Genomic DNA, 112493 nt, shown 5'->3' with positions numbered 1-112493 from the left:
GCTGCTGGTGCGCCCGCACCTCGTCGACCTCGCAGGTCCCGGCGCGGTGCTGGTTCTCCTCGAGCTGATCGACGATGCGGTCGATCACCTCGCCACGGTCCTCGGCGTCCGGGTCGTCTCCGGGCTGGCCGGGCTCGACCAGCACCGGGACGGTGGGGCGGCCGGTTTCGACCGCGGCGAGGGTGCGGCGCTTGCCCTTACGCACCACCAGCGCGCCGTGGTCGTCGCGGCGGGCGATGATCGGTTCTCGGACGCCGCGGTCGGCGATCGAGCGCAGGAACGGCTTGTCCAGTGCGACGTCGCGGCGCACGTTCGCGCCGATGACCAGCGTCCGCGGATCGATACGCAGCAGCTCGCCCACCGGCTCGTCGTGGCTGGTGGACGTGTCGGCGTCGGCCGGCTCTCGCGCGTCACCGGTCACGGCGCCAGCAGTGGTGGCGGCATCGGCGGTCGAGTCTGAAGCGGGCCGGTCGTCGATGGCCGGCGGTTCGTCGACTCGCGCGATGGCGGTGATTGTCTGGTCGGGGTTGGCGGTGAGTGTCACGGCTGGCTCCTGGGAGGGTGGGCCGGAGCGTGGCTCCGGCGGTTCGGGCGCCCCGGTGCGGGGCGCACTCGTCCGGGCAGCGCCGTCCGCGGCGGGCGGGGGTTCCGGCTGCGCCACTCGAGGTGGACCGGCGACGGTCAGAGGTGACCGGCTCGGGTCGGCGGTGCGACGGTTCACCCCGATGGCGACGGCCGGGTCCATCGGCCGTGGCCGCGGGGCGGCGATGCCAGAGTGCGGCGCCGCGCACACCTGGGCGTCCGCGCCGACGGCAGATGACCCAGACGGCATCGTGATCAAACGACAGCTCGGCGTCACCACCCGCCCTGCTCACCGAACCGGTCGACCGGCTACTCACCCAGCTGCACCTGGGCGGCACCGGCTACGCGGGTTCCTCCGCGACACCGGCGCGGGCACCTGGTCCGGGGACACGGGCGACGGCAGCTGGCTACCGTCGACTCCGACCCCGGCAGGTCGCGGCGGGCTTCGCCAAGGCGGACCGCAACCCTCGGGGGCACCGTCGCAACCGTCGTCGCGACCACGCCGCTGACGCGCTCGGCCGCGTGTTCAGGCACGCCGACCGAGCGCAATCCACGGCTCAGTCCGAACGCTCTCCAGCATCGGTGACAGGCGAGCGCTCCGCCGGGTGGTCGCTCACTGCCGCTCGGCCATCCAGGCGCCGGCGCCGGTCTGGGTGACGATCAGGTCAGCGATCTGTTCCTCGGTCTACGCGGACCTGCACGTCGGCGTCCCGGTCGGCGGTATCGGGGCCGACCCGCAGGTCACGGGTCGAGGCCAGCGACGGCCGTCCCAGTCGAACCGGCCCGGCCCGGCATGCACCGCCCTCGGGAACGCTCACACCGGGTCCTCGGTCGGCGCACCGGCCAGCAACACCGCGACCCCACCACCCGGGGTGTCGATCACACACTCGACACCCGCAGCGCGGACCTGCTCGGCGACCCGGTCCAGATCGACCACGGCACACCCGACGGCGAGAACGGGCGCATCATCGCCCGCCTCCCGCCTCCCGCCCCACGTCGCCGGCCAGGTGGTGCGCTCCCCCGCGGCGGGCCGTCGTGATCACGCGGCCGTCGAGCTGGCCGACCGCGAGGTCCGGATCGATCCCCAACCGGGCGAACCACTCGGAGACGATCGCGACGACGTTGCCGCCGTTCCACGACCCGTCGTTCTGCTCAACGCTCTTGAGCTGCACGAACAGGGCGAGCACGGCTCGGACGCCGGGTTGGTCGACATCGAGCACCAGGCGCTCGTCGGGCTGCTGCCCTGCCAGCAGGTCGGCCACCCCGGCGGCGGGCACCACGCGCGGCGGGAGCGGGTCACGGCCGCGCAATCGGTCGATCTCGGCGTCGACACCGACGGTCGGGGGGTGACCGACGCTGCGGGCCCGGATCTGCTCCATCAACGCGATCGCCGCCCCTCGCCGGTGCGCGCGACGCCAGCTCGCGTCGGTCCACACCCGCAGCCCGTCGTCGGGCTCGATCAGGTCCCGGCACGCAAGCAGCACCCGGTCCTGCGGCCGGAAGCTCGCCGGGGTGCCGTCGGGATGTTCGGCGTCATACACCATCAGGTGCACGACGTCGTCGACCACAGCGACCCGGGCCACGAGGACGTACGTGGCGGCGCCGTGGTTGGGCTGGTGGATGAGGTCCCCGAGGCGCAACTGCCCGGCGGGGATGGTCGGGAACGAGCTCACGTGCTGGATGGCGGTCACTGCGGTGGTCCCTTCTCGGAGATGAGCTGAATGGGCGGGGCCGGACCCGGCAGACTCGCCCGGGCCCGGCCCCGCCGCGTGATCGATGCGTGGTTATGCGGCGTGGGCGGCGGCCAGGGCCATCGCGCGCAGCCCGTGGCGCTCCAGGTCGTGCGCGGCGTCGGCGTCATCGAGGGTCTGCGCGGCCGACGTCACGGCGTGCAGGACGCCGCCGCTGGTGATGTCGGAGCCGGAGATGAAGTGGGCCAGGATCGTGGCCTGCGCCTCGGTGGTGAACCGCAGCGCCTTCCCGACGTGCTCCAACGTCGCGGCCGGGTCGGTGATCGCGACCCCGGCGGCGCGAGTGATCTCGGCGAGCTTCGCCCGGACGTAGCCGCGGTCCAGGAACGTGGCCACGGCATCGCGGGCCTGCTTCACGACCAGATCGAGCACGGCGTCCTGGGTATCGGCCGACCAGCGCACCACCCCGTCCGCGAGACGGCCGCCGAGGTGGACCTCACGGACAGCATCCTTGGTGATGGTCATGCCGTTATCGCAGACCTGAACGGTGAGCTGCGGGGTCAGCGAGAACGAGCCGTGCCCGGTCTCGGAGTTCGACACCACGAACCCGGCGAACACCACCGGGTTCTCCGCCCCCCGCGCCCCGGTGAACGGAGAGCGGTACCCGGCCAGCAGCTCGGGGGCGTACTCGGCGACCTGCGGAGCGCGGACCCTCACGTACATACGGCGCTCGGTCAGGTCACAGCCGGCGATGTCTACCGGCACCCCGGCGGTGTGGATGCCCTGCAGCGCGGCCATCAGGACGTCGAGGTTGTCCACCATGCGGTAGGAGTCCGACAGGAACGCCCGCGCCACCCCGGTCCCGCCGTCCGGGTCGTGCAGGCCGCGGACCAGGAACCGGCGGTCCGGTTCGTCGGCCAGCCAGGTGTTGACGTTCGCGTCGTAGAGGCCCAGTTGCTCGGTGCGTAGCCGTCGCAGGTAGGGCAGCGGGATGCCGAGCTTGTCGGCGATCCCGGCGTCGGCCGTCGCGGTCGGACGCAGCACGGTCTCGCCGACCGTCACACCGTCCGGGGACAGTCGGGGTTCGCCGACCCCGATCAACCGCAGCTGGCCGTTCTCGGCGAGGAGGTGTCGAGCGGGGGCGACGACGTCCAGCTTCGCGGCGTGCTGGCGCTGCAGCAGTGTCACCAGATCGTCAACGGTCGCGTTGCCGGCGGTCAGGAACGTGTCGGCGCTGGTCATGATGGCCTCCGGAGATCGAGGTACGCCCGGCGGGGCGCAGGGCGGCCCCACCCGGCTGCGGTGGGGCGCGACTCGCCCGCCCGACGTCCGCGCCGAGCCGGAGCGATCGGGCGCTCGCCCGATCGATGTGAGACCGCCACGTTTCCCGTCCCGCGATCGGCATTCCCGGATCGCGGTCTCACTCGGATCGGGCTGGGCGCCTGGAGCGTTCGCGGCGAGGGCCGGACGTCGGGCAGGGTCGCAGGTCCACCGCTGTCGGTGAGACGCTCAACACCGGGGCGAGTCGGACGGGGTCTCGACGGCACGTGAAGACTGACTTGCTCGGCAGTTGGAGCCTCAGCGGACAGGTCAACACGCCACGCCGCTCGGCGACCACCGGCACGGTCCTGCTGCGCACCGATGCGTTCACCGAGGTCACCATCGACGCCGAGCTGCGCACCGCGCGCGTGGGGGCAGGCACCCGTTAGGCCGACGTGGTCCCGCGCGTCTCGGAGCCGGGGCTGGCCGCGCTGCACGGCTCGACCCGGATGTGAGCGTCGCTTGCTACACCGCCGGCGGCGGGGTGGGCTGGTACGGCCGGGCAGTCGGCCTGGCCGCCGGCAGCGTGACCGCCATCGAGCTGGTGACTGCGGACCGCCGGCTGCGCCCCCGGCGCGGTGTGCGCCTCACCGGCCGCCTCATCGCGGTCGACGGCGACATCGTGTCCCTCACCTGCGGCGACCGGCAGCAGGTGGACGCGGTGGTGTGGGCCACCGGGTACCGGCCCGACTACTCCTGGTTGCCCGCCGTCGCGGTCGGCGCGGACGGCTGGCCACTGCACCGCCGCGGCGTGAGCCCGGTGCCGGGCCTCGGGGGTGCTGGGCCTGCCCTGGTTGCACACCCGGGGTTCGGCGCTCGTCGGGTGGGTGGGCCGGCACGCGAGTTGGCTCGCCGAGCAGCTCGGCTGAGCCCACGTGCCACGGGATGGACCGGCGCCGGCTGGAGCGCCGAAAACCGGAGGCCGGCGCCGCCTCAGGCATTCGTGGCGCCGAGCAGCTTCGACAGCAGCGCTCGGAGCTCCCGGTGCCCGCGCTCGCCCAGGATCTCGGTCACCTGCTCCTCGATGCCGTCGATCGTCTGACGCCCGGCCGCCACGGCGTCCCGGCCACGCTGGGTGAGAACGATCAGTTTCGCCCGGCCGTCGCCGGGGTCGCGACGACGCACGACGTACCCCATGTCCACGAGCTCGTCAACGAGTTCGCCCATGGACTGAGGGGTCATGTCCGCCTTGCGCGCGAGCTCGGTGAGCCGCGAGCCGTCGGGAGAGATCTGGGCGAACACGGCGGAGTGCTTGGGCTTCTGCGGAAAGCCGGCACCGACCACGCCCTCGACGATCTGGAAGCCCAGCAGGCTGTAGGCCTGGCCCAGCATCGACACCGTGTTCAACCGCTCCTCCATTGACAACGACCCGTCCACAAAGTATTAAGGCTACCTGAGTATCTCGGACACCGCGCCAGCGGGGCGGGAAGGAGTGATGACCATGACGCGCGTCGGGACGGGCACGTTGCCTGCCACCTCGGTTCCTCTATGGGTGAGCCGTGCCGGTGCGGTCTGCATGTCGGCGGGCATCCTCGGAGCTGCCAGCGGCATCCTGTTGGCCGTGTACCCGGGCCAGGTGCCCGAGGAGATGTTCAGCTATCCACTCACGGCGGACGGGTTCACCGTCATCCAGGTCTGGTTCTTCGTCCAGCACCTGGGATTGCTCGCCGGCATCGCGGCACTCGCACGGGCGCAGAACATGGCGCCGGGTCGGAGCGCCCGCTGGGGCACCGGCCTCGCAGCAGCGGGCATGGCAATGCTCGCCGTCACCGAACTGATCGCCATCACTGCACGCGACTCGACCTATCCCGGCGACGGCACCGGCCTTCTCGACGCGCTCTACGGTGTCTCCACCATCGCGGTCGGTGTGGGACTGGTCCTGGCCGGCATCGCGGTGCGCCGCGGGGGACGCTGGACCGGGTGGCGCGGACTCGTGGTGCTGGTCGCCGGCATCTTCGTGTTCGTGCCGATGTTGCCTGCGTTGATGGGCCCGTTCGTCCTCGCACGCCTGGCCATCACGGCCTGGATGCTGCTCTTCGCGGCCCTCGGCTACGCGCTGTGGAGGGCCGACACGTGATGGGCCGCCGCGCGATGGGCGACCGCGCGATCACCGGTGCAGCGGCACCGGTCGCGGACATGGCCACCGGTCATCCGCGCGGCGACTCGTCGCCGTGGACCTGGGTCGCCGGGGGCGCGGTCTGCGGACTCGCCTGGTCGGCCGCACTCCGTGGCTACATGGTCGAACTCGTCGGGGCCGGGTCGACCTTCACCTGGACCGGGACGTTCGGCGCACTCCTCCTGCCCGGCGCGGTCACCGGCGGGCTGCTGGGATGGGCCGAGTACCTGCGGCGGTCCGGGCCGCCGCGCGGGTGGCGGTGGCTGGCTCTCGCGCCGCTGACCCTCGCCGCCGCACCCATGCTGATGCCCGGCGCAGTCACCACACTCGCGACGACCGGTATAGGAGGCGGGGCGATCGCGGTCGGGCTGATGGGCATCGTGGGCGGGTACGCATTGTCTGGACGCGGTCGTCGGTGGCCGAGGGTCGTGTGCGGTGTCGCCGGCGTCGGTTTCGCGGCCGCCCTCGCCGCAACGGTTCCAGGGATGACCAATCCTTCACAGTCCCTCACCGACCCCCGAGGAGCCTGGGCGGCGGTACTGGCGGGGTCCATATACGCCGTGCTCGCCCTCGGCTGTTCGATCCCCCACCGGCGCGCCGTGTCGCCGAGCGTCGAACCACTGAGGAGCGGCCGCGTCACCTGAGCGTCGACAGGAACGAGGAAGGAGCACCACCGTGGTCGTCATCGCGAATCAGACCGTGGTCGCATGCACGCCCGAGGAACTCTTCGATTACTGCGTCGACATCCGCAACGAGGTCGAGTGGAACCCCACCGCGACGTCGGTGGAGAAGCTGACCGACGGCTCGGTGGGCGTCGGCACGAAGTTCCTCGCCCGCTGGAAGGGCGCGCCGTCGGCGATCGAGGTCGAGTGCCTCGAGTTCGATCGGCCGCGGCGATGGGTGCACGACAACGGTGGGCCGGTCGCCGTGACCTTCACCGGCAGCGTCAATCCGGTCGACGGCGGGTCGCTCCTGCGCGTCCGGTTCGACACGCGCCCGCGCGGGTGGTTCCGGCTGGTGTTCCCGCTGTTCGTCGTGATGACGCGCCGGCACGAGAAGGCGAACATGACGCACCTGCGAGAAGCGGTGGAGCGGCGCGCGGGTGTCGTCCCCGGACCGGCCGCCCGCGAGATGCCGATCATCCACCGGATCTTCCGGCGCCAGTTCGCCGAGGTGCGCGCGCTGCTGCCGGAGGTACCGCCTGGCGATGCGGCCCGAGTCGGCGCGGTCGCCGGCCACCTCGGGTTCCTGCTCGACAGCCTGCACATGCACCACACCACCGAGGACGACCTGATCTGGCCGAAGCTGCTCGACCGCGTCGGCCGCGACGCCCCACTGGTGGAGCGGATGGAGGCGCAGCACCAGCGCATCGACGGGTTGGTGTCCGAGGTGCGCACGGCGCGGTCGGCGTGGCGCGCGGATCCGGCACCGTCCACGTCCGCGGCGCTCGCCGACCGCATCGGCGAATTCCTCGTCGTTCTCGACGAACATCTCGACGAGGAGGAACAGCTCGTGGTGCCCCTGATCGACCGGCACTTCACCGCGGCCGAGTGGCAGGACGTCGGCGAGCGCGGTTTCGAGAAGTTCACACCGGCCCAGCGGTGGATCGCGCTCGGGCAGATGCTGGAGGTCGCGACCCCGGCCGACGCGGCGATGTTCCTGGACGACCTGCCGCTGCCGGTGAAGGTGCTCTGGCGGATGATCGGCAGGCGCCGCTACCGCACCTACATCACGGCCGTCCGCGGTGAGCGGCCGAGCTGAACCGGGGCGCGCGATGACCGCGGCGGCCGCTGCCTGCTCGATCTTGCTCGGTCTAGGCTTCGGCCTTCCGGGCGCGTACGGCGCGTGGTTCTACGCGCGCACCGGCGAGGTGTGGACGCTCCTCGGCTTCCCGACCTACGGCGGCGGGCTGTTCGAGCGCTGGGGATGGCCGACGAGTGTCGCCCTGCTGCTCGGGTTCGTCGCCGTGTGCGTCGCCGAGGTCGTGGCCGGCGTGCTGCTCTTGCGCGACGCCCCGGCAGCCTTGTGGCTGGCACTGGCCCTCCTGCCGTTCGAGCTCGTGTTCTGGATCGGGTTCGCGCTGCCGTTCGGCCCACCGCTGGGACTGGCGCGCACCGCGCTGGTGGTCGCCGCCCTCGTAACCGGCGACGCCTGACGCGGCCACGCCAGACAAAGCCTGGCGGTCTACCTGATCGGGTTCAGCTCGCCGACGACGTCGGCGACCCACCGGCAATTACACCGACCGATACACCGACCCGAGTGAACGAGGAGCAGAGGGATGGACCCGAGACGGACCGCCCGATGGGCCACCGCGGCCAGGCTCTCCGGCCTTCGAGGAGGCACGATGGCTGGCGCGACTGCGGTCTTGCGCGGTGGCGGCCGGGTGGACGTGGCCGCCGCCGTCTGCGTCGCGTGTGGCGTCCTGGGGGCCGCACTCGCCGGCTACCTAGCGGGAGCGAGCGGCGCCGCCAGCGTCTACCCGCACCCCGTGCGGGGTTCCGCAGCCCAGCAGATCGTGCTGGCCCTCTGCCATGTTGGGCCGGTCCTCGGACTGGTATCCCTCTGGTCGAGCGGCGTCGTGCCCAGGACACGCCGCGCCCGGCTGGCCCACCACGCCGCTGTGGCCGTGCTAGCCGCGCTCACCGTCGCTGAGGGCGTGGCGATCTCGGTGCCGGTGTCGGCGTCCGGCGCGGCGCCCCGGGCCTTCGCCGTCGTCTACGCGGTGTACACCGCGCTCCTGGGGACCGCGTTGCTGGTGCTCGGCGCGGAGGTAGCGCGCAGCGGCTCCTGGGAGGGCCCGCGGCGGTGGCTGACCGCGGTCCTCGGCTTGTGGCTGCTGATCGTGGTTCTCCCGGCTCTCGCGTTCGCGCCCGCGCTGGCCGGCTGGGCGGTCGCGGCCTGGCTGCTGCTATCCGCTGTGCTGGGGCTGACGCTGGTGCGGCGATCCCGGCGGCCCGAGGCCGAGCGCGCGGCGCTCCCCGCCCGCGCCTTCGCGGTGGTGACGTGGGTTTACGTCGCCGGGTTCGGGAGCTCGAGCGTCCCCGTCGTGGCGTCGCTTCTCGAGTCCGGGCAGCTGCCGTCCTTCTTCGGGGTCTTCCGCATGTTCGGCGGTCCGTGGTCCGTCGGGGCATCGCCCCGCAGCCTCCTCATGCTCACCACCATCTTCTTCGTCCTGACCCTCACCGCAGCGTGGGCGGCGTGGCTGGTGCGGCACGGGTCGCGCGCCGGCGCCGTCCTCGCCTTCGTCCTGCTGCCCGTCGAGGCGCTGTTCTGGTACGGGCTGTCCCTGCCGGTCCCGTGGCTGCTCGGCGTGGCCCGCTTCCTCCTGCTGGTTGCGGCGTGGCGCACGGTGTGTGCCAGGCCGGCAGCGCTCAGAAGCTGATCGTCGGGACCGGCCGCGATCCTCCCCGAGCCCGTCACCGCGTCGAACTCGCCGCATGGGCGTACGACTCGCGCCGAGGAGACTGAACGAAGTAGCGCCGTCAGCTGTATCACACCGTCGTCACAGGTGGGCGACCAGGCCGGCGTCGCCGGCCTGGTCGCGACACAGTGCTGGTGGCCTTCTGCGCGCTGGATGTAGGACGTGCCCCGGTGCTGCCGGTGTCGTTGAGCTCGCTCAAGGAGCTCCTCAGCTCCGTGACCACAGCAACGATGGTGCCGGCGCGCTTGCGTTTCGGGCCGTGCCGGGAACGGGCGACTCGGGCTCACCGCGATGGGAATGCTCACCGCGTCGGGCCGCTGCTCGTGATCGGGGTGCACCGTTCGCAGTACGTCAGCAGCTGACGGAGGCGAGCGAGCCACCCGGGCTGCTGTTGAACGAGATGTGCACGTGCTCCATGTGGTTGGCCACCGGCGACCCCCGGTCCTCCATCTGGCGCCATCCCGACCCGCTGTTGATCCGCTGCCGGAAGATCACGTACTTGACGGCGAGCGGGCCCCGGTAGCGCAGCGCGCAGTCGGCCAGCGCGTCACCGGTGGCGCGGTTGACGAACAGGTCCAGCGCCAGCCCGGCCGGGTGATCGGAGGCGTTGGGCCGCGAACCGACCCCGCCGACGCTGCCGATGCCGAACCGGCAGCGCAGCAGCTGCCCGGCCTCGGACACCCACGGCTTCACCGGACCCCAACGCGGCACGCTGGCCCGGCAGGTGTACTGCGGGCCCAGCGCGCTCACCGCCGGACCGGCCGCCGGGGACGGGGGGTCGGCCGCGGCGGCCTGCGCAGCCCGGCGCCGTTCCTCCTCGGCCTGCTCCGCCGCGCGGCGCTGGTAGCCGTCGTAGGCCGCACGCTGGTCACGCAGGCTGCCATCGGACGCGCGAACCGCGGCGAGCTCCGCCTCCACGCCGGAGCGCTGCCCGTCGAGCTCGCGCAGCCGCGCCTCCTGCGCGGCGACGGCGACGGCGGTGGAGGCCACAGCCGCGTCCGCCGCCGTCCGGGCCACCTCTGCGGCCTCGCGACGCGCCTGGGCATCCTCCTCGGCGGCCCGCGCTGTCGACTCGGCGTTCACCCGCGCGATCCGGGCCCGCTGCAGGGAGTCCAGCGCCCGGAGCTGCTCCTGCGCCACCAGGTCGGTGAGCTCGGCCCTGGTCACCAGATCCTCCGGGCTGGATGCGGAGGTGAGCAGTCCGAGTGGGCCCAGGTCGAGGATCTGCTGATAGGTCGAGGTGGCGAACTCGTCGAGCCGCTCCTGGGCCCCGTCGACGGCGGACCGGGCCGCCGCGGACTCGACGCCGGCCGCCTGGACGCGGGATGCGGCCTCGGCCGCCGCCTCCTGCGCGGCGCCGAGCTCCTGCAGCGCTGGAACGCCGCCTCCCGCTGGTCCGCCAGCGCCGTCCGGACCTCGGCCGCCTGCCCATCGAGCTCCGCGGCGGCCGCGCTGAGTCGGCCCAGCTCGGCCGCTCGGGCCACGACGGCGTCGCGGCTCTCGCCGAGCTCCTGGTCGGACGGGTTGGGCGGCGGGGCCGGCTGCGCCGATGCCGGCGACGCCACGGCCAGCGTCACGGCGAGCACTGCGACGATCACGACCGACACCGAGCGCACCGCACCTCCACCGCCGGGATCCCGTGGATCCGATCCGACAGCACTCTCCCCCACCGGGCCGGCGTCGTTCCCCCGCCACGCCGGTGCGCACGCTGCGTCACCCATAGGTGCCAGCCGGACCCTCGGTGACCTCCCGGTGCTCGCCCTTGCGCTGCTCGCGCTGGCCGTGCCCCCGTCCTGCGGCTCGCACGGTAAGCGGGCTGCCGGAGGAGAGCACCCGGTGGTCGCGGATCCGCGGGCCGCTGGTGCTGCTGCTGACCGCGGGCTCGTTCGGGACGGTCGCAGCGAGCACACGCTGACCGACGACCCGTGCACCACCCCCCTGCCCGACGCCGGCTGCGCACCGGCCACCTGACGGACTCACAACACGCGAGACCCTCCCCAGCGCGTCGGGCAGCGACGCGCCTTGTCCATCCTGCTTCATAAGGCTCGTCCAATAATGAGACATGCCTAACTACTGATGGTTGCAGTGTCTATGCTTCTGATTCATGCGCGCTGTCGCGGCACGTCAGCAGGGTCATCAGTGCTGTACACGACCCCACACCGAGGCCGTCGAGGACTTCCTCAAGGCGGTCTTCGACCTCACCACCAGCCGGGGTTCGGCGACCACCGGCTCCCTCGCCGAACTGCTCGGCGTAGCGCCGCCGACGGTGTCGGCCATGCTCAACCGGCTGGCCGTCGATGATCTCGTCGCGCGGCCCGCGGCCCACCGGGTCGAGCTGACCGACCACGGGAGGCGGCACGCGGTGACAGTGGTCCGCCGTCAACGCCTGGTCGAGGAGTTCCTCGTCAGGGTGCTCGGCGTCCCGTGGGAGGACGTGCATGCGGAGGCCGACATCCTGGAGCACGCCGTGAGCGAGCGGCTCCTCGAACGCATCGACGCCTTCCTCGGACACCCGACGCACGACCCGCACGGCGATCCGATCCCATCGCGCCACGGCCACCACGACGATGGCAGACCGCCCGCGCTGAGCCAGGCCCGCCCGGGGTCGCACGTCGTGGTCAGCCGGGTGTCCGCCCGCGACAGCACCGCCCTGCGCCATCTGGGGGACCTCGGCATCCGGCCGGGTGTCGCGCTCGAGGTACTGGAGCAGGCCCCTTTCGGAGGACCTCTGTGGGTCCTACTCGACGGGCAACGCATCCCACTGGGCTCCCAGCTGGCCGATCTCGTCTTCGGAGGAACCACATGACGTCTCGACGGCGATTCCTGGCCGGCGCAGGCGGGGTCGCGCTCGCCGCACTTCCCGTCCGCGCATTCGCCGACAATCCCCCGGACCATCACAGCCCGCCTGACCCGGGCCCCGGAGCAGGGTCCGGCGGTGGCCACTCGGCGATGGGCGGCGCGAACGGCGCGACGTTCCGCGGCGGTGCCGGCGTCGACCACGCGGCCAACGGCTTCGACCCCCGCACCCTGCTGCGCGAGTTCGACTACGGCACCGTCTCCACCGAGAACGGCCGCACCGTGCGCGACTGGACGATCCGCGCGGAGGACCGCGACATCGAGGTCGCGCCGGGCGTGGTGTTCCCCGCGTGGACGTTCAACGGCTCCATCCCCGGGCCGACCCTGCGCGCCACTGCAGGCGACCTGATGCGCGTGCGCTTCGTCAACGACTCCGAGCACCCCCACACGATGCACTTCCACGGCATCCACCCCGCCGACATGGACGGCGTCCCGATGGTCGGGCGCGGCATCATCTCCCCGGGCGAGGAGTTCACCTACGTCTTCGACGCCGAGCCGTTCGGACTGCACCTCTACCACTGCCACGTCGGGCCACTGGCCGAGCACATCGCCCGCGGCATGTACGGCACGTTCATCGTCGACCCACCCGGCGGCCGCCCCCCCGCCGACGAGATGATCATGGTGCAGCACGGCTACAACACGACATTCGACGGCGAGGGCAATCAGCTCTACGCCGTCAACGGCATCCCGTTCGTCTACATGAACGATCCGATCCAGGTCCGCCGCGGCGAGCTGGTCCGGATCTACCTGGTGAACATCCTCGAGTACGACCCGATCAACAGCTTCCACCTGCACGGCAACTTCTTCGACTACTACCCCACCGGCACCCGCCTGGAACCGAGCGAGTTCACCGACACCGTCATCCAGGCCCAGGGCCAGCGCGGGATCTGCGAGATCCGCTTCCCCTACCCGGGGAAGTTCATGTTCCACGCCCACAAGTCCGAGTTCGCCGACCTCGGCTGGATGGGCTTCTTCGACGTCGTGGACGGAGCCGAGTCATGAGCACCACCGAGGAGAGCCGCGACGCCGAGGTCCCGAGGAACCCGGACGCCCGGGTCGACGCCGAGGGGCCGAAGTCGAGGGCCGGGACCCGCACCGGCGGGTCCGGGCGGGTCCCGCTGTGGGTCCTGGTCGTCGGCTTGGTCGCCGTCCTGGTCGCGGCCCTCGGCGGTCTGGCCGCCTACGGCGGGCAGACCCTGCCCGAACGGTTGGGCCCCCCGGTCGAGGAGCTGGCCGTCGAGCGCACGGTCATCGCACCGGGCTCGATCGAACTGGTGCTGCGCAACACCGGCCCGGACCCCGTCGCCGTCGCGCAGGTCTTCGTCAACGACTCCTACGTGGACTTCACCGGCGCGGATGAACCGATCGGCCGGCTGGCGGCCGACACCCTCGTGCTGAACTACCCGTGGCAGGACGGGCAGCCCTACACCGTATCCATGCTGACCTCCACCGGGCTCGTGATCGAGCACGTCGTCGACGCCGCCGTCGCCACCCCGGAACCCGGGTTCGAGTTCCTCGGCCTGATGGCCCTCGTCGGCACGTACGTCGGTGTACTGCCCGTGCTGCTGGGCATGCTGGTGCTGCCTATCCTGCGCCGCACCAGCGGTCGCGTGGTCCGGGTCCTGCTGGCACTGACCGTCGGGCTGCTCGCCTATCTGGCCCTCGACGCCCTGCTCGAGGGTCTCGAGCTGGCCGCACTGTCCGGTGGCGCGTTCGGCGGTCCGGTCCTCGTGTTCCTCGGTGCCGGGCTGGCCTTCCTCGCCCTGACCACCATCGACAAGGTGCTCGCGGGCCGCCGGCCCGACGAGCGCGACGCCGGTTCGGCCGGGATGCGACTGGCGGTGATGATCGCCATCGGGATCGGCCTGCACAACCTCGGCGAGGGCCTCGTGATCGGGTCGGCGTACGCGGTCGGCGAGCTCGCGCTGGGCGCCGCCCTGATCGTCGGCTTCGCCGCGCACAACACCACCGAAGGCCTGGCCATCGTCGCCCCGCTGACGACACGCCGCCCGTCGCTGTGGTCCCTGGTCGGGTTGGGCCTGATCGCCGGCGCGCCCGCCATCCTCGGCGCCGTCATCGGCGCCTCGGTGGACAACGCGGGCCTCTCGGCACTGCTGTTCGGCGTCGGCGTCGGGGCGATCGTGCAGGTGATCATCCAGATCGTGCCCGGGCTGCGCGACCGCACCAGCGGACGCCTGCTCGATCCGGCCACTCTCGGTGGACTCGGCGCCGGCGTGGTGATCATGTATCTGACCGGGCTCCTGGTCGCCGCCTGACACGCCACGAGCCACTGCGCCCGCTGGAAGAGGAGGGCCCTGGAGCGACCCACGCCCGGGTACTTCTACAGTTTGTAGATGCTGCTGGCGTGGCACAGTCGACCGGGCCGGCCGACGGCCGTTCGAGGAAGGCGACGCCTGAGATGACCTCCCCGGTGACCACCGAGCAGAACCGCCTGGTCGAGCTGTCCGTGTCCGGGATGACGTGCGCGGCCTGCGCCTCCCGGGTCGAGCGCAAGCTCAACCGGCTCTCCGGTGTATCCGCCAGAGTCAACTACGCCACGGGGCGGGCCACGGTGTCCACGCATCCCGATGTCGCCGACGAGATGCTGGTCGAGACTGTGGTGCGCAGCGGCTTCGGGGCGGAGCTGCTCCCACGTGACGGCTCTCGTGAACCCGACTCCGACGACGCCGGCCGCGCCCGGATGTTGTGGCGACGGCTGCTGGTCTCGGTGGTGCTGTTCGTCCCGATCGCCGACCTGTCGATCACCCTCACCGTGCTGCCGGACTGGCGCTTCCCCGGCTGGCAGTGGGTGCTGCTCGCGCTCGCGCTGCCGGTGATCGGCTGGGCGGCGTGGCCGTTCCACCGGGCCGCGGTGGCGAACGCCCGGCACGGCATCGCGACGATGGACACCCTGGTGTCGCTCGGGGTGCTGGCCGCGACCGCCTGGTCGCTCTACGCGATGTTCGGCCCGCCCGGACCGCCGTCGGACGCCACCGGGCTGGCCCTGCTGCTGCGCGGCGAGGACGCGATATACCTGGAGGTCGCCGCCGGTCTGGTGACGTTCGTGCTGGCCGGGCGCTACTTCGAGGCCAAGGCCCAACGCTCGGCCGGAACCGCGCTGCGCGAGCTCGCTGCATTGCGTGCCGCCGACGTCGTCCTGGTGGAACCGGACGGGTCGCAGCGCCCGGTGCCGATCGGCGAGCTGCGGGTCGGGCAGCGGTTCCTGGTCCGGCCGGGCGCGTCGGTGGCCACCGACGGGCGGGTGGTGTCCGGGCAGGCCGCCCTCGACACCGCCGCGATGACCGGTGAGTCGGTACCGGTCGATGTGGGGCCGACCGACGCGGTAGTCGGCGGCACGACCGTGCGACACGGCTCGCTCGTCGTCGAGGCCACCGGGGTAGGCCGCGACACCCAGCTCGGGGCGATGATCCGGCTGGTCGAGCAGGCGCAGTCCGGTGAGGCGTCGGTGCAGCGGCTCGCCGACCGGATCTGCGGGTGGTTCGTACCGGCCGTCGTCGCGCTGTCAATGCTGACCTTCGCTGGATGGACGCTGCTCGACGGCTCGGTCGAGCGCGCGTTCGCCGCCGCGCTCGCCGTGCTGGTGATCGCCTGCCCGTGCGCGCTCGGCCTGGCCACCCCGACCGCGCTGATGGTGGCGTCGGGTCGCGGGGCCCGGCTGGGCATCTTCGTCAAGGGTTACCAGGCGCTGGAGGCCACCCGCTCGATCGACACCGTCGTACTCGACAAGACCGGCACGGTGACCAGCGGACGGATGTCGCTGGCCGAGCTGACCTGCGCCGACGGCTTCACCCGTGACGAGGTACTGCGGGCGGCCGGGTCGCTGGAGCAGGACTCGGAGCACCCGGTGGCCGCAGCGATCGTGGCGGCGGCGCTGGCCGACCTCGGCTCGCTGCCCCGCTCGACCGGGTTCACCAGTGAGCCGGGGTTCGGTGCCGCGGGCGTGGTGGACGGCCACCGGGTGCGGGCCGGGCGGGCTCGGCTGTTCACGGACCTGGGTATCGCGGTGCCCGCGCGGCTCGACGCGCTGCGCGGCGAGTGGGAGGGGCGGGGCCGGACCACCGTCGTGGTCGCCGTCGACGACGTGGTGGTCGGCCTGCTGGGCCTGGCCGATCTCGTGAAGCCCTCCGCGCGTGCGGCCGTCGGGCAGTTGCACCGCCTCGGCCTGGCGACTGTGCTGCTGACCGGCGACAACACCGCGACGGCGACGGCCGTGGGCCGCGAGATAGGCGTGGGTTCGGTCGTCGCCGAGGTGCTGCCCGCCGACAAGGCCGAGCAGGTCCGGCGGCTGCAGGCGGGCGGTGCCTGCGTGGCGGTCGTCGGGGACGGGGTCAACGACGCGGCCGCGCTCGCCGTCGCCGACCTGGGCATGGCCGTCGGCGCCGGCACCGACGTCGCGATCGACGCGGCCGACCTCATCCTGGTGCGCGACGACCTACGGGTGGTGCCCGACGCGATCCGCTTGTCCCGGGCCACGCTGCGCACCATCCGCGGCAACCTGTTCTGGGCGTTCGGCTACAACGTGGCGGCGATCCCGCTGGCCGCGCTGGGCCTGCTCAACCCGCTCGTGGCCGGCGCCGCGATGGCAGTGTCGTCGCTGTTCGTGGTGTCCAACAGCCTGCGCCTGCGCCGGTTCTCCCCCGACCTCGAGGATCGTTGATGCTGCCCCCGCCGATCACGGTGCTGGCCTGGATGCCGGATGCGGACCAGCCGCCGCTCACCGTCAGCCGGATGCTGACCGCCTGGACGTTCGATCCCGTGATGGTGATCCCGGTGCTGGTCGCGGCCGGGCTCTACCTGTGGGGTGTGCGGATACTGCGTCGCCGCGGCGACGCCTGGCCCCCCTCGCGGACCGCGTACTGGTTCTTCGGGCTCGTGCTGGTGTTCGTCGCCACCTCGTCGGCGCTGGGCGTCTACGACCGGACCCTGTTCGTCGTCCCGGCCATCCAGCACATGCTGCTGCAGATGATCGCGCCGGTGGGTCTGGCGATGGGCGCCCCGATCACGCTGGCGATGCGCACGTTCCCCCTCGAATGGCGCCGCGTCGTGCTGGCCGTGGTGCACAGCGGACCCGTCCGCTTCATCGGGCGGCCCGGCGTCGCGTTCGCCCTGTTCGCGATCACCCAGTTCGCCTTCTACTACACCCCTCTTTACGAGGCGTCGCTGCGCAACGTGTGGCTACACGACTTCTCGCACGTGCACTTCGTGCTCGTCGGGTTCCTGTTCTACTGGGCGCTGCTGGGCGTCGACCCGGTGCCGCACCGGCCGCCGTTCTTCTTCAAGTTCATGCTGGTGCTGGCGTTAGCCCCGATGCACATCCTGCTCGGCATCCCGATCATGCTGATGAACGAGGTGCTGGCTGAGGGCTACTACCTCGAGGTGGCGCGGACCTGGGGCCCGTCCCTGATCGACGACCAGGAGGTCGGCGGCGGGGTGCTGTGGGGGTTCGGTGACGTGGCCGCGGCGGCATTGATCAGTGCGTTCGTGGTGCAGTGGTACCGCTCCGACGAGCGCGACGCCCGGCGCACCGACCGCGCCCTGGACCGGCAGTACGGCGGCGGCCCGACCATGCCGCCGTGGTGGCTGGAGCCCGAAGGGGCCGAACGCCCGCCCCCGCCCCCGCACCGGGAGGTGTAGTCAGCCGCCACGGCTGCGGCGCAGCGTCGAGAGCATGTCCCGGTAGGCCGACGCATCGTCGTCGCCGGGGTCGGAGCGGAAACCCGCCAGCTGGTCGTAGCGGTACCACTGGACCAGCAGCACGACCTGGGTCGTGATCAGCATCAGCTCGCCGAGCACCAGCGACAGCACCCCGGCGAGTTGCTGGTCGGCGACCAGGTCGACCGACCACGGCAGACCGAGCATGCGGTAGTACTCCCCCGCGACCGCCTCGGTCCGAGTGATCAGCAACACCGCGAAGATCACGTGGAACGGCATGACGGCGAACACGACGCCGAGCCGCCCCAGGTGCGGGAGCCGCCGGGGCGCAGCGTCGGCACCGGCCACCACCCAGCAGAACTGGTACCCGATCGCCAGGATGACCACGTTGAGCACCGTTCGCGACCAGTGCTCGCCGATCACCGTCTCGAAGAGGCCGGTGAGGTAGAGCAGGTAGTAGGAGCCGCCGAACGCCACGGCTGCGAGGCCGGGGTGGGCGAGCAGCCGGGCGACCGGGGAGTCGATGAGGGCCAGCAGCCACTCGTGCGGCCCGGCCGGTTTTCCGTCCCGGGCCGGGACGAGCGCGCGCAGCGCCAACGTGACCGGTGCGCCGAGCACAAGGGCCAGCGGCGCGACCATGTTCATGGCCATGTGCGCCAGCATGTGCATGCTGAACACCGCCGGTGCGTAGGCACCCACACCCGACGAGGTGGTTAGGAACACCACAGCGCACCCGGCCATCCAGGACGCGCTTCGGGCCGGCGACCAGGTTCGCCCGGCGCGGCGCAACCGGCGCACCCCGGCGAGGTACAGCGCCGCCGCCACCACCGCCGCGGTGCCCAGCAGCAGGTCCGGTCGCCACGTGACCAGGACGTTCAGCAGCTCCGGCGCGCCCGGGAGCCGGTAGCCGAGGAACGCCTCGACCGGGTCGGACGCGGTGCGGGCCGGGGGGCTTCCGACCAGGCCGGTCACCGCGGCGACGGCCACGACCAGCACACCGGTCTCGACGCCCGCGACGAGCGCACCGGGCCGGAACCGCGACCGGCGCAGCGCGACGACTCCCAACGCGGCCACCGCGGCGAGGTCCACCAGCACCAGCCATCCGAGGGCCGTGCCGAACGGCCGCGTGAGCGGGACGAGGACCAGTGCCGTCACTGCCCCGGAAAACATGAGCACCGCCCAGCACGCCACGGTGAACCGGCGGTACCGCTGCGTCACCGTCCCATGCGTCGTGAGCCGGACCCCGAGCCACATCGACGCGGCGACAACGTGCAGCAGCAGCGCATTCGTGGCGGTGTCGAGGTCCGGACCGCCTGCTACCCGACCCGCGACCACGGGCGGCGCGAGCCCGGCCAGGGCCAGGAGCAGCAACCCGACGACCGGTCGCCACCGCGTCGTCCACGAGCAGCCCAGCGCCACGACCACCGCCAGTACGGCGACCACGATCCCCGGCGTAGCGGACGCGGGCTCGCCCACGACGTCGAGCAGAAGGAGCGACACCGCGGCGACGGCCCACACCCACGCGAACCACCGGCCGCCCGCGACCGTTTCCGGCGCGGCCGACCGACCGGCCGCCGATGTGCGGAAGAAGGCAACGACGACCAGCGCACCGACCGCACCGGCCGCCGCGACGGCCGCGACGAACCGCAGCAGCGCCGACGGGACTCCCACACCGGTGGCCACCGCTCCGAGCACGGTGACGCCGAACGCGAGTGTCGCCAGTGCGGCGGCCGCGAACCGCCCACCACGCCGATGGGGGACTGGGGCGGGGGCCGCTAGATCGGGGGCCATTGCAACCGTGCATAGACCGAGAGCATCCGGCTCATGATCAGCGTCCAGCCACCCGTCATCATCAGCACCCCAGTGACCGCCAGGCCGATCCCGCCGGCGATCTCGATCCACCGGGCGTGGCGGCGCAGCCAGCCGAAACGGTCCCGCCCCCGGGCCACACCCGCGGCCAGGACCAGGAACGGCACGCCGAGCCCGAGGGCGTAGGCCAGCAGCAGCACCGCGCCACGCCCCGGATCGGCCGATCCCGCCGCCGCGGTGAGGATGGACGCGAGCACCGGCCCCACGCACGGAGTCCAGGCGAACGCGAACGCCGCGCCCAGCGGGAACGCGCCCCCCGGTCCGGTGCTGATCGCCGTCAGCTCGAACCGGGCCTGACGCTGTAGCAGCGAGATCCGTAGCAGACCGGTCATGGCCAGGCCCAGCATGACCACGACGGCACCACCGACGAGGTTGACGACGTCGAGGTTCTGGCGCAGCAGCAGCCCTAGCACCGACGCCGTGGCGCCCAGCACCGTGAACACCGTCGCGAACCCGACGACGAACAGCCCGGCGCCGAGCCGGACACGTCGCCGCTGCGCGAGGCCGAGCCTGCTCGGCCTCGCGCAGCCACCGGATGGCGTGCCGCACAGCCCGGACACGTAGGACACATAGCCGGGCAGCAGCGGCAGCACGCACGGGGAGCTGAATGACACCGCCCCGGCCACCAGCGCCAGCGAGACCAGCGCGAACAGTTCCACGGCCGCTCCCTCCGATGCCCGACCCGGTTGCAGACACGGAACTTCTACACCGCATAGTAGGAGCACTCATAGTAGAAGCCGCATGCGATGAGCCGAACCCGGGGACGACATGCCACACACTGGACCCTCCACCGCACGGGCCGCGCTCCCGGCCCGTGGAGCAGCCGTCCGGCCGGCAGGCTGGGCGGTGTGCCTGGACGGCGTGGCGGTGAACGTCCGTCGTGCACCGGTGCTGCGCGACCTCGACCTGCGGCTGCCCACCGGTGCGGTGCTCGGCGTGCTCGGGGCCAACGGATCGGGCAAGACCACGCTGCTGCGGCTGCTCGCGACCCTGGCCGTCCCCTCGGCCGGCCGGGCCGAGGTCCTCGGCCATGAGCTCGGCGGACCCGGCGTGCCGGACATCCGCACCCGGATCGCCATGGTCGGCCATCTCCCGGCGCTCTACCCCCAGCTCACCCTGGCCGAGAACCTGCACTTCGTCGCCCGCCTGACCGGCCGCAGTGACGAGGCCGCGGACCGGGCGCTGGCCGCGGTCGGGCTCGCCGGCGCCGCGGCACGCCGCGCGGAGGGCTGCTCGCAGGGCATGGCGCGGCGCGCCGACCTGGCCAGGGTGCTGCTGACCGAGCCGTCGCTGTTGCTGCTCGACGAGGTGCACGCGGGCCTGGACCACGGTGCCGCCGACCTGGTCGACCAGCTCGTCGGGCAGGTACGGGCGCGCGGTGGGACGTGCGTGCTGGTCTCCCACGAACCGGAGCGGCTCGCCGGGTTGGCCGACCGGCTGGTCCGGATCGTCGACGGGCGCGCACTCCCCGAGGTGGCGCCGTGACCACCCTCCTCGTGGCCCCGCTCACCCAGTGCCTGACACTGGCCGCCAAGGACCTGCGCCTGGAACGCCGGGCCGGGGAGGCGATGCTGGTCACCGCGCCGTTCGGGGCAGTGGCGCTGCTGCTCGCCCCGCTGGCCGTCGGCACCGACACCCCGCTGCTGCGCCAGCTGGGCCCGGCCCTGTACTGGCTGGTGGTGCTGCTGTTCGGGGTACTGGTGACGATGCGCGCCAGCGCCGTCGACGGCCCCGCGCAGCTGGCCATGCTGCGACTGGCCGGGGTGAGCCCGCGGGTGCGCCTGGCCGGGCGGGCGCTTGCCAACGGGGTGCTGCTGCTGGGGTTCCAGCTGGTGCTGGCGCCGGTGGCGGTGCTGCTCTACGACCCCGACCCCGACCTCACCGGCTGGCCGTGGGTGCTGCCGGTTTTCGTGCTCGTCGCCGCCGGGCTGGCGGTGCTCGGTGCCCTCGCCGACGCACTCGCCGTCGGCCTGGCCGGCCGGACCACGCTCGGCCCGCTGCTGGTCGTACCGATCGCGGTGCCGCTGCTGCTCGGGGCCACCGGGGTCGCGCAGGCCACCGGCTACGGGCGGTCGCCCTGGCCGTGGCTGCTGCTCGTGACCACCGTCGATCTCGTCGCCGCGCTGCTGGCCGCGTGGTGCGCACGTTACCTGGAGGACCTGGCATGACACCACTGATCACTCCACCCGGCCCGGTGTTCGGTCGCCGGCTACCACTGGTCGTCGGCATAGCTGCCGCCGCCGGCGTCACCGCGGCCGTGCTGTCACCCCCCGACGTCGTCCAGGGTGATCTGGTGCGGTTGCTGTACGTGCACGTGCCCGCCGCATGGACGGCCTTCCTCAGCTACGGGATCACGTTCGCTGCCAGCCTGGGTTGGCTGTGGCGGCGCCGCCCGGGTCTGGACCGGCTGGCCGCATCCAGTGCCGAGGTCGGGGTGTTCTTCACCGCGCTGGCGATCGCGCTGGGCTCGATCTGGGGCCGCCCGACCTGGGGGGTGTGGTGGACCTGGGACGCCCGGCTGGTCACGACGGCGCTGCTGCTGTTCGTCTACCTCGGCTACCTGGCGCTGCGCCGAGCCACCCCCGACCCGCTCGACCGCGCCAAGCGGTCCGCGGTGTTCGGGGTGGTGGCGTTCGCGCAGGTGCCGCTCGTGCACTTCTCGGTGGTGTGGTGGCGAACCCTGCACCAGCCGCCCTCGGTCATCCGGCCCGGCGGCCCGACCATGGACTCCTCGATGCTGCTCGTGCTGCTCGGCAACGCCGTGGTGTTCACCCTGCTCTACGTCTTGATGGTGCGGGCGCGCGCCCGGATGGCCGCCACGGAGGACGCGCTCGACGCGGCCCAGGACACCCACCCACTGGCCGGGGACGCCGTGTCCGCACCGCTGCTCGCCACCGCACGATCGGAGAATACGGATGTCTGAGTGGGCCTGGGTGATCCTCGGCTACGGCACGACCGGGGTGGCCGTGACCGGTTACCTCCTGATTCTGGCGCGGCGGTCCGCCGCCCTGCGGCGTCGTGCCGGGGGCCGGACGTGACCGCCGCCCGCACCGCCGCGCGCGGAGTCGTCGGCCGGTACAAGCTGCTCGCGCTCGTCGCGCTGGGCGCAGCAGCGGTGCTGGTCGGGATGCTCGTGTTCGGCAACCTCAACCGCAACCTCGTCTACTACCTCACCCCGGACGAGGCGCTCGCCCAGCAGGCGGGCTACCCGGACGGACGCCGGTTCCAGCTCGGTGGGCTCGTCGTCGACGGCAGCGTGGCGACCACCCCGCAGGGCGTCTCGTTCACCGTCAGCTCCGATGTCGGGCCAGGCGGCGTCACGGTCCCGGTGGCGTTCCAGGGTGCGCCCGCCCAGCTGTTCGGCTCCGGCATTGGGGTCGTCCTGGAGGGTTCCTGGCGAGCGGGGACGTTCACCTCGGACACCATGAAGGTCAAGCACGACGAGAACTACCGGCCCGCCGAGGACGCCGCGTCGTGACGACCCTGGTCCCGGCCGCCGGGTGGGCGGGCGCGATGCTCGGCCTGGCCGGCTCCATCGTGCTCGGCGTGCTCGGCCTGCGCGCCCAACGGCGCCCCGACGCCGTGCGGCACCGGCAGCTGCGGGTCGCCGTGTGGTGCATGCTCGGCGGCGCGGTGCTCGCCATGGCCGCGCTCGAGGTGGCGCTGCTGACCGACAACTTCGCGGTGTCCTACGTGGCCGAGACCCACTCGCGGGCCACCCCGCTGCTGTTCACCATCACCAGCGCCTGGGCCGCGCTCGACGGCAGCCTGGTGCTGTGGGCGCTGGTGCTCGCCGGCTACACCGCGGTGGTCGCGCGCGGGGTCCCCGACACCTCCGACCGCCTCGGTACCGGCGCGCTGGGGCTGCTGGGCCTGGTCGCGGCGTTCTTCTTCGCGATGATCCTGCTGGCCGCGAACCCGTTCGAGATCCTCGCGAACCCGCCCGCGGACGGGCCCGGGCCCAACCCGATCCTGGCCGACAACTTCCTCATCGCCCTGCACCCGCCGATGCTCTACCTCGGTTACGTCGGGTTCACGGTGCCGTTCGCCTACGCGATGTCGGCACTGCTGCTGCGCGAGGGCGGCGTCGACTGGCTGCGCCGCACCCGGCGGGCCAACCTGGTGGCCTGGAGCTTCCTCACCGGCGGGCTGGTGCTTGGTGGCTGGTGGTCCTACGAGGTACTCGGGTGGGGCGGGTACTGGGCATGGGACCCGGTGGAGAACGCCGCGCTGATCCCGTGGCTGGTGGCCACCGCGTTCATCCACTCCTCGGTGGTCCAGGTCCGGCGCGGCATGTTGCAGGCCTGGAACTTCGTACTGGTCCTCGCCACGTTCGCACTGACCATCCTGGGCACCTTCCTCACCCGCTCCTCGGTCGTGGTGTCGGTACACAGCTTCAGCCAGTCCCCGATCGGACCCGCGCTGCTGGCGTTCTTCGTCGTCGTCGTCGTCTTCGGGCTCACGCTGATCGTGCTGCGGGCCGAACGGGTGGCGTCGCTGTCCCGGCCGGAGAGCCTGGCCAGCCGCGAGGGCATGTTCCTGGTCAACAACCTGCTGCTGAGCCTGTTCGCGTTCGTCGTGCTCCTCGGCACCACCTACCCGATCCTCGTCGAGGCCCTGACCGGGCAGCAGGTGTCGGTCGGGCGCCCGTTCTTCGACCGGATGGCGGTGCCGCTGGGTTTCGCGCTGCTGCTCGCGATGGGCGTCGGCCCGGTCACCCCCTACCGGCACGCGACCGCAGCGGTGCTGTGGGAGCGGCTGCGGATCCCGCTGCTGGCCGCGGCCGTGGCGTCGGTGGCCGTCGTCGGCGCCGGTGTGCGCTCGCCCGGGGTGGTCGCGGTGGTCGGCATCGCCGCCGGGATCGCCACGTCCACGGTGCGCCAGCTGCTGGTCTCCGCGCCCGCGCGCACCCCGGCGGGGCTGCTGCGGCTGGTCCGCGGGCAGCGCGGCTACTGGGGAGGTCAGCTCGCCCACCTCGGGGTGGCGCTGACCGCCGCGGTGATCGCGGTGTCCGGCGGGCTCGCCGAACGGTCCACCATCACCCTCGACCGCGGCCAGTCCGCCGAGTTCGCCGGCTACACCGTGACCTTCGAGGTCAGCGAACGCCACCAGCTGCCCGACCGGCTCGTCACCGACGCGCACATCGTGCTGCGCTCCGGCGGCGAGATCGTCCGGGTCGCCGAGCCGCGGCTCAACTCCTTCCCCGGCCAGACCCAGGCCGTCGGCAACCCGTCGGTCTGGACCACCCCGGCGCAGGACGTCTACGTCGCACTCGGCGCGCTGACCCCCGAGCGGGTCACGCTCAACCTGTTCCGCTACCCGTTCATGGTGTGGCTGTGGCTGGCCGGTGCGCTTGTGGCCGCGGGCGGGTTCTGGGCGCTGGGCGGGCGGCGGTGGCGGCCCGGCCCGGTGGCGGAGTCGCGCAAGGAGCCCCGGTCGGAGGTGGGCAGCGGTGTCTGAGCCCGGGATCCGCACGCGCAGGTCCGAGGCCGTCACGGTGCTGACGCTCGTGCTGCTCGCGATCACGGTGGTCGCGCTGCTCACCGCGGGCCAGCCGGCCCCCGACCGGGTCCAGGAGCTGGCGCAGACCCTGCGCTGCCCGGTCTGCCAGAGCGTCTCGATCGCCGACTCCCCCTCGGATACGGCGGTCGCGATGCGCCAGGTCGTCGCCGAGCAGGTGGCGCAGGGCCGCAGCGACACCGAGATCGTCGCCTACTTCCGGGCCCGCTACGGCGACTGGGTGCTGCTCGACCCGCCGACGGGGGGCGTCACGCTGGCCCTGTGGCTGGTGCCGCCGGCCGTCTCGGTGGTCGGTGTCGCGCTGGTGTGGGCGCGCGCACGCTCCCGCCCGCGCACCGGCCCCGAACCCGAGCTGGACGACCCGGACCGGGCCCGCGTCGACGCGGCTGTGGCCCGGGCCCGGGCCCGGGCCCGTACGGATCGGGAGGACCAGCCGTGAGCACCCGCGAACTGCAGCTGCGCCAGCTCGCCGACCAGGCTGTGCGCGACATCGTCGAGCTCGACGAGCAGGTCGCCGCGGGCGAGATCACCGACGCCGACGCGCAGCCGTTGCGCCGCCGCTACGAGAGCGCCGCGGCCCGCGCGCTGCACGCCCTGGACGCGGCCGCGCCGGACCCCGACGCCGGCGGACCGGCTCCCCCCCGGCCCCCGCGCCTGCGGGCGTGGACGCTCGGCTACGCCATCGCCGGGGTCGTCGCCGTGCTGGTCGCCGTGGTGCTGCTGCCCGCATCCGTGATCGACCGCCCGGCCGGCGGGTTCGTCACCGGCAACGAGATCGGGCAGGACGCGGCCACCGGCGCGGCGCCGCCGCTGGACCCGAACGCCCCCGTCACCGACGAGCAGATGGAGCAGGTCGTGGCCGCCAACCCCGACGTGGTCGGGATGCGGCTGGCCCTGGCCGACCGCTACGTCGCGCAGGGCGACTACGCCAAGGCGATGGGCCACTACCTCGACGGGCTGCGCCGCGAGCCCGGTAACGCCTCCGGGCTGGCCCGGCTGGGCTGGCTGCTGTTCCAGATCGACCAGCCGCAGGACGCGCTGGAGTCGGTCGACCAGGCCCTGGCCATCGACCCGAACCTCGACGAGGCGCTCTGGTATCGGGCCAACATCCAGCTCGACGGCCTCAACGACCCCGTCGGTGCGCTGACCACCCTGCTCGTGCTCGACAACCGCCCACTCGACGCGGCGCTCGCGGCACAGGTCGACGAGCTCACCGCGCAGGCCGAGCAGCGGGCGGCAGGCACCGGATGAGCGTCACCGACGACCCGCTGACCCCCGCCCTGTCCCGGCGGCGGCGCCTGTTCCGGGCGGCCGCCGTGCTGGTGGCGCTGGTCGCGATCGGCATCGGCGCGGTGTTCGGGTCGCAGCTGGGCAGCGATCCCACGCTGGTCGACAGCCCGCTCATCGGCCGCCCCGCACCGGAGCTGACCCTGCCCCTGCTGGAGGGCCCGGGCGAGGTGTCGCTGGCCGAGCTGCGCGGGCAGGTCGTCGTGGTCAACTTCTGGGCGTCGTGGTGCGTGGCCTGCCGCGAGGAGCACGCCGCCCTGGTCGGGGCGGCCGAGCAGTACCGCAACGCCGGCGTCACGTTCGTCGGCATCGACTACCAGGACACGACCTCGGGCGCGGTGGGCTTCCTCGACGAGCTGGGCCGCGGCGGCGACAACTACCGCTACGTCACCGACACCGGCTCCCGCGCGGCGCTGGAGTTCGGCCTGTTCGGCGTGCCCGAGACGTTCCTCATCGACCGCGATGGCACGATCGTCTCCAAGATCACCGGAGCCAGCACCCTCCCGCTGCTGGCCGGGGCGGTGGACGCGGTGCTCGCCGGTTGGCGGCCCGGTACGCAGTCCGGTGGTCCGGTCCAACCCGCCCCGGGTGCACCGCTGGTAGGGGACGGCTGATGCGCACGCTGCTGCGGTCCCCGGAGCTGCGCACGACGCTCGTCGTCGTGGTGCTGGCCGTGGCCGGGGGTCTTCGCGCTGTGGCCCCGGCCCGATGTGCAGCCGCCGGCTCAGTCTCTCCGAGACCGGTGGACGGCGCGGGGACGATGGCGCTCCCGCCGGGCCCGAGATCGACGCGCTGCGGGCGCCGCAGACCTGCGACCCTGCCCCACCGCGCAGCCCGGCGCGCCGCCGCCCGCCGGGCCACTGGCCGGCATCGTCGTGCCTGCCTGAGCGGTCCGAGCGAAGGCGACCTCGCCGCCGCGCTCGCCAGCCGGACCGCGCTGCTCACCGTGTGGGCGTCGTGGTGCGGGCCGTGCCGCGCGGAGATTCCGGCCCTGGACGCCTACGCGCACCATCCCGACGCAATACCCGTCGTCAGCATCGACGTCCGCGACGACGCCGGAGCGGCGTTGAGCCTGCTCGACGAACTCGGTGCCCGCTACCCTTCGGTCGTCGACACCGACGGCGAGTTGTGGGCCGCCTGGAGGTCCCACGCGCCATCCCGACCAGTTGCGTCCTGCGCGCCGCCGGGTCGCTGGGGCGGATGGACCCGGTCGTGCTGCGCACCCCCCGACGAGGTAACGCAGGCCGTGCGGACCAACTTCGCCGCCCGCGAGACCGAACCTGAGCCGCTGACCCGATCTGGAGCACGATGCCGACCATGCCCCCCTCGCGCCGCGGCGGCACCGCAGTCGTGGCCGTCACCTGGACCGTCGCCGGTGCGGTGCACCTGTGGATCGCGCTGGACGCCGCAGGCGCGGCGGTCGTCCTGGGTTTCGCCCTCGCCGCGGTGGCGTTCGTCGGCGCGGCCGCGCTGATCGTGGAGCCCCGCCCCGAGCTGTTGGTCGCCGCCGCCGTCACCGGAGTGATCGGGGTGGGCGCGTTCGCGATCCCGCTGATCCTGCCGCTCCTCGGCGTCGGTGACCCCGTAGCCGATCCCGTCAGCCCCAGGGGCATCGGCGGATTCCTCGTCGATGCGCTGACCGTCCGGCTGGCCGCATTCACGCTGCGCCGGGCTAGAGCCAGCCGACCCTCCCGGCCAGCAGGGCGTAACCCAGGAACGCCACCACGTTGATCAGCGTGTGCGCGCCGACGAGCATCCACAGCCGGTTGGTTCGCTGCCAGACCCGCGCGAAGACCAGACCCATCACCAGGTTGCCGGTGAACCCACTCGCGCCCTGGTAGAGGTGGTAGCAACCGCGCAGGAACGCCGAAGCCAACGCGGCACGGTTGGCCGACCACCCGAGCTGGCGCAGCCGGGTCAGCAGGTAGCCGACCTCGACGACCTCCTCGGCCCACGCGTTCGCCGCCGACGAAGCGACCAGCAGCGGCAGCTCCCACCAGGTACCGCCCAGCGTCGTCGGCGCGATCGTCGCACTCAGGCCGGACGCCCGGGCGATCAGGTAGAGCCCGAGACCCGGGACCCCGATCAGAGCGGCGAGCCCCATCGCTCCGCCCAGGTCGCGCCCGGGACGGGTGGCGTCGAGACCCACCGATCGCAGCGCGAAACCGGCCCGCAGCAGCAGGTAGGCGCCGAGCGCACCCCAGCCGACCAGCTGCAGCACCCGGACCAGCTGCAGCGCCAGATCGACCAGCTCGACGTCCGCGGCGGGAGCGTTGAGCACCACCTGCTGCTGTGCCAGCGGGGTCGGCGCCAGCAGCGCGTCCACGAGGCTGAGTGCGCTGCGCACGGCGGACAGGCCGGTGGTGACGGTGAGCACCACGAGCAACTCGGTGAGGATCAGCCGCCGGCGCCGCGGGTCCACGACGACGGGGGTGGTCGACGGAGGGGGGAGGAACCAGTCCCGCACGGTACCCGCCACGGAGCCGACGCTATCGCCGACGCCACCAGGCGGTGACGACGCCCATGGTCGGCCGACGACGCGCTCCGCCCGGCCGGAGTGACACGCCGGACGCGGCCGGGGGCCGCGGTGAGATTCGCCATATCCCAGTTGGCCTTCCGACCATCACCTTGACCCCGTTCGGAGGGTTATCAGGTTGACACCAGGAGTGAGGAGTTCCATGCGCACGCTCAGCCGGGTTCGCCGTCGGGCTGCCATGATCGGGTTGGTCGTGGCGATGCTGCTGTCGGCGGGTTCGATAGCACTCGCCGGGCCGATACCCGGGCCTCCCGTGCCCGCCCCGCTCGTGCCGGGCACCCCGTGCACGGTGACGGCCAGGGCCTGCGCCGACCTGATCGGGCTGCAGGCCTGGCTGTTCCAGGACGGCCGCATCCTCCGCGGCCCGGTCCCGATCAGCATCGGCGACGAGCTCGACCCCACACCACCCGGCCGATATGCCGTGGAATGGAAGGCCAAGGACTGGGTGAGCCGCGAGTACGGCACGCCCATGCCCTACTCGGTGTTCTTCGCCCCCGGCGGCATCGCGTTCCACGAGGGCAGCCTGCAGACCAGCTCATACGGCTGTATCCGCATGCAACGGGACAACGCGGCGGCGTTCTTCGACTACCTCCAGGTCGGCGACGAGGTTCAGGTGCACAGCGACGCCCCTGCGGTCGGATAGCTGCCCTCGCATCCGAGATTGAGGTTCGCCGGTACTCGTAGGCGATCGCATCCACCGACTCGACCCAGACGACCGGCGACACCGCTCCCACGACCGCCGCCATCCGGCTCCGCGGTCCGTGGCGGAGCCGGTCGGCCCTGGCGTCGGCCGGGACGATCTACCGCCAGCTCCCGCGCAGCAGGCCGAGCGATCGCTGTGGTGAGATCAGCCCGCCGGGTACCCGGCACCGCTCACAGCGGTCGCGGACGGCGCCGGCGGTCGTCGCGGGCGCCGGTCACGGCGGAGCGGGGGCCGCGGGCGCCAGCGGCCAAGTGCAGCGGGTCGGGCCGCAGCAGCGAGACCGCCGCCAGGCCGGCGAGCAGCGCGCACACCGCCAGGTAGGGCCAGTTGTAGAGCGCGGTCTCGCCGTCCGGGTAGTAGACGATGAGCAGCCACACCGAGCCGAACACCACGTACGCGAGGCCGCGCGGCGTCCAGGCCGTCATCGCCAACAGCACCATGCCCCAGCTCAAATACCACGGCAGCATCGTCGGCGACAGCACGGCGACAGCGAGCAGCACGACGCCCGCCTGGCGGACGGCGTCGGGCCCGCCGTCGCGGGCCGCCCACCACTGCCAAACAGCGATCACCAGCAGCACCGACGCGCCGAGGATCCGCGCCACGTTGACGAACGGCTGCTTGTCGACCTCGGCGACAAGGTTGACGGCGGTGAACGCCAGCTCGCCGACACCGGTCGGCATCGACAGCCAGTTCACGATCATCGACGGCGCGGACAGGGCGGGCAGCCAGCCCACCCCGAACCCCGCGACGAAGGTCCAGAAGGCGAACACGACGCCGAATACGCCGAGCCCTGCCGCAGTCGCCTTCGCGAGCCGGACGCGAAACGAGCCCGGGAGCCGGGCTGCCCACACGAGCACGAGGAACGGCAGTGCCACCCCGGCGGTGGCCTTGACCGCCATCGCGCTTGTCACGATCGCGATCGCGGTGACGTGCCGCCCGCGCAGCGCGAACAGGCTGCCCGCGGCCAGCAGTCCGACGACCAGCAGGTCGTTGTGGATCCCGCCGACCATGTGGATCACCGTGACGGGGTTCGCCACCGCGATCCACAGCGCTACCGGTACCCGCCCGCCGAGGCGCCGGGTGAGCTCGGGCAGCGCCCAGACCACCAGCAGCAGGCCCGGCAGCAGGAGCAGCCGCCACCCGACGACGCCGACGATCATGTTCTGCCCGGTGGCGGAGAACAGCCAGGCCATGCCCTGGGCGAGCAGGATGAACAGCGGCCCGTAGGGAGCCGGGGTCTCCTGCCAGAAGTAGTGCACGTTCTCGCTGAGCACGTCCCCCAGGACATCGGGGCCGACCTGGTAGGGGTCGTGACCGCGCAGCGGCAGCGTGCCCTGGGCGAGGTAGCTGAAGACGTCGCGGGTGAACAGCGGCGGCGCCACCAGCATCGGTGCGAGCCACACCGCGGCGGTGCTCAGCACCGCGCGCCCGCTCACCCGGCTCGCAAGGACGTCGCGTCCCAGCTGCACCCACGCCCACACCAGGAGCCCGACGCCGAGGTACACCAGCGCCGTCGCCACCTCGCGGCCGTGACCGTAGCGCCAGAAGCCCAGCGCTGAGTTCGTCAGCACCGGATCCCGAACCAGTATCCCGCCCGCACCGAATCCGCCCAGAACCAGGAGCACCGAACCCGTGAGGCCCAGCAGCACGGTGCGACGCGGAGGGCCGCCGAAGCGTGCGTGCCACCGCGGCGCAACGGGCGCAGGCGCCTCCGGGAGGGACACCGGTCCGTCGATCGGTGGGGAGGGCTGTGCGCTCACTGGTCACCCTGCTTCTGTAGGTGATGCCGGTAGGCCGTCATCGATGTCTCTGAGGTGCCACCGGTGATCGCCTGTCTACGACATCGGTGGCCGCGTCTGCCGGTGTCGTCGAGTCGCGAGGAGACGACGTTGCCGATCATTGATGCCGCCCCTGATGATCGGTTGGCACCGAACGCGCCACCGGACAGTGCGGGCGGTCCGAGACCCTCGGGCAGGGCGTCGAGGACCATCAGGCTGGTAGTGGGGCTGCGCCCCGCTCGGCGAGCATCTGACGGATGGACTGACTTTCCGCGGTCTGGGCGGTGAGCATCTGGGCGGCCAGGTTTCGCACCTGCTGCCGCCCGGCCCGCTCGGCGGCGTAGCTCAACATGCCGGCGCCGCCTTCGTGATGGCGCAGCATCAACTGCAAAAACAGCACATCGGCGGCTGGTCCCGTGCTGGCCCTGAGCCGGGCGAGGTCCTCTGTCGAAGCCATTCCCGGCATCCGTGCCCTGCCGTCTGCGGTGTGGCCCATGCCGAGCTCCGTGCTCATGTCCGACATCCATCGCATGTACCCGTTGACCGGGAAGGCCGGCGCGTCCCATAGGGCGAGCCAGCCTTGCATCTGACCGATCTGGGCGGTCTGTCCGGATTCGATGTCGAAAGCAAGGGGGCGGACGGTCGGATCGCCGCTGTTGTCGCGCGCCCAGCTAGCCATCTGCACGGCGTTGCGATGATGCACGCTCATGTCCTGGGCGAACCCGACGTCGACCGAGTCCGCGGCCGGCACGGCCGACCCCGCAGCGCCGAAGCGCCCGAGGAGCAGGCCTCCGGTTGCCGCCAGCAGCAACAGCGCCAGCACCGCACCCGCTGCGATCACCCTCCGGGGCCAATGCGCCGGTCCGGCCGACTCGATCGGCGACACGTCTGCTGAGGTGTCGGCGCGGGTGTCAGCGCTGTCGGCAGGTGTCCGGCCGGTCATGATCCGTCTCCGGTGGGCTGCTCTGCGGCGGTCTCGGTCTCGGCCCGGACGCCGGGTTGCCCGGCCGCTGAGGCCGGTGGGGCAGGCTGGTAGGGCGGTGGAGCGTCCTGGTCGAACTGGCCGGGCCCCAACGCGTCGCAGCTGGCCCCGTTCTCAGGATGGGTGTTCGGGTTGGCGCGAAGCGCGGCCACGAACTGGTCGATACGGGGGTCGGCGGCGTCGGCAAGCTTGAGCTGATGCCCCCAGGACTGCAACGCGATCGGCTGGTCAAGACCCGGGTACGGGGTCAGCGCCATGTACGGCCGGTCCTGAACACGGTCGACGAGTTGCTCGAGGGCGGCACCGCCGAGCTGGTCGGGGTTGTAGGCGATCCATACCGCACCGTGTTCCATCGAGTGCACCAGGTTCTCACTACGCACCGGCTGGTCATAGACCACGCCGGAGCAAGCGGCCCACGCCTGGTCATGCGTGCCACCGGTCGGTGGGGACTGGGTGTAGGCCACCTGCTCGGTCGGGCCGACGTGCTGGCCGCCCTCGTAGGTCTGCTCGGAGACTCCCGGGATCTGTGTCGAGGGATCCTGGTTGGCCGCCGACGGAGTGAAGGCGGAAAGCGCCTCGGCACGCGCGTTGCCGGCCTGGGACTCCAGCAGGGCGTAGCCGAAGACACCGCCCGCGAACAGCACCACCACCAATACCGCAGCGATCGTCCCCCACGGGGTGGACCGGTCGGTCACCGGCGAGGGCCTGCTCCGTTCCCGGCGGGTTCGCTTGCTCTTCTTTCCGCTGACCATCATCTAATCCTCATCACATTCGGCTGCGGTGACAGCAAGATCAGGAGGGACGCCTGAGCAACACCTGAGAACTGCGATTCCCTCTCGCCCGGCGTCAGTCTCATGGCGTCGAATTCGGAAGTCCCTCTTACACCTTCCGTAAGAAGATTCATGACCCAGACTCCAAAGAGGCGATCGTCGCGCGGGCGATCGGTGCCTGCAGCGGGTTGAAGTAGGGATTGATGGACATCGCCTCGTTCAAAGCCGCCAGCGACTCATCGCGGCGACCCAGCGAGGCCAGGATCATTCCGCGGTGATAGAAGTAGCTTGCATTTCGCCAACCGAGCTCAGCGGCGCGGTCCGCAAACGTGATCGCTTCGGCATAGCGGCCATTCGCGTACAGGGCCCAGGCCATCGAATCGGCACTGAAGATGCTCTGCCTCCGGCCCCATTCGGCCTCAGCCAGCCTCAACGCATCCGCCGGCTCGCCGTGGTCGGCCGCGATCAGCGCGGCAACCTGGTCGTCGGTGGACCCGCCTGCGGCGTAGAGCCGCTGCTGGACGGCGAGGACGTCGTACTGCGCCTGTGCCTCATCGGTGCGACCTACGGCCTGCAGCAACTCGCCGTACTCCAATAGGTATCCCGGTAGCGGTACCCGGTTGGTGATCTCCTGGTAGGCGGCGAGCGCATCGTCGGTGCGCCCCTGTGCGTAGGCGACCTTGGCCATGCCCTGCAGCAAGGCGACATCGTTGGCCCGTGCGTCCAGACCGGCCGTGTACTGGGTAGCCGCTTCCTCGACGTCCCCGCTGTTCCAGGCCAGCTCGCCCAGGTAGTAGCGGCAGAACGCGACGTCCTCGGGTGACAATGCGGATGACAACGCCCGCTCCAAGGCCGCCCTGGCGTCGTCCACGCGGCCGCGGAGCTCCAGGTCGTAGGACGCGCGGGTGAAGGCGGCGAGACCGGGCTCGACATCCAGCATGCTCTCGAGGGCGGCAGTTGCGGCATCAGGTTGGCCGAGCTGAGCGTAGGCGTCGACCAGAACGCCGTATACCTCACCGGTGTAGGGCCGGAGTGGACGTGCTTGTTCTCCGTAGTCGCGCGCGGCCGCGAAGTCGTGACGGGCGTTGGCCAGCTGGCCCAACCCGATCAGCGCCTCGCCGTTGTCGACGGGGTCGATCTGCATCGAGCGGTCCAACGCGCCCTGCGCCTGGCCGTAGTACGACGGGTCACCGGTGATTCGCGCCTGCTCGGTGTAGGCGGCGCCGAGCCGCGCCCACAGCGGGGCGTCTTCGGGTTTGCGCCGCAGAGTCCGCTGTGCGTTGTCGATCAGTTCGTCGAGAGCGCTGGGCCCGGCGACGGGCACCGCGGCCTGCGGTGTCGGTGCGGGGTCGGGCGAGAGCAGATTCGCCCCGGCGATAGCGACCAGTAGTAGACCTAGCACTATCAGCAGAACGGGCACTCGGGAACGGGAACCGGAGTCACCAGTCATCGATGATTACACCTCGCAGCGGCGGAGCGGGGGCGCCACGCAGCTCAGTCGGGGATTAGCAGAATTGTGGGCCCACGACGGGATCACTCCCTCATGGACGGGTCGGCTACATAAGCTGTGAACGGTACGACAAGCACGCAGAAAGGGCGGCGAATCAAGCGCATTTCGGGCATCGCATCCTGGCTCCGGCGAGCCGCCAGCCGTGCGCGGCTGTGACCGATATTCCGTGGACAGGACCGGTGAAATGCACAGCGTCCGGGCCTTCGGAGTATTTGATGCCGCACTCGGCGCACCGCACCGTCCAGCACGCGCGTGACGCGGCCTGCGAGGACTCATCCGAGGAATTGTGAATCTCCCGGCCGTCGTCAGTGTTCCGCACGTTGCAGGGCGCCTGTTCGGCGATGATGCCGACCGGCGGCTCGAATTGCTGCGACGCGCGACGCGGTGCAGCGGCGAAGACGGCCGCGGCGATGACTCCGACGATGGCCAGCGGTATCCCGCCGAACACCAACACCGCCTCCAGGGTGCTCATCGTCGAACCCCGCGGACGGATAGAACCGCGTGGGGGTTCGTCAAACGGTGAAGGTGCACAGCAACTCCGAGTGCGGCTACCTGAGCATGGCTGGCTGACGACGAGGCGAACTGCGTCGAGCGGGACCCGTGGAGACCTGCGCCGGCCTGCGGTTCGACCCCCCAGGCGGCACGTGCAGTCGCATCAGGCGACGGTCAGCCTCGACGGAGGTCCGCGGCGACGGAATTGGCCAGCCCCGGGTCCGGGTACGGCTGCTGCGAGAACGTCAACGAGCGGTGGCGTCGGTCGCCCGGGGACCGGGAGAGGGCGCCGCGGTAGCCGAAGCGCCCGCCACAACGCACCGGCCAGCAGATATAGGGTTTCCGCCCCGGCGACAGCGGCAATGACGAGCACGGCCAACACCATCTGCAGCGGGAGGATCGCGCGGTCGCCGGAATGCTCGGTCCCATATGGGAGAACGGCCATCGCGGCATGCACGACGGGCTCACTGACCAGCATGCCGCTGGCTGCGGCGAAGTAGCCTCGATGTCGGCCTGGCTGCGCCAGGCGCATTAGCCCCAGTGCGATTGCGGCTGCACCCAGAGTTGCTGTGTGCAGCGGGTGACTCCCGGCCACAGCACCAGCGGTCACCGCAACCAGCACAGTTGTTACCGCTGCGAACGCCGCGGTACGCGTGCCGGGAGTCGCGATGTCACGGCTCTGGCTCATCGCGCCGCCCTCCTCGCACCCGGTATCCAAACCCAGACCCGGCCGTCAGCTTGATGCCCAGAAAGCGGCGGTGGCGCACCGGGCGAGTCAGCGAACTACCCCCGAGAGTCCCGGGTGGGCCGCCTCGCTTCTACGCAGCATAGTAGGTGCCCGATCCGCCGATACCACGGGACCACGACGATCCACTGGCGGCCTGGTCGCTGTAAGCGCTGCTGTTCGGCACCGCGGGCGTGCCGGGCATGACCCGCCCGTTCCAGCTTGCCTCGTTCGACTTCTCAGGCGCGCCGACCGACGGCTCCAACATCTACCTCGAGGTCGCGGCGGGCGTCACGACGTTCATCCTGGCCGGCCGAAACTTCGAGGCCCGCTCCAAGCGCCGCGCCGGCGCCGCCCTCCGCGCGCTGCTCGAACTGGGCGCGAAGGACGTCGCGGTCCTGCGTGACGGGGTCGAGGTGCGGATCCCGACCGCACAGCTCGCCGTCGGCGACCGCTTCGTCGTCCGGCCCGGCGAGAAGATCGCCACCGACAGCGTCGACGACGAGGGCAGCTCGGCCGTCGACGCCTCCACGCTCCTCACCGCAGGTGCCCGCGAACGGGTCGGCACCCTGCCCCAGGTGGATAGCCAGCCGCTGACCCCGGATCGCGTCCGGGACAACATGGCCGCGCCGCCGTTGGCCGTCGGCCGGGCCCGGCGACCGTGAAGCCCATCAGGTCACCGTCATCGCCGAAGCCGCGCTGCGCTCGCCCCACTACGACCAACTCCCCGGCACACTTACCGCCCCGGCCATGGTCGCGACCGCGATCTCCCGTGGCCGCGGTCCTCGCCGACGCTCTGGGCGGCTACCCACCCGTGTTCGGCCTACTGGCCGCCATCACCGCTGTGGCCGCGGTCCTCGCCGCAGGCAACGTGCCACGGTCACGCGAGTCGGCGACCCGACCGACGCTCATCCGTCTTGGAGCGACGCCGATCTCAACGCATCGGTGACCCGCTCACGAGTCGGCACGTCGAGCCGGCACGCCTCGATGGGCGTGCCATCGCCCGGAGCGCACATCACGTCGCGGCCGTCGACCAGCACCGTCGGCGACGGGTACCGCGCCACACGCTCCGTGACGACGCCGTCGATACCCAGCTCGTGCACGCACTCCGGACGAGGTCCACAGCCGCCGCAGCGAGCGGGCAACCCTCATGACGCACGACCTCCACGCGCACGGCCCTGCTCATGGCAGGAAGCGGTCCAGCCGGCGCAGGAACGCGCCCAACGGCCCGCGCTCGTGCCACCCGTTGCTGATCACCCGGTCCCGCACCCGCTGCACACCACCGCGCACCGCACCGAAGGGTGTCCGACGATGCTCGTCGCGCCTGGCCACCGCCCGCCGCTTCACGAACCGCGCGCAGTCCAGACAGATCGCCGCCTCCGGGCGAGCGCCGAGCCGAACCAGGTCGACCTCAGCGAACTCACCGGCGCAGCACCAACACGGCGCCACCACCGGTTCCAACGTCGGCACCTGAGCCTCCCACCCCGCTGTGCGCTGCGGCTGAGGGTCATCGCGGAACCGGCCGACTGCAGGATCGACACCACTCGGAGCCATCCACCAACCCTATGCCCGGCCGTCGCCGGTCCACCACCGTCGACGCCGCCGAGCGGTCCGGGTCCACGGTCTCGGCGGCCAGGCTGAACGTGCGCGGACGCAGACGAACAGCCCCGACGGGGTCACGTCAGGACAATCTCGGCCAGCAGGGCCCGGACCCGAGCGTGGATGTCGTCGCGGATCGGCCGGATCTCCGCGGGCGTCTTGCCGGCGGGGTCGGTGAGGTGCCAGTCCAGGTAGCGCTTGCCGGGGAACACCGGGCAGGCGTCGCCACAGGCCCTCTGCGCGGAGCGCTGGTCGCCGCCGCCGCGACCCTGATGAACCTGGCGTTGCTCGTGCAGGCCATCCACTCGGTCGGCCCCTCGACCGTCGGCGTCCTCGCCGTGACCGCCAGCCTCGTCCGTCTCGGCTTCAGCCTGCTCGTCGGCACCCGATGTATGCGCAGCCACGCGAGCCTCTAGCGCAGTCCCGCGGGGTGAGCCACCGAGCCACGACCACCTGTCGTGATGAGCCTGACCTCAGCCCGAGGCGCCTCTACGGGAACGCACCGGGCCGACCGTCTACTTCTACAGGTCTTAGTAGACGATGGGGGGGCACGCATCACCCGGGAGGACCTCATCCGTATCATTGGAACGCAGCAGTCGGTCGAACCCGGGAGCCTGGGTGTCACCGTTCCGTGGAGCGTGTACGTCCCCTCGGCCGACCCGGTCTACCCAGCGGCGGTCGTGCACGCGCGCTGGAGCACGGCACGGTACGGATCACCTACGACCCGGCGCGGCTGTCTGCCGACACCGTGCGACAGCTCGGCTTCCGGGTCACCGACGGCGACGACCTGCTGGTATCGCCCTTCCCGGGCCCAGCTGTCCCGTTGACGGTGCAGTCCTGGGGGCCACCGCCTGGTCCTCGACACCCCCGCCGGCCCCCGCTTCGAGCAGTTCGTCGTGCGCTGGCCGGCAACCTGTCCCTCACCCCCGAACCGACGCCGGCTGCGCACCGGCCTACCGAACCGGAGACCCATGCCCCACCGCTCCCGGGCCATGACGGCCCTCGTACTCGCCGCCCTCGCCGTGACCGCATGCTCCTCCCCCGGCACGACGGCACCGGACGCCGACGGGCCGGTCTTCGAGCACGTGCACGGCGTGGGGACCGACCCGGCCGACGGGACCGTCTACGTGGCCTCGCACGACGGGCTGTTCCGCAGCGGACCCGACGGGCTGGTTCCGGCAGGCGCGGCCGGTCGTGACCTGATGGGCTTCACCGTCGCCGGGCCCGGCCGGTTCCTCTCCAGCGGCCACCCCGGGCCGGGTGACACCCTGCCCGAGCCGATCGGGCTCGCGGAGAGCACCGACGGGGGCACGACCTGGACGCCGCTGTCGCTGACCGGCGAGGTCGACTTCCATGCCCTTGAGGTCGCCGGGGACACGGTGTACGGCTACGACGCCACCAACGGGCTCCTTCGCGCCAGCACCGACGGCGGGCGCACCTGGGACGACGGGGCCGCCGTCCAGGCGCTCGACATCGCGGTCGAACCCGGCGCCGGGCAGCGGGTGCTGGCGACGGTGCAGGGCGGTACCGCGCTCAGCACCGACGGCGGGCGCACGTTCGCACCCCCGACCGGGCCGCAGCTCGCGTACGTGTCGTGGGCGCCCGACGGCACGGTGTACGGCCTCGACCTGGACAGTGGGGTGCACACCAGCACCGACGCCGGCGCCACCTGGACCGCCGCCGGCACGGTGCCGGGCGGCCGACCCCAGGCCGTCACCGCCACGGCGGACGAACTGCTGGCCGCCACCGCCGGCGGCGTGCATCGCTCCACCGACGGCGGCACCACCTTCAGCACCGTCGGCTGACGGCCCGGCCGCTCACCGGGCTCGGACCGTCTCCGGGGCCGGGACCGCCGTGGCCTGCGGCCCGGCGGGCGCGAGGGGGCGGGCCCGCCCGGCCCGGACGCCGTTGGCGATCACGACGATCTCGGCAAGCTCGTGCACCGCGACCACGGCGGCCAGCCCGAGCACCCCGAGCAGCGCCAGCGGCACCAGCACCACGACGATGGCCAGCGACAGGCCCACGTTCTGCAGCATGATCGCGCGGGCGCGCCGCGCGTGGCCCAGGGCCTGGGGCAGGTGCCGCAGGTCCTCGCCCATCAGCGCCACGTCGGCGGTCTCGATGGCCACGTCGGTGCCCATCGCGCCCATGGCGATCCCCACGTCCGCGGTGGCCAGGGCCGGGGCGTCGTTGACACCGTCACCGACCATCGCGGTGGGTCGCTCGGCCCGCAGGGCCGCCACCAGCGCGGCCTTGTCCTCCGGGCGCAGCTCGGCGTGGACCTCGGTGATGCCGGCCTGCGCGGCGAGCGCCGCCGCGGTGGCCTCGTTGTCGCCGGTGAGCATGGCCACCCGGTACCCGTCGCCGCGCAGCCGGGCGACGACCTCCGCAGCCTCGGGGCGCAGCTCGTCGCGGACCGCGACCGCCCCGAGCAGCCGCCCGTCGGCCTCGACCAGCACCGCAGTGGCCCCCGACCCCTGCATCCGGGCGACCGGGCCGGCCAGCTCGCCCGCGTCGATCCAGCCGGGACGACCCAGGCGCAACGCCCGCCCGTCGAGCCGGCCGGTGAGCCCGGCTCCGGGCACAGCCTCCACGTCCGCCGCGGGGGTGGGCGAATCGACGGCGGCCAGGATCGCCCGGGCAAGCGGATGCTCGCTACGCGCCTCCAGTGCGGCGGCCAGGTCCAGCACCTCGTCGCTTGTGGCACCACCGGTGGCGACGACCTCGATGACGGCCGGCCGGTTGCGCGTCAGCGTGCCGGTCTTGTCCAGCGCGATGCCGCGGATCCGGCCCAGACCCTCCAGCGCGGCCCCGCCCTTGACCAGGACGCCGATCCGGCTCGCGGCGCCGACGGCGGCGACCACGGTGACGGGGACCGAGATGGCGAGCGCGCACGGCGAGGCGGCGACGAGCACGACCAGGGCCCGCTCGATCCACACCAGCGGTTCCCCGAACAGGCTGCCGACCCCGGCGATCAGCGCGGCGACGACCAGCACGCCGGGGACCATCGGCCGGGCGATGCGGTCGGCGAGTCGCTGGGCCTCGCCCTTGCGGGCCTGCTCGGCCTCCACGATCGCGACGATCCGCGCCAGCGAGTTGTCCTCGGAGGTGCTGGTGACCCGCACCTCAAGCGCCCCCGAGCCGTTGATCGACCCGGCGAACACCTCGTCGTCGGGCCCGGCCTCGACCGGCACCGACTCCCCGGTGATCGCGGACAGGTCCAGTGCGGTGCGGCCGGTGGTGATCCGCCCGTCGGTGGCGAGGCGCTCCCCCGGGCGTACCAGCATCGTGTCCCCGACCCGCAGCTCCGCCGGGGCGACGACGACCTCCGCCCCGCCGCGCAGCACGGTGGCCCGCTCGGGCACCAGCGAGAGCAGCGCGCGCAATCCGCGCCGGGTGCGCGCGATCGAGTACTCCTCCAGTCCCTCGCTGATCGAGAACAGGAACGCCAACATGGCGGCCTCACCGATCTCGCCCAGCAGCACCGCCCCGACCGCGGCGACCGTCATCAGCGTGCCGACCCCGATCCGGCCCCGGACCAGGCGGCGCAGCGTGGCGGGCACGAACGTCCACCCGCCGAGCGCCAGCGCGCCGACCTGCAGCGCGAGCTCGACGGATGCCGGACCCGAGGCCCAGCCGACGGCCAGCGACCCCACGAGCAGCACCCCCGACGCCGCGGCGAAGCGCAGCTCGGAGACCTCCCACAGCCGCTCCGGCTCGCGGTCCTCCGCGGCCTCGGGACGCGGCTCGTCGGTGCCGCAGCACGCGTCACTCATCGTCGGCACCCGCGCCGCCGGCGCCGTAGACCGGGCACAGCGCCACGGCTGAGCCGGTGGCGTCGAGCAGGGTCTCCGCCGCCACCAGCAAATCCCACAGCTCGGGACGCGCCAGTGCGTAGAACACCTGCCGCCCCTCGGGGCGGCCGACGACCAGCCGGCAGTCGCGCAGGCAGGCGAGGTGCGCGGACACCGTCGACTGGGCCAGCCCGAGCTGCTCGGTCAGATCCACCACGCGCGCCTCGCCGTGGGCGAGTCGCTGCACGATCGCCAGCCGGGTCGTGTCGGACAGGCTGTGGAACAGCGCCGCCGCCGGTTCCAGACCGCGCCTGCCGGACACAGCAGTTCCCGATGTCATCGCCATTCGACGATGATAGGACGCCGAACGGCGCCTGTCACCCCGCCGCCCGCTCCGCTTCTTCTACAGCGCATAGTAGTAGCGACGACGCTCTCGGAGGTGACATGCATCCCGCCCCACTCCGCCGCCCGCGCGGCCGGGTCGCGGCCGCCGTCGTGGTGGCGCTGCTCGTGGCGCTGAGCGGTTGCAGCTTCAGCCGGCCCGACGGGACCGCACCCAGCCAGGCCGCCGGGTTCACCTTCGTCGCCCCGGGGGGCCAGACCCGCATCCTGTACGACCCGCCCGAGTCCCGCGGAACCGTGACCGGGCTGTCCGGGGAGAACCTGCTCGAACCCGGTACGACGATCGGCCTGGACGACTTCCCCGGCCAGGTCGTCGTGCTCAACGTCTGGGGGGCCTGGTGCGGCCCGTGCCGCGAGGAGATGCCCGGGCTGCAGCAGATCCACGAGCAGATGCAGCCCGAGGGCGTCACTCTGCTCGGCATCGACGTGCGGGACAGCGCCGACGCCGCCCGTGACTTCATGGTCGACCGGGGCATCACCTACCCCTCGATCTACGACAACCCCGGCCGCTCGCTGCTGGCGCTGAGCGGGTTCCCCCGCAGCACGGTGCCCTCGACGATCGTGCTCGACCGGCAGCACCGGGTCGCCGCGGTGTTCCTCACCGCGGTACGGGTCTCCGAGCTGCTGCCCGTGGTGCAGCGCGTCGCCGCCGAGGAGCCGGCACCGAACGGCGGGGGCGGGACATGAACACGCTCACCGAGCTCGCGGTCTCCGGTCCGCTGCTGGTCGCCGTAGCGCTGGCCCTGGCCGCAGGGGCGATCTCCTTCGCCTCCCCCTGCTGCTTGCCGCTGGTGCCCGGCTACGTCGGTTACCTGGCCGGGCTGGTCGGTGACGAGGGCGTCTCCGGCGACGGGGTCACGACCCGGACCGGCCGGTGGCGGGTCGCCGGAGCCGCGCTGCTGTTCGTCGGCGGGTTCACCGTCGTGTTCACCGCCGGGGTGCTGCTCGTACTCGGCCTGTCGGACTGGCTGGTCGGCAACGAGCTGCTGCTGCAACGTATCGGCGGGGTCGTCACGATCGCGATGGGACTGGTGTTCCTTGGTTTCGTCCCGGCCCTGCAACGTGACGTCCGGATCCACCACGTCCCGCGGGTCGGGCTAGCCGGCGCCCCGGTCCTCGGCGCGGTGTACGGGCTGGGCTGGACCCCGTGTCTCGGCCCGACCCTCACCGGGGTGATCGCCCTGGCGACCGGCACCCAGGTCGGCCCCTCGACCGCGCGCGGGATCGTGCTGGTGCTGGCCTACTGCGCCGGGCTGGGCGTGCCGTTCGTCCTCATCGCCTTGGGCACCGGCTGGGCTGTGCGCACCGCCGGGTGGTTGCGGCGGCACATCCGGGGGATGCAGATCGTCGGCGGCGTCATGCTCATCCTGCTCGGCACCCTGCTGGTGACGGGGGCCTGGGGCGAGTTCGTCGCGTGGATGCGCGGGCCCATCGCCGGCTACACCCTCCCGCTGTGAACCGGACGATGAGCTCGGAGCTGCGGTGGACGGTGCTGGTCGTCGTGCTCACCGTCGCCGGCGTGGTCGCTCTCTGGCCCCGACCCGACGCCTACCCCGACGCGGCGGCCGACACGCTGCCGGTCGCGGCGGAACGGCTCGCGGAACGGCCCGACGACGCCGCGCTCGGCCCGGCGCGAGCCGCAGCCGCGCTACCGCCCTGTCCCGTCCCCTCGGGTGCGCCCGTCCCGCCGGGGCCGCTGGCCGACGTCGTCGTGCCCTGCCTCAGCGAGGTCGGCGCCGTGCCGCTCGGCGCCGCGCTCGCCGGACGGCCGGTGCTGCTCAACCTCTGGGCGTCCTGGTGCGCACCGTGTCGCGAAGAGATCCCCGTCCTGAACGCCTACACGGCGCGACCGGACGCGATCGACGTGGTCGGAGTTGTCGTGCGTGACCGCCCCGCGGACGCCCTGGCGATGGCCGACGAGCTCGATCCGCTCTACCCCTCGGTGCTCGATCCCGACAACGCCGTGCAGGCCGCCCTGGGCGCACCCCCGGTCCTCCCCACCAACTGGGTCGTCCGCCCGGACGGCTCGGCCGTGCGCGTCACCGACCCGCTGGTATTCCGCGACCCCGCACAGGTCGCCGCCGCCGTCGAGGCCGCCCTCGCGACGACGGGCTAGTCTGCGACGTCGAGATGTGACGGGGGGATATGTGCGCGGGTTCGGTGAGCTCGAGGCCGCCGTCATGGAGCAGATCTGGACGTCGTCCGAGGGCGCGACGGTGCCGGAGGTGCACGAACGCCTTGCGTCCCGAGGCGACGTCGCTTACACGACGGTAATGAGCGTCGTCCACAACCTGTATCGCAAGGGACGTCTGACACGTCGGCGCGAGGGGCGCACGCACCGGTACCAGGCGACCGCGAGCAGGGCGGAACACACCGCCGACCTCATGAGCCTCGCCCTGCGGAGCGGCGGGGACCCGCACACGATCCTCACCCACTTCGTCCAGCAGATGGACCAGGCCGACACCCGTCGCCTCGCCGAGCTGCTGACCCGGATGGACGAGGACGGCACGACATAGCCGAACGGCACCTGATCGCGTACGGAACCGGAACACATCGACGGTTAGCGGGTACCGAGCCGGAGGAGGTCGTGATGCGCGGGTTCAACGGGCTCGATGCGGCGGTCTGCCTGATCGGCTACGGGATCGTCGTGGCGGTCCTGGCGCCACGCGTCCTGGCGCACCGCAAACACCTCGATCGGGCACCGACGCTCGGCGTGACGATCTGGTTGGCGGCCTTCATGGGCGCCCTGGTCGCGTGGGTGGTCGCGGTACTCCTGATCGCGGCCGAGGTACTCCTGTCCCCTGACGTCCGGCACGTCGTGGACCGGTGCCTCGCCTCGTTCTGCGCGGCGGCGCTCGGCGCCCACGGCACCGTCGGCCAGTGGCTGGCGGTCGGGTCGGCGGTCGTTCTGACCGCTGGGACCGTCGGTACGGCGTTCGGACTGAGTCGCGCGCTGCTGCGGTTCCGCGCTCGCATGCACCGCCATGCCGACGCCGCCCGGTTGCTCGGACGACACGACGACGCTCTGGGCGCGGTGATCCTGGATGTGCCGGAGAGGGTCGTCTACGCGATCGCCGGACGTCCGTCCACGATCGTCCTGAGCCGCCCTGCGCTTCACGCCCTCGACGAGAACCAGCTCGCCGTCGTCCTGGCGCACGAAAGGGCCCACCTGACGGGCCGCCATCATCTGCTTCGTGGCCTCAGCAGCGCGCTGGCCCGGGTCATGCCACGGATACCGCTGTTCACTGCGGGCCACCGCGAGCTCGCCCGGCTGGTGGAGATGTGTGCCGACGACGCGGCCGTCCGCGATCGCGACCGCGACGCACGACACCTCGTCAGCGCCCTGCTGGCGCTCACCGCACCGGTCAGCATCCCGGGGGCGGCCTTGGCCGCCGCCGCCACCGGCGTGATCCGACGCGCGGAGCGGCTCATGTCGCGCCCGAGCCGCGGCACGCTCCAGTGGACGCGAGTACTGCTCACCACCGGATCCATCGGGCTGCTCGCCGGGCCGGTCGTGGTGGGCTCCGTGCTGTGTGGCGTCCTACCGTTCTGATCGTGGGTGCCTCACCGCCGCACCCGGAGGTGCGACGCCGTGGCGACCAGTCGCCACCGGCCCGGGCTGCCGCCGACGACGGTGGCGGTCAGCGGCGCGACGTCGATGCGCCAGAACGCCGTGAGCGGCGCGCCGAGCACGGCGAGCACGGCCGCGCGGATGACGGCGGTGTGGGTGACGGCCACGGTGTGACCCTCACCGGAGGCGGATTCCAGCCAACGGGTCACGCGTGACGACAGCTCGGCAAGCGACTCACCACCGTGCGGGGCCACCGTGGCATCGGTCAGCCAGGCCCGGACGGCGTCCGGCTCCTCAGCGGCCACCTCGTCGAGGGTACGGCCCCGCCACCGGCCGAGGTCCCAGTCCGTCAACGCGGGTTCGACGACGGCCGCCGCCAGGCCCAGCGCCTGCGCCGTCTGGCGGCACGACGCCGCCGGTGACGACAGCACCCGAGCCGCGCGCGGCACGCTTCCCGCGGCGTCGGCCGCCCACTGCGCACCACGGTCGTCGAGGGGTTCGTCGGACGCGAAGGCCGCCGTGTTCGTCGCGGAGGTGGACGAATGGGACACCAGGGTCAGCTTGTCACCCATGTGCCTCCCTCGATACCAGACGACCCTTGACGACGACGTCGGCGCAGGTCAGCATAATTACCTGAATGACTGTTCAGACAATCAGGCAATAGGCATCTCCGGGTGCCGCCGCCCCGACGAGGAGACCGACCATGACTCAGGCAGCAGCACTTCCCCGCTCCGCACCCGCGGCCATCCCCCTCACCGAGGTCGCCCCGTGGGCCGTCTTCGCCGGGGCGGTTCTGCTGTCCCTGCTGTACCTGGTCGGCATGGACCAGGGCGCCACGTCACTGATCTCGGGCAGCGTGCTGCACGAGTTCCTGCACGACGGCCGCCACCTCCTCGGCTTCCCCTGCCACTGACGGCAGGCAGCGGTCATGGTCAAGACACTCCTGCTCCGAGGCATGGCCGCCGGTCTCGCCGCGGGGCTAACCTACTTCGTGTTCGCCTACCTGTTCGGCGAGGGCGCGGTCGACGGGGCCATCGCCTACGAAGAACACGTCGGGGGAGCGCACGACGCCGCCGAGGCCCCGCTGGTCAGCCGCGGGATCCAGAGCACCGTCGGGCTCGGTGTCGCCGCCGTGCTCTACGGTGTCGTGATCGGCGGACTCGTCGCGCTCGCCTACTCCGCGGTCGTGGGCCGGGTCGGACGCCTCGGCCCCCGAGCCACCGCGGCCGTGATCGCGGCTGTCGGCTTCGTCGCCGTCGCGGCGGTGCCGTTCCTCAAGTACCCCGCGAACCCGCCGGCGTCGACCCTCGGCGCCTCGGTCGGCCAACGCACCGGGCCCTACGTCGCGCTGATCATCATCTCGGTCGCCCTGGCGATCGGGGCCGTGATGCTGCAGCGCAGCCTCACCGCGCGGTTGGGGACGTGGAACGCCACGCTGACGGCCATCGGGGCCTACTTGGCCACAGCCGGGATCGTGGGCTTGCTGCTGCCGACCGTCGACGAGACCCCGGCGGACTTCCCGGCCACGGTGCTCTACGACTTCCGGCTGGCGTCGATCGGCGGCCAGGTCGTGCTGTGGGCCGTGCTCGGCCTCGTGTTCGGTGCACTGGTCGACGACCGGGCGGAGCGGTCGGCGCGTCAGACCGGTGTGTCGCGATCCTCGTGACGGGCCGGCTCGCACTGCACGGTGACGTGGGTGATGCCGTAGTCGTCGGCCAGCAGGGCCAGGACCCGGTCGAGAACATCGTGGTAGTCGGCGCCATCGGCCACCACCACGTGCCCAGAGGCGTTCTCCATCCCCGAGGTCAGCGTCCACACGTGCAGGTCGTGGACGTTGAGCACATCGGGCAGCTCGATGATGCGCCGCCGGATCGCCTCGACATCCATCCCCGGCGGGGCGACCTGCATGAGGATGCGCAGCGCCTGCGCGGTGAGCGTCCAGGTCCGCGGCAGGATGAACAGGCCGATCGCGGCACCGACGATCGGGTCGGCATAGGGCCAGCCGGTGGTGTAGATCACAATAGCGGCCACGATCACGCCGACCGATCCGAGCATGTCGGCCAGCACCTCCAGGTAGGCGCCGCGCAGGTTGATGCTCTCCTTCGACCCCGCGGTGAGCAACCGGAAGCTGATCAGGTTCACGACCAGACCGACGACGGCGACGGCCAGCAGCGGGAGACCGGGCACGTCCGGCGGATCGGAAAGCCGCTGCACGGCCTCGTAGAGCACGTATCCGGCCACGCCGAACAGCAGCAGGCCGTTGGCCAGTGCGGCGAGCACCTCGAGCCGGTAGGTGCCGTAGGTGCGCTGCGAGGTGGCCGGCCGTTGCGCCAGCGTGATCGCGGCCAGTGCCATGCCCAGCCCGAGGACGTCGGTGCCCATGTGGGCGGCGTCCGACAGCAGCGCCAATGATCCGAATGCCAGCCCGGCGACCAGCTCGACGACCATGTACCCGGCGGTCAGCGCGAACGCGATGACCAGCGGCCGGCGATGCCGGCCGCCCGATGTCGCGGCACCGTGCCCATGACCCTGACCCACGTCCCTCACCTCCCGGCTCGTCTCATGCACGGATGCGCATGAGACGAACTCTAGCAGGCGCTACGCGGCATCGTCTTGCACCTGGACCTCGTCACCGACCTGCAGGTAGTCGAAGAACGCAGCGGCCTCGTCGTGAGCCAGGCGGACGCAGCCCGCGGACTTGGTCTGCAGGTTGCCCTCGTGGAACGCGATGCCGCCGGGGGCGAAGAACACCGCGTAGGGCATCGGCGCGCCCGACTCCCCGCTGATGTGGTCCTTGTTCTTCCACTCGACCTGGAACCGTCCGGGCGGCGTGCGGTCCGCACCGCCGGCGCCGATGCTGATCGGCACCGGCCCCCGGAGGACCTGACCGTCCTGGAAGAGCCATGCTCGGAGGCCGACGAGGTCGACGCACGCGACGGCGGTCGCGGTGCAGGGAGTGCCCGGCACGACCGGCGGGCCGACCTCCTGGGCCACGGCGACGGTTCCGGCGGAGACCAGCGTGGCGGCGACGAGAGCAAGCACGACCGCACCCCGGCGCCCTCTCCACGACACGCGCCGACCCACGACCCCGTAGCTGCCCATGCTGGTCCTTTCCGTACTCGACACCCCGTGCAACGGCCGGGTCCGAGTGAGGGCACGGGATTGAACCCGATCGTGTCCGCGGCCGTGCCATGGTCACGGAACAGCAACGGGGAGACGGGCGCCGCCCCTCTGACGGCGTTGCGACGGCCCTGCTAACGTCCGGGTACTTCGATCACAACCCGATCACGACGGACGGTCCGAGCTCCCCCACAGGCCCGCCGCCGGATCGATGTCGAGAAGGACTCCGTCGTGGCGCGCCACCGCTCCCCCAGCGGCGCGCGGGCGTCCGAGCCCGACCGGACGATGCCATCAGGCATCGTCGCGGCCGGCAGGACGCACCGCCTGCCACCGCCTCCCGGCGGTACCTATTGCGCGCGCACACTCGTCGCCGCGGTGGCGGCGGGAGCTGCGGTGGCCGCGGCCGAGACGATGATCGTCGCCGTCGGCGACGATCTCGAGCCCATCGTGCTCAGCGCAATGCTCCCCGTCCCGGACGCGCACACGACGGCGGCAACCGCCGCGGCCTCCTGGGACGGCGTCGGCGGTGACCAGCCCCTACCTGACGCCGTGGCCGCCGCACACGCGGACGACTCCCCCGTCGACGTCCGCAACCTCACCAAGGCCGTCGAGATCGGGCAGGAACTCGCCCGGCAGGCGGCGATCCTCGACTCGGCCCTCGCCGCTGGCGCTCCGGGTGCGGCGCTGTTCGGGGACAGCGCGTTCGCCCAACCGGTGACGGGCCGGGTCACGTCGTTGTCCGGTCCCCGGTGGGGCCGCACCCACAACGGCCTCGACGTGGCCAACGCCATCGGCACGCCGATCTTCGCCGTGACCGAGGGTGTTGTGGAGAAGTCGGGTCCGGCCAGCGGTTTCGGCCTGTGGGTGGTCCTGCGGCATCCCGACGGCAGCCGGTCGGTCTACGGCCACATCAACCGCACCTACGTCGAGGTCGGGCAGCAGGTGTCCGCCGGTGCCCAGATCGCCGAGGTGGGCAACCGCGGCTTCTCGACGGGGCCGCACCTGCACCTGGAGATCTGGGACGTCGACGGCAGCAAACTCGACCCGACCGCGTGGCTGCAGGAACGCGGCATCGACGTCTGACCGGCCGAGCCGGCCCAGCGGCTCGGGGGCCCGTAGCAACGGTCCGGGCACCGCTCACAGCACCGAGCGACGCGGTCGCCGCGTCACCGGGGCCCCGACTCGCCGGGGTCGGTGTCCGTTTCGTACGGTCGCAGGACCACGGCCCGGTAACGGAACGGAAACGGACGCTCCCCGCTCCGCCTGCTCCCCGCTCGCTTCCGACCGGCCGTCCGGCACGAGAGGTCCGTTCGTGGCACGGCACAGCGCCCCATCGCGCCGATCGACGGCGCGCGCACGTCCCGCCCCCGCACCATCCGCCCGTGCGCGGCACACCCGCACGAGCAGTCTGGCCGCTCGCTACGGATCCACCGGGGTCCTCGCCGTCACCGCCGTCAGCTGCGGCGCACTCGCGACCGGTGAGCACCTGCCCATCGCGGAGGCGGAGGTCGCACCGGCCGCGGTCCAGCTCGACACGCTCACGTCGCCGGCATTCCCCGACGGCCCCACCCTTCTGTCCAGCGTCGCACCGGTCGCGCCTGAGCCCACCACCTTCGACGCCGGGGCTCTGGTCAAGGCCGTGACCCTGGGCGAGGAACAGCGCGCCCGGCAGGAGGCCGAGGCGGCAGCGGACGCCGCGGCCGCCGCCCGCGAGGAGGAGGAACGTCGAGCGAGCAGCTGCGCCGCAGGCGACTCCGGCTTCGAGACCGTCCAACCCGCGGTGGCCGATGCCGGCACGGAGCTGCGCTGCCGGTTCGGCGTCGACACCGTTTACGGCGTCGCCGGTCGTGCCGGCACCTCCGACCACCCCGCCGGGCTAGCGCTCGATCTCATGGTCGACCGCGACCCCGGTGAGCAGCTCGCCGAGTACGCCGTCGAGAACATGGACCGGCTCGGGATCAAGTACGTGATCTACCGGCAGCGGATCAACACCGGGTCGGGCTGGGAGGCCATGGAGGACCGCGGCGGGGTGACGGCCAACCACATGGACCATGTCCACGTGTCGTTCGAGGACTGACGCCAGCCCGCGCCATCTGCCGCACCCGTCCGTTGTTATCGTCGCTGACGTCATGAGCATCGTCCGCGTGCCCCGTTCCCGCCGCCCGGCGGCCGGATGGGGCACGCGTGCCGTGCTGGCGATCGCGATCCTGGCCCAGCTGTTCGCCTGCCAGGCGCTGCTGGCCCCGACCGGTCCCGCACCGGCCGCCATGATCCAGGACGTCGGGCACGGGCTCGGGCATGACGCCGTGTGCGAGGCGGGCGCCGCGCCGGTCACCGCGGTTCCCGCCCGTGCCGTACTCCACGACTGCCTGCCGCCTGCCGACCCGGCCCTCGCACTCGTCGCCCTGATCGCGGCCGGCATCGTCGCCGCGTGGGCATCCGCGGGCGGCACCCCCGCCTGGGCTCCGCGCCGCCTGCTGCCGGGTCGCCACCGGCTGCTCGCCGTCGGCATCACGCGGGTCTGACGCCGCCGAGCTCCGTCACGTCCCGCCCCACGGCGCATTCCGCCATCGCACGCGTTAGCCCGCACCCAGAGAGGGATCATGACCAAGAACCTCCGGGCCACCCTGACCGTCGTCCTCGTGGTCCTCGCCGTCCTCGTCGGCGCCCTGCTCCTCACTCGGAACGACACCGCGGTCCCCGGCTTCGCCGGCGGCCCACCGGCCGCCCAGCTGATACCCGACGAGGTACTCGTCCGCGCCGACAGCCACCTCCTGTCCACCCCGTCCGAGAGCCGGGCCACCTTTGTCGAGTTCCTCGACTTCGAGTGCGAGTCCTGCCGGGCCGCGTTCCCCGCCGTCGAGCAGCTGCGCGCCGAGTACGGCGACCGCGTCACCTTCGTCGCCCGCTACTTCCCCATCCCCAGCCATGCGAACGCCGAGAACTCCGCCGTCGCGGTCGAGGCGGCCGCCCGGCAGGGCCGCTTCGAGGACATGTACCGCACGATGTTCGAGACCCAGGCGCGGTGGGGCGAGCAGCAGGAGTCGCAGGCCGCCCTGTTCCGGCAGTTCGCCGTCGACCTGGGTCTCGACCTCGTCGCCTACGACCAGGCCGTGTCCGATCCCGCCACCCTGGAGCGCGTGCTCCGGGACCGGGCGGACGGCGAGCTGGCCGGCGTGCAGGGCACTCCCACGTTCTTCCTCGACGGCGCGCGGCTCGAGCCGGAGTCGGTCGACGACCTCCGGGCCCAGCTCGACCTCGCCCTCGCCCGATAGGAGAAGGTCCATGTCCCCACTCGACGTACGGACCCGGGGCACCGCGCCCCCGGCCGCGGTCGGCACGTTCCTGGGCCGGGCGACCGGCTGGATCCTCCTCGCCGGAGGCAGCGTCGGCGCCCTGGCCGCCTTCGCGCTGACCCTCGACCGCATCGCCCTGCTCGAGGACCCCGAGTTCGTCCCGGCGTGCAGCATCGACCCGGTCCTGTCCTGCGGATCGATCATGTCCTCACCGCAGTCCGAGGTGTTCGGCTTCCCCAACCCCCTCATCGGCCTGCTCGCCTTCCCCGTCGTCGCCACCTTCGGTGCGGCGGTGGTCGGCGGCGCCGCCCTCCCCCGGTGGATGTGGCTGGGGCTGCAGGTCGGTGCGACGGCCGGTGTCCTGTTCGTCCACTGGTTGATCGCGCAGAGCCTCTACGTGATCGGCGCGCTGTGCCCGTACTGCATGGCTGTGTGGGTCGTGACCATCACCGTGTTCTGGTACACGACGCTGCACAACCTGGGCCGCGGACCGGCCGGTTCCCGGCTCGCCGAGTACCACGGGGCCGTGCTCGCCGCCTGGCTGGTCGCGGTCGCCACGCTGGTGGCGGTGCGCTTCTGGCCCTACTGGGCAGGACTCCTGCCATGACCTCCTTCGTGCTGGCCAGCTACGCGATCACCGGACGCCGCGAGATCTGGCCCCTGCTCGTGGTCGCCGGGCTGGTGGCGCTGCTCGTCACCGGCCTGCTGGTCGCGCAGCTGACCGATCCCGACCGCAGGCGACGGGCCGTCGAGCGCCGGGCACTGATCGCCGGTGTCCCCTCCATCGGCCCGGACGCCGACGCCCACGCGCCCGAGAAGGCGCATGACGAATCCGGCAACGTCGACGTTCCGCACCAGGACCGAAGATCCGAGTGACCGGCTCGGTGTGTTGGTCCACGGCGCTGACCCCCGATCGGCGGTCCCTCGCCCGATCCCTCACCTCGACGGACGGCCGCCCGCTCCCGGGCGGGTGCCCGTCACGGAAGGACCCTTCATGACCACACTCCAGGCGATCGGCGTGTTCGCCGGGATCCCCGTGCTCGTCCTGCTGGTGATCGCGCTCCCCCTCTACGGCGGCAGCTGGTTCCGGTGCCTGACCCGCCGCGGCACCGGTCCCGATCGATCACACCCGGGCTGAGGAACCTCCACCCGGAACGATGGCGAGCGTGGCGGGCAGCTTGGCCGACCCGATCCGTGGAGGGTCGCCGCGACCGGGCGACACGGTGGCCAGTCGCAGCCCGGCGGCAACCGGCAGACACACCGGCAGCACGACGAGGAGGACGAGCCCGACGGGCCAGCGGCACACCCAGGAGGGCGAGAACCTCCCGCGGGCGCGGACGGGACGAGCCGGTGAGGTCGGCCACGACGACAGAGCGCGGCATGCGTCTGCTCACGTGCCGGTCAGGACGGGGCCGTGGCCCGGTCTCCGGTCGGGGTGACGACGAACCACTGGTCGTTCTCGCCGTGCCGGCCGCTGTCGGTCAAGCCACCTGGGTCGGCCGGATCCCGGTACAGGGGCCATCCCGCCAGCGTCACCTGCGTCGTGCCGTCGGACCGGATGAGGGTGCCCACCAAGGCCGGATCGACGCCGAGCAGCACGGGCTGCTGGCCGGACGCGACGGTGAACGGCTGCCAGAGCCTGCTGCACGCGTCGGTGCAGCGCGAACTGGGTGGAGCCGTGTCGTCGGCCTCCGACCGGTAGAGGAGCCGTCCGTCCCCGCCGGTCACGACGACACCGAGCGGGCCACTCTGCACGGCGTACAGCACGGGTTCGTCCGCCGCGGTGTGACCGTCCGTCTGCTCTCCGGAGGAAGGGTCCGGGGCGGTCTGCGCCGGGATGGCCGACGGCGGGGCGGCCGCCTCCGCCGCGCACCCGGACGCCGCAGCGGCCACCACGACGACCAGGCTCAGCCGGGCGGTCCAGATCGGGCGGAGGTGTTGTCGGTTCATGGCGGTTCTCCGTGATCCGCTCGGTGAGGGTGGGTCCATTCGGGAGACGGGCCCGCAGGCCGTGGCCGATCGCGGCGACACCGGCCGCGCCGATCAGGACCGCTCCCACCGCGACGGCCGGGTGGAGCAGCCCGGCTGCGGCGAGCGGCACCGCGAGGGTCACGGGCCACCGCCACCCACCTGCGGCGGCGCGAGCGGTGTCCGGGCACCGGCCCAGCCGCACGAGTTCGACGACCGCAGCCGGGTCGGTGTTCGCGACGACGTTTGCCACGTCGACGGCCGACGACATGGGGAGATTCCGAGGTCGGCCAGCGCGGAAGCTCGTCGGGATCACCGCTGATGACCGCGACGACGTCCACGCCGCCGCCAGCGCCAGCCAGGAGCACCTGACCCGGGCCGAGAGCGGCAACTCGGCATCGTCCATGCCCGCACACTAGGAACAGGTCGGTGCGATCGGTTGCTTTCCTGAGAACGCACGCCGCCCTCCGGCGACTCGGGCGCGCCCAGTGGGCCCGCACACCACCGTCCGGACCACCGCGCTGCGCCGGACGACCCGGGTGGGTCTCAGCGCGTCATCCGGCGGGACGAGGGCACGACGAACGGCACGTGACCCGTGGGGACGGCCGAGAGCACGTCCGAGGAGCCCCGGGGACCCCGCCGCGCCCGCGTCGACCCTCGCCCCGACGCTGCCGACCGCGCAGTCGCCCCTCGGGCTCGGCGGAGAAATGGCGATCCGGCCGACATGGCGTCGCGGGCTGCTCAGCGAGCAGGGACACCTGGACGACGCCGGAGGCGGTGGCGATGAGCTGCTCGGTGAAGATGACCGCGGCCACGAGGCCCTGGGCAACCGTCACTGCCTGCCCCCGACGAACACGTCAGCTGCCCGACCCCGGGACCGATACGGTGGTCGACCGGACTCAGGGGGTCCCCACGCCACAGCGGCCGCCGCCGCCAGGGACAGCGCTGTTCTGCCCGACCGCTCGCCCCGGGCTCACCCCGTATAGCCCAACGACCGGCCGTCTCGCCCTGGTGCCGACTCCCGGTCGACCGTGGGTCACCGCGCCGCGCCGCCCGACGTGATCAGAACTGGCTGTCCCCGCCAGGACAGCACGAACGCCACGGCCACACCGATCGTCAATGCCGCATCGGCGAGGTTGAACGCGGCGAACCAGGCGACGTCCACGAAGTCGACGACCGCACCCCGGCCCGGTCCCGGCGGGCGGGCCAGCCGATCGACGAGGTTGCCGGCTGCTCCTCCACCGACCAGGCCCAGCACCAGCGCCCATCCGACGGAGGCGGCCCGACCGGCGAACCAGGCGATCGCGACGACGACGACACCGGCGAAGGCGGTGATGAACGGGGTCAGCGAGGTCCCCATGCTGAACGCCGCGCCGGTGTTGAACGACAGGGCCAGCTCGACACCGGGCCAGAGGGGCCACGGTTCGACGAGCAGGCGCAACGCGGCCTCCTTCGTGACCTGGTCGACGATCACCACCACGACCAGTACGACGACGACCAGCAGCCACCGTCGCCGACGTCGGCCGGCCCGAGCGGATTCGGCGGATCGCTCTGCACCGCCGACCGCGTCAAGAGCCACGACCCCCACGATACGGACATTGCACGCAGCACCCGCGGCGGCATCGACCGGCCTGACCTTTACCGCCGCCGCTTCGACCGGACTCGCCGCCTCAAACTGCCGTTAGGGTCGTCTATCATCTTCGGTAATGACCACTACCGACGCGTCGCCTGGCACTCACAGTCTCGGTACGGACGCATCGACGGTCGCCGAGATCCGTGCTCGCGGTCCGCTGCGCGGGCGGCTGATGTTCTTCGGGCCCGCCATCGTTGCGGCCATCGCCTACGTGGATCCGGGGAACTTCGCCACGAACTTCTCTGCGGGCGCGCAGTTCGGCTACCTGCTGCTCTGGGTGATCGTCGGGGCGAACCTGCTGGCGATGCTGATCCAGTCGCTGTCGGCGAAACTCGGATTGGCCACGGGCCGCAACCTCCCCGAGCTGTGCCGCGACCGGTTCCCCCGCCCGGTCTCCCGCGGGATGTGGGTGCAGGCCGAGATCGTGGCAATCGCCACCGACCTCGCCGAGGTCATCGGCGGCGCGATCGCCCTCAACCTGCTGTTCGGCATCCCGTTGTTCACGGGCGGGGTGATCACGGGGATCGTCGCCTTCGCCCTGCTGGCACTGCAGTCCCGCGGCTTCCGGCCGTTCGAGCGGGCCATCGTAGGCCTGTTCGCCGTGATCCTGCTCGGCTTCCTCAGCACGGTGGTGCGCATCGACATCGTCGGGGCCGACGCCGTGGCGGGGCTCGTCCCGCGGTTCGACGGCACCGACAGCGTGCTGCTGGCCACCGGCATCATCGGGGCCACCGTGATGCCGCACGTGGTCTACCTGCACTCCGCCCTCACCCAGACCCGGATCCGGGCCGACACAGCGGCAGATCGCCGCTTCCTACTGCGTCGCCAACAGACCGACGTCGCGGTCGGGATGGGGCTGGCCGGACTGGTCAACGCCGCGATGTTGATCATCGCCGCCACACTGTTCTTCGGTACCGACGTACCCGACACCGACACCCTCGACGGGGTGCACGACGGGCTCGCGCAGGTCCTCGACCAGCCGGCCGCGTTCGCATTCGCGATCGCGCTGCTCGCGTCCGGCTTCGCGTCATCCGGGGTGGGCACCTACGCCGGGCAGATCGTCATGCAGGGCTTCATCCGACGGCAGATCCCGCTGCTGCTGCGCCGCGCACTGACCCTGGCCCCCGCGCTCGTCGTGCTCGGCATCGGCGTCGACCCGACGCGGGCACTGGTGCTCTCGCAGGTGGTGCTGTCCTTCGGCATCCCGTTCGCACTCGTTCCGCTGATCCTGCTCACGCGACGCCGCGACATCATGGCCGAACTGGTCAACCACCGCCTCACCACCGCGGTCGCCGGCCTGGCCGCGGTCGTCATCATCGGCCTCAACGGCTTCCTGGTCTGGCAGACCGTCACCGGGGCCTGACCGCGACGGACGCACCCCAGGTGGTCGACCCGAACTTCTACACGAGATAGTAGATGTGCCGAACAACCGGCCGAGCCGGACTGAAGGGACACGCCATCCATACGGATCTGCCGCCGGCACCGGGAGCCGCGCCCGTTCGCGTCGACCGGCCGGGCGCCGCCGGTCCGGCGACCCGCCTGCGGTTCGCGATCCTGCTGGCCGCCGGCGCGGGTGCGACCTGGGCGCTCGGGGCACAACCCCGAGGATGGTGGCCGCTGCTCCCGCTCGGGGTGGCCGCACTGACCGTCGCCCTGCACGGGCGCGGGCTCCGCGCCCGGCTCTGGCTCGGCGGTCTGGCGGGCGCCGTGTTGTACGGCACCACGCTGGGCTGGCTCACCGGCTTCGCCGCAGCCGGGTACGTCGCGATCGCAGCGTTGGAGGCCGTCATGCTCGCCGTTGCGGTCGGTCTCGTGCCCACCGCCCGCAGCGGTCGTTGGGCGGGAGGCTGGTGGGCGCTGCCGGCCGGGCTGGTGCTGCTCGACGCGACGCAGACCCGGTTCCCGTTCAGCGGCTTCCCGCTCCCCGCACTCGTGCACGCGCAGCTCGACGGCCCGTTCGTGTTCGCTGCGCCGCTGGGCGGTTCGCTGCTGGTCACGGCCGTGGCCGCCACCACGGGCGTCGGCCTGGCCGCGCTGGTTCTCACGAGCGGCCGGGCTCGGCTGATCGCAGTGGGTGTAGCGGTGGCCGTGGCGGGTGTCCCCGTCGCCGTGGGCGCGGCCGTGGCCACCGCCGACGCCGGCAGCCTGGACGTCGCGGTCGTGCAGGGCGGCGGGCCGCGCGGTCTCCGCGCGGTGTTCACCGACCCGCAGGACACCACCGACCGGCAGTTCGCCGTGGCCGAGCAGATCACCGGCTCCCCCGACCTGGTCCTGTTCCCGGAGACCGTGATCAGCGTCGACGGGTCGATCGCCGGCTCGGCGGCCGACGCGCGCACCGCCGAGCTCGCCCGGCGCCTCGACGCGCCGGTCGTCGTCGGGGTCGTGGAGAACCAGGGCACCGGGTTCCGCAACGCGGCGGTGCTCTGGGGCCCCGACGGCACGATCCTCGGCCGCTACGAGAAGGAACACCGCGTCCCTTTCGGCGAGTACATCCCCGGGCGCGAACTGCTCAGCCGCGTCACCGACCTCACCGCGCTCGTGCCCCGCGACGCCATCGCCGGCGAGGGCACCGCCGTGCTGGAGTCGCCGGCCGGGCCGCTCGGCGTCGTCATCTCTTACGAGGTGCTCTTCGCCGATCGCGTGCGCGAGGCCGTCACGGCAGGCGGCAGGATCGTCCTCGTGCCTACCAACGCGGCGTCCTACGTCACCGAGGACGTGCCGGCGATCGAGGTGGCCGGCGCCCGGATGCGGGCCCTGGAGTACGGCCGCACGGTTCTGCAGTCGGCGCCCACCGGCTACTCCGTGGTGGTCGCTCCCGACGGGCGGGTTCTTGCTCAGAGTGAGCTCGGCGGCCCGGCCCTGCTGCGCGAGACGGTGCCGCTGCGCACCGGTCTGACGCCCTACGCCCGCACCGGGGACGGCCCCATGCTGGTGCTCGCCGCACTCGCCCTGCTGCTCCCGATACTGGTGCGCAGGCGGGCCGCCCGATGAGCGAGCAGCCGGAGGACCGGCCGGTCGGCCGGTGGTCGCGGATCGGCGGACCGCTGGTCCTGCTGTTGGCCGCCGCATCGTTCGGGGTGGTCGCGGTGAGCGTCCTGATCCCGTCCGATGCCGAGCGGGAGCTCGCCTCCTTCGCCCCCTCGGCGGAGCAGCCCGATCCCTCGACGAGGATCCCTGGGATCGTCGTCACACCGATCGCGGACCACGACCATGAAGCTGCCGCGACCGGCTCCCCCGCCGACCGCAGGGCCGTCCCCCCCGTCGGCGGCCCGCACAACCCGGGGTACACGGCGTGCGACGGCGTCGCCTACCCCGATCCGATCCCCGACACCGACGCCGTGCACGCCCTGGAACGGGGCGCGGTCTGGATCACCTACGACCCCGCCCGCACCGCTCCGAACACGGTGCAGGCCCTCACCGTCACGCGGGTCACCGACGCCGACTTCCTGTTCATGTCGCCCTATCCCGGTCTCGACAGCCCGATCTCCCTGCAGGCGTGGGGACACCGGCTCGCCCTCGACACCCCCGACGACCCGCGATTCGAACTGTTCATCCGGGCGCTGAGCGACAACCCGAACACGACTCCCCTGCCGGACGCCGGCTGCGCCCCGGGCACCTGACTTCCCTCGGCCGCGCACCCCGGAATCACCGTGCTCGCGCCCGTGCCACCCCTACCGCGATGATCGGGACGAGCGCTACCTGTCCCACCAACCACACGACGCCGGCGACGCGTTGCTGGTCCAGCAGGTCGGGTACCCACGGCAGGCCCAACCCCCGGTAGAACGTCGCGGCGATCGGCTCGGTACGCAGTAACAGGCCGATGCCGACCCCGGCTTGGACGAGGACCAGGAGGGCCACCGCCCGACCGCGGGCGACGGCCCCGCTCGTCAACGCCCCGACCAGCACGACACCGACCACCAGGAGCAACACGTCCAGGGCCAGGCGACCCGGCTGTGACGAGAGCAGGGGGTCGATGAGCCCGAACCCGTACAGCATCGCCATGGTCGCCGCGAAGACGAGCACCGCGGGGAACGGACGGCACAGCACGGCGACCGTCGGGTGCGCGAGCACCCGGTTCACCTCCGGCACCGCCAGCCGGGCGAGCGCCAGCGGCGCCCCAAGCACCAGGAGCAGGGGTGCCACCAGCGTCAGCAGCAGCTGCGCCGCGACACCGACGCTCAGCATCGCCGCGCCGTAGCGACCGAGACCGGACGAGGTCGCGAGGAGCACCACAGCACAGCCGGCCAGCCACGCCGACGACCGGCGAATCGGCCACACCCGTCCCTCCGCGCCCAGCCGCCGCACGCCGGCCAGATAGGCCACCAGCATCACCACGACGACAACGACGAAAACAAGGTCCGGTCGCCCGTCGACGACAAGACCGCCGACACCGGAAGGTGGCCCGGCCAGCTCGTACCCCAGCTCCTCACCGGTGCGCGAGGGTTCGTCGGTCTCCCCCGGGGCCGGGGGCGGCGTCCGCCCCAGACCGACGGCCAGGCCGATCGTGGCCAGCATCAGCAGCACCTCGCCCGCCCCCAGCCGCAGGAGCGCGCGGCGGTCACCCCGGACGGCCGGGGCCAGAGCGCTCCGCCGGTGCAGGTAGCCGAGAACCCCGAGCAGCACCAGCGAAGCCGTCTTGGCCACCGCGATGACCCCGTAGCCGGACAACAGGTTCGGCAGCGCCAACGGGATGCGGACGGCCAGGTTGGCCAGCCCGGACAACGCCATCAGCCCCCAGCACCACGCGGCGGTCACCGAGAAGCGCGGCAGCACCGTGCCCAACTGGTCGGGAGAGGGACGCGCAGCGAGCGACAGCACCGCGATGAGCCCGCCGACCCATACCGCCGCGACGACGACGTGGATCATCAGGCTGTCGGTGGCGAGGTCATGCGACCCCCCGACCGCGGAATGTCCGGTGGCCGCCACCGGCAGCAGCCCGACGACCGCAGCCGCCAGGAGCACGCCGGCCCACCCCCACGTCAGGGTGGCCCGGCAGCCGACCGCGATCAGCGTGGCCAGTACCGCGGTGAGCAACCACGCCGCCGACGTCGGAAGCAGCGGCAGGGCTGCGGCCAACGGACCGAGGGCCAGCACGTCACCGACCGGGCGGCCCAGCACCTCGGCCACGGTCAGCGGGACCATCACCAACGCTGCCCCCGCCCACAGCCACGCGCATCCGGCAGCCACACGGACGGATCGGTACCCCGCGACGTCGAGGTACCCGCTGGCCTGTGGGGCCGCCAGTACCGCTGCGAGCAGCAGGAACCCGACCGTCGCCGCCGCACCGACGTCGGCCACCACCCGTACGGCAGGCAGCCCGTATCGCACGACGAGCCCAGGATCCGGCAATCCGAGGACGTCGGCGATCGCCGACCCGGCGGAGGCCGTCAGCCACAGCGCCGCGAGCAGACCGAGCGACGTCCCGGCCACGACAAGGGGTCCGATGGCCGACCGATATCGCCCCACCCGGACCGGTCCGGAGGGCGTGACCTGCTGATGTGGCATCTACACACCGTAGAACCCGCTCGGTCGGATGAACGCCGCGGGCCGGTCGTGCGTAGGAAGGGTCGGCGTACCACCGCGCCCGCGTTCCACACCGAAGGGCCCACTCATGCGCACGTCCCTGAAGGCCGGCCTCGTCACCATCGCCACCGGCGCGCTGCTCGCCGTGCCGCTGTCCGCCGCTTCGGCCACCGAGCAGCACGCCCTCGACGTCGTCGGCCTCGTCGACGGCATCACGCTGGTCGACTTCGAGACCGACGACACCGACCAGCACGGCGCCACCGACGTCACCGGCCTCGACGGCGACGTCTCGCTCGTCGGGATCGACTACCGAGTACAGGACGGGGCCCTCTACGGCGTCGGCGACGCAGGCGGCATCTACACGATCGACAAGCACGGCACGGCCACCACGGTCGCCCAGCTGAGCATCGGCCTCGACGGCGAGCTCTTCGGCGTCGACTTCAATCCCGCCGCCAACGCACTGCGGGTCGTCAGCGACACCGGCCAGAACCTGCGCCAGCCCTTCGCCATGCCCGGTGCCCCGACGGTGGCCGACACCGCCCTGACCAACCCGGCGGTTGCGCCCGCCACCGGCACCACACCCGCCGCGGGGGTGACCGCGGTCGGGTACACCAACAACGACGATGCGGCCGGTACCGCCACCACGCTGTTCGCCGTCGACACCACCGCCGACCGGGTCGCAATCCAGTCCCCCGCCAATGCCGGGACGCTCGCCCCGACCGGCGGTCTGGGGGTCGACGCCGGCCCGGACGCCGGAGCCGACATCTACACGGCCGCCGGCGGCAACCGGGCCTTCGCGACGCTGGAGGTCAGCGGCACGCGCGGTCTGTTCGAGGTGGACCTGCTCACCGGAGCGGTCGAGCACCTCGGGGCGCTCGACGGCGTCACCGACATCGCCCTGCCGATCGACCAGGGCTAATACGTCGAAGCTCGGCGCCGCCCGCTGAGCCATCGCACCGCCACCACCGAGCACCCGATCACCGCCGCACCACCCACCAGCCACGCCCATACGTGGAGGGATGGATGTTGGGTGGCTTCCCCGTGGTGACCGGAGCCGGCGGCGGCGGTGGGCGGCGTCGCGCGCTGTCCATGAACAGGGCCGCTGGTCTGGCGGACGACAGAGCCCGTCACCGTGAAGCTGATGCTGCCGCGAACGGGATGGCCGTCGGTGGCGACGGCTCCGTACCGGAGGACGTACTCGTCGTTGATCAGGGTCGGCAACGGCTGCACGACCACGGTCCGCGTCAACGTCGGTGGAGCGAGTTGGGCTTGGAATCCAGTCGAGCCGATCAGCCTGATGGTGACGGAGCCCGCATCGAGCTCGTCGCCGAACTCCAGCGTGACCGGACGGGTGACCCCGCCCACTGCCTCACCGTCGACGGGATCACTGCGCACGAGGTCGGAGTGGGCCAGCGCCTGGCTGCCTGTGAGCAGCACCAGCGTCGCTGCGATCAGCGGCGCGCCGATGGTTCGCAGCACGAGCCCGACCCGACCCGACCCGACCCGACCCGACCCGACCCGACCCCGAGCATGCGTCGCTGCCGCCACCGTCGCCATCCCTCCACGAGACCCCGTGCAGAGACCGCCGAGATCGCCAGCCCGCTTGGGCTCCCGGGGTCGCAACTGTATCCGTGACCTGCGCCGGATCTCCTCCACCATGCGGACGGCGGTGACGAAAGTCGGCCTGTCCGCGAATTCATCCTCATCAGCTGCTCCACGGGAGGATCGATGCGCCGACTCGCATGCGGAACCCGGAACCGCGTCATCACCCTGCGTGCGGTCGTCGTTCTGTCACTCCTGCTGGTCGCGGCAGCCGGATGCGGCAGCGCCGCACCGACCGACGCACCGCTGGCCTCCGGCACCGCCACGAGTTCCGAAGCGAGACCGGACACGACGTTCGTGGGCCGATCGGCCGACGGCATCATCGCTGTGGCCATCGCCGTTCACAACGGTCGGGCCACCGGGTTCATCAGCGACGGCCTCGAGATCGGTGTCTGGTTCGACGGCGCGGCCACCGGCGGACTGCTCGATCTCCGCGCACTCGACGGGTCGACGCTGGTCGGGGGGATCCACGGCCGCGTCGTCCACGGTGGGGTCACCCGCGGCGACGGCGCCGAGTGGTCGTTCGTGGCCCTGCTGGGAGAGGAACCGACCGGCCTCTACACCGCCACCTCCAGCACGGACACCGACGACCGAATCGGCTGGATCCGGTTCCCTGACGACACCGTGGTCGGTACAGCCGACGTCGGGGGCGCCACCGGGCCGGCTCCATCGATTGCACCGACGATCACCATCGAGGACACACGATTCGAGCCATCCCACCCCGTGGTCGGCGGAACCGGGATCGGACCAGGATGACGGCAGGAATCCATCACGGGAGGGGCCGGGACGTACCCCGGCGAGACACCTGGACGCGCCGCGAGCTCCTGACGATGGCCGGCGCCGGCGCGGGAGTTCTCGCGCTGGGCGCCTGCTCCGGCATCACCCTCGCCGGGACGTCCCAGCTCGGGCCGGTCACGACGCTCGGGTTGGACGCCGGGCAGGTCCAGCTCGACCTCGAAGGCAGATCCGTCCAGACCTGGGGCTACAACGGCACCGTCCCGGGACCGGAGATCCGGCTCCGAGAGGGAGAGACCCTCCGTGTCCCGCTGCGCAACGGGCTCCCCGACCCGACGACGGTCCACTGGCACGGCATATCGCTGGTCAACGCGATGGACGGGGCCCCGTTCCTCACGCAGGCGCCGGTCGAGCCGGGCGCCGGTTTCGACTACGAGTTCGTGGTACCCGAGGCCGGCACACACTGGTACCACGCCCATGTCGGGCACCAGCTCGATCGGGGCCTCTACGGTGCCCTGATCGTGGAGCCGCGCCACGAGGAGCTGTCCTACGACCGGGAGTACACGCTGCTGTTGGACGACTGGCGCGACGGGCTCGACAACCGACCCGAGAACCCCACCGGCCACGGCGACCACGACCCGACGAACAGCCCCGCTCTCCCCGCCGATCCCCGCGAGCGCGTCTCCTTCGGCGGCCGCTACTACCCGCTGACCCTCGTCAACACCCGACCCCCGGCCGACCCGTGCACGCTGGACGTGCGCCTCGGCGAGCGAATCCGCCTACGCGTGATCAACACTGCTGCCGACACAGGCTTCCGCTTCGCCATCGGCGGCCACCGGTTGACCGTGACCCACGCCGACGGCATGCCGGTACAGCATGTGACCGTCGACGCCATCCGTATCGGCATGGGCGAGCGCTACGACGTGCTCATCGACGCCGACGCCCCGGGGGCGTGGCAGGTGGGAGTCATGCCGGAGGGACGAACCGGATACGGCCGAGCGATCCTGCGCTACCTCGACGCCGCCGGATCCACCGCACCGCCACCCGACCTGCACCCCACCGAGCTCGACGGGCGACTGCTCACCTACGAGGACCTTGTCAACACGGGCAAGCAGGAGACCCCTGCAGCCGGTTCCCCGGACCGGACGTTCGCCTTGACCCTGTCCGGAACCGACATCCTCGCCGACGGCCTCGACCCCACCGAACCGTTCCTCGTCGACTCCGGCGAGTGGGTGCGCTTCACCCTGCGCAACGAGAGCATGAAGTGGCACCCCATGCACCTGCATGGTCACCATTTCCGGGTGTCCACCGCCGGCGGGAACGGGCCGATCAAGGACACCGCCGCGGTTCCGGCGCGAGGCGGCGAGCTGACGTTCGACTGGCGCGCGGACAATCCGGGCGCCTGGATGTTCCACTGTCACAACCATTATCATATGGAGGACGGAATGATGCGCACCGTCACATACCGGGCCTGAGCGACGATCACTTGGTACCGCAGGCCACCCGCGCCACGTGGGTACTCAGCTCCCATCTCGTGAACTGATGCGTCGAGCCGGCCCGCATTGATACTTGCCGTTCAGGAGGGACGCAAGGCCTGGCGGGGCGATTCGTGCTGCGCGCCACTTCGACCCGATGACGATGCCCCCATGGATGCGGATGGGTGATCTCACCGTCGACGTCGGCGGCCGAAGAGCCAGCGTCGCGGGACACGACATCGCGTTGCGGCCCCGGGAGTTCGATCTGCTGGCCCGCCTGGCCGCCGAGCCGGGCACGGCCGTCGCCGGGAGACGCTGATGGCCGAGGTGTGGGACGAGCACTGGTTCGGCTCGACCAAGACGTTGGACGTGCACGTGGCCGCGCTTCGGAGCAAGCTCGCGGGACACCGAGGCGAGCTGGCCGTGCCGCAGATCGTGACTGTGCGTGGACACGGCTACCGGATCGAGGTGGACCGGGCGTAGCACTCATCGTGCGCGTTCGGCCGGCAGCAGCAGGGTGAACACCGGTGGCGCAGGGCTCGCCAGACGCAGGTGACCGCCCTCCGCCTCGGCAAGCCGCCGGGCCAGGGCGAGGCCGACCCCGTGACCGTTGGCCGCGGCGGAGCGCCGGAAGAACAGCTGGTTCGCCGCGTCGGCAGTGATCCCCGGCCCGCCGTCGGCGACCTCGATCCCCACCGCGTCGCCGGCATCCCTCGCCGACACCTCCACCGGCCCGGCGCCGTGGGTCAACGCGTTGTCCAGCAGCACCGCCAGCACCTGCCGTACTGCCGCGGCCGACGCCACGGCAGGCGGCGTCTGCGGGTCGACGCTGACGCGCAGCGCCCGCCCCTCGTCTCCCAGCCGCGTCACCCACGGCTCGGTGGCCTCGCGCAGGAAGAGCGAGATGTCCAGCACATCGACCGGCCCGTGGGTATCGCGAGCGAGCGTCAAGAGTTCGTCGACGGTGCGCTCGATCCGTCCGGCCGAGTCCAGCCCCTTGTGGATGGCAGAGCGGAGATCGTGCCCGGGCCGAACCAGCGCCGCTTCGAGCCCGAGCCGCAGCGTCGTCAACGGCGTTCGCAGCTGGTGGGACGCATCGGCGGAGAAGGCCCGTTCGCGCGCCAGCAGGTCGTCGAGCCGGACGGCAGTCCGGTTCAGCGCGCTGCCCACCGCGTCGATCTCGACGTACTCGACCGTGGGCACCCGCACGCTGAAGTCCCCGTTGCCCAGGCGCCGGGCTGCGGTCGACAGATCGTCGAGGGGGCGGGCCAGCCGCGCGGCCTGCCTGCGCGCCAGCAGCCACACGACGCCGATCGCCACGAGTGCGAGGCCGAGCATCCCGAACCACGCGAGCCCGACCGGCCACAGCAAGGCGTCCCGGGAGCCCGACACCCGCACGACACCGACCACATCACCATCGTGGGTGACCGGTACCGCAACGATCAGCTCGCCGCCTGCGGACCCGGTGCTCGGGGTGCCCTGCGCCGCTGCGCGCACGTACGCGTCGGGGCGGTCCGGACCACGGCCGCGGATGTAGATCCCGTCGTGGTCATAGACGGACAGGAACGTCAGCGTCGCGTCGTCCTCCAGTTCGTCGGCCGCAGGGACCCCGTCGTCCGAAAGTGTGGCGGCGACCCGCATCGCGGCGCGGTCGGCCTGGCGTTCGAGATCGAGGGACTTGTACGCCTCGGCGTACTGGGCGACCGCCACCGCGAGCGGCAGGCCGAACAGAACGAGGGCCACGGTGGCAGCGATCACCGCGATCGTGACGATCCGGCTCCGCACCCAACACCTCCCGCGCCCCCGGTCGGCACCGGGCCAGGCCTTGGATCGTAGTCGGGTGCCGGACCGTCATACTCAGTTGACGTCGGCATTTGCTTTTCGCTAACCCGGAGCGCACCGGTCACTTGCCCTCCGCTCGCTAGCGTCGCCCGGGTGAGCACTCAGGTCGCGCCTCGGTTGCGCATCGTCTATCGGTCCTCGGAATCGGAGAACGACAAACCCCGCCCGAGCTACTACAGCAAGACGCTCGCGCTCGCGTCGGTCCTGCGGGCGGCGGAGTCCCTCCCGGTGCGGCCGGAGTTCGTGTTCCTCAACGACGGCGGCATACCCCCGGAGCGGCTGGCCCTCATGCAGGCCCACGGAACGGTGCGTGCGCTCGACGGCGGCAGCAACCGGAAGACCTTTCGCGCGGCGATCGCGCGGGAGGCGGCTTTGGCGACCTCCTCCGACGACATCGTCTGGTTCGCCGAGGACGACTACCTCTACGCTCCCGGCGCCTTCACGACCCTGATGTCCGCGGCCGCGACCTTCCCGCACGTCGACTACTTCTCCCTCTACGGATCCGACGCCCTGGACCCGACGACCGGAGGGAGACGACCGACCCTCCGCGACAGACCCGGCGCGGAGGCCGATTCACAGGCGCAGGCGGTCGGTGCCACCACCTGGTTCCGCGCCTATGCGACCACGAGCACGTTCGGGGTGCGCAGCAGCATCCTGCGGGCCGATGCGGCCCTGCTCCGGCTCCTGCCCTACACCGGGGGCGCCTGGGACACCGCGACCTGCCTCGCCTACCAGGGCTACCGGCCGTTTCGCGTCGCCGATCTGCTGCCCGACGGAGACACACACCTGCCGCGAGCGATCGCACGCGGGCTCGTTCGCGCCGCGATCAACCTGCGCTCCATGCGCCGACCGTCCCGCCGCCGGGTACAGCTCGGCGCAGATCCCGAGCAGATATGGCACATGGAGGTCCTTCGCCCGACGACGCGCACGCCGCCCAGCGCGAAGACGATCACGACCGATTGGGGGCGCCTCGCGGTGGACACGATGTTCTGGGCGGCCGATCGTGGCATCCCCGTCCCGACCGGGGCGGGTCAGCGCATGATCAAGCCGGGCTGCCGGCGCGGGTCCTGACCGACGTCGACCGGTCCCGACAGGGCGAATCGGGCGGTCAATACAGTCAGATCGGTTCGTCGGCCGACCCCGCGGCGCCGGTCCGTCGACGCGGCGCCACCTCTCTCCCGCACGATCCGCTTCTGTGTCTCGTTCGAACACCCTCGGCAGGGATCCGTCGATCCGACCGAGAGGTGACAGGGCCTGTGTCGACACCAGCCCGGCGAATTGGACCGAGCGGCGTGCCCGGCCCCGGCCCGCCGCACGTCCACGTCACGGACATCTCCCGGTCCCTCGGCTTCTACCTGGACCTGAGCTGTGACGTGCGCGAAGCCGCCGACGGGTGGGCGCTGCTCCGTTGCGGACAGGTCGAGCTGGTGCTTGTGCACATCCGGGTGCTGACGCACGAGCGCCTACCGACTACGCCTGTGGCCCGGCTGCCCACGTGCGACGTCCGGGCCGTACGCCGACGGCTGGCAGCCGACGGCGTGCCGGTCGGTCCGCTGATCCGGCCAGCCGGCTCAACGGGCGAGTTCGAGGCCACCGACCCCGACCTGAATCGCCTCGTCATCGAACACGTCGGGACGTCTCCGAGGAACCTCGACGATCCCGGTCAACGAGTTGTCCTCGGCGGTACTGGTGACCCGCACCTCCTGCGCCCCGAGCCGTTGACCGCACCGGCGAACGGGCCCGGCCTCGACCGGTACGGACTCCCCGGTGATCGCCGAGAGGTCCAGCGCGGGGCGGCCTGTGATCCGGCCGTCGGTGGCGAGGCGCTCCCCCGGCAGGACCAGCATGAGGTCCCCGACCCGGATCGCGGCCGGAGCGGCGACGACCTCCGCGCCGTCGCGCAGCACGGTGGCCTGATCGGGCACCGACAGCAGCGCCCCGCAGCCCGCAGCGGGTGCGGGCCAGCGAGTAAGCCTCCAACCCCTCGCTGACGGAGAACAGGAAGGCCAGATGGCGGCCTCGCCGACCTCACCCGGGAGCAGGGCCCCAACGGACACGTCCCACAGCCGCTCCGGACGAGTCGGGGTGGGGCCAGATCAGACCATCACAGTCGGCCAGATGGGCTTCTCACTCTCACTGCCTACGACGCCAGAGGCACCCACGGTCGATGCGGCGATGGCGCGAGCGTTCAGCGCGAACGCGATCCACTGCGGCACGGCGTTCAGCACGTCGGAATGTGGATGGTGGCGGCGAGCAGCGCCGCAGAGCCGGTGAACAGGATGACGCCCGAGCACCGAGCCCCGGCCTGTGGATCCGTCATGACCATGTTGTCAGTTCACGCAACGGCTCCGTCGACCGCCGTGGGAGGGAATGGCGCTGGGCCGGACCAGGGCCTTCTCGGACCGGCAACCCGGTACGTGCGGTGCAGCGCTGCCACCGCGACGAGCCCGGCCACCACCGCACCGCCCAGCAACCATCCCGCCAGGACGTCGGTGGCCCAGTGCACACCGAGGTAGAGCCGGCTCAGCCCGATCATCAACACCGCTGACACCGCCGCGACGACCGTCGTGGCCCGTACGCCTGCGCTGCGGGTTCCCTTCAGCAGCACGCCGGCCACGGTAAGGATGACCACCGCCGATCCGAGGGTGTGTCCGGATGGGAAGGACGCGGTCGTCTCCGCGACGAGTTGGACCGACTGGGGTGGCCGGACGCGGCCGACCAGCGCCTTGATCGCCATGACGAGCGCACCCGCCGTACCGGTCGCAGCGAGGAGAAACGCTAGCCGGCCCCAATGCCGGCGGGACACCGCCCACAGCGCCACCACCGCGGCCAGCACAGTCATGGCGAGGGTGCCGCCCAGGTTGGTGATCACCGTGGCCGCCACCGATTCGACGGGACCCCGATGCATGACGAACCAGTCCAGCACCGGCTGGTCGATGCCGGTGATCCCGTTCCTTTCCACGACATCGTCGGTCACCGAGGCTGCAGCGAGGACGAGCACGGTGGCCGATCCGGCCGGGGCCAGGATGTCGGGACGTGGCGTCATCGGCCGGCCTCCGGTGTCCCGCGCCGACGCTTCACGATCTCGACGGCGAGCGGCAGCAGGGACACCGTGACGATCAGCGCGACCACGGGGAGCAGGTACCGGTCGACGCCCGGGACGGTGTTGCCCAGGGCGTATCCGGCGAGAACCAGCCCGACGGTCCACAGCAGCCCGCCGATCACCTGCCAGCGCACGAACACCCGGGCCGGTGTGCCGAGCGCTCCGGCCATCGGGTTGAGGACGGTGCGGACAACGGGGATGAAGCGGGCGAGCACGATGGCGCGGCGGTGGCCGTAGCGGTCGAGGAGCCGCCGGGAGCGGTCCATGGCGGCGAGCAGGCCCGGGCGGGGGGAGCCTTCGCGCAGCGCCGTGCCCGCCCTGCGACCGATGAGGTAGCCGGTCTGGGCCCCGACCAGGGCGCCACCGGCGGCGGCAAGCAGTACCCACGGTAGGGACAAGGCCGCGCCTGCGGCGGCCGAGGAGCTGAGCAGGCCCGCGGTGAACAGCAGGGAGTCGCCGGGGAGGAAGAAGCCGACCAGCAGGCCGGTCTCGGCGAACAGGATCACGAAGATCCCGATGGCGCCGAACGTCGCGATCAGGGTGGCGGGGTCGAGGAGGGCGAGGGACATCGTGGTCCTTCCGGGGGCCGGGCCGGGTCAGCGCAGGGTGACGGCGACGAAGTCGCGCTGGTCGGGCGTCAGGTACCGGTCGTTCGGGCCGGGCATGCTGGGCAGCAGCTTCGTCGGGGTCAGCGCGCCGCCGGCGGCGTGGGTGTAGGTGAACATGTCGACCATCTGGTCGTGGATGTCGAGTTCCATCGCGGTGACGGCGCCGGCCTTGCTCAGTGCGTCGGCGAGGGTGGCGAGGGTCAGGTCCTGGCCGCCGACGTAGATCAGGTTGCCGGCGGTGTCGACGCCGAGACCGGAGCGCCAGGTGTATTGCAGCTGGTTGCGCGCACTTCCCCAGGTTCCGCCGGCGTTGGTGTCCAGTCCGGCGACGGGTGCTCCGTTGTCGATGATGAGGTCGAGGTTCTGGCGGACCGCGACCACGTCGGGCCCGGCGGTGACGTCGCGGCCCCACTGGCCGATGGTCGCCGTGCCGTCGCGGTGAATCACCAGCGACGCGGCGCCGTCACGCAGTGAGACCGAGGTGCGGCCGTCGGCGAAGTAGCCGCCGTGGGCGTCCTTCATCTTGAACCCGGAGTTGAACGTCGCGACCAGGGCCGGTCGCATCGACGGCGGTACCTGGGCTCCCTCCGGGCCGGCGGATCCGGTGGGTTGACGGGTCCCGGCGATGACCTGGGTGCGGACGAGGTTCTGGTCGATGCGCGCGACCCCGGCGACCACGCTCGGGTGCTGCGCATCGGGCCGGACGAACGTCGTGTACACCGCCGGTGCGCCGGTGCTCGACGGGGCGCCCGCCACCCACACGCCCTCGCCGCGGACCGGCGCCGCTCCGGGCAGCGCCGCCAGGGCGGCGGGGGGTGCGGCGGGCCCGACCGGCGCCGTGGCCGCGCCGGCTGCCGGCAGCCCCGCGGGGTCAGGTGTTCGGGCCGACGGCCCTTGCGCGTACCAGTAGTTCTCGATCAGGTCGACCAGCCCACCCCCGCCGTTGTCGCGCACCCACTCGACGGTGCGCACGGTGAAGCTCGCGTTGCCGGGGTAGGCCAACGCCTGGGTGTAGGACACCGACGGCCAGATCATCAGCGCGACGAGCGCGGCGACGATCCAGCGGGCCCGCCTCGGGGACCGTCGGTGCCGCGGCGGCGGTGGGGGTGGGGTGGTCGGCCGTGGCGGAGCGGTGATGGTCATGGTCGCGACGCTAGGAGCGAACGCATTCGCCGACGCCCAGCTCAGGGTTAGCGGACGGGAAAGCGCTCCGCGGCCTACTCAGCGTCCTCTCAATCGGCAGCGGTGACGCTGGGAGCAGGGCAACGACCCACTACAAGGAGTGCAACATGACCGTCATCGGAGTCCTGCTGGGTACGCTGTTGCTGATCTTCCAGGTCGCCCTGTTCGCCCGGCTCGTCGTCGACTGGGCCGGCGTGCTGGCCGGCGGGCCGGAGCCCGGGTGGCGGCGCGGGGCCCGCCGCGCCACCCACGCCGTCACCGAGCCGGTGCTCGCGCCGGTGCGCCGTGTGCTGCGCCCGGTCCGGATCGGGTCGGTCGGCCTGGACCTGGCCTTCCCCGTCGTGTTCCTCGCGGTGGTCCTGCTACGTCAGCTCGTGCTGACCCTGTGATCGGCTGACGGGATACGGCGTGGCCCGCCACCCGATGCGGACGGGTGACGGGCCACGGTGCCGCCGGATCGGCGGTTACCTCCTCACTTCCCGGTGGCGGAGCCTGCGGGCTCGTCGGCGTGGTTGCCCTCGTCGCCGGTGGCCTCGTGCTGGGCGTCGTCGGTGTCCGGCCCGGCTGCGGCCTCCCCGGCATCGGGCGCCTCGGGGCCCTCCGCCGCCTCGCTCTGCGGGGTGTCGGCGGTGTCGCCGGGCTCCGGGGCGTCGGTGCCCTGCTGGCCGGGCTGGTCGGCGGTGTCGCCGGGCTCGGGGGTGTCGGTGCCCGGGCCGACCTGGTTGCCGGACTGGCCGGTGGGGCCCGTCTGGACGGCCGCGACCTGGGTGGCCGCGGTCGTCGGGACGGTGGGCGCCGGGGTCGAGGCCAGCGCGGTGCCGGCCCCGATCCCGCCGAGCGTCAGAACGGCCAGGGTGCCGACCACCAGATTGCGCTTGATGTCCACATGTCCTCCTCGATGTGCCGGTGCGGGTCACCGGACGACCCCGAGGGTGTCGGCGCCTTCCTGTCAGGACGCTGAGTACGACCGGGAACCCGGACCGATCGGGGCGGCCCGCCGGGCCCATCCGGGCGTGACCAGCGTGTCCCCGTCGATGGTGACGAGAAGCGCGTCGTAGTCGGCGACGGTGTCGAGCCAGTCGAGGGCGGCCGGGCCGGCCGCGGACGCGGCGGTGGCGAGGGCGTCGGCGAGGCCGAGGTCGGGACCGACGACAGTGGCCGAGGCCAGCCTGGTGACCACTCCGCCGCTGCGGGGATCGACGGCGAGCGAGCCGCGCTCGTACCCGCCGGAGGTGGCCACGGCCCCGCCACACACCGTGACGGTGTCGAGGATGCGGGTCCGGTCGTGCGGGTCGACGACCCCGATCCGCCATCCCGGCGCGCCGGCCGGGTCCGCGGTGCCGCGCACGCAGACATCACCGCCGGCGTTGACCGCATGGTCGGTGCACCCGCGGGCGGTGAGTTCCGCGGCGGCGCGCTGCGCGGCCCAGCCCTTCACCAACCCGGTCGGGTCGTAGCCACCGGGCATGCGCCACGGATCGAACCATCCCCGGGTCAGGTCCCGGGCCCGCCGGCACTGCTCGTCGACCTCCCCCGTCCAGGGATGGCCCTCTCCCCGGGCGAACAGCCCGGCCCGGAGCCGGCTCACGTCGCTGCCGGGCTTCCACGGGCTCAGGATGCGGTCGGTCTCGTGCAGGACGTTCATCGCGGCGGCGACCGCGGCTGCCGAGCCGGCCGCACCGCGCAGATCGGCCGGACCGCGCAGATCGACGGTGACGACCGTGCCCATGACGTGCTCGACGTGCACCACACCCGTCACGCTCCACCCCCGGCAGTGGTCGCGGGGGCGCGGGCCGCGTCGAGCGCGGCCTGCAGGCTGCTCCGGTACCCGGCGCTGGTGTAGGTGGCCCCGGACACGGTGTCGATCCCGGAGCCCTGCCGGTCGAGGGCCTGCTGCGCCAGCCGGGGCTCGGCGTAGCGGCTGATCTCCCCGGACGTCCCACCGGTCGGCAGCGCCACGGCCCGCACAGCGGTGATCCGGTCACCGGTGAGGGTCACCTCGACCTGGACCGGGCCGTAGTCGTTGCGCACGACCGGCCCCGTCGCCACCACGACAGCCGGGGCCGGGGACGCCGAGGTGGTCGGCGCACCGGGCACCGCCGGGGCGCTCACCACCACCCGCGCCACCGGGTCCGCGGCACCGGTGAGCGCCCCGTAGGTCGTCAGGATCGGGAGTGCGATCGCCAGGCCGGCGGCGACGCCGACCACGGTGGTGCGGACGGGATGCATCGGTGCCTCCAGGCTGGAGCAGTGGATCACAGGTGGAACGTCTCGGAGTGCAGGTGTGCGGGCGCGACGCCCAGGCCGCGCAGCGTCGCGACGAGGTCGGCGGTCAGGCCGGGCGGCCCGCATAGGTAGGCCTCGCGCTGCCCGATGTCCGGGACCATCGCGAGGAGCTGCGCCGGTCCCAGTGACCGGCCGGGCGAGGTCGCCGGTCCGCGCGGCCCGGTGACCAGGTGCACCCGCACCGCCGGGCGGGCGGCTGCGATCCGCCGCAGCTCGCCGTGCAGGACGGCGTCGGCGACGGTGGACGCGCGCTGCACCACCACTGCGTCGACGTCGCGCGGCAGGTCTTCCAGCAGCGCCCGGATCGGTGCGATCCCGGAGCCGGCCCCCACCAGCAGGACCCGGGGGCGGGTGCGGGCGTCGCGGGTCAGCACGCCGTAGGGGCCCTCGAAGGCCACGCGGGTTCCCGGCCGCAGCCGGGCCAGCGCCGCGGTGCCCTCGCCGACCAGACGCGCCGTCAGCCGCATCCCGTCCCCGCCGGGTACTGCGGACACGCTGAACGGGTGGCTGCGCCACCAGCCGTCCGCGGTCAGGAACCGCCAGCGCAGGAACTGCCCGCCGCGGATGGCGAGCCGGTCGAGGTCACGCCCGCGCAGATGCACCGACACCACGCCCGGGGCCTCAGCCACCACGGCGTCGACCCGGACCCGGTGACGCGCCGTGCGCCACATCGGCAGCACGACCCGGTAGATCAGCACCGCGGCGAGCACGATGACGAGTTGCGCGGCCCACCAGGCCCGCAGCACCGGGCCGTCCAGCACCACGGTGCCGGCGTCGAGCTGGTGACCGAACGCCAGCAGCACCGCGGCGTAGGTGCCCAGGTGCAGCAGGTGCCAGCCCTCGTAGGGCAGGAACCGGCGCACCGCCCCGACTGATACCACCGCGGCCACCAGCAGCAGCCCGACGGCGACCGTCGCGTCGAGGTAGTCGCCGCCCAGCGTCCACAGCTGCGACCACCATCCGCTGCCGTCCCGGGCGCTGTAGGCCACCGCGATCAGCACCGGGTGGGCGAGCACCGCGGCCAGGGTCGCCGGGCCCAGCGCGCGATGCCAGCGCAGCAGCCGGTCCTGGCCGACGGCCGCCTCCAGCCACGGCACCCGGGCCGCGAGCAGCACCTGCGCCAGCACGAACACCTCGGCCAGCAACCCGGTCATCCGGCCGCCCCACAGGGCCAGCCCGCCTGGTGCGGCCGCATCGATACCCAGGCGGGAGACCCCGAGGGCCAGCACGATGCCGACGTTCACTCCACCCAGCGCGAGCAGCAGGCTCGCGGTCCCGTTCCGGTGCTCGCGGCGATGGCGGAACTCCGCCCGTGCATGCACGGGTGCATCGAGCACGCTCGACATGAGACCTCCTCGGCCGGCGCGGACGCTCCCGCCAGCCACTCCGACGCTAGGCAGTGCTGGGCTAGCGCACGCCCCAGCGACGGTGTGCAGCCGGTGTGAGAAGTCCGAACCGCGGCCTCACCGTGCGCGGCGCGGTGCTTGGCCGACGATGCGGCACCGTCGTCACCGGTCCCACCGCTGCCCGGCGGGTGACCCCGACGAACCCCAGGAGTCCGTGATGCCCGCGAAGACCCGAACGATCCGTCGTGCCGCCGCGGTGGCGGTGGCCCTGGCCGGGATCCTGCACCTGGTGCTGGTCCCCGAGTACCTGGCCGAGCTGCCGTGGCTGGGCGTGTCGTTCCTGGTCGCCGCGGCCGGCACCGGCTGGGCGGCCTACCGCCTGTGGGGCCGTGACGACTCCGCGGCGTGGGCGGTGGGCGGTGTGCTCTCGGCCGGCATGATCGTGGGCTTCCTGGTCAGCCGCACCGCCGGCCTGCTCGGGTACCTCTCTCCTGACGTCACCGAGGGAATCCCGGCGCTGGTGGTCGAGTTGGCGTTCCTGGGGCTCTTCGCCTACCGCACGGTGACGGCGACGCGACCGGTCGGCGCCAGGCGGTTCTGACCGCCCGCCCGGGCCCGGACTAGGGTCAAAGCCGTTCAGTTAGCGGTCGCGGCTGCTGGTCAAGGATCTTGTTGCGGCGTGTCGTTGCCGGAGATGGGAGCGGAGCTCCGGTAGGAGAGGGCGTCCTCCAAGACAGCCTCGACACCACCGGGAGCTCCGCTGAGCGCGAATTCTGTCATCACCCGGGTCGTCACCGTGGCCGGTGGGTGTTTCGCTCCTGGTCATCTGGGCGAGTTGACCCGGATTGTGCCCTTCGAGATGGTCGATGCCGCGTTGGTCGAGACCCACAGCGTGCAGCGGCGGCTGCGGTTGTTGCCCTCGCGGGTGGTGGTCTACCTCCTGCTCGCGGCCGGGTTGTTCACCGAGATCGGCTGGTCACAGGTCTGGGCGCGGCTGTGCACGGGCCTGGACGGGCTGGGGGTGGCCACCCCGAGCGCGAGCGCGTTGGCCGCCGCCCGAGCCCGGGTGGGGGTGGCGCCGTTGCGGGTGCTGTTCGACCTGCTGCGCGGCGCCGAGACCGGCTGTGTGCAGATCGGCGCCGCCCGCGCCGCCCGCCCGGGAGTGTTCTGGCGGGGCCGGTTGGTCACCGCGGTGGACGGCACCATCCTGTGCTGCCCGGACACCCCGGCGAACCTGACCGAGTTCAGCAAGGGCGGCAGCTCGCACGGCACCACCACCGGCTATCCGATGGTGCGGGTTCTGGCGCTGGTGGCGTGCGGCACCCGCACGATCATCGACGCGGTGTTCGGCACCGACCGGGTCGGTGAACTCGGCTACGCCCCACAGCTGCTCGCATCGACCCGGGCCGGGATGATCGTGCTCGCCGACCGCAACTTCGCCGCCGCCGACTGGATCACCGCACTGGCCGCGACCGGCGCGGACGTGCTGGTCCGGGTCAAGAACCACCGCCGACTCCCGATCTGCCGCACGCTGGCCGACGGGTCGTCGGTGTCCCGGATCGGCCGGGTCGAGGTCCGAGTGGTCACCGCCAAGGTCACGATCACCACCAGCGACAGCGCCCGGACCGAGACCTACCGGCTGGTCACCACCGTGCTCGACCCCGACGTGCCCGCGGTCGAGATCGTCGGGCTCTACCACGAACGCTGGGAGATCGAGACCTGCTTCGCCGAGCTCAAGTCCACCAGCCTGGGCGGGCGGGTCCTGCGCTCACGCACCCCGACCGGGGTCGCCCAGGAGATCTACGCCCTGCTGATCACCTACCAGGTGCTGCGGATCGCGATCAGCGACACCACTCTGCACCGAGCCGACGTCGATCCCGACCGCGGTAGCTTCACCGTCGCCCGCCACGCCGCCCGTGACCAGCTCATCGCCGCCGCCGGCATCATCGCCGACACCGTGCTCGACCTCGTCGGCACGATCGGCCGCCACGTCCTGGACCAGCTCCTGCCCGCCCGCCGAGTCCGAACCAACCCGCGCGTGGTCAAACGCGCGATCTCCAAGTACGTCGCCAGCACCGCCAAAGGCCGCCACCGCGGCCCCAGCCGCCCCGCGCTGATCACCATCGAGATAGAACCGATCTTGACAGCCCAGCCACCGGACTAACTGAACGGCTTTGGGACTAGGGTAGCTCTGGTGAGCCCCCGGGTGTTGATCGTGGAGGACGACGACCTGATCGGTCCCAGCCTGCAGCGGGCGCTCGAGGCCAGTGGCTACATCGCCGAGCGCGTGGGCGACGGCGCCACCGCGCTGCCCCGGGTCCGCGACGGTGCCGTCGACCTCGTGCTGCTCGATCTCGGCCTGCCCGACACCGACGGGATCGACCTGGCCCGGGCGATGCTCACCAGCAGGCCAGGGTTGCCGATCGTCATGTTGACCGCCCGGGCCGAGGAGGCGGACGTCGTCACCGGCCTGCACGCCGGGGCGGTGGACTACGTCACCAAGCCGTTCCGGCTCGCCGAGCTGCTCGCGCGGGTCCACGCACACCTGCGCGCCGCCCGGGAACACGACGAACAGGGCCGGGTCATCGGGGTCGGGGACCTGCGGGTCGACGTCGCCGCCCGGCGGGCCTGGACCGCGGGCGGTGAGGTCGAGCTGCGCGCCAGGGAGTTCGACCTGCTGGCACGGTTGGTCCGCTCGGCCGGGGAGGTCGTCACGCGCGAGCAACTCATGTCCGACGTCTGGGACGAGCACTGGAACGGCTCGACGAAGACCCTCGACGTGCACGTGGCCAGCCTGCGCCGACGCCTGGGTGAGGAGCCGGGCATGCCCAGCCGGATCACCGCCCTGCGCGGCGTCGGCTACCGGCTGGAGACCCCCATGATCCGGATATGAGGCGGCGGATCCTGCTCACCGCCGTCGCGGTCTGCGCCCTCGGGATCGCGGTTCTGTTCGTGCCGTTCTCGCTCCTGGTCCGCGACCAGAGTCGCGCCGAGGACCTCCTCGAGCTCCAGCGGATGGCCGCCGTCGCGGCCCACCGGATCCCCGATCCGGCGTTCGGCGTCATCGAGATGCCCCAGCTCGGGGACGGGGAGTCCGAGCACTTCTATGCCGTCTACGACCGTGCCGGCCGACGGGTGGCCGGGGACGGCCCGGCCACCGCCGATCCGGTGGTCGCCGCCGCGCTCACCCAGACCGCCGCGGCCGGTGTGATCGGCGACGAGATCATCGGTGCCGTTGCGCTGGGCCCGGGCGGTGGCGAGGTCACCGGCGCCGTCCGGGTCACCGAACCGCTGGCCGAGAGCTTCGCCCGGACCCGCGACGCGATCGCCGGGATCCTCGGTCTCGCCCTGGCCGCCATCGCAATCGCCGCCGTGGCCGGATCGTGGCTGTTCCGGCGACTGTTGCTTCCGCTCGACCGGTTGCGCAGCGCGGCGGGCCGCCTCGGCGACGGTGACTTCACTGTCACCGCACCGCGTAGCGGCCTGCCCGAGCTCGACCAGGTCGCCGCTGCCGTCGACTCGGCCGCCGAGCGGATCGGGCGCCTCGTCGAACGCGAACGGGCCTTCTCCGCTGACGCCTCACACCAGCTCAAGACCCCGCTCGCCGCCGCCAAGGTCGTGGTCGAGACCGAGCTGATGGTCCCCCGTGCCGATCGCACCGCCGTCCTGCACGAGACGCTCGAGGCACTCGACCGGATGACCGCAACGGTCACGCAGCTGCTCACCCTCGCCCGCGACGACCACTCCGCGCGCGCACCGATCCCGGTCGACCGGCTGCTGACCGACGCCGAGCAGCGTTGGGCGAGCGCCTTCCACCGGGCCGGGCGCCGCCTGCACGTCGACGACGGCGCCGGCGTCGACGTGCATGCCTCCGCCACCGCGCTCGCTCACGTCCTCGACGTCCTGCTCGACAACGCCCTGCACCACGGCGCCGGCAGCGTCGCGCTCGCCGCGCGACGCGTGGCGCAGGGGGTCGTCGTCACCGTCGCCGACACCGGCTCCGTCGCACGCTCGGCAGATCAGATGTTCCACCGCCGACAGCCCGGCGCGGGCGGCACCGGGATCGGGCTGGCGCTGGCCCGGACACTGGCTGATGCCGAAGGGGCCCGTCTGCGGCTGCAGGAACCCGACCCCACCACCTTCGAACTGCTCCTGCCGACCTCCCCCGCGTCGCCGATCCAGCGACGAGCGTGAGCGGGTACTCAGCGTCCTCACAGCGCTTCTCCCCCAGATTGGCGCCAATGCGGCCGAGTGCAGGGAGCAGGGGCCGGTGGCACATGAGAACCTGCGCCGGAGTGATCGTGGTGGCCCTCGTGTTGGTCACGCTCGCAGTGGCAGTGGCCACCCGGATCGGGGCCGCCGCCCCGCACGGCTCGCCGCTCGCGTCACCGGTGGCGGGAGCCGCCCCGTCGGCGCTCCCGGGTGCACCATCGATCAGGGTGGCGGTCGCCGGGGACACCGGTACCGCCGACGCGGCCGAGCAGCGGACCGCCATGGTGATCGACGGTCAGGAGGCCGCCCGCGAGTACGATGCCCTGCTACTGCTCGGTGACCTGATCTACGAGACCGGGGACCCGGCGCTGATCGGCCCGGCCGTGACCGGCCCGTTCGCAGGCGTCCTCGACGCGGGGACGCAGCTCGTGCCGTTGCTGGGCAACCACGACATCAAACAGGGCGCCCAGCAGCAGATCCTCGCCGCACTCGGCCGCCCGACATCCTGGTACGAGCAGCGGATCGGCCCGCTGCGGTTGGTCGTCCTTGACTCGACCCGTATCGAGGACCCGGCCCAGACCGCGTGGCTCGAGCAGGTCCTCGCCACCCCGGTCTCGCCGACGGACTGGACGGTCGTCGCGATGCACCACCCCGCCTTCTCCGCGGGCTACCACGGGGCCGACGCCGACGTGCTGGACGTGCGCGACCGGTGGGCACCGTTGTTCGCCCGCTACCGGGTCCCGCTGGTACTGGCCGGGCACGACCACGACTACCAGCGCTCGCTGCCGCAGGACGGCGTCACGTACGTCGTCTCCGGTGCCGCGGCGAAGCTGCGCCCCACCGGTTCCCAGCCCTTCACGGCGGTGAGCGCCTCGACCCGCCACTTCGTCGACCTGCTCGTCTACTCCGACCGGCTGGAACTGCGCGCGGTGGACCAGCAGGGACGATTAGTCGACGCCACCACGATCACCCGCTGACCACGGGCCGTGACGTACCCGGGTGGCATCCGGGACCGGGGGTCGCCTTCCTTCCCGTGTCCGGCAGGGCCGGTGACGCGGTCGCCCTCGGGCCCGTGATCCCCGTCCGGCGCCCTGCCGCACGGCGATCAGGACGCCGAGCCGGCCGCGGGAACTCGGCTCCGCTTCACCTCGGCAGGTACGCCCGCCACGACCACGTTGTCCGGCACGTCCTCGCGGACCACGGACATCGCGGCGACGACCACGCCCGACCCGATGCGGACCCCGCGCAGGATCACGCAGTGCGCGGCGATCCAGACGTTGTCCGCGATGGCGATCGGCGCGACGACGTGGCCTTGGGAGCCGATGAGGCGGCGCGGGTCCGCATGGCGGTGGTCACCGCTGTTCATGACGGTGTAGGGCCCGATCGCGACGTCGTCGCCGACCGTCACCCAGTCGTGCCCGGTGATGTGCACGCCCTGCGCAAGAATGACCCGGGACCCGATCCGGATCTTCTCGGGACGATGCAGGTATACCGATCCGAACAGCTGCAGGCCGCTCCCGCAGGCGGGCAGCGTCGCCTCGTAGAAGCGCGACTGCAGACACGGCCCACCTCGCGTCCGCGGCAGGACGGCCACCAGGCTCTGCATCAGGTACCACCGCTGCGACCCCACCGGGGTGACGCGCCGAAGCAGCGCATACGCCAACTCCTTGATCATCCCGATCGCTCCGATCTCCGGCAGTAGCCGCCGAACCAGTCCATGTGCCGGCGGCACGATCGAGGTCAACGGGCCTCTGGGTGGCAGGACGCGTCACCTACTTCTCGCGGGTCGGCCGGCTTTCACGGTCGTGGCCTCCTCCTGTGCCTCTCCAGGCCGACGCTAGCGGGGTGATGGCAACGCTTCGGTTAGCCGTGGGCAAGCAGCTGACCGAACGCCCGACGTCGGCGACGAGGCGCCACCCGCGGACGGTCGGCGTCGGCGTGGACCACGACGTTGCAGGGCGGCAGAGCTCGATCTGGCGGCCCCAAATCGGTGGTCCGACGTTCTCGGGTTGCACGATCGGTGGTCACAGACCGGTTCGGTGGTGATGCGGGATGTTGTGCACGAGGTGCCCGGCGAACTGGTAGGCCTCGTCGACCAGATCATGCAGGTGGTCGCTGGCGATGCGATAGAGCATCCGGCGCCCGTCGCGGCGGGCGTGAACCAGGCCGGCCAGGCGCAGCCGCGCGAGGTGTTGCGACACCGAGGACCGCGACGCGTCGACCTGGGTGGTGAGCGTGCTCACGTCCTGCTCGCCGCCGGCGAGCAGGCGCAGCAGGTGCAGCCGGGTGGGATCCGCCAGATGCCCCAGTACCTCGGCAGCCAACCCGAGCAGATCACTTGCTTCCGGCTGTCGCCCAGGACTCGCACCAGCCATGTCGTTGTGTGCGCGCATATTTGCATAATGGTCCCGAGCAGGCCATCCTGGCAACTGTGAGCGACACACGAGCAGCAGACCCCGGCCGCGGTGCCGCGGCGGGCGACCCGGGCGAGCAGGCCCCCGAACACGAGCACGCCCGGCACGACGGGAACGGTCACGGTCACAGCGAGCCCGGCGAGCACGGGCACGGGCACGGCCACGCCGGTGGCTTCCGGGGCCGGCTCGGGTCGATCTTCACCCCGCACAGCCACGACGCCGCGGACTCGGTGGACTCGGCGCTGGAGGCCAGCGCAGAGGGCATCCGCGCACTGAAGATCAGCCTGATCGCGCTGCTGGTCACCGCCCTCGCCCAAGCAGTGGTGGTGGTACTGACCGGGTCGGTGGCGCTGCTGGCCGACACGATCCACAACTTCTCCGACGCCCTGACCGCAGTACCGCTGTGGATCGCGTTCGTGCTCGGCCGCCGGACCGCGACGCGGCGCTACACCTACGGGTACGGCCGCGCCGAGGACCTCGCCGGGGTGTTCATCGTGTTCATGATCGCGCTGTCGGCCGTGGTGGCCGGGTACGAGTCGATCCGGCGGCTGCTGGACCCGCAACCGATCACCAATATCGGGATCCTGATCGCCGCCGGGTTGATCGGGTTCGCCGGCAACGAACTAGTCGCACTCTACCGGATCCGGGTCGGTCGCAAGATCGGTTCCGCGGCGTTGGTCGCCGACGGGCTGCACGCCCGCACCGACGGGTTCACCTCCCTCGCGGTGGTCGCCGGCGCACTGGGCGTGTGGGCCGGGTTCCCGCTGGCCGACCCGATCGTCGGGTTGCTCATCACCGTGGCGATCCTGTTCGTGCTCCGCAATGCCGCCCGTGACATCTACCGACGGTTGATGGACGCCGTCGACCCCGCGCTCGTCGACACCGCCGAGGCCAGCCTGCGCGCCGTCCACGGAGTGATCACGGTGGAGGAACTGCGGCTTCGCTGGATCGGACACCGGGTACGCGCCGAGACCGGCATCACCGTCGACCCCGCCCTGGGAATCGTGGCAGCCCATGACATCGCCACCGCAGCCAAACACGCCCTGCTCCACGACGTGCCGAAGCTGGTGGGCGCGACCGTGCACGTCAGCCCCCGTGACATCACCGGCCGTGATCACCACGCCCAGCTCGCCCATCACCCCACCGCACTGGAGCCCGGCGCGATCTCACGCTAGCCGCGTTGCACCGGCTGACTCAGGCGACGGCGGCACCGAACAGATAGCCGATGCCGTAGGTGAGCGCCAGCCCGGCACCGCCACCCACGACGACGCGCAGCACGGCACGGTGGGGGCGAGCGCCACCGATCCGGGCCCCGACCCAGCCGGCCAACCCGAGCGCGAGCAGCACCACCGCGACGGTGACCGGGACCCGCCAGGCCGCGGGCGGGAGCAGGATCGCGACCAGCGGCAGCACCGCCCCGACCACGAACGACAGCGCCGAGGCTCCTGCGGCCTGCAGTGGACTGGTCAGCTCCTCGGGGTCGAGCCCCAACTCGGCGTCGAGGTGGGCGGCGAGCGGATCGTGCGCGGTCAGTTCGGCGGCGACGATACGCGCCGTTGCCCGGCTCAGTCCCTTCGCCTCGTACAGCGCGGCCAGCTCGGCCAGCTCCTCGTCCGGGCTCTCCCGCAGTTCCCGGCGTTCCTGGGCGAGCTGACCCAGTTCGGCGTCGCGCTGGCTGCTCACCGACACGTACTCGCCCAAGGCCATCGACACGGCTCCCGCGGTCAGCCCGGCGATACCCGCGGTGAAGATCGGCCCGGTCGCCGAGGTCGCCCCGGCGACGCCGACGACGAGCCCGGCCACCGACACGATGCCGTCGTTGGCGCCCAGCACCCCCGCGCGCAACCAGTTCAACCGGGCACCCAGACCCCCCGCGTGGGACTCGCCCGCGTGCGTCACCCCGGCATCACCGGGGTCTGTCCCACCGTCCTGCATCGTGAACATCCTTCCCGATCCACTGCGCGGTCGCGGCCAGGCTAGGCGCGGCGCAGCAGCTCGGTCGTGAGGGCGTGGATCTCCCGGGTCAGCTCGGTGTTGGTCCTCAGCTCGGTCTCCTGCTCGACGAAGTCATGGTCGGCCTTGGCCTGCTGGAACGCCGCGACCCGGTTCTGTCCGATCATGACGAACGTCGACAGGAAGATCGCCTCGAGCGAGACGACGAGCGTGAGGGTCGGCCAGGGGCTCGGTTCCAGGAACACCATCCACACCGCGAACAGGACGACGTGCAGGTACACGAACGTCATCGACCCGGCGAACCTCGTGATCATGTCCGCAACCCGGAGCTGGCGGTCCGCGGTGCGGTGATCGCGCATCCGGGTCACCACGGGATGCTCGGTGCGGGTGTGGGCATCGACGACGGTCATGGGCTACTCCTACCGGTGGTCGGTCGTCCGGGGTCGACCGGGTCCGCCCGCCGGGTCGAGCCGGTCAGCCGGGACCGGTCGGCGACACGGCGCCCCGCCGTCCACGGTCCGGCGACGCAGGTGTGCGCGCAGCCGGGCCGCCACCTCCAGAGGGTGGAACGGGCGCGGCACGCAGTCGTCGGCCCCGGCCTCCAGCGCCGCCACGACATCGCGGCTCTCTACCGCGGAACTGATCGCGATGATCACCAGCCACGGAGCCACCCGGCGCAGCTCGCGGCACAGGGCCAGGCTGCTGCGGTCCGGCCGGTCCAGTGCCACGACCACCGCGGCCGGGCCCTCGCACGTCTCGTCGAGCCATCGGCGTGCCTGCGGGTAGCCGGCGCAGAGCTCGACCTGGAAACCCCTGTCGTGCAACGTCGCGGCCAGCGAACCCGCCAGATCGGTGACGGCCGACCCGCCGCTCCCGACCAGCTGCACCCGGGTGTTCACGAGACGACACCCGACGTGACGAGCCTCGGCTGACCGGTGACGTCGAGCGGGTCCGGACCGCGCGTCCGGCGCCGCCGGACCCGCAGCACGACGGCAACCACGGTGAGCGTGGTGAACGTGCCCGTCACGACCGCCCAGGTCCCCAGCCAGCCCTGCGCGGTGCTCCAGGAGCTGCCCGCGAGGTAGCCCAGGACCAGGACGGTCGTCGCCCAGCTCGCGCCGCCGAGGACGTTCCAGGTCAGGAACCGCCCGAGCGGCATCCGTGTCACCCCCGCGGCCGCGGGCACCAGTGCGCGCAGCATTCCGACCCACCGCCCGAGGAAGACCGCCAGCGGTCCCCGTCGTCGGACGAGGTCCTCGGCCCGGGTCCATGCCGGGTCGCCGACCCGGCGTCCCATCCTGCTGTGGCGCAGGGCCGGACCGAAGCGCCACCCCACGCCGTAGCCCGCCAGGTCGCCGAGCACCGCACCGGTGATCGCCGCGAGGATCATGACCGGGAGGCTCACCTGGCCCAGGCCGGCGAGGGCTCCGCCCAGCAGCATCGCGGTCTCGCCGGGAACGAGCAGGCCGAGGAACGCGGCCGATTCCGCGAACGCGAACCCGCCGATCGCGGCGTAGACGGCGGGACCGGTCAGTCCCTGGACGTACGTGGTGATGTCCACTTGGTGATCTCCTTTTCCGATGGGTTCTTCAGCCGCGGGGTCACGTCACAGGCGGCGCACCATGTCGAGGGCCGGGCGGGCGGCCAGCCGCGCGGCCGCGGCGGCCGCGGCCGCCAGCGCGGCGACGGTCAGGACGACGATGCCGGCGAGGTAGGCCCACGGGACGGCCAGCGTCGACGGCGGCGGGTCGAACACCCCGGTCAGGACCGTCACGAGCATCTCCGAGAGCAGCCACCCGCCGACCGCCCCGATCGCCAGTCCCCCGACGGCGAGCACGGCGGCCTCACCGGAGACGAACCCGCGCAGCTGGGCCGGGTTCGCGCCGAGCGCCCGGGAGATGGCGAACGAGCGGCGGCGCTCGGCCAGCCCGAGGGCGAGCACCAGCCCGCCGGACGCGGTGGCCAGCACGACGGCGAACCCGAGCTCCACCGTGGTGAGGCCGGCCAGGTCCACCGAGGTGAGGCTGGACCCGATTCGACTCCGGGCGTTGCCGATGTCGGTCACCGTGGCCGAGGGGCCGAGCTGGGCCCGGATCGCGTCGGCCACGCCCGCGGTGTCCACGCCACCGGTGTCGACGAGGAACGCGCCGACGGCGTCGGTTCCGGTGGCCTGGGCGAGGTACGCGGCGTTGGCGACGAAGAAGCTGTCCTTGGGCGCGGTGGGGAACTCGGTGACGACCCCGACGTAGTGGAACGGAACCTGGGTGAGCTGCCCGGTGCGGCCGTCCTTGATCCGCAGGTTGAGCAGGTCACCGGGCTGGAGCTGGAAGTCCTTCACCGTCTCCGCGCTGACCAGGATCGAGTCCGGGCGCGCGGCCAGGGTATCCATCAGCTGCCGGGCGGTGCCGCCCTGGAAGTAGGCGTCCTGCAGCGCGGTGGCCCCGGTGATCGTGGCCGGGTTCACGCCGTAGACGTCCTGCAGGTCGGCGCCGACGTAGCCGAAGCGGTGCTGGACCGGTTCGACACCGCGGACCCCGGGCAGCGCCGCGAGGGACCGGCCGGCGTCGGGGCCGACGGTCACGCCCGGTGACTCGGTGACGGTGACGTCGGCGCCGTTGGTGAGCAGGGCGTCGACCTCGGCCTGCTGGCGGTAGGTGGCGTTGAACGTGGCCGTCGACGCCGCGAACGACAGCGCGAGCGCGAGGAGCACGATCGAGCGCCCGAGCGGGCGGCGTTGCCGGGCCAGGGTGGAGGCGACGGTCTGCGAGAGCCCGCCGGCCAGCGGGCGCAGCGCGGTGCCGACGAGGCGCCGCCCGCGGCCCAGCACCAGGTCGGCCACCCGCCAGCCGAGCAGCCCGAGGCCGACCCACAGCAGCGCGGGCCCAGCGAAGGCCCAGTAGGACACCGAGATCGTCGGCACCCCCTCGGGGGCGAGCACCAGCGCGTAATTGGTGCCGCTGGTGGCCCAGAAGACCAGCCCGGAGGCGGTGAGCAGCACGACGTCGAGGCCGTATCGGGCCCACCAGGGCGCCCGGGGACGCTCGGCGGTGCTGCGCCCGGCGGCGACGGTCGCGCCACGCTGGTCGCGCCAGGCCGGGAACGCGACGGTGGCGGCGGCGACAGCGAGCCCGAACGCGGCCGCCGCGCCGACCCAGAGCGCCGCGGCGGCCGGGGTGGCCCCGAACGCGGCGGAGCCGAACGCGAGCTGCCCGACCAGTGCGGCGATCCCGAGCCCGGCGACCGCGCCTGCGACGCCGACCGTGGCCGCCTCGACCACGGCCAGCGCCAGTACCTGGCGGGCCGACGCGCCGCGGGTGCGCAGCAGGGCCTGCTCGCGGCGGCGGCGCGGGGCACCCGCCCCGGTGACCGCCGCTGTGAGCAGTCCGGCCAGCACGGCGCCGGGCACGCCGAGGAACAGGAACAGCACCTGGGCGTAGGCGGCGTCGCTGCGGGCGGCGCCGAGCGCGGCACCGAGGTTGTCGCCGACCAGCGCGGACCCGGCGGCGCCGGCTTCCAGGTTGCGCGCCGCCCCGGTCTCGGATACGTAGGCGCTCGCCGGATCGGCGGGCAGGGCGTGGCTGCGCAGGGCGTGGACCTGGGTGCTCACCAGATCCGGTCGTGACCCGGCCAGCGGGGCGAACAGGTCCTGCCACTGGTTCTGCGGCAGCAGCAGCGCGTTGTCCGGCGGCGCGGTGGGCTGGCTGCCCGGCGGGGCGCCGACCTTCTGGAACAGCGAGTCGGCCGCTGGAAGCTCGACCACCCCGTCGATCCGGACGGTCGTGGCCGGGCCGCCGAGCAGGTTCACCGTGACCATGTCTCCCGGGGCGACACCCAGGTTGGCTGCGGTCTGCTGCGCGATCAGCACCCCGCGGTCGGCGCCCGCCAGGGTGCGCAGCTCACCGGGGAACGCGGTCCGGTAGAGGTCGGGCAGCCCGAGCACGACCGCGCCGCCCGTGGTCTGGGTGGTGGTGCCGGTGGTGGCGGTCAGCCCGTCCGCGCGCCCGTACCCGACCGGCAGCGCTTCGGCGGTGCCCGGGTCGGCGCGCACCGCGTCGAGCACGGCGGCCGGGTCGGCGCCCGGCGCGACCTCGACCTGCCAGTCTACCGACACCGTGCGCGCGGCGCGGTCGGTCATCGAGGCCTGCGCGCCGGTGAGGAACGCGCCGAGCGACGCCAGCAGCGCGACGGCCACGGCGATCCCGGCGGCGCAGGCGACCAGGCGGGTGGCGCGGCGGGTGACCAGGCCCCGCCACCACAGCCCGATCACGACCGGCTCCCGCGGTCGGACCGGACCTGTTCGGACGGGGCCTGTTGGGACGGGGCCTGTTCGGACGGGCCACGGTCGGGGACCGCGGCCGGGCGGCCGGTGCACACGTGCCCGTCGACCATCTGCCAGCGCACCGCCATCCGGTCCGCGACCGCCTCGTCGTGGGTGCCGATGACGAGCCCCGCGTCGAGCGCGTCGGCCGCCTCGACGAGCACGTCGACGACCCGATCGGCGGCCGCCCGGTCGAGCCGGCCGGTCGGTTCGTCGGCGAGGATCAAGGCCGGACCGGAGGCCAGGACGCGCGCGACCGCGACGCGCTGGGCCTGCCCGCCGGAGATCTCGCCGGGCAGCTTGGACGCCAGCTCACCGATCCCCAGCGTGGCCAGCGCAGATCCGGCCTGCAGGCACGCGGCGGCGTCGGGGGCCCCGCCGAGCAACAGCGGCAGCGCCACGTTCTCCAGCACGTCCAGGTCGGGGAGCAGGCTCTGCCCCTGGAAGACCACCCCGACCAGGCCCGGGCGGCCCAGCGGTGATCCGGTCCAGGTCGGCCAGGCAACGATCCCTCCGGTCGGCCGGTCCAGGCCCGACATCAGGTGCAGCAGCGTCGACTTGCCTGAGCCGGACGGCCCGGTCAACGCGATCCGGTCACCGCGGCGCACCGCGCAGTGCGCGCCATGCACCGCGTGCACCGCAGCCGGGCCGCGGCCGTGCACACGGGCAGCGGCGACGCACTCCACCAGCAACTCGGCGGTAGGCCGCGGCCCGCGGGTGTCGAGTACGGGCATCAGGAGATCCGTCCGTCGGCGAGGGTGATGACCCGGTGCGCGGCGGCGGCCACGGCCGGGCTGTGGCTGGCCACGATCACCGCGGTGCCGCGCCGAGCGGCGTCGGCCATGAGGTCGAGCACGACCGCCTCGGTGGCGGTGTCCAGCTCGCCGGTGGGTTCGTCGGCCAGCAGGACGGCCGGGTCGTTGGCCAGCGCGACCGCCAGCCCGGCCCGGGCCGCTTCCCCGCCGGACAGCGTCCCCGGGCGGGCCTGTGCCCGGCCGGCGAGTCCGACGGCCGCCAGCAGCTCGGCGGGTGCACGTCGAGGGGCCCGACCGGCCAACTGCTGGACCAGCGTGACGTTGGCCGCGAGCGTGAGGTGCTCGATCAGGTTGTCGCTCTGGAACAGCACCCCGACCGTGCGGGCCCGCAGCTGCGCCCGCTCCTGCTCGGGACGGTGGCTGATGCGCTGCCCGCCGACCGACACCGTGCCGCCGTCGGGTTCGTCGAGCCCAGCCAGGCAGGCCAGCAGCGTCGACTTCCCCGATCCCGACGGCCCGACGACCGCCACGACCTCGCCGGGCGCAACGGTGAGGCTCACGCCCTGCAGCGCGAGCGTCTCCTCCTCGCCGACGCGGAAGAACCGGTACAGCGACTGGGCGGCCAGCGCCGGCGCGATGCCGTCCGGCGCGGGACAAGTGGACGCGGCGTCGGCCGGGTCGAGTTCCGGCGCGGTCATCACAGCCAGGCCACCGAGTCGCTCACGATCTTCCAGGGGTCGACGTTGTCCGCGCCCTGCGGCCCGGACAGCGTGACGACCAACTCCTGCCCCGAGCGCCAGAACTCGTAGCGCTCCACGGCGCTGGTCACGGACTTGCCGGTGACCTGGTCGGGGGGCGAGGTGGCGGTGTAGGTGACGAGCACGGCCGGTCCGCCCTTGCGGGTCACCGCGCTCACCTGGCCCGGCTGGTAACCGGGAGTCGCCGCCGCCACTGTGGGCACCTCGTCGGCGGTGGCCGACGCGACATCGGGTGCGCTCGCGCGGGGCGTGGTCTCGATCCGGACCGAGTTGAACTTGTCGGTGAACACGACCGCTGCACCGTCGACGCTGCGCGCCCACCCCTCGGGTACCGACACCTGGTAGGTGCCGTCCGGTGCGGTGTAGGGAACGAACACCTGGTTGTCCGGGATGTCACCGGCCGCGTTGACCTCGGGCGCGTTCGGGTCGACCGTCGACGACGACGCGGTGCCACCCCCGCCCGCGGCGGCCCCGGCAGCCGGGGGTGTCGGCGGGCCGCCGCAGGCGGAGATCCCGACGACGAGGGCGGCGGCGCCGAGCGCCGCCGCGGTGGTGCGCCGAAGCGTCTTCACGGTGTCCTCCAGGTGGGTAGTCACTGACCTGCGCGACGCTAGGAGCGGCGGGGACAGCGGTCGGTACGCCGACGGCCAGCGGACGGTTAACCGGCTGAACGCCACCGCGCCGGCGCTCAGCGTCCGCACAGCGCAGCCGCGAACGGTGGAAACCATGACCACACCTGCGGCTACGACCGTCCCGCGCCATCGCGCCGACCCCTCCGGCCCACCCCCGTGGTGGGCAACCCCTGGACCCCCGCCCCCGATGCCGCCGGGTCCGCCCGCCGCCCACCCCGAACCGGTCCGGCCGGCGCGGCGCGGGATGGCGGGACTCGTCGCAGTGGCGATCGCCGCCGCGGCCCTCGGTGGTGGGGTGGGCGGGTTCGTCGGTTACGAGGTGGGCTCCCCGGCGACGGCGAGCGCACTAGGCATGGCGTCGCCCGCGGGTGACGGGACCGTCGCCCAGGTGGCCGGCAGGGTCCTGCCCAGCGTCGTGCAGCTGACCGGTGCCCGCGGTGAGGGATCGGGGATCGTGCTGTCGGCCGACGGGCTGCTGCTGACCAACAATCACGTCGTCACCGGGGCCGGCAGCGGGCTGACCGCGATCTTCTCCGACGGCTCCCGGGCGCCGGTACAGGTCGTCGGGACCGACCCGAGCGCCGACCTGGCCGTGGTCCGCGCCCAGGGCGTCTCCGGCCTGACCCCGATCGAGATCGGCAGCTCCTCCGGACTCCAGGTCGGCCAGCAGGTGGTGGCCGTGGGCTCCCCGCTCGGGCTGGCCGGCACCGTCACCACCGGGATCGTCAGCGCGCTCGACCGGCCCGTCGCCGCCGGCAACCAGGCCGCATCGCTGGAGGCCATCCAGACCGACGCCGCGATCAACCCGGGCAACTCCGGCGGCCCGCTCGTCGACATGGCGGGCCGGGTCGTGGGCATCAACTCCGCGATCGCCACGGTCGGCGGGTCCGGATCCGGGCGGTCCGGCTCGATCGGTCTGGGCTTCGCGATCCCGATCGACCAGGCCGCCCGCATCGCCGATCAGCTCGCCCGGACCGGTCAGGCCACCCGGGCCGTGCTCGGGGTGGCCCTGCGCGACGCCACCCCCACCGGGGCGGAGCTCACCCGGGTCCAAGCGGGCGGCGCTGCCGACCAGGCCGGTCTCCAGGTCGGGGACGTCGTCACCGCGATCGACGACCGGCCGGTGGGCACCGCCGACGCGCTCGCCGCCACCATCAACTCCCGGGCCCCAGGCACGGCGTCCACGCTCGCGGTGACCGGCCCCGCCGGGACCCGCGACGTGCCTATCACTTTCGGCGCCGGCGCGGCCTGAGCCCGGCGGGATGCACAACGCCGAGCCGACCCACTCACGCGGCGAGGCCGGGCTCGTCGGGGAACCGGCTCTGGCGTTAGCCCGGTGCGCCGCGCAGGCGGACGGCGGCCAGCACCGCCAGCGCCGCGACCTGTACGGCGATCACGACGCCGACCAGGAGCGGAATCGAGTACTCGTAAAGCAGCCCGGTAAGGGCCCCGCCGGCCAGGGTCGCGGCGCCTATCACCGCCGCGTAGACGCCGTAGGCGGTGGCCCGCCGCGACGGGGCGACGAGCTCGGCGACGGTGGCGCGCAGCGTCGACTCCTGCACCCCGATCGCGGCACCCCAGGTCAGGATCCCGAGCACCGCTGCCGGCAGGGAGTCGGTGAACGCCAGCGCGGGCACGGCAGCGGCGAGCAGCGGCAGTACCGCGACCGCGACCGGCCCGAACCGGTCGAACAGCCACCCGGTACCCAGGGCGGCGACGGCGTCGACGGCCATCGCGGCGGCGTAGAGCACCGGCACCCCGGCGGCCGGGAGCAGGCCGCGCTCGACCAGGTGGAACGACAGCACTCCGAACGTGGTGAAACCCAGCGTGGTGGCCGCGGTGAACCCGGCGTAGACCCAGAACTCGCGGGGCAACCGGCGGGCCTCGCGGGGCGCCGGCACCGGCGACGCCGGGACCCGGGTCACCGGTTCGTAGACGCCCGGGTCGGGGACCCGGGCGCACAGCCACGCCAGCAGAGCGAGCGCCGCGACCCCGGGCACGGCCAGGAACAGCAGCGCCGGGGTGTAGTCACCACCGGACACCACCAGCACCGCGGCAACGGTCAGCGGCCCGAGCACCGCCCCGATCTGGTCGAGGGCCTCGTGCACGGCGAACCCGCGGCCGCGCCCGGTCACCGCGGTGGCGTACGAGAGCAGGGTGTCCTTGGCCGGGCTGCGGACCGCCTTGCCGACCCGTTCGGCGATCACCAACCCGCAGGCCACCCACAGCGTGCCAGCCAACCCCAGCAACGGTACCGTGACGACGGTCATCGCGTAACCGGCGATCGTCCACGCCCAGAACCGCCGGGTCCGGTCGGCCAGCGGACCCGACACCAGCCGTAGCACCAGCGCCGCGGCCTCGCCCGCTCCGGTGACCACCCCGACCACCACCGCCGAGGCGCCGAACGAGGCCAGCAGCGGTCCGGTTGATCGACCGGGCGCCCTCGTAGACGACGTCGGCGAGCAGGCTCACCGTGCCGAACACCAGCACGAACCGCCACGCCCCCAGCAACGGGCGGGGCCCGACGGGTCTCATCGAACCGACCCGCCCCTCAGGTGGCGGTCAGCACGCCGGTGGACAGGCCGATCAGCAGCACGACCCCCAGCGCGACGCGGTAGCCGACGAACACCGTGATCGAGTGCCGGGCGACCAGCCGCAGCAGCCACGCGATCGACGCGTAGGCCACGGCGAAGGCGACGAGCGTCGCGAGCCCGGTGGACACCCACCCCACCGACGCCGAGACCGCCGCCCCCTCGCTGAGCGCCTCGTAGGCGCCCGCGGCGACGAGTGCGGGGATGGACAGGAAGAACGACAACCGGGTCGCGGTCACTCGGTCCAGCCCGCGCCACAGCCCGGCGCTGATCGTGGCGCCCGAGCGCGACACCCCGGGGACCAGCGCCACGCACTGCACGATCCCGACCACAAGTGCGTCCGGCATCCGCAGCGAGCCCTCGCCACGGGCCTGGGTGGCGACCCGCTCGGCTAGGTAGATGACCCCGCTCCAGGCGATCAGCGCGACCGCGACCACCCACAGGCTGCGCAGCGGCCCGGCCACGAGATCCTTGGTCAGCAGCCCGACCAGGGCGATCGGGACCGATCCTGCGATGACGTACCAGGCCTGCCGGTACTCCGGTCCCCCGCGCGCCACGGGATCGACCAGGCCGCGGAACCAGGACGCGGCCAGCGAGCCGATGTCGCGCCGGAAGTAGACGAGCACCGCGGCGATCGCGCCCACCTGCACGATCGCGGTGAACGCCGTGATCCCGGGATCGTCCACGGGCAGGCCGAGCAACTGCTCGGCGATGGTCAGGTGGCCGGTGCTGGACACCGGGAGGAACTCGGTGATGCCTTCGACGACGCCCAGCACCACCGCCTGGACCGGGTTCACGCGCGATCTCTGCTGTGCATCCGGTCATCCGACCACACGGACCGATCAGTCAAGGTCGAACCCCAGGCGCGCGGCCAGCAGGACCATCGCCAGCAGCACGACCACGGCGATGACCGCGGCGATCCAGGGGTGGGCGAGCACGGCGCGGACACTGCGGTGCCGATCGGCGGCCACGGCGAGCGAGCGGTGCAGTTGCATCACAGCGGCCGACCGGACCGCGGGCCAGCCGGGCGGGTCCCGGTCGGCTGCCGGACCGGCGGGCAGGTCGGCGGTCAGTATCTCGAGCTCCCCGCGGTAGCGCGCGGCGTACGCGGCGGCCAGTCGCTCGTCGACCTCGTCGAGGGTGAGCTGCCCGTGCCCGGCTGCGGCGTGCAGTACGGCGGCGACGCGCTCCCGGTCGGCGTGCGAGGCGCGCACGTCCGCCGTCGGGGGTCCGTCGACGGTGTCGGTGGCGGGTGGTGTGGTCTCCATCGGTGCTCCAGTCGGGGTCGGGATCGAGGGGTCAGCCGGTGCGGTGCGCGGGATAGCCGCGCACGACCAGCGGCCGCCCGCCCGGGGTCCAGCCCCGGGCGGCCAGCTCCATGCCGGTGCGGACCAGGCCCCCGCTGATCCGGGCCGACACCAGCCTGCCGCGGTGCAGCAACATCACGTCGGCGGGCGGGGCGGGCTCGGTTTGCGCACCGAGCAGCAGCAGCGGCGCGCCGAGGGTCCGGGGCACGGCGTCGACCTCGACGACCGTGGCGCCCCGCCGGGTGTGCACACCCAGGACGCGCACGACGGTGCGGGTGGCGACGTCGAGCACCGCGAGGGTGACGTCGACTCGCTGCACCGGCGCCGCGAACCCCTCGGCCCGGCACAGCCGCAGCACCCCGCCGACCACGTGCCGGGCCAGCACGGTCCGCGCGCCCCGCAGCACCAGCACGGCCCGCTCGGTGCGGCCCGCGAGCTGCCAGGACCGCAGCGCTTCGCCGACCGCGTCGACCCGCTCGGGCAACCGGACCGGTGCCAGCCCGGTGAGGTCGAGATGGAACCCCTCGACGTCGGTCGGGCGGCTGAGCATCCACGGCGGGATCGGCTGATCCGGAGACAGTGTCTTGAGGTCGATCAGCATCGCGTGCGGCCGGTGCGTATCGGGGGCGGTCCCCAGCTGCTCGACGGTCATCACGACGAGGTCCGCGCCACCGCCCGGGCCCCGACGGGCGTCGGCCACGACGGTGCCCGCCGGGCGCATGCTCCGGCGCACCGCACCGGTGGCCGCCGGGTCGGTCAGCCACGCCCAGGTGCCGGTGCCGGGCAGGTAGGGACGCAGCGGCACCACCGCCGGGTGTCCGGCGTCGACCAGGGTCCCCCCGCGGGCATCCGGGACGACCTGCAGCCCGGCGGTGTGGATAGCGTTCAGCGCGACCGGCAGGTCCAGCTCGATCCGCGGCGTGGGACCGGCCGCGTTGCCCGGCCGGATGGGCCCGGCGGTCAGGGTGGAGGTGCTCATGGGGACCGTCTCCTCGTCCCGGGGGCTCCTGGTGAGCCCGCGTGCCACCGAGGTTGGCCACCGTGCGCTGTGCGCTCGCTGAGTGCGACGATCCCGGCGCAGGAACCGATCCGGGTAGCGTCGCACCGGTGCGGATGTGGGTGCCGGTCTGGCTGCGGGAACGCTGGGGCGTCCGCGTGGCCGCCGCCGCCGCGGCGGCCGCGGTCGTGGCGGTCGCGCTGGTGCTCGCCGGGATCGCGCTGGTGCTGCTGCAGGAACGGTCCGTCCGGTCCTCGGTCGAGGACCAGGCCCGGGCTCAGGCCCTCAACGCGGTCGCGCGACTCGACGACGGGGAGAGCCCGGAGGAGACGGTCACCGAGATCGCGACCGGTTTCGTCCTGCTCCAGGTGCTCGACGCCGACGGGACCGTGCTCGCCGCGAGCCCGCAGCTCTCCACCACCGAGCCGGTGGACGGCGGTGCCACCGCGGCCGATCCGGACTCGACGGTGACGGCGTCCGTCGGCGACGACCCGCTGCTGGTCGTCCGGGAACCGGCCGCCGGGTCCCTGGCGGTCCTCGCGGCCGGCTCGCTGGCCGCGGCCGAGCGGAGCACCGAGACCGTCACCCAGCTCGCGGTGGTCGGGGTGCCCCTGCTCGCGCTCGTCGCGGGCGCGGCCACGTACCTGTTCGCCGGGCTGGCCCTGCGCCCGGTCGAGGCCATCCGGTCCCGGGTGGCGGCGATCACCGGTCAGGACCTCGCTCGGCGGGTCCCGGAACCGGTCGCTCGCGACGAGGTCGGCCGCCTCGCCCGGACGATGAACGACATGCTGGCCCGGCTCGATGCGGCCCAGGTGGCGCAGCGACGCTTCGTGGGCGACGCGAGCCACGAGCTGCGCAGCCCACTGGCCACGATCACCGCCCGGCTCGAGCTGGCCGGGCGTCGCGGCCCGACCGCGGGCGATGTCGCGGCGATGGTGCCCGAGGCGCACCGGATGGCGCGGCTCATCGAGGATCTGCTGCTGCTGGCCCGCGCCGACGAGCGTGGCCTCGCCCCCCGCCGCGACGACGTCGACCTCGACGAGCTGGCCGACGACGAGGCCGCCCGGCTGCGCGCGACGGGCGCCCTGACCGTTCGCGCCGCGACGGTTCCGGTGCGGGTGACCGGAGACCGGGCCCAGCTCGCGCGGGTGCTGCGCAACCTGGTCGACAACGCCGCCCGGCACGCGAGCAGCCAGGTGACGATCCGGCTGCGCTCCGACGGCACCGAGGCGGTGCTGGAGGTCGCCGACGACGGGCCTGGCATCCCACCGACCGACCGTACCCGGGTGTTCGACCGTTTCGTCCGGCTCGACGAGGGCCGGGCCCGGGACGCGGGCGGCGTCGGGCTGGGTTTGGCGATCGTCGCGGAGGTGCTTGCCGCGCACGGCGGGTCCGTGGAGGCCCGAGCCGCGGACGGCGGTGGCGCTCTGATGCGGGTCCGGCTGCCGCGCCAGCCCGTTGACGGCGTCGTCGTGCCGTCGGAGGCGTTGCCGCCCACCGCTTCCCGTTCGTGATACCGACGTGAGGTTGTCGTCGCGCCGACGGCGGATCAGCCGGCGGTCCGGGCCGCGATGATGCGCACCCCGATCACGCAGTAGATCGCGAGGGGGGCGCTGCGTTCGGCGGGCAGCTCGCCGACGCGCCCCGATCAGATACAGGATCACGCAACCCGTTCTCGTGTCGGCGGTGCCGACGGTCCGCGCCAGAGGTCGGCGCTCAGCATCCGCACAGCCACCTGGAGAGACGGTGGGCGGACGCCGAACCCGACGGAGGCAACGTGAGCCAGGTCCACGAACGCACGCCCCAGCCGTCGCCGCGACAGCCACCGGCAAGCCCGTCTTCCACGTCGGCGGTCGTCGCTGCGGCCGACCTGGTCGGAGTGAGTTCGCAATGTGCGGGCTGCTGAGCCTGCTGACCTCCGACCGGGACGCCCCGGACCGGGCCGATGCGGCGTCCTCCGCCCTGGAGTGCGCCGCGCACCGCGGGCCCGACGACGGCGGGACCTGGCACGACCCCGACGTGGTGCTGGCCTTCCGCCGGCTCTCGATCATCGACCTGGAGGGCTCGCACCAGCCGCTGCACTGGGGCCCACCCGACGATCCGGAGCGCTACTCGATCGTGTTCAACGGCGAGATCTACAACTACGCGCTGCTGCGCGCCGAGCTGGTCGAGCAGGGGGTGGTGTTCGCGACGGCCGGTGACACCGAGGTGATCGTCGCGGCATACCACCACTGGGGTGCGGCGGTGGTGGACCGGTTGCGGGGCATGTTCGCGTTCCTCGTTTGGGACAGCCGGGACCGGGTGCTGTTCGGGGCCCGGGACCCGTTCGGGATCAAGCCGCTCTTCTGGGCCGCGGGCCCGGCGGGCGTCGCGTTCGCCAGCGAGAAGAAGAGCCTGCTGGCGCTCGCTCCGGAGCTCGGTCTCGACGCGGCCGGGCTCGACACCACGGCCCTGCAGCACTACCTCGTCCTGCAGTACGTGCCCGAGCCCGCGACCCTGCACCGCGCGATCCACCGGATCGAGTCGGGAACCCGGTTCACCGTGCGCCCGGGTGGCGAACCGGTTCCGGAGCGCTACTTCCGTCCGGCGTTCCACGACCGCACCGGCTCGGGCCAGGCCGTGCACCGGCGGCTCGCCGACGTGCTGCGCGACTCGGTGGCCGCGCACCTGCGCGCGGACGTCCCGGTGGGGGCGTTCCTTTCCGGCGGGATCGACTCGACGGCGATCGTGGCGATGGCCCGCGCGCACAACCCGGATCTGATCACCTTCACCGCGGGGTTCGAGCGGGCGGGCTACTCCGAGGTGGACGTGGCCGCGGAGACCGCGGCCGCGCTCGGGGTGCGCCACGTCGTCACGACGGTGACACCGCAGGACATGATGGAGGCGCTGCCGCTGATCGTGTGGTACCTCGACGACCCGGTGGCCGACCCGGCGCTGGTGCCACTGTGGTTCGTCTCCCGCGAGGCGAGCCGGCACGTGAAGGTCGTGCTGTCCGGTGAGGGGGCCGACGAGCTGTTCGGCGGCTACACGATCTACGGTGAACCCCGGTCGCTGGCGCCGTTCGAACGGCTGCCCGGCGCGGTGCGAGCGGCGCTCGGGCGGGCCTCGGCGCGGCTGCCCGGCGGGATGCGCGGCAAGGACCTGCTGCGCCGCGGCGCGCTACCGCTGGAACAGCGCTACTACGGCAACGCACGGGTGTTCCGGCCCGACCAGCTCGCCGAGATCCTGCGCCACCACGATCCGGCCAGCCAGCACACCGACGTCACTGGCCCGCACTACCGCGCCTCGGCCGGCTGGGATCCGGTCGCCCGGATGCAGCACGTCGACCTGTTCACCTGGCTGCGCGGCGACATCCTTGTCAAGGCCGACAAGATGACGATGGCGAACTCCCTGGAGCTGCGGGTGCCGTTCCTCGACCCGGAGGTGTTCGCGGTCGCCTGCGGCCTGCCGACCTCGGAGAAGCTCGCCGGTGGTACCACCAAGTACGCGCTGCGCCGCGCGCTCCAGGGGATCGTTCCGCGACACGTGCTGCATCGCCGCAAGCTCGGGTTCCCGGTGCCGATCCGGCACTGGCTGCGCGCGGAGATGTACGAGTGGGCGATGGGCGTCGTAGGCGACTCGGGGGCCGGACACCTGATCGACCTGACCGCCGTGACCCGGATGCTCGACACCCACCGGGCGGGCCCGCTCGACCACAGCCGCCGTCTCTGGGCGGTGCTGGTGTTCCTGCTCTGGCACGGGATCTTCGTCGAGGACCGGATTCGGCCCTCGGTGCCCGAGCCGGTGTCGCTCGGGCACCGGCCGTCGGCTCAGGACGGGCTCTTCCCACCGGACGTGACATCGTCGCCGGTGCGCATCCGGTAACCGACCCCGCGCAGGGTCTCGATGCTGTCGGCACCGAACGGGATGTCGAGCTTGCGGCGCAGGTAGCCGACATATACCTCGACGACATTGACGTCACCCTCGTAGTGCGGGTCCCACACCGCGCGCAGGACCTCGGTCTTGGTGACCGCACGGCCCACGTTGCGCATCAGGAACTCCAGCACCCCGAACTCCCGCGGGGTCAGCACAACCCGCTCCCCCGCCCGTTCCACCCGGTGTTCGGACGGGTCCAACGTCAGCTCCCCCACCACCAGCACCGCGGGCCGCGGTGCCGCGCCACGGCGCAGCAACGCCCGGAGCCGGGCCAGCAGCACGACGAACGAGAACGGCTTGGTCAGGTAGTCGTCGGCGCCGAGATCGAACGCGTCGGCCTCGTCGTACTCGCCGTCCTTGGCCGTCAGCATCAGCACCGGGGTCCACACCCGGCGCGCGCGCAGCGCCTGCAGCACGCGGTAACCCGACAGCCCGGGCAGCATGATGTCCAGGATGATCACGTCGTGGTCGGCTCCGAGCGCGGCGGCCAGACCGGACGGGCCGTCGTGGGCCACCCGCACGCTGTGCCCCTCCTCGGCCAGCCCCTCCCGGATCGTCTCGGCGAGCGCGGTCTCGTCCTCCACCAGCAGTACCTGCACGGAGGCCAGCCTGCCACGGGTTCAGGCCGGGCAGGCGATTCCGTCCGCGGGCAGCCCGAGCGAGATCAGGTAGGCGGTGCCGATCCGGTCCACGCAGTCGACGCCCTGCAGGGACACGGTGTGCTGGGCGCCCTCGTAGGTGAGGAGTCGGGCGTCCAGCGCCCCCGCCAGGGCCACGCCGGCCGGGTAGGGCGTGATCGGGTCGCCGACGGTCGAGACGACCAGCACCCTGGGCAGGCCGGGGACGACCGGGCGGTGCGGTCCTCCGGTCGGCGGCACCGGCCACAGCCCGCACCGGTCGCGCGCCGGCGACGGGCCGCGGCCGTTGTCGAGGATCGGCGCCGCGGCCCGGATCCGGGCGTCGAGCGCCCGCGCCGCCGCCGGGTCGGTCGTCGGCGGGTCGTCGACGCACAGGACCGCCTGCCCGGCATCGACGTCGGGATCGTAGGTGCCGTCCGGGGCACGGCCGGCGACGACGTCCGCCTGCTGCATCAGCAGATCCCCCGTCCCGGACGCGATCTCGCGCAGACCGTCGGTGAGGTCCGGCCAGCGGGCCGGGTCCACGACGGCGTCCCCGACGCCGGTGGCCGCGTCACCGAAGGTCAGCGCGCGGCTATCGGCGGTCGGAAGCGGGTGGTCCAGCAAGGGCCGGAGCAGGGCCTGGAACACCGGCACCGCCAGGACCGGGTCCCTGCCCACGGGGCAACCGGGCCGTGGCGCGCAGTCGGCGGCGTAGGCGTCGAATCCGGCCTGGATCTGGGCGGCTTGGGCGACGGCCCGGTCAGCGGCGCTCTGGCCGGGGTCGATCGCTCCGTCGAGGATCATCGCCCGGACCCGGTCGGGGAACTGCTCGGCGTAGGCGGTGCCGAGCCGGGTGCCGTAGGAGTCGCCGAGGTAGGTCAGCTTCTCGTCGCCCAGTGCCGAGCGGAGGATGTCGAGGTCGCGGGCCACGTCGCGGCTGCCGATGTGGGCCAGTACGTCGGTGCCGGTCGAGGCCACACAGGCGGCGTTGTCGGCGCGTTGCTGCGCCTCGAACCGGGCGACGCCCGCCGGGGAGGTATCGGCGGCCCGGTCGGCGGCCCGCTCCGCGTCGCGCACCCGGTCGGGCTGGCAGCGCACCGCCGGTCGGCTCGACCCGATGCCCCTCGGGTCGAAACCGACGATGTCGAAGCGGCGCGCGAGCTCGGAGGCCGGGGCCGCGACGGCGAGGTCCGCCGCGGCCGCGATCCCGGGCAGGCCCGGCCCACCCGGGTTGAGCACCAGTGACCCGATCCGGGACCCGGGGTCGGAGGCGGGCACCCGGAGAACCCCGATCCGCGCCTCGGGACCGTCCGGGGCGGCGTGGTCGAGCGGGACCCGCAGGTAGGCGCACTGCGCGTCGGGGCCGGCCGGCGGGCGGACGTCGACGGCCGCGGCGGTGAACGCGGCACAGCTACCCCACGCCAGCTGCTGGCCGCCGAACCGGTCCGCCTGGTCGACCGACCGGGCGCCGACGATCACTGCGGCCAGCCCGACCGCCACGACCATCGCGGCGGCGGCCCACCGGATGGGTCGGGTCATGCGGGTGGGCCCGGGGCCGCGACCTCGGGGTCGCCCGCCAGCCAGCCCCGCTCGCGGCGGCCGAGGTGGAACGGGACGTTCACCACGACCACGCCGGGCTGCTGCAGCAAGCGCGCCTTGAGCCGTAGGGCGGTCTGGTTGTGCAGCACGTTCTGCCACCACCGCGCCACGACGTACTCGGGGACAAAGACCGTGATGACCGCCCGCTCGGATCCGCCGCCCAGTCCGGCGATGTGGTGTAGCAACCGGTCGCCGACGTCCCGATAGGGAGCGTCGAGCAGACGCAGCGGGGTCCGCAGGTCGCGGCGCTGCCACTCCGCGCGCAACCGTTCGCCTTCCGCGGGCTCGGCGGCAGCGCTGACCGCCTCCAGGGTGTCGGGCCGAGCAGCACCGCCACCGCGGCGGCGACCGGCGCGGACAGCGACAGGTAGGCCAGCCCGCCCGCGGCCAGCACCAGCACGATCTGCTCGGTGGCGTAGGCCACCGACGAGATCGGGTCGCTGCAGAACACCGGCAGCGCGATGCGCTTGGACAACCGGGACTCGCCGAGCCGTCCAGAACTGACCGGCGGTCCGACGACCCAGCGCTTGAGCACGTTCACCACGGGTGCCTCCTACCGACGCGGTGCATACTGGCATCCGGGCACACGTAGGCCAGGGCCCGCCGACGCCACGGAGGGGTTGCGGCGTCGGCGGGCCTGCGACGGGAACAGTCGCTCGAAGCTCAGCGGGGCGGTGCCACCGCACCTGCGCTGTCGGTCTCCGGCTGCTGCTCCCCGCTCTCGGCGGCCTCGTCGGACTCGGCGCCGCCGTCCTCCGGCTCGGTCGCCAGCACCGCGGCGTTGCCCGCGTCGATCTTGACTTCCACGACGGACCCGTCGGCCCGGGTCACGGTGACCTCGTAGATGAGTGAGCCGTTCTCGTCGCCCAACTCGGCCGGGCCTGCGGTGCCGGGCTCGGCGGTGGTGGCCGCCCGCACCGCCTCCTCCGGGGTCACCGTCGCCAGCCCGGCGAGCGCCTGCTGCTCGGCGGCCTCGTCCTGCTCGCCCGCCTGCTCGGGCACGGTGATGCTGCCCGCGACCGATGGTCCTTCGTCGTCCTTGCCGCCGTTCTCCTCGGAGCCCTCGGACGACGTGGCGGGCGGCGTGGGCTCACCGGTCTGGGCGAGCGCCACGGCGGTGCCCCCGCCGAGCAGGGCCGCTCCCGCCGCCGTCACCACGGCCGTCCGGACGATTCGGGCCCTCGTTGTCGTTCGCGCTGTCATCGAGATGACGTCCTTCCTGGGTGGGTGGCCGGCCCGACTCGGACCGACCGGATCACCTTCTCGACCCGACGCTGTGCGGACGCTGAGAACGCCGACTCAGAATTGCCTCGACCGCCGCAGCCGGGAGACCGCCGCCGCGGCGACGGCCCGCCGGGGCCGGGCTCGAACGGCCGCAGGATCCGCCCCAGGATCAGCGCGACGGCGACCGCGGCGACCGGCCACACCAGCAGTGCCACAACCCACCAGGCCATTGCTCCCCCTCGATTCGCGCATCGACACGACCCGATCCTCCGGACGGTCGCTGTGGAGGCGCTGAGCGGCGCGGCGGCGACGCCCCCGGGAGGGGTTCAGCGTCCGCACAGCGGGCGCGCACGACGGTGGGACACGCAATCGGGCGATCACCCACGACCGTCCGCCGTCTGCGAAGGAGAAGCGACATGGCATTCATCCCGTGGATCATCCAACCCGGTCCGGGACCCAACGGCCGGGGATCGATCGCGCTTCCCCTGGACCCGGTCGGCGCCTCCGCACTGCTTCCCCGCGACAGCGCGGCCTGGGTGCGGATCGCCGTGCACGCCGAGCCGGTCACCGTCCTGCGGCTGGCCTGTCACGGGACGAGCCACGCCGAGTACGAACCCGGCAAGCTCGACGCGGGCGAGGACCACGCCTGGGAGATCCAGGAGGGCGCCTACCAGGTCGAGATCGACTACGAGTGCGACGCGCCGTTCGCGGTGCTGATCTCGACCTGGGAAGGCTGAGCGCGGGACCGCGTCCGGTACGACGACCCGAGCGTTGCGGCGGAGGGTCCCACCACGGGATCCTCCGCGGACGCTCCGGGGCAGCCATCCGGGAGGCAGCAGGGCAGGATGCGCACCGGGACGACGCGCTGGGGGGAGGGCCGTGGACTGGTCGCTCGTGGACGGCGCACTACCGGTCGCGCTGTCGCTGGCCGGTGCGGCCGCCCTGCTGGCGTTGCTGCTGCTGGGCGGGGACCGGGGCTGGTTCACCCGGGTCCTGCCACTGGTGGTGGCCGGCACCGCGGGCCTCGTCGCGATCGGATGGGTCGCGGTGTCCGTGCTGCAACCGTTCCCCGATCCCCTGCCGATCGTGGTCTGGTGGTCCCTCGGGGCCGTGCTGCTCGCGGTCGGTCTCGCCGCGGCGGCGGCCCGGCGCCCCGGCTGGACGCGCCGGACCGGCGCAGCTGTGGCCGCGGTGCTGGTGCTCGCCGCCGCGGGTAACGCCGTGAACACCCACTTCGGCCAGTTCCCCACCGTCGGCGCCGCCCTGGGGTTGCCGCCCGCCAACCAGGTCGACTTCGCCCAGGTCTCGACCGGCGCCGCGGACGTCGTCGCCCGTCAACCGGGGCGCCCGCTGTCGCAGGTGTGGCAGCCGCCGCCCGGGATGCCCTCCGCCGGCACGGTGTCGGAAGTGGCGATCCCGGCGCCGGTGTCGGGTTTCGCGGCGCGACCGGCGTGGGTCTACCTGCCTCCCGCGCACCTGACCGTGCCACGTGCGCAGCTCCCGGTACTGGTCCTGCTCAGCGGCCAGCCAGGCTCCCCGCGCGACTGGCTCGACGGGGGTGGGCTGTCCGCGATGATGGACCGCTTCGCCGCCTCGCACGGCGGGCTCGCCCCAGTCGTCGTCATGCCCGACTGGCTCGGGGCCCCGTTCACCAACACGCTGTGTCTGGACTCCCGGCTCGGCGCGGTGCAGACCTACCTGACCGTCGACGTGCCGGCCTGGGTCCGCGCGACCCTGCAGGTCGATCCCGACCCGGCGTCCTGGGCCGTGGGCGGGCTGTCCGCGGGCGGTACCTGCGCCCTGCAGCTGGCGGTGAACGCCCCACAGACCTTCCCCACCTTCGTCGACGTGTCCGGTCAGTCTGAACCCACGCTGGGTGACCGGGCCCGGACGGTGGCCGCCGCGTTCGGCGGTGACGCCGCGGCTTTCGCCTCGGTGAACCCGCTGGAGCTGCTGGCGGCCCGCAGCTATCCCGGCAGCGCCGGCACGGTCGTGGTGGGCAGCGGCGACAGCCTCTTCCGTCCCCAGGCCCAGCAGGTCGCCGACGCCGCGCGCCGGGCCGGGATGCAGATCGAGTATCGGGAGCTGCCCGGTGGGCACGACTGGCGGGTGTGGGCGCCCGGCCTGGAGACGTCCCTGCCCTGGCTCGCGACCCGCACGGGTCTGACCCCGTGACGGGCGCACCCGACCCCGAGGAGAACCAGCCGATGCCCACCACCGAGCCGCCCCTGGTGCGGGCGCCGCGTCCCGGGCGGTTGCGGCGCCGCTTCACCGGGGTTCCCGCACGCCGGCTGCTGCGCATCCTGCGCCAGGCCCCCGTCACGCTCGGACTGGTCGCCGTCGTGTGGCTAGTCGGCGCGCTCACGGGAAGCCTGCTCGGCGGACCCGCCACGGGACTGCGCGACCTGGTCGGGGCCGGAGTTCCCAGCCTGGGCGCCGGCCGCTGGTGGACCCCGCTGTCCAGCGGCTTCTGGTGCTCCGGACTGGTCGGGTACCTGGCCACCACGCTGTTGTTGCTGCTCCTCGTCGCGCCCCTGGAACATCGGGTCGGCTCCGCGCGCACGGCCGCGCTGCTCGCCGTCACGCAGGTCGCCGGCGCGCTGGCCGGCACCGGACTCGTCGCACTCGGGACGCTGGCCGCGGACCCCTGGGCGGACCGGCTGGCCACCGACCTCGCGCTGGGCCCCTCCACCGCCGCCGTCGGTGCCGCGCTCGCCGCGAGCGCGCGCCTCGGCGCGCTGTGGCGACGCCGGCTGCGCATCCTGCTGCTCGTCGTGCTCGTCATGCTCGCCCTCTATTCCGGCTCCCTGCAGGACGTGCTCCGGCTGGCCGGGGGGTTGGTCGGCCTCGCCGCCGGACCGCTGCTGCTCGGGCGTCCCCGCGGCCGCCTCGCGCTGACCGCGACCGGCCCGGAGATCCGCACGCTCGTCGCGCTCGTCGTGGCCGCCTCCGCGGTGGGACCGCTGCTCGCGGCCCTGTCCGGAACGGCCATCGGCCCGCTGTCGGTGCTGCGTTTCCTGGTCCTGCCCCCACCCCCCGACCCGGCGACGGTCGAGGCGATCTGCGCCGACCCGCTGACCGTCGACGACTGCCTGGGCCTGCAGTTCCGGCTGCGCCTGGGCGGCGTCGGCCCGGCGGTGATGTCGGTCCTGCCGGTCCTGGTGCTCGTCGTGCTCGCCGACGGGCTGCGCCGCGGCCGCCGTTTCGCCTGGTGGGGCGCGGTCGGGATCAACATCCTGTTCGCGCTGCTGGGGGTGACCCTCGCCGTGCTCACGGCCAGCACACCGACCGAGCGGCTGGTCGCGTTCGGGGGCGCGACCGATGCCCAGTTCTACACCGGCGTCGCGACGACCGTCCTGCAACCACTCGCCGTCGTGGCCCTGCTCGCCGCGACCCGAGCGCGGTTCCGCGTGACCGCCCCGGCCCGGGCCTACCGTGGGTGGAGCCGCGCGGTGACCGTCACCCTCGTCGCGGTGTCGGTCTCCTACGTGGTGATCGGGTACTTGTTGCGGGACCAGTTCTCACCCGTCCCCGGCTTCGCCGACCTCGTGGTCGACCTCCCGACCCGGTTCCTGCCCTCGGGTTACCTCGGGGAGCTGGAGATCGCGTTCTTGCCGGTCGGCGTGGCCGCCACCGTGCTCTACGAGTGGACCGGCGTGGTGTTCTGGTCCGTCGCCCTCGCCGGATCGCTCTGGCTCGTCACTCGAACCCGCATCGTCTCCGGTGACGCCCAGGCCGCCCGCGACCTGCTGACCAGCGGCGGCGGGTCGACCCTGTCCTGGCTGGTCACCTGGACCGGGAACAGCTACTGGTTCACCGCCGACCGCCGGGCCGGATTCGGCTACCGAGTGATCGGGCGGGTCGCGCTCACCACCGGCGGGCCGTTCGGCGACGCCGAGCGGCGCCTGGACGCGATCGAGCCATTCACCGCCTTCTGCGCCGAGCACGCCTGGACGCCGTGCCTCTACAGCGTCGACGACGACGTCCGGGCCCGCGCCCAGTCGCTGGGATGGCAGGCCGTTCAGGTCGCCGAGGAGACCGTCGTCCCGCTGCCCGGCCTCGCCTTCACCGGCAAGAAATGGCAGGACGTACGCTCCGCGCTGAACAAGGCGACCAAGGCCGGGATCACCGCCGAACAGCTGATCTTCGGCCAGGCACCACTCGCGATCGTCGACCAGGTCCGTGCGATCTCCGAGGAGTGGGTGGGCGACAAGGGCCTGCCCGAGATGGGGTTCACCCTCGGCGGGATCGACGAGCTGGCCGACGACGCAGTCCGCTGCCTCGTCGCCGTCGACGCGGATCGCACGGTCCACGGCATCACCAGCTGGCTCCCGGTGCACGACGCCGGTGTCGTCGTCGGCTGGACGCTGGACTTCATGCGTCGCCGCGAGACCGGCTTCCGCGGAGTCATGGAGTTCCTCATCGCCTCCGCCGCCCAGCAGTTCCAGGCCGAGGGGTATGCCTTCCTCAGCCTGTCCGGCGCGCCGCTGGCCCGCCTCGACCGGGGCGAGCAGCCGGATGCGTTGCAGCGGCTGCTCGACACGTCCGGCCGAGCGCTCGAGCCGGTGTACGGGTTCCGATCACTGCTGGCGTTCAAGGCGAAGTTCCAACCCGAGTACCGCCCGCTGCACATGCTCTACCCCGACGCGGCAGCGCTACCGGCCGTCGGCTCGGCGATCGCGCGGGCCTACCTCCCCGATCTCGGCCCTGCCACCACCCTGCGGCTCCTCCGCCGGATCACCGAGGCACGAGCACCCGGCCGCGACACCTCACAGTCGCGGGCGTGAAGCCGACCTGGTGCCATTTGCACCCACGACCTTCGGTTGACGGCAGTGATCATCGGACCCCACCGCGCGGTCAGCTCCACGTCTCTGCTTTGCCGGCCCTCGAGCTGTCGATCGTCCTCCTGCCGGTGCCGAGCTGAGGTGAGGGCGGCACTGCGACCCGGTGCGGGTGTCCGTATCGTCACGTGCGTGAGCTCGCGCCGTCGGATCGTCTCGGCTCCGCGCCGGCACCTGCCGGCCGCCGCCGGGTTCACGGTCGCGGCCACGATGGCGACCGACGCGGCGGCAGGCGAATCGGCGTGGCACGTCGCGACACTCGGACTCATCGCGCTGATCGTCGCAGTGGTCCGGGTGTGGATGGCAGGACGCGATCGTGGCCTGCTGCCCCTCGTCAGCGCCTGCATCGTCGCCCAGCCCGCTGTGCACGCTGCGGCCAAACTCATTCCCCACGGACCACTGGAGCACGCCGTTGCGGGCGGGATCGGGTACATCGACGTCGCAGTCACCCTGATCCAGATCGTCCTCGCCATCGCCATCGTCGCCGTGGTCTCGTTCGCCGAGCAGATCGTCGCGGTCCTCATAGCGGCCTTCGGCCGTGGGTGGTCACGAGTGCTGGGCTACTCCCCGCACCGGACGCCGAACCGGTCCCGCGTGCGCCGCGCGCCGCGATCCGGACAGCTGAGCAGCCAGTACCGGCCCGGAGTGGTACCGACGCGCGGCCCGCCCTCACGCCTCGCGGCGGCATAGAGCCGCTATCGGCGTCGCCGTCCTTCCGGACGTTGTCGACGCGCACACCACCCGATCAGCCGACTGCCGTCGGCGGTCGTCCATCGCCGCATCCGAGCGCCGTCGACCGGCCTCCGGCCCATGACGTCCGCGATCGATCCGGCGACGACCGTCCCGTGCAGCATTCCAGGAGATCCCTGTGCGCCCACCATCGCTCCGCTGCCCCTTCGCCGCATCACCCCGAGACCTCGACGGAGAGGTGAGCGCAGCATGTGCGGACTGCTGACCTTCCTCGCGCCCGCCGGTGGTGCGGCCGACCGACTCGAAGCCGTTCGGGAGGCTTTGCCGTGCATGGCCCACCGCGGTCCCGATGAGAACGGCACCTGGCACGACGACGACGTCGTGTCCGGATTCCACCGCCTCGCCGTGATCGACGTGACCGGGTCGCACCAGCCGATGCTCTGGGGGCCGCCCGACGATCCCGACCGGTACTCGATCGTCTTCAACGGCGAGATCTACAACTACATCGAGCTGCGCGACACGCTGGCGACCGAGCACGGGGCCGTCTTCGTCACCGACGGCGACACCGAGGTGCTCGTCACGGCCCTGCACCACTGGGGACGGGAAGCGCTTCCACGGTTGCGGGGGATGTTCGCCTTCGCGATGTGGGACCGGCACGAGCGGACGCTCACCGCCGCCCGCGACGCCTTCGGCATCAAGCCGCTGTACTGGGCGGCCGGGCCCGGCGGCATCGCTCTGGCCAGCGAGAAGAAGTCTCTGCTCGCGCTGGCTCCCACCCTCGGTCTCACCGGCGACGATCTCGCGCTGGACCCGGCCGCCACGCAGGACTACCTGGTCCTGCAGTACGCGCCCGAACCCGCCTCGTTGCACCGGGTGGTCCGGCGGATCGAGTCCGGCTCGCTGCTGACCGTGCACCCCGGCGGGACGCCCAGCCACGACCGCTGGTTCACCCCCGTCCTCCACAACCGGGGTGGGGCAGGCCCGGCGATACACCGTCGGATCGCCGACGCCCTGCGCGACTCCGTCGCGATACACATGCGCTCTGACGTCCCGGTCGGGGCGTTCCTCTCCGGCGGGATCGACTCCACGGCGATCGTCGCGCTCGCGCGGGAGCACCACCCCGGTATCACCGCCTTCACCGCAGGGTTCGAGCAACCGGGCTACTCGGAGGTCGACGTCGCCGCGGAGACCGCCGACCTGCTCGGTGTGCGACACGTGGTGCGGACGGTCTCGGCCGCGGAGGTGATGGACGCGCTGCCGTCGATCGTCTGGTACCTCGACGACCCGGTCGCCGACCCCGCGCTGGTACCGCTGTGGTTCATCGCGCGGGAGGCCCGTCGCGAGGTGACCGTCGTGCTGTCCGGTGAGGGGGCCGACGAGTTGTTCGGCGGCTACCGCGTCTATCGCGAACCGAATTCCCTGAAGGGCTTCGAGTACCTGCCGGGGTCGGTTCGGGCGGCGCTGGGCCGGGTCTCGAGACTGTTGCCCGACGGCCTGCGGGGCAAGGACCTGCTGCGCCGCGGAGCGTTGCCAATGGAACAGCGCTACTACGGCAACGCCCGCACGTTCCAGCCCCATCAGCTGGCGGCGGTGTGGCGGGGGCACGATCCCACACGCGACCACACCGACGTCACCGCGGAGCACTACCGGCACTCGGCCGGGTGGGACCCGGTTGCCCGCATGCAGCACCTGGACCTGTTCACCTGGCTGCGCGGCGACATCCTGGTCAAGGCCGACAAGATGACCATGGCGCATTCGCTGGAGCTGCGGGTCCCGTTCCTGGACCGCGACGTCTTCGAGGTGGCCCGCGGTCTGCCGACCAGCGAGAAGATCGTCGGCGATGTGACGAAGCACGGGCTGCGCCGGGCCCTGCGCGACATCGTCCCGCCGCACGTCCTGCACCGCCGCAAGCTCGGCTTCCCCGTCCCCGCCCGGCTCTGGCTGCGCGGGGAGATGTACCCGTGGGCACGCGACATCCTGCGCACGTCCGGCGCGGGACACCTCGTCGACCTGCCCGCTGTCCAACGGATGCTGGACGAGCACAGGGGTGGAACCGTCGACCACAGCCGCCGCCTGTGGACCCTGCTGGTCTTCCTCATCTGGCACGGCATCTTCGTCGAGCACCGCATCCGGCCCGAGACGACGCTGGCGGCGATCACGGCGCGGGGGCCGCAGTGAACCGGGCGGTACGCGTGCGAGATGCGACGGTCGCGGACCTGGAACGGACGGCGCTGCTGCACGTGACCGAGTTGCCGGTGGGGTTGTTCCCCCGCCTGGGACCGCGCTTTGTCCGACGCTGGCACCAGGGCGTGGTGCGGAGTCAGCACGGAGTGGTGCTGGTCTGCGAGCGCATCGACCGCGACGGGACCACCGTCGTGGGCTTCCTCCTTGGCGCCACCCACCGGACCGCACTGGTGCGAGACCTGCTGACACGTGACCGGACCGCCCTGGTCGGGTGCGCTGCGCTCGCGTTGGCCGGTCGCCCCAGGACGCTGCTGCTCTTCGCCCGCACCCGGCTCAGGCGGTACACGCGCCGACTCCGCACCCCGGCGGCCGTCGGCGGGCCGGAAGGTCGCGTCGCCGATCTGAGTGCGATCGCGGTCGACCTGTCCGCCCGCGACCAGGGCGCGGGAGCCGCACTCGTCCGCGGATTCCTCGCGCGGTGCGCCGTGACCGGGGTCCGGACCGCCGAGCTCGTCACCGAGATCGGAGGACCTGCCGAATCCTTCTACCGGGGCCTCGGCTGGTCGCCGCTCGAGGACGTGCGGACCCGTGACGGCCGATGGGTACGACGCTTCGGCACGACGCTCCCCGTGGAGGCGAGAACGTGATCCAGGTGCCGTCCACGGGAATGGGCCGCGGGTTGCTGGCGGTGCTGCTCATCGCCGGTTGCCTGCTCGCGTTCGTTGTCGGCGTGCGCGGGAGCGGGCAGGCCCCGACAACGGCCGCTGCACCGTCCGCACCGCCGGCGACCACAGCCCCGGCGACCCCCGACACGGGCTGGCGTCCGTCCGGACAGGAGGAGCAGGCGGAGATCAAACAGGTCGCCAGCGGGTTCGTCGAGCGGGTGGGCAGCTGGAGCGCCGGGGAGTCACGGGATCCGGCAGCGCGCGTGGTCGCGGCGGGCTACCCAGCCGATCTTGCCGTACTCGCAGGTCCGCTACTGGACGTGGACACGCCCGCCGCGGTGACGACCGTGCGCTATCCGCAGCTGGGCGGTCTCACCGAACGGTCAGCGAGCGTGATCGTGGCCGCGCGACAACAGCTGGGGACGACGACCCGCGAGGTCACCGTCGACATTCGCGCCGTCCGCGACGACGCCGGATGGCGGGTGTCCGGATCGATCGATCCTGCACGTCCCGATGTCGTGCCCGCCCGGCCGGACGGGCCGACGCCCGTCGGACAGGCCGTGCTCGACACCCCGGGTGTCGAGCTGCACGGCCCGGCGCGGAGGGACATCGAGGAACGACGGGTCTCCGACGGGATCCTCACCGTGGTCGCCGCACTGGCCGACTCCTATGAATTGGAGATCCAGGTGGCGGTGACCGGACACCCCGGAACCGTCTTTCCACGCAGCCGTGTCTCCAACCACGCGGTCGGCCGCGCCGTCGACATCCGCGCCATCGACGGTAGACCGGTGGTCGACATTCCACGGGACGATCCGGTGCTGGCGGAGGTGATGGCCGTAGCCGCCCGCACCGGAGCAACCGAGGTCGGTGGACCTATCGCAATTCCGGGTCCCGCATTCTTCACCGATCAGGTACATCAAGATCATCTACACCTGGGCATAAGCGCGGGGCGGTGACGTCACATCGCAATAGCCGTAGCTCGTCGCCGCCGTGGCCTGTTTCCGCTCCCGCCTGGTGGCTGATATCGGTCAGCGGCCGCTGTAGGAATAGTCGCGGGCTCCGCCGTCGGTGCCGTCGGCCGACCGATTGACGGTGATGGTGCCGTCTATGCCGCGACGGTCGAGGCCGTCGAGGTCGCCGTCCAGACCCCAGCGGACGTCCTGCTGCCCGGCGGCGGTGGCGGTGTTGTCGTACACGCGTGCGTGGTACTCGACGTCGCCGGGTCGATCTCCCACTCCGACAATGCCGAGGTCCTGGGACAGGCGGGCGAACTGCGGGCCGGCGCCGTCGGGGTCCGGGCAGGCGCTGATGTGGCCGACGCCGGTGGCCGCACCGATGTCGGGGTTGATGTAGGAGACCGTGCGGAAGTCGTCGCTGCCGTATCCCCTGCCGTAGCCGCCGTCGTGGGATGCCTGGGCGGTGCCGGCGCCGAGCAGGCCGAGGACCGAGACCGCGGCGCCGCGGAATACCGCCGCGGTCTTCCCGAGCGTGCACGGGGCGTCACCCGGGGAGAACGTGCCCAGTGTGCGCAGCCCGACCACGGCGCGCAGCAGCACCACGAGCAGTGCCGCGACCGGGATCAGCGCCAGCACCTGCACGGCGTCGAGGGCGGTGCTGGAGGTGAGCAGCGCTCCCAGTGCGGGTGCGTCACGCTCGGCTCCGGGAGTGGTCAGCAACCGCATCCCCGGGCGGACGAGAAGGCCGCCCAACTCGGATCGGCCGATCATCAGCGCAGGCTCGTCCGGCTCCCGGTCGACGGCGACCAGGCGGGTGCTCTGCGGCTGGCCGGCGAGCTGCACCGTGGCTGGCACGCGGTCGCGGATCTGTACCCCGTAGGCCGAGGTCACGGTGACCCGGTCGGATTCGGTGCGCGGCAGGCCGAGTTCGTCGGCCAGCACGGTGT

115 protein-coding genes and 4 pseudogenes (2 of these 119 running past the window's edge) are annotated in these 112493 nt (G+C 72.7%); 65 read left to right on the top strand and 54 right to left on the bottom strand.

Features of this window, described 5'->3' with window-relative positions; all coding sequences use genetic code 11:
• The 4 genes from I4I81_RS03315 to I4I81_RS03305 all read right to left on the bottom strand — a co-directional run.
• Window positions 1–421, bottom strand: partial view of a ParB/RepB/Spo0J family partition protein gene (locus tag I4I81_RS03315; RefSeq protein WP_218602671.1) — the start only. The gene continues 1220 nt to the left of window position 1, outside the view; 421 of the gene's 1641 nt are visible here — the first part of the coding sequence; its start codon is at window positions 419–421; the stop codon falls past the left edge of the window.
• Window positions 422–1396: 975 nt separating this feature from the next.
• Window positions 1397–1519, bottom strand: coding sequence for a hypothetical protein (locus I4I81_RS31130; protein WP_267460813.1), 123 nt, complete (start codon window positions 1517–1519; stop codon window positions 1397–1399).
• Between the two features lie 28 nt (window positions 1520–1547).
• Window positions 1548–2273, bottom strand: a complete 726-nt coding sequence (locus I4I81_RS03310; protein WP_218602672.1) for a hypothetical protein — start codon at window positions 2271–2273, stop codon at window positions 1548–1550.
• Between the two features lie 93 nt (window positions 2274–2366).
• Window positions 2367–3515 (bottom strand): DUF932 domain-containing protein, encoded by a 1149-nt coding sequence (locus I4I81_RS03305; RefSeq protein WP_218602673.1) that lies wholly within the window; start codon window positions 3513–3515, stop codon window positions 2367–2369.
• Window positions 3516–3820: 305 nt separating this feature from the next.
• On the opposite strand from I4I81_RS03305, the gene I4I81_RS03300 reads away from it, so the two are divergent.
• Window positions 3821–3982, top strand: a complete 162-nt coding sequence (locus I4I81_RS03300) for a hypothetical protein (protein ID WP_218602674.1) — start codon at window positions 3821–3823, stop codon at window positions 3980–3982.
• Between the two features lie 544 nt (window positions 3983–4526).
• Here the strand turns inward: I4I81_RS03300 and I4I81_RS03295 are convergent.
• Complete coding sequence (locus I4I81_RS03295; protein WP_225924473.1) at window positions 4527–4952, bottom strand: MarR family winged helix-turn-helix transcriptional regulator; 426 nt, start codon at window positions 4950–4952, stop codon at window positions 4527–4529.
• Window positions 4953–5034: 82 nt separating this feature from the next.
• Here I4I81_RS03295 and I4I81_RS03290 point away from each other — a divergent pair, with 82 nt between their 5' ends.
• From I4I81_RS03290 to I4I81_RS03270, 5 genes are all read left to right on the top strand, one after another.
• On the top strand, window positions 5035–5670 hold the full coding sequence (locus tag I4I81_RS03290) for a hypothetical protein (protein WP_218602675.1): 636 nt from the start codon (window positions 5035–5037) through the stop codon (window positions 5668–5670).
• Window positions 5652–6353, top strand: a complete 702-nt coding sequence (locus tag I4I81_RS03285; RefSeq protein WP_218602676.1) for a hypothetical protein — start codon at window positions 5652–5654, stop codon at window positions 6351–6353. The genes I4I81_RS03290 and I4I81_RS03285 overlap by 19 nt, the downstream gene beginning before the upstream one ends.
• A 31-nt stretch (window positions 6354–6384) precedes the next feature.
• Entirely contained in the window at window positions 6385–7470 is a 1086-nt protein-coding gene (locus tag I4I81_RS03280) for a hemerythrin domain-containing protein (protein WP_218602677.1), read from the top strand.
• Window positions 7471–7483: 13 nt separating this feature from the next.
• Entirely contained in the window at window positions 7484–7864 is a 381-nt protein-coding gene (locus I4I81_RS03275) for a hypothetical protein (RefSeq protein WP_218589198.1), read from the top strand.
• 189 nt (window positions 7865–8053) lie between these two features.
• Window positions 8054–9091: a hypothetical protein gene (locus I4I81_RS03270; protein ID WP_218589197.1), complete on the top strand. Its 1038-nt coding sequence runs from the start codon at window positions 8054–8056 to the stop codon at window positions 9089–9091.
• A 390-nt stretch (window positions 9092–9481) separates the two neighbouring features.
• Here I4I81_RS03270 and I4I81_RS03265 read toward each other — a convergent pair whose 3' ends face one another.
• On the bottom strand, window positions 9482–10297 hold the full coding sequence (locus I4I81_RS03265) for a VldE C-terminal domain-containing protein (RefSeq protein WP_225924472.1): 816 nt from the start codon (window positions 10295–10297) through the stop codon (window positions 9482–9484).
• Window positions 10298–11234: 937 nt separating this feature from the next.
• On the opposite strand from I4I81_RS03265, the gene I4I81_RS03260 reads away from it, so the two are divergent.
• The 5 genes from I4I81_RS03260 to I4I81_RS03240 all read left to right on the top strand — a co-directional run bounded on the left by I4I81_RS03260 (window position 11235) and on the right by I4I81_RS03240 (window position 17641).
• Window positions 11235–11936, top strand: a complete 702-nt coding sequence (locus I4I81_RS03260; protein ID WP_218589196.1) for a metal-dependent transcriptional regulator — start codon at window positions 11235–11237, stop codon at window positions 11934–11936.
• A gap of 143 nt (window positions 11937–12079) precedes the next feature.
• Entirely contained in the window at window positions 12080–12988 is a 909-nt protein-coding gene (locus I4I81_RS03255; protein WP_218602678.1) for a multicopper oxidase domain-containing protein, read from the top strand.
• Entirely contained in the window at window positions 12985–14262 is a 1278-nt protein-coding gene (locus I4I81_RS03250; RefSeq protein ID WP_218602679.1) for a ZIP family metal transporter, read from the top strand. Before I4I81_RS03255 ends, I4I81_RS03250 begins: the two co-directional genes overlap by 4 nt.
• Window positions 14263–14405: 143 nt before the next feature.
• On the top strand, window positions 14406–16664 hold the full coding sequence (locus I4I81_RS03245) for a heavy metal translocating P-type ATPase (protein ID WP_218615791.1): 2259 nt from the start codon (window positions 14406–14408) through the stop codon (window positions 16662–16664).
• Window positions 16664–17641 (top strand): cytochrome c oxidase assembly protein, encoded by a 978-nt coding sequence (locus I4I81_RS03240; RefSeq protein WP_218606069.1) that lies wholly within the window; start codon window positions 16664–16666, stop codon window positions 17639–17641. The genes I4I81_RS03245 and I4I81_RS03240 overlap by 1 nt, the downstream gene beginning before the upstream one ends.
• Here I4I81_RS03240 and I4I81_RS03235 read toward each other — a convergent pair whose 3' ends face one another.
• Both I4I81_RS03235 and I4I81_RS03230 read right to left on the bottom strand, forming a co-directional pair.
• On the bottom strand, window positions 17642–19450 hold the full coding sequence (locus I4I81_RS03235; protein ID WP_218615790.1) for a cytochrome c oxidase assembly protein: 1809 nt from the start codon (window positions 19448–19450) through the stop codon (window positions 17642–17644).
• On the bottom strand, window positions 19435–20187 hold the full coding sequence (locus tag I4I81_RS03230; protein WP_218615789.1) for a cytochrome c biogenesis CcdA family protein: 753 nt from the start codon (window positions 20185–20187) through the stop codon (window positions 19435–19437). Before I4I81_RS03230 ends, I4I81_RS03235 begins: the two co-directional genes overlap by 16 nt.
• A 208-nt stretch (window positions 20188–20395) precedes the next feature.
• On the opposite strand from I4I81_RS03230, the gene I4I81_RS03225 reads away from it, so the two are divergent.
• The 11 genes and pseudogenes from I4I81_RS03225 (at window position 20396) to I4I81_RS03180 (ending at window position 28066) form a co-directional block, all read left to right on the top strand.
• Window positions 20396–21013, top strand: a complete 618-nt coding sequence (locus I4I81_RS03225; protein WP_226363719.1) for an ABC transporter ATP-binding protein — start codon at window positions 20396–20398, stop codon at window positions 21011–21013.
• Window positions 21010–21696 (top strand): heme exporter protein CcmB, encoded by a 687-nt coding sequence (locus I4I81_RS03220; RefSeq protein ID WP_218605841.1) that lies wholly within the window; start codon window positions 21010–21012, stop codon window positions 21694–21696. Before I4I81_RS03225 ends, I4I81_RS03220 begins: the two co-directional genes overlap by 4 nt.
• Window positions 21693–22451, top strand: coding sequence for a cytochrome c biogenesis protein CcsA (ccsA, locus tag I4I81_RS03215; RefSeq protein ID WP_218605840.1), 759 nt, complete (start codon window positions 21693–21695; stop codon window positions 22449–22451). Before I4I81_RS03220 ends, ccsA begins: the two co-directional genes overlap by 4 nt.
• Window positions 22444–22566: a hypothetical protein gene (locus tag I4I81_RS31125; RefSeq protein ID WP_267460887.1), complete on the top strand. Its 123-nt coding sequence runs from the start codon at window positions 22444–22446 to the stop codon at window positions 22564–22566. The genes ccsA and I4I81_RS31125 overlap by 8 nt, the downstream gene beginning before the upstream one ends.
• Window positions 22563–23006 carry a cytochrome c maturation protein CcmE gene (locus I4I81_RS03210; RefSeq protein WP_218605839.1) on the top strand — a complete coding sequence of 148 codons (444 nt, stop codon included), beginning with the start codon at window positions 22563–22565 and terminating at the stop codon, window positions 23004–23006. Before I4I81_RS31125 ends, I4I81_RS03210 begins: the two co-directional genes overlap by 4 nt.
• Complete coding sequence (locus tag I4I81_RS03205) at window positions 23003–24988, top strand: heme lyase CcmF/NrfE family subunit (protein ID WP_218615788.1); 1986 nt, start codon at window positions 23003–23005, stop codon at window positions 24986–24988. Before I4I81_RS03210 ends, I4I81_RS03205 begins: the two co-directional genes overlap by 4 nt.
• Complete coding sequence (locus I4I81_RS03200) at window positions 24981–25487, top strand: cytochrome c-type biogenesis protein (RefSeq protein WP_226363718.1); 507 nt, start codon at window positions 24981–24983, stop codon at window positions 25485–25487. Before I4I81_RS03205 ends, I4I81_RS03200 begins: the two co-directional genes overlap by 8 nt.
• Window positions 25484–26299 (top strand): tetratricopeptide repeat protein, encoded by an 816-nt coding sequence (locus I4I81_RS03195; protein WP_218601096.1) that lies wholly within the window; start codon window positions 25484–25486, stop codon window positions 26297–26299. Before I4I81_RS03200 ends, I4I81_RS03195 begins: the two co-directional genes overlap by 4 nt.
• Complete coding sequence (locus tag I4I81_RS03190; protein ID WP_218601097.1) at window positions 26296–26949, top strand: TlpA family protein disulfide reductase; 654 nt, start codon at window positions 26296–26298, stop codon at window positions 26947–26949. Before I4I81_RS03195 ends, I4I81_RS03190 begins: the two co-directional genes overlap by 4 nt.
• Window positions 26949–27464 (top strand): annotated as a pseudogene (locus I4I81_RS31525) (TlpA family protein disulfide reductase); the annotation flags it as partial. The gene I4I81_RS03190 and the pseudogene I4I81_RS31525, both read left to right, overlap by 1 nt.
• 188 nt (window positions 27465–27652) lie before the next feature.
• Complete coding sequence (locus tag I4I81_RS03180; protein WP_225926487.1) at window positions 27653–28066, top strand: hypothetical protein; 414 nt, start codon at window positions 27653–27655, stop codon at window positions 28064–28066.
• Here the strand turns inward: I4I81_RS03180 and I4I81_RS03175 are convergent.
• On the bottom strand, window positions 28008–28814 hold the full coding sequence (locus tag I4I81_RS03175; RefSeq protein WP_218601099.1) for a CPBP family intramembrane glutamic endopeptidase: 807 nt from the start codon (window positions 28812–28814) through the stop codon (window positions 28008–28010). The genes I4I81_RS03180 and I4I81_RS03175 overlap by 59 nt on opposite strands.
• Window positions 28815–29124: 310 nt before the next feature.
• Between I4I81_RS03175 and I4I81_RS03170 the strand changes: the two genes are divergently transcribed.
• Window positions 29125–29514, top strand: coding sequence for a L,D-transpeptidase (locus I4I81_RS03170; protein WP_226363717.1), 390 nt, complete (start codon window positions 29125–29127; stop codon window positions 29512–29514).
• A gap of 230 nt (window positions 29515–29744) precedes the next feature.
• On the opposite strand, the gene mptB is transcribed toward I4I81_RS03170, so the two are convergent.
• From mptB to I4I81_RS03145, 5 genes are all read right to left on the bottom strand, one after another.
• Window positions 29745–31223 (bottom strand): polyprenol phosphomannose-dependent alpha 1,6 mannosyltransferase MptB, encoded by a 1479-nt coding sequence (gene mptB / locus I4I81_RS03165; protein WP_226363716.1) that lies wholly within the window; start codon window positions 31221–31223, stop codon window positions 29745–29747.
• A 340-nt stretch (window positions 31224–31563) separates the two neighbouring features.
• Window positions 31564–32295, bottom strand: a complete 732-nt coding sequence (locus I4I81_RS03160; protein WP_218601101.1) for a DUF305 domain-containing protein — start codon at window positions 32293–32295, stop codon at window positions 31564–31566.
• The gene (locus tag I4I81_RS03155; RefSeq protein WP_226363715.1) at window positions 32292–33029 is read right to left on the bottom strand and encodes a thioredoxin-like domain-containing protein; all 738 of its coding nucleotides are present in this window, start codon (window positions 33027–33029) and stop codon (window positions 32292–32294) included. The genes I4I81_RS03160 and I4I81_RS03155 overlap by 4 nt, the downstream gene beginning before the upstream one ends.
• 205 nt (window positions 33030–33234) lie before the next feature.
• Window positions 33235–34524, bottom strand: a complete 1290-nt coding sequence (locus I4I81_RS03150) for a tetratricopeptide repeat protein (protein ID WP_226363714.1) — start codon at window positions 34522–34524, stop codon at window positions 33235–33237.
• Between the two features lie 184 nt (window positions 34525–34708).
• Window positions 34709–35086 carry a hypothetical protein gene (locus I4I81_RS03145; RefSeq protein WP_218601103.1) on the bottom strand — a complete coding sequence of 126 codons (378 nt, stop codon included), beginning with the start codon at window positions 35084–35086 and terminating at the stop codon, window positions 34709–34711.
• A 914-nt stretch (window positions 35087–36000) separates the two neighbouring features.
• Between I4I81_RS03145 and I4I81_RS03140 the strand changes: the two are divergent.
• Window positions 36001–36396, top strand: a pseudogene (locus I4I81_RS03140) (P-type ATPase actuator domain-containing protein); the annotation flags it as partial.
• Between the two features lie 342 nt (window positions 36397–36738).
• Here I4I81_RS03140 and I4I81_RS03135 read toward each other — a convergent pair.
• The 3 genes from I4I81_RS03135 to I4I81_RS03125 all read right to left on the bottom strand — a co-directional run bounded on the left by I4I81_RS03135 (window position 36739) and on the right by I4I81_RS03125 (window position 37833).
• Window positions 36739–36933, bottom strand: a complete 195-nt coding sequence (locus I4I81_RS03135; RefSeq protein ID WP_225924471.1) for a hypothetical protein — start codon at window positions 36931–36933, stop codon at window positions 36739–36741.
• A 79-nt stretch (window positions 36934–37012) separates the two neighbouring features.
• Window positions 37013–37300 (bottom strand): hypothetical protein, encoded by a 288-nt coding sequence (locus I4I81_RS03130; protein ID WP_218601104.1) that lies wholly within the window; start codon window positions 37298–37300, stop codon window positions 37013–37015.
• A gap of 206 nt (window positions 37301–37506) precedes the next feature.
• The gene (locus tag I4I81_RS03125) at window positions 37507–37833 is read right to left on the bottom strand and encodes a low molecular weight phosphatase family protein (protein ID WP_226363713.1); all 327 of its coding nucleotides are present in this window, start codon (window positions 37831–37833) and stop codon (window positions 37507–37509) included.
• Between I4I81_RS03125 and I4I81_RS31520 the strand changes: the two are divergent.
• Window positions 37818–38261 (top strand): annotated as a pseudogene (locus I4I81_RS31520) (thioredoxin-like domain-containing protein); the annotation flags it as partial. The gene I4I81_RS03125 and the pseudogene I4I81_RS31520 overlap by 16 nt on opposite strands.
• Before the next feature lie 139 nt (window positions 38262–38400).
• Window positions 38401–39234: a F510_1955 family glycosylhydrolase gene (locus tag I4I81_RS03115; protein ID WP_225926486.1), complete on the top strand. Its 834-nt coding sequence runs from the start codon at window positions 38401–38403 to the stop codon at window positions 39232–39234.
• A 12-nt stretch (window positions 39235–39246) separates the two neighbouring features.
• Here I4I81_RS03115 and I4I81_RS03110 read toward each other — a convergent pair whose 3' ends face one another.
• On the bottom strand, window positions 39247–41205 hold the full coding sequence (locus I4I81_RS03110; protein WP_218601107.1) for a heavy metal translocating P-type ATPase: 1959 nt from the start codon (window positions 41203–41205) through the stop codon (window positions 39247–39249).
• Window positions 41198–41569, bottom strand: coding sequence for an ArsR/SmtB family transcription factor (locus I4I81_RS03105; protein WP_225924470.1), 372 nt, complete (start codon window positions 41567–41569; stop codon window positions 41198–41200). Before I4I81_RS03105 ends, I4I81_RS03110 begins: the two co-directional genes overlap by 8 nt.
• Before the next feature lie 98 nt (window positions 41570–41667).
• Between I4I81_RS03105 and I4I81_RS03100 the strand changes: the two genes are divergently transcribed.
• The 5 genes from I4I81_RS03100 to I4I81_RS03080 all read left to right on the top strand — a co-directional run bounded on the left by I4I81_RS03100 (window position 41668) and on the right by I4I81_RS03080 (window position 45178).
• Window positions 41668–42312, top strand: coding sequence for a TlpA family protein disulfide reductase (locus tag I4I81_RS03100; RefSeq protein ID WP_218601108.1), 645 nt, complete (start codon window positions 41668–41670; stop codon window positions 42310–42312).
• Window positions 42309–43082, top strand: a complete 774-nt coding sequence (locus I4I81_RS03095; RefSeq protein WP_218601109.1) for a cytochrome c biogenesis CcdA family protein — start codon at window positions 42309–42311, stop codon at window positions 43080–43082. Before I4I81_RS03100 ends, I4I81_RS03095 begins: the two co-directional genes overlap by 4 nt.
• Entirely contained in the window at window positions 43079–43741 is a 663-nt protein-coding gene (locus I4I81_RS03090; protein ID WP_226363712.1) for a TlpA family protein disulfide reductase, read from the top strand. The genes I4I81_RS03095 and I4I81_RS03090 overlap by 4 nt, the downstream gene beginning before the upstream one ends.
• Before the next feature lie 16 nt (window positions 43742–43757).
• The gene (locus tag I4I81_RS03085; protein ID WP_308187731.1) at window positions 43758–44141 is read left to right on the top strand and encodes a BlaI/MecI/CopY family transcriptional regulator; all 384 of its coding nucleotides are present in this window, start codon (window positions 43758–43760) and stop codon (window positions 44139–44141) included.
• Window positions 44142–44215: 74 nt separating this feature from the next.
• Window positions 44216–45178 (top strand): M56 family metallopeptidase, encoded by a 963-nt coding sequence (locus I4I81_RS03080; RefSeq protein WP_218601111.1) that lies wholly within the window; start codon window positions 44216–44218, stop codon window positions 45176–45178.
• An 11-nt stretch (window positions 45179–45189) separates the two neighbouring features.
• Here I4I81_RS03080 and I4I81_RS03075 read toward each other — a convergent pair whose 3' ends face one another.
• Window positions 45190–45768, bottom strand: a complete 579-nt coding sequence (locus I4I81_RS03075; RefSeq protein ID WP_218601112.1) for a histidine phosphatase family protein — start codon at window positions 45766–45768, stop codon at window positions 45190–45192.
• Between the two features lie 131 nt (window positions 45769–45899).
• Here I4I81_RS03075 and I4I81_RS03070 point away from each other — a divergent pair, with 131 nt between their 5' ends.
• Together I4I81_RS03070 and I4I81_RS03065 are read left to right on the top strand one after the other, a co-directional pair.
• Complete coding sequence (locus I4I81_RS03070; protein WP_218601113.1) at window positions 45900–46109, top strand: CbtB domain-containing protein; 210 nt, start codon at window positions 45900–45902, stop codon at window positions 46107–46109.
• Between the two features lie 15 nt (window positions 46110–46124).
• Complete coding sequence (locus tag I4I81_RS03065) at window positions 46125–46862, top strand: CbtA family protein (protein WP_218601114.1); 738 nt, start codon at window positions 46125–46127, stop codon at window positions 46860–46862.
• On the opposite strand, the gene I4I81_RS03060 is transcribed toward I4I81_RS03065, so the two are convergent.
• Window positions 46835–47734 carry a cation diffusion facilitator family transporter gene (locus I4I81_RS03060; RefSeq protein ID WP_218601115.1) on the bottom strand — a complete coding sequence of 300 codons (900 nt, stop codon included), beginning with the start codon at window positions 47732–47734 and terminating at the stop codon, window positions 46835–46837. The genes I4I81_RS03065 and I4I81_RS03060 overlap by 28 nt on opposite strands.
• Window positions 47735–47794: 60 nt before the next feature.
• A complete protein-coding gene (locus I4I81_RS03055; RefSeq protein WP_226363711.1) occupies window positions 47795–48238 on the bottom strand; it encodes a L,D-transpeptidase in 444 nt (147 codons plus the stop codon).
• A 471-nt stretch (window positions 48239–48709) separates the two neighbouring features.
• Between I4I81_RS03055 and I4I81_RS03050 the strand changes: the two genes are divergently transcribed.
• From I4I81_RS03050 to I4I81_RS03020, 7 genes are all read left to right on the top strand, one after another.
• Complete coding sequence (locus I4I81_RS03050; RefSeq protein ID WP_226363710.1) at window positions 48710–49399, top strand: M23 family metallopeptidase; 690 nt, start codon at window positions 48710–48712, stop codon at window positions 49397–49399.
• A 229-nt stretch (window positions 49400–49628) separates the two neighbouring features.
• Entirely contained in the window at window positions 49629–50393 is a 765-nt protein-coding gene (locus I4I81_RS03045) for a VldE C-terminal domain-containing protein (protein ID WP_226363709.1), read from the top strand.
• A 52-nt stretch (window positions 50394–50445) separates the two neighbouring features.
• Window positions 50446–50841 carry a hypothetical protein gene (locus tag I4I81_RS03040; RefSeq protein ID WP_218601117.1) on the top strand — a complete coding sequence of 132 codons (396 nt, stop codon included), beginning with the start codon at window positions 50446–50448 and terminating at the stop codon, window positions 50839–50841.
• A gap of 78 nt (window positions 50842–50919) precedes the next feature.
• Window positions 50920–51591 (top strand): DsbA family protein, encoded by a 672-nt coding sequence (locus I4I81_RS03035; protein WP_218601118.1) that lies wholly within the window; start codon window positions 50920–50922, stop codon window positions 51589–51591.
• A gap of 10 nt (window positions 51592–51601) precedes the next feature.
• Complete coding sequence (locus I4I81_RS03030; RefSeq protein WP_218601119.1) at window positions 51602–52219, top strand: vitamin K epoxide reductase family protein; 618 nt, start codon at window positions 51602–51604, stop codon at window positions 52217–52219.
• Window positions 52216–52488, top strand: coding sequence for a hypothetical protein (locus I4I81_RS03025; RefSeq protein ID WP_218601120.1), 273 nt, complete (start codon window positions 52216–52218; stop codon window positions 52486–52488). The genes I4I81_RS03030 and I4I81_RS03025 overlap by 4 nt, the downstream gene beginning before the upstream one ends.
• A gap of 118 nt (window positions 52489–52606) precedes the next feature.
• Entirely contained in the window at window positions 52607–52750 is a 144-nt protein-coding gene (locus I4I81_RS03020) for a hypothetical protein (RefSeq protein ID WP_218601121.1), read from the top strand.
• A 263-nt stretch (window positions 52751–53013) separates the two neighbouring features.
• Here the strand turns inward: I4I81_RS03020 and I4I81_RS03015 are convergent, their stop codons facing one another.
• Together I4I81_RS03015 and lspA are read right to left on the bottom strand one after the other, a co-directional pair.
• Complete coding sequence (locus tag I4I81_RS03015; protein WP_218601122.1) at window positions 53014–53562, bottom strand: COG4315 family predicted lipoprotein; 549 nt, start codon at window positions 53560–53562, stop codon at window positions 53014–53016.
• A 1054-nt stretch (window positions 53563–54616) separates the two neighbouring features.
• On the bottom strand, window positions 54617–55159 hold the full coding sequence (gene lspA, locus I4I81_RS03010; RefSeq protein WP_218601123.1) for a signal peptidase II: 543 nt from the start codon (window positions 55157–55159) through the stop codon (window positions 54617–54619).
• A 127-nt stretch (window positions 55160–55286) separates the two neighbouring features.
• Here lspA and I4I81_RS03005 point away from each other — a divergent pair, with 127 nt between their 5' ends.
• From I4I81_RS03005 to I4I81_RS02995, 3 genes are read left to right on the top strand one after another with little or no spacing between them, the layout of a single operon-like run.
• Window positions 55287–56576: an Nramp family divalent metal transporter gene (locus tag I4I81_RS03005; protein WP_218601124.1), complete on the top strand. Its 1290-nt coding sequence runs from the start codon at window positions 55287–55289 to the stop codon at window positions 56574–56576.
• A gap of 53 nt (window positions 56577–56629) precedes the next feature.
• Entirely contained in the window at window positions 56630–58204 is a 1575-nt protein-coding gene (gene lnt, locus I4I81_RS03000; protein WP_225924469.1) for an apolipoprotein N-acyltransferase, read from the top strand.
• A complete protein-coding gene (locus tag I4I81_RS02995) occupies window positions 58201–58833 on the top strand; it encodes a thioredoxin-like domain-containing protein (RefSeq protein ID WP_218601126.1) in 633 nt (210 codons plus the stop codon). Before lnt ends, I4I81_RS02995 begins: the two co-directional genes overlap by 4 nt.
• A 25-nt stretch (window positions 58834–58858) precedes the next feature.
• Here I4I81_RS02995 and I4I81_RS02990 read toward each other — a convergent pair whose 3' ends face one another.
• A complete protein-coding gene (locus I4I81_RS02990; RefSeq protein WP_226363708.1) occupies window positions 58859–60643 on the bottom strand; it encodes a cytochrome c oxidase assembly protein in 1785 nt (594 codons plus the stop codon).
• A 181-nt stretch (window positions 60644–60824) separates the two neighbouring features.
• On the opposite strand from I4I81_RS02990, the gene I4I81_RS02985 reads away from it, so the two are divergent.
• Window positions 60825–61655, top strand: coding sequence for a DUF4394 domain-containing protein (locus I4I81_RS02985; RefSeq protein ID WP_218601128.1), 831 nt, complete (start codon window positions 60825–60827; stop codon window positions 61653–61655).
• Here the strand turns inward: I4I81_RS02985 and I4I81_RS02980 are convergent.
• Window positions 61652–62215: a copper resistance CopC family protein gene (locus I4I81_RS02980; RefSeq protein WP_218615786.1), complete on the bottom strand. Its 564-nt coding sequence runs from the start codon at window positions 62213–62215 to the stop codon at window positions 61652–61654. The two genes, I4I81_RS02985 and I4I81_RS02980, sit on opposite strands and share 4 nt — an antisense overlap.
• Window positions 62216–62665: 450 nt before the next feature.
• Here I4I81_RS02980 and I4I81_RS02975 point away from each other — a divergent pair, with 450 nt between their 5' ends.
• The 3 genes and pseudogenes from I4I81_RS02975 to I4I81_RS02965 all read left to right on the top strand — a co-directional run.
• Entirely contained in the window at window positions 62666–63094 is a 429-nt protein-coding gene (locus I4I81_RS02975; protein WP_218604661.1) for a hypothetical protein, read from the top strand.
• A gap of 74 nt (window positions 63095–63168) precedes the next feature.
• Window positions 63169–64548, top strand: a complete 1380-nt coding sequence (locus tag I4I81_RS02970; RefSeq protein WP_218615785.1) for a multicopper oxidase family protein — start codon at window positions 63169–63171, stop codon at window positions 64546–64548.
• Between the two features lie 154 nt (window positions 64549–64702).
• A pseudogene (locus tag I4I81_RS02965) lies at window positions 64703–65031 on the top strand (winged helix-turn-helix domain-containing protein); the annotation flags it as partial.
• A 3-nt stretch (window positions 65032–65034) separates the two neighbouring features.
• Here the strand turns inward: I4I81_RS02965 and I4I81_RS02960 are convergent.
• Window positions 65035–66333 carry a HAMP domain-containing sensor histidine kinase gene (locus I4I81_RS02960; RefSeq protein WP_218604657.1) on the bottom strand — a complete coding sequence of 433 codons (1299 nt, stop codon included), beginning with the start codon at window positions 66331–66333 and terminating at the stop codon, window positions 65035–65037.
• Between the two features lie 150 nt (window positions 66334–66483).
• On the opposite strand from I4I81_RS02960, the gene I4I81_RS02955 reads away from it, so the two are divergent.
• Window positions 66484–67461 (top strand): hypothetical protein, encoded by a 978-nt coding sequence (locus tag I4I81_RS02955; protein WP_218604656.1) that lies wholly within the window; start codon window positions 66484–66486, stop codon window positions 67459–67461.
• Window positions 67462–67961: 500 nt separating this feature from the next.
• Here the strand turns inward: I4I81_RS02955 and I4I81_RS02950 are convergent, their stop codons facing one another.
• The 4 genes from I4I81_RS02950 to I4I81_RS02935 form a co-directional block, all read right to left on the bottom strand.
• Window positions 67962–68315 (bottom strand): P-type ATPase actuator domain-containing protein, encoded by a 354-nt coding sequence (locus I4I81_RS02950; protein WP_372453649.1) that lies wholly within the window; start codon window positions 68313–68315, stop codon window positions 67962–67964.
• 410 nt (window positions 68316–68725) lie between these two features.
• Window positions 68726–69436, bottom strand: a complete 711-nt coding sequence (locus I4I81_RS02945) for a phosphatase PAP2 family protein (RefSeq protein WP_218604655.1) — start codon at window positions 69434–69436, stop codon at window positions 68726–68728.
• Complete coding sequence (locus I4I81_RS02940; protein ID WP_218604654.1) at window positions 69433–70062, bottom strand: DedA family protein; 630 nt, start codon at window positions 70060–70062, stop codon at window positions 69433–69435. The genes I4I81_RS02945 and I4I81_RS02940 overlap by 4 nt, the downstream gene beginning before the upstream one ends.
• Window positions 70063–70089: 27 nt before the next feature.
• Window positions 70090–71244 (bottom strand): phosphodiester glycosidase family protein, encoded by a 1155-nt coding sequence (locus I4I81_RS02935; RefSeq protein ID WP_218615784.1) that lies wholly within the window; start codon window positions 71242–71244, stop codon window positions 70090–70092.
• Window positions 71245–71390: 146 nt separating this feature from the next.
• Here I4I81_RS02935 and I4I81_RS02930 point away from each other — a divergent pair, with 146 nt between their 5' ends.
• On the top strand, window positions 71391–71672 hold the full coding sequence (locus tag I4I81_RS02930; RefSeq protein ID WP_218605792.1) for a YggT family protein: 282 nt from the start codon (window positions 71391–71393) through the stop codon (window positions 71670–71672).
• 83 nt (window positions 71673–71755) lie between these two features.
• On the opposite strand, the gene I4I81_RS02925 is transcribed toward I4I81_RS02930, so the two are convergent.
• The 4 genes from I4I81_RS02925 to I4I81_RS02910 form a co-directional block, all read right to left on the bottom strand.
• Entirely contained in the window at window positions 71756–72169 is a 414-nt protein-coding gene (locus tag I4I81_RS02925; protein WP_218605791.1) for a superantigen-like protein SSL4, read from the bottom strand.
• Between the two features lie 63 nt (window positions 72170–72232).
• Window positions 72233–73042 carry an FAD:protein FMN transferase gene (locus I4I81_RS02920; protein ID WP_218605790.1) on the bottom strand — a complete coding sequence of 270 codons (810 nt, stop codon included), beginning with the start codon at window positions 73040–73042 and terminating at the stop codon, window positions 72233–72235.
• Window positions 73039–73512, bottom strand: a complete 474-nt coding sequence (locus tag I4I81_RS02915) for an FMN-binding protein (protein WP_218605789.1) — start codon at window positions 73510–73512, stop codon at window positions 73039–73041. Before I4I81_RS02915 ends, I4I81_RS02920 begins: the two co-directional genes overlap by 4 nt.
• Before the next feature lie 26 nt (window positions 73513–73538).
• The gene (locus I4I81_RS02910) at window positions 73539–74915 is read right to left on the bottom strand and encodes a ferredoxin reductase family protein (RefSeq protein ID WP_218605788.1); all 1377 of its coding nucleotides are present in this window, start codon (window positions 74913–74915) and stop codon (window positions 73539–73541) included.
• A gap of 217 nt (window positions 74916–75132) precedes the next feature.
• Between I4I81_RS02910 and I4I81_RS02905 the strand changes: the two genes are divergently transcribed.
• From I4I81_RS02905 to I4I81_RS02885, 5 genes are all read left to right on the top strand, one after another.
• The gene (locus I4I81_RS02905; RefSeq protein WP_218605787.1) at window positions 75133–75516 is read left to right on the top strand and encodes a hypothetical protein; all 384 of its coding nucleotides are present in this window, start codon (window positions 75133–75135) and stop codon (window positions 75514–75516) included.
• A 195-nt stretch (window positions 75517–75711) separates the two neighbouring features.
• On the top strand, window positions 75712–77079 hold the full coding sequence (locus I4I81_RS02900; RefSeq protein ID WP_226363566.1) for an IS4 family transposase: 1368 nt from the start codon (window positions 75712–75714) through the stop codon (window positions 77077–77079).
• A 30-nt stretch (window positions 77080–77109) separates the two neighbouring features.
• On the top strand, window positions 77110–77808 hold the full coding sequence (locus tag I4I81_RS02895; RefSeq protein ID WP_218603489.1) for a response regulator: 699 nt from the start codon (window positions 77110–77112) through the stop codon (window positions 77806–77808).
• Window positions 77805–79109, top strand: coding sequence for a sensor histidine kinase (locus I4I81_RS02890; RefSeq protein ID WP_218603488.1), 1305 nt, complete (start codon window positions 77805–77807; stop codon window positions 79107–79109). The genes I4I81_RS02895 and I4I81_RS02890 overlap by 4 nt, the downstream gene beginning before the upstream one ends.
• An 83-nt stretch (window positions 79110–79192) precedes the next feature.
• A complete protein-coding gene (locus I4I81_RS02885) occupies window positions 79193–80104 on the top strand; it encodes a metallophosphoesterase family protein (RefSeq protein WP_218603487.1) in 912 nt (303 codons plus the stop codon).
• A 128-nt stretch (window positions 80105–80232) separates the two neighbouring features.
• On the opposite strand, the gene I4I81_RS02880 is transcribed toward I4I81_RS02885, so the two are convergent.
• The gene (locus I4I81_RS02880; protein ID WP_218603486.1) at window positions 80233–80802 is read right to left on the bottom strand and encodes an acyltransferase; all 570 of its coding nucleotides are present in this window, start codon (window positions 80800–80802) and stop codon (window positions 80233–80235) included.
• 349 nt (window positions 80803–81151) lie between these two features.
• Window positions 81152–81520 carry an ArsR/SmtB family transcription factor gene (locus I4I81_RS02875; RefSeq protein WP_218603485.1) on the bottom strand — a complete coding sequence of 123 codons (369 nt, stop codon included), beginning with the start codon at window positions 81518–81520 and terminating at the stop codon, window positions 81152–81154.
• A gap of 215 nt (window positions 81521–81735) precedes the next feature.
• Here I4I81_RS02875 and I4I81_RS02870 point away from each other — a divergent pair, with 215 nt between their 5' ends.
• Entirely contained in the window at window positions 81736–82716 is a 981-nt protein-coding gene (locus I4I81_RS02870) for a cation diffusion facilitator family transporter (protein ID WP_226363954.1), read from the top strand.
• A gap of 19 nt (window positions 82717–82735) precedes the next feature.
• Here the strand turns inward: I4I81_RS02870 and I4I81_RS02865 are convergent, their stop codons facing one another.
• From I4I81_RS02865 to I4I81_RS02830, 8 genes are read right to left on the bottom strand one after another with little or no spacing between them, the layout of a single operon-like run.
• Complete coding sequence (locus I4I81_RS02865; RefSeq protein WP_218603483.1) at window positions 82736–83476, bottom strand: VIT1/CCC1 transporter family protein; 741 nt, start codon at window positions 83474–83476, stop codon at window positions 82736–82738.
• A gap of 41 nt (window positions 83477–83517) precedes the next feature.
• The gene (locus I4I81_RS02860) at window positions 83518–83904 is read right to left on the bottom strand and encodes a DUF1003 domain-containing protein (protein WP_218603482.1); all 387 of its coding nucleotides are present in this window, start codon (window positions 83902–83904) and stop codon (window positions 83518–83520) included.
• A gap of 9 nt (window positions 83905–83913) precedes the next feature.
• Window positions 83914–84393 (bottom strand): response regulator transcription factor, encoded by a 480-nt coding sequence (locus I4I81_RS02855; protein ID WP_218603481.1) that lies wholly within the window; start codon window positions 84391–84393, stop codon window positions 83914–83916.
• Window positions 84390–85055, bottom strand: coding sequence for a DedA family protein (locus tag I4I81_RS02850; protein WP_218603480.1), 666 nt, complete (start codon window positions 85053–85055; stop codon window positions 84390–84392). Before I4I81_RS02850 ends, I4I81_RS02855 begins: the two co-directional genes overlap by 4 nt.
• Window positions 85056–85100: 45 nt before the next feature.
• Entirely contained in the window at window positions 85101–87761 is a 2661-nt protein-coding gene (locus I4I81_RS02845; protein WP_218603479.1) for an ABC transporter permease, read from the bottom strand.
• Window positions 87758–88546: an ABC transporter ATP-binding protein gene (locus tag I4I81_RS02840; RefSeq protein ID WP_218603478.1), complete on the bottom strand. Its 789-nt coding sequence runs from the start codon at window positions 88544–88546 to the stop codon at window positions 87758–87760. The genes I4I81_RS02845 and I4I81_RS02840 overlap by 4 nt, the downstream gene beginning before the upstream one ends.
• Entirely contained in the window at window positions 88546–89265 is a 720-nt protein-coding gene (locus I4I81_RS02835) for an ABC transporter ATP-binding protein (protein WP_218603477.1), read from the bottom strand. The genes I4I81_RS02840 and I4I81_RS02835 overlap by 1 nt, the downstream gene beginning before the upstream one ends.
• Window positions 89265–89897, bottom strand: a complete 633-nt coding sequence (locus tag I4I81_RS02830) for a hypothetical protein (RefSeq protein ID WP_218603476.1) — start codon at window positions 89895–89897, stop codon at window positions 89265–89267. The genes I4I81_RS02835 and I4I81_RS02830 overlap by 1 nt, the downstream gene beginning before the upstream one ends.
• A gap of 247 nt (window positions 89898–90144) precedes the next feature.
• On the opposite strand from I4I81_RS02830, the gene I4I81_RS02825 reads away from it, so the two are divergent.
• Window positions 90145–91209, top strand: a complete 1065-nt coding sequence (locus I4I81_RS02825; RefSeq protein WP_275967502.1) for a S1C family serine protease — start codon at window positions 90145–90147, stop codon at window positions 91207–91209.
• Window positions 91210–91285: 76 nt separating this feature from the next.
• Here the strand turns inward: I4I81_RS02825 and I4I81_RS02820 are convergent, their stop codons facing one another.
• The 4 genes from I4I81_RS02820 to I4I81_RS02805 form a co-directional block, all read right to left on the bottom strand.
• On the bottom strand, window positions 91286–92371 hold the full coding sequence (locus I4I81_RS02820; protein ID WP_225924894.1) for an MFS transporter: 1086 nt from the start codon (window positions 92369–92371) through the stop codon (window positions 91286–91288).
• 137 nt (window positions 92372–92508) lie between these two features.
• The gene (locus tag I4I81_RS02815) at window positions 92509–93345 is read right to left on the bottom strand and encodes an undecaprenyl-diphosphate phosphatase (protein ID WP_218615782.1); all 837 of its coding nucleotides are present in this window, start codon (window positions 93343–93345) and stop codon (window positions 92509–92511) included.
• A 45-nt stretch (window positions 93346–93390) separates the two neighbouring features.
• Window positions 93391–93816, bottom strand: a complete 426-nt coding sequence (locus tag I4I81_RS02810) for a DUF1707 SHOCT-like domain-containing protein (protein WP_218602055.1) — start codon at window positions 93814–93816, stop codon at window positions 93391–93393.
• A 31-nt stretch (window positions 93817–93847) separates the two neighbouring features.
• Entirely contained in the window at window positions 93848–94834 is a 987-nt protein-coding gene (locus I4I81_RS02805; RefSeq protein WP_218602054.1) for a hypothetical protein, read from the bottom strand.
• Between the two features lie 134 nt (window positions 94835–94968).
• Here I4I81_RS02805 and I4I81_RS02800 point away from each other — a divergent pair, with 134 nt between their 5' ends.
• Both I4I81_RS02800 and asnB (I4I81_RS02795) read left to right on the top strand, forming a co-directional pair.
• Window positions 94969–96366: a sensor histidine kinase gene (locus I4I81_RS02800; protein ID WP_225924892.1), complete on the top strand. Its 1398-nt coding sequence runs from the start codon at window positions 94969–94971 to the stop codon at window positions 96364–96366.
• Window positions 96367–96742: 376 nt separating this feature from the next.
• On the top strand, window positions 96743–98716 hold the full coding sequence (asnB, locus tag I4I81_RS02795; protein WP_218602052.1) for an asparagine synthase (glutamine-hydrolyzing): 1974 nt from the start codon (window positions 96743–96745) through the stop codon (window positions 98714–98716).
• Here the strand turns inward: asnB (I4I81_RS02795) and I4I81_RS02790 are convergent.
• The 4 genes from I4I81_RS02790 to I4I81_RS02775 form a co-directional block, all read right to left on the bottom strand.
• Window positions 98662–99366, bottom strand: a complete 705-nt coding sequence (locus I4I81_RS02790; RefSeq protein WP_218602051.1) for a response regulator transcription factor — start codon at window positions 99364–99366, stop codon at window positions 98662–98664. The genes asnB (I4I81_RS02795) and I4I81_RS02790 overlap by 55 nt on opposite strands.
• A gap of 21 nt (window positions 99367–99387) precedes the next feature.
• Entirely contained in the window at window positions 99388–100926 is a 1539-nt protein-coding gene (locus I4I81_RS02785) for an alpha/beta hydrolase (RefSeq protein WP_218602050.1), read from the bottom strand.
• A complete protein-coding gene (locus I4I81_RS31790) occupies window positions 100923–101564 on the bottom strand; it encodes a hypothetical protein (RefSeq protein ID WP_504739642.1) in 642 nt (213 codons plus the stop codon). The genes I4I81_RS02785 and I4I81_RS31790 overlap by 4 nt, the downstream gene beginning before the upstream one ends.
• Before the next feature lie 85 nt (window positions 101565–101649).
• A complete protein-coding gene (locus I4I81_RS02775; RefSeq protein WP_218602048.1) occupies window positions 101650–102141 on the bottom strand; it encodes a PepSY domain-containing protein in 492 nt (163 codons plus the stop codon).
• 485 nt (window positions 102142–102626) lie between these two features.
• On the opposite strand from I4I81_RS02775, the gene I4I81_RS02770 reads away from it, so the two are divergent.
• The 7 genes from I4I81_RS02770 to I4I81_RS02740 all read left to right on the top strand — a co-directional run bounded on the left by I4I81_RS02770 (window position 102627) and on the right by I4I81_RS02740 (window position 111546).
• On the top strand, window positions 102627–102947 hold the full coding sequence (locus I4I81_RS02770; RefSeq protein WP_218602047.1) for a hypothetical protein: 321 nt from the start codon (window positions 102627–102629) through the stop codon (window positions 102945–102947).
• 142 nt (window positions 102948–103089) lie between these two features.
• On the top strand, window positions 103090–104385 hold the full coding sequence (locus I4I81_RS02765) for an alpha/beta hydrolase (RefSeq protein ID WP_218602046.1): 1296 nt from the start codon (window positions 103090–103092) through the stop codon (window positions 104383–104385).
• Window positions 104382–106997 (top strand): bifunctional lysylphosphatidylglycerol flippase/synthetase MprF, encoded by a 2616-nt coding sequence (locus I4I81_RS02760; RefSeq protein WP_218602045.1) that lies wholly within the window; start codon window positions 104382–104384, stop codon window positions 106995–106997. Before I4I81_RS02765 ends, I4I81_RS02760 begins: the two co-directional genes overlap by 4 nt.
• Before the next feature lie 264 nt (window positions 106998–107261).
• Entirely contained in the window at window positions 107262–107741 is a 480-nt protein-coding gene (locus I4I81_RS02755) for a hypothetical protein (protein WP_218602044.1), read from the top strand.
• Between the two features lie 249 nt (window positions 107742–107990).
• On the top strand, window positions 107991–109919 hold the full coding sequence (gene asnB / locus I4I81_RS02750; protein WP_218602043.1) for an asparagine synthase (glutamine-hydrolyzing): 1929 nt from the start codon (window positions 107991–107993) through the stop codon (window positions 109917–109919).
• 134 nt (window positions 109920–110053) lie between these two features.
• Complete coding sequence (locus I4I81_RS02745; RefSeq protein WP_218602042.1) at window positions 110054–110572, top strand: GNAT family N-acetyltransferase; 519 nt, start codon at window positions 110054–110056, stop codon at window positions 110570–110572.
• Window positions 110569–111546, top strand: a complete 978-nt coding sequence (locus I4I81_RS02740) for a hypothetical protein (RefSeq protein ID WP_218602041.1) — start codon at window positions 110569–110571, stop codon at window positions 111544–111546. The genes I4I81_RS02745 and I4I81_RS02740 overlap by 4 nt, the downstream gene beginning before the upstream one ends.
• A gap of 72 nt (window positions 111547–111618) precedes the next feature.
• Here I4I81_RS02740 and I4I81_RS02735 read toward each other — a convergent pair whose 3' ends face one another.
• Window positions 111619–112493: the 3' portion of a 7TM domain-containing protein gene (locus I4I81_RS02735; protein ID WP_225924888.1), read on the bottom strand. The gene runs 238 nt beyond the window's last position; the window shows 875 of its 1113 coding nt (coding positions 239–1113); its start codon lies off the right edge, out of view; it ends in the stop codon at window positions 111619–111621.

The sequence above is a fragment of the Pseudonocardia abyssalis genome, assembly GCF_019263705.2.
In the GTDB taxonomy this organism is placed as follows: domain Bacteria; phylum Actinomycetota; class Actinomycetes; order Mycobacteriales; family Pseudonocardiaceae; genus Pseudonocardia; species Pseudonocardia abyssalis.
The sequence above is the reverse complement of the archived record's forward strand: the minus strand, read 5'-3'. Positions and strand labels throughout refer to the sequence as shown.

Bases quoted from the DNA above. Each gene is read 5' to 3' on its own strand.
- I4I81_RS03305 (WP_218602673.1), bottom strand. From the start codon at position 3,515: ATGACCAGCGCCGACACGTTCCTGACCGCCGGCAACGCGACCGTTGAC.
- I4I81_RS03295 (WP_225924473.1), bottom strand. From the start codon at position 4,952: ATGGAGGAGCGGTTGAACACGGTGTCGATGCTGGGCCAGGCCTACAGC.
- I4I81_RS03290 (WP_218602675.1), top strand. From the start codon at position 5,035: ATGACGCGCGTCGGGACGGGCACGTTGCCTGCCACCTCGGTTCCTCTA.
- I4I81_RS03275 (WP_218589198.1), top strand. From the start codon at position 7,484: ATGACCGCGGCGGCCGCTGCCTGCTCGATCTTGCTCGGTCTAGGCTTC.
- I4I81_RS03270 (WP_218589197.1), top strand. From the start codon at position 8,054: ATGGCTGGCGCGACTGCGGTCTTGCGCGGTGGCGGCCGGGTGGACGTG.
- I4I81_RS03260 (WP_218589196.1), top strand. From the start codon at position 11,235: ATGCGCGCTGTCGCGGCACGTCAGCAGGGTCATCAGTGCTGTACACGA.
- I4I81_RS03255 (WP_218602678.1), top strand. From the start codon at position 12,080: ATGGGCGGCGCGAACGGCGCGACGTTCCGCGGCGGTGCCGGCGTCGAC.
- I4I81_RS03250 (WP_218602679.1), top strand. From the start codon at position 12,985: ATGAGCACCACCGAGGAGAGCCGCGACGCCGAGGTCCCGAGGAACCCG.
- I4I81_RS03245 (WP_218615791.1), top strand. From the start codon at position 14,406: ATGACCTCCCCGGTGACCACCGAGCAGAACCGCCTGGTCGAGCTGTCC.
- I4I81_RS03240 (WP_218606069.1), top strand. From the start codon at position 16,664: ATGCTGCCCCCGCCGATCACGGTGCTGGCCTGGATGCCGGATGCGGAC.
- I4I81_RS03235 (WP_218615790.1), bottom strand. From the start codon at position 19,450: ATGGCCCCCGATCTAGCGGCCCCCGCCCCAGTCCCCCATCGGCGTGGT.
- ccsA (WP_218605840.1), top strand. From the start codon at position 21,693: ATGACACCACTGATCACTCCACCCGGCCCGGTGTTCGGTCGCCGGCTA.
- I4I81_RS31125 (WP_267460887.1), top strand. From the start codon at position 22,444: ATGTCTGAGTGGGCCTGGGTGATCCTCGGCTACGGCACGACCGGGGTG.
- I4I81_RS03190 (WP_218601097.1), top strand. From the start codon at position 26,296: ATGAGCGTCACCGACGACCCGCTGACCCCCGCCCTGTCCCGGCGGCGG.
- I4I81_RS03180 (WP_225926487.1), top strand. From the start codon at position 27,653: ATGCCCCCCTCGCGCCGCGGCGGCACCGCAGTCGTGGCCGTCACCTGG.
- I4I81_RS03160 (WP_218601101.1), bottom strand. From the start codon at position 32,295: ATGACCGGCCGGACACCTGCCGACAGCGCTGACACCCGCGCCGACACC.
- I4I81_RS03145 (WP_218601103.1), bottom strand. From the start codon at position 35,086: ATGAGCACCCTGGAGGCGGTGTTGGTGTTCGGCGGGATACCGCTGGCC.
- I4I81_RS03115 (WP_225926486.1), top strand. From the start codon at position 38,401: ATGCCCCACCGCTCCCGGGCCATGACGGCCCTCGTACTCGCCGCCCTC.
- I4I81_RS03110 (WP_218601107.1), bottom strand. From the start codon at position 41,205: ATGAGTGACGCGTGCTGCGGCACCGACGAGCCGCGTCCCGAGGCCGCG.
- I4I81_RS03105 (WP_225924470.1), bottom strand. From the start codon at position 41,569: ATGGCGATGACATCGGGAACTGCTGTGTCCGGCAGGCGCGGTCTGGAA.
- I4I81_RS03100 (WP_218601108.1), top strand. From the start codon at position 41,668: ATGCATCCCGCCCCACTCCGCCGCCCGCGCGGCCGGGTCGCGGCCGCC.
- I4I81_RS03095 (WP_218601109.1), top strand. From the start codon at position 42,309: ATGAACACGCTCACCGAGCTCGCGGTCTCCGGTCCGCTGCTGGTCGCC.
- I4I81_RS03080 (WP_218601111.1), top strand. From the start codon at position 44,216: ATGCGCGGGTTCAACGGGCTCGATGCGGCGGTCTGCCTGATCGGCTAC.
- I4I81_RS03075 (WP_218601112.1), bottom strand. From the start codon at position 45,768: ATGGGTGACAAGCTGACCCTGGTGTCCCATTCGTCCACCTCCGCGACG.
- I4I81_RS03070 (WP_218601113.1), top strand. From the start codon at position 45,900: ATGACTCAGGCAGCAGCACTTCCCCGCTCCGCACCCGCGGCCATCCCC.
- I4I81_RS03065 (WP_218601114.1), top strand. From the start codon at position 46,125: ATGGTCAAGACACTCCTGCTCCGAGGCATGGCCGCCGGTCTCGCCGCG.
- I4I81_RS03040 (WP_218601117.1), top strand. From the start codon at position 50,446: ATGAGCATCGTCCGCGTGCCCCGTTCCCGCCGCCCGGCGGCCGGATGG.
- I4I81_RS03035 (WP_218601118.1), top strand. From the start codon at position 50,920: ATGACCAAGAACCTCCGGGCCACCCTGACCGTCGTCCTCGTGGTCCTC.
- I4I81_RS03030 (WP_218601119.1), top strand. From the start codon at position 51,602: ATGTCCCCACTCGACGTACGGACCCGGGGCACCGCGCCCCCGGCCGCG.
- I4I81_RS03025 (WP_218601120.1), top strand. From the start codon at position 52,216: ATGACCTCCTTCGTGCTGGCCAGCTACGCGATCACCGGACGCCGCGAG.
- I4I81_RS03020 (WP_218601121.1), top strand. From the start codon at position 52,607: ATGACCACACTCCAGGCGATCGGCGTGTTCGCCGGGATCCCCGTGCTC.
- I4I81_RS03015 (WP_218601122.1), bottom strand. From the start codon at position 53,562: ATGAACCGACAACACCTCCGCCCGATCTGGACCGCCCGGCTGAGCCTG.
- I4I81_RS03005 (WP_218601124.1), top strand. From the start codon at position 55,287: ATGACCACTACCGACGCGTCGCCTGGCACTCACAGTCTCGGTACGGAC.
- lnt (WP_225924469.1), top strand. From the start codon at position 56,630: ATGTGCCGAACAACCGGCCGAGCCGGACTGAAGGGACACGCCATCCAT.
- I4I81_RS02995 (WP_218601126.1), top strand. From the start codon at position 58,201: ATGAGCGAGCAGCCGGAGGACCGGCCGGTCGGCCGGTGGTCGCGGATC.
- I4I81_RS02985 (WP_218601128.1), top strand. From the start codon at position 60,825: ATGCGCACGTCCCTGAAGGCCGGCCTCGTCACCATCGCCACCGGCGCG.
- I4I81_RS02970 (WP_218615785.1), top strand. From the start codon at position 63,169: ATGGCCGGCGCCGGCGCGGGAGTTCTCGCGCTGGGCGCCTGCTCCGGC.
- I4I81_RS02945 (WP_218604655.1), bottom strand. From the start codon at position 69,436: ATGACGCCACGTCCCGACATCCTGGCCCCGGCCGGATCGGCCACCGTG.
- I4I81_RS02940 (WP_218604654.1), bottom strand. From the start codon at position 70,062: ATGTCCCTCGCCCTCCTCGACCCCGCCACCCTGATCGCGACGTTCGGC.
- I4I81_RS02935 (WP_218615784.1), bottom strand. From the start codon at position 71,244: ATGACCATCACCGCTCCGCCACGGCCGACCACCCCACCCCCACCGCCG.
- I4I81_RS02930 (WP_218605792.1), top strand. From the start codon at position 71,391: ATGACCGTCATCGGAGTCCTGCTGGGTACGCTGTTGCTGATCTTCCAG.
- I4I81_RS02915 (WP_218605789.1), bottom strand. From the start codon at position 73,512: ATGCATCCCGTCCGCACCACCGTGGTCGGCGTCGCCGCCGGCCTGGCG.
- I4I81_RS02910 (WP_218605788.1), bottom strand. From the start codon at position 74,915: ATGTCGAGCGTGCTCGATGCACCCGTGCATGCACGGGCGGAGTTCCGC.
- I4I81_RS02905 (WP_218605787.1), top strand. From the start codon at position 75,133: ATGCCCGCGAAGACCCGAACGATCCGTCGTGCCGCCGCGGTGGCGGTG.
- I4I81_RS02890 (WP_218603488.1), top strand. From the start codon at position 77,805: ATGAGGCGGCGGATCCTGCTCACCGCCGTCGCGGTCTGCGCCCTCGGG.
- I4I81_RS02885 (WP_218603487.1), top strand. From the start codon at position 79,193: ATGAGAACCTGCGCCGGAGTGATCGTGGTGGCCCTCGTGTTGGTCACG.
- I4I81_RS02880 (WP_218603486.1), bottom strand. From the start codon at position 80,802: ATGATCAAGGAGTTGGCGTATGCGCTGCTTCGGCGCGTCACCCCGGTG.
- I4I81_RS02875 (WP_218603485.1), bottom strand. From the start codon at position 81,520: ATGCGCGCACACAACGACATGGCTGGTGCGAGTCCTGGGCGACAGCCG.
- I4I81_RS02865 (WP_218603483.1), bottom strand. From the start codon at position 83,476: ATGCAGGACGGTGGGACAGACCCCGGTGATGCCGGGGTGACGCACGCG.
- I4I81_RS02860 (WP_218603482.1), bottom strand. From the start codon at position 83,904: ATGACCGTCGTCGATGCCCACACCCGCACCGAGCATCCCGTGGTGACC.
- I4I81_RS02840 (WP_218603478.1), bottom strand. From the start codon at position 88,546: ATGCCCGTACTCGACACCCGCGGGCCGCGGCCTACCGCCGAGTTGCTG.
- I4I81_RS02835 (WP_218603477.1), bottom strand. From the start codon at position 89,265: ATGACCGCGCCGGAACTCGACCCGGCCGACGCCGCGTCCACTTGTCCC.
- I4I81_RS02825 (WP_275967502.1), top strand. From the start codon at position 90,145: ATGCCGCCGGGTCCGCCCGCCGCCCACCCCGAACCGGTCCGGCCGGCG.
- I4I81_RS02810 (WP_218602055.1), bottom strand. From the start codon at position 93,816: ATGGAGACCACACCACCCGCCACCGACACCGTCGACGGACCCCCGACG.
- I4I81_RS02805 (WP_218602054.1), bottom strand. From the start codon at position 94,834: ATGAGCACCTCCACCCTGACCGCCGGGCCCATCCGGCCGGGCAACGCG.
- I4I81_RS02800 (WP_225924892.1), top strand. From the start codon at position 94,969: ATGTGGGTGCCGGTCTGGCTGCGGGAACGCTGGGGCGTCCGCGTGGCC.
- asnB (WP_218602052.1), top strand. From the start codon at position 96,743: ATGTGCGGGCTGCTGAGCCTGCTGACCTCCGACCGGGACGCCCCGGAC.
- I4I81_RS02785 (WP_218602050.1), bottom strand. From the start codon at position 100,926: ATGACCCGACCCATCCGGTGGGCCGCCGCCGCGATGGTCGTGGCGGTC.
- I4I81_RS31790 (WP_504739642.1), bottom strand. From the start codon at position 101,564: ATGCCAGTATGCACCGCGTCGGTAGGAGGCACCCGTGGTGAACGTGCT.
- I4I81_RS02770 (WP_218602047.1), top strand. From the start codon at position 102,627: ATGGCATTCATCCCGTGGATCATCCAACCCGGTCCGGGACCCAACGGC.
- I4I81_RS02755 (WP_218602044.1), top strand. From the start codon at position 107,262: ATGGCGACCGACGCGGCGGCAGGCGAATCGGCGTGGCACGTCGCGACA.
- asnB (WP_218602043.1), top strand. From the start codon at position 107,991: ATGTGCGGACTGCTGACCTTCCTCGCGCCCGCCGGTGGTGCGGCCGAC.